This window comes from Arthrobacter sp. NPDC056691, assembly GCF_042791415.1.
Taxonomy (GTDB): Bacteria; Actinomycetota; Actinomycetes; order Actinomycetales; family Micrococcaceae; genus Arthrobacter.
Genome location: NZ_JBHTXX010000027.1, coordinates 1 through 86,525, shown reverse-complemented (window position 1 = coordinate 86,525; position 86,525 = coordinate 1). Strand labels below are relative to the sequence as shown.

The 86,525-nt window shown below is 67.3% G+C and carries 73 protein-coding genes, 1 tRNA gene and 2 pseudogenes; 40 read left to right on the top strand and 36 right to left on the bottom strand.

The window, feature by feature from the left end; all coding sequences use genetic code 11:
• Positions 1-506, bottom strand: a pseudogene (locus ACFRAU_RS19145) (pyruvate dehydrogenase (acetyl-transferring), homodimeric type); the annotation flags it as partial.
• Positions 507-834: 328 nt separating this feature from the next.
• On the opposite strand from ACFRAU_RS19145, the gene ACFRAU_RS19140 reads away from it, so the two are divergent.
• From ACFRAU_RS19140 to ACFRAU_RS19120, 5 genes are all read left to right on the top strand, one after another.
• The gene (locus ACFRAU_RS19140; RefSeq protein ID WP_378001084.1) at positions 835-2,400 is read left to right on the top strand and encodes an NCS1 family nucleobase:cation symporter-1; all 1,566 of its coding nucleotides are present in this window, start codon (positions 835-837) and stop codon (positions 2,398-2,400) included.
• A gap of 99 nt (positions 2,401-2,499) precedes the next feature.
• Entirely contained in the window at positions 2,500-3,243 is a 744-nt protein-coding gene (locus tag ACFRAU_RS19135) for an aspartate/glutamate racemase family protein (RefSeq protein WP_378001083.1), read from the top strand.
• A gap of 24 nt (positions 3,244-3,267) precedes the next feature.
• Positions 3,268-4,029, top strand: a complete 762-nt coding sequence (locus ACFRAU_RS19130; RefSeq protein WP_378001082.1) for an SDR family oxidoreductase — start codon at positions 3,268-3,270, stop codon at positions 4,027-4,029.
• A 192-nt stretch (positions 4,030-4,221) separates the two neighbouring features.
• Positions 4,222-5,235 carry an endonuclease domain-containing protein gene (locus tag ACFRAU_RS19125; RefSeq protein ID WP_378001081.1) on the top strand — a complete coding sequence of 338 codons (1,014 nt, stop codon included), beginning with the start codon at positions 4,222-4,224 and terminating at the stop codon, positions 5,233-5,235.
• A 191-nt stretch (positions 5,236-5,426) separates the two neighbouring features.
• Positions 5,427-6,905, top strand: coding sequence for a cation:dicarboxylate symporter family transporter (locus tag ACFRAU_RS19120; RefSeq protein WP_377995059.1), 1,479 nt, complete (start codon positions 5,427-5,429; stop codon positions 6,903-6,905).
• 174 nt (positions 6,906-7,079) lie between these two features.
• Here the strand turns inward: ACFRAU_RS19120 and ACFRAU_RS19115 are convergent, their stop codons facing one another.
• From ACFRAU_RS19115 to ACFRAU_RS19105, 3 genes are all read right to left on the bottom strand, one after another.
• Positions 7,080-7,472 carry a sterol carrier family protein gene (locus ACFRAU_RS19115; protein WP_378001080.1) on the bottom strand — a complete coding sequence of 131 codons (393 nt, stop codon included), beginning with the start codon at positions 7,470-7,472 and terminating at the stop codon, positions 7,080-7,082.
• Positions 7,473-7,500: 28 nt separating this feature from the next.
• Positions 7,501-8,517, bottom strand: a complete 1,017-nt coding sequence (locus ACFRAU_RS19110; protein ID WP_378001079.1) for an asparaginase — start codon at positions 8,515-8,517, stop codon at positions 7,501-7,503.
• 93 nt (positions 8,518-8,610) lie between these two features.
• The gene (locus ACFRAU_RS19105; RefSeq protein WP_378001078.1) at positions 8,611-10,188 is read right to left on the bottom strand and encodes a molybdopterin-dependent oxidoreductase; all 1,578 of its coding nucleotides are present in this window, start codon (positions 10,186-10,188) and stop codon (positions 8,611-8,613) included.
• A 103-nt stretch (positions 10,189-10,291) separates the two neighbouring features.
• On the opposite strand from ACFRAU_RS19105, the gene purD reads away from it, so the two are divergent.
• Together purD and ACFRAU_RS19095 are read left to right on the top strand one after the other, a co-directional pair.
• Positions 10,292-11,623, top strand: coding sequence for a phosphoribosylamine--glycine ligase (gene purD / locus ACFRAU_RS19100; protein WP_378001090.1), 1,332 nt, complete (start codon positions 10,292-10,294; stop codon positions 11,621-11,623).
• 2 nt (positions 11,624-11,625) lie between these two features.
• The gene (locus ACFRAU_RS19095) at positions 11,626-12,564 is read left to right on the top strand and encodes a phosphoribosylaminoimidazolesuccinocarboxamide synthase (protein WP_378001077.1); all 939 of its coding nucleotides are present in this window, start codon (positions 11,626-11,628) and stop codon (positions 12,562-12,564) included.
• 73 nt (positions 12,565-12,637) lie between these two features.
• Here the strand turns inward: ACFRAU_RS19095 and ACFRAU_RS19090 are convergent, their stop codons facing one another.
• Positions 12,638-13,900, bottom strand: a complete 1,263-nt coding sequence (locus ACFRAU_RS19090; RefSeq protein ID WP_377995064.1) for a helix-turn-helix domain-containing protein — start codon at positions 13,898-13,900, stop codon at positions 12,638-12,640.
• A 133-nt stretch (positions 13,901-14,033) separates the two neighbouring features.
• On the opposite strand from ACFRAU_RS19090, the gene ACFRAU_RS19085 reads away from it, so the two are divergent.
• Both ACFRAU_RS19085 and ACFRAU_RS19080 read left to right on the top strand, forming a co-directional pair.
• Entirely contained in the window at positions 14,034-14,267 is a 234-nt protein-coding gene (locus ACFRAU_RS19085; RefSeq protein WP_331572037.1) for a hypothetical protein, read from the top strand.
• A gap of 90 nt (positions 14,268-14,357) precedes the next feature.
• Positions 14,358-14,720, top strand: a complete 363-nt coding sequence (locus tag ACFRAU_RS19080) for a hypothetical protein (RefSeq protein WP_378001076.1) — start codon at positions 14,358-14,360, stop codon at positions 14,718-14,720.
• Positions 14,721-14,874: 154 nt separating this feature from the next.
• Here the strand turns inward: ACFRAU_RS19080 and ACFRAU_RS19075 are convergent.
• The 5 genes from ACFRAU_RS19075 to ACFRAU_RS19055 all read right to left on the bottom strand — a co-directional run bounded on the left by ACFRAU_RS19075 (position 14,875) and on the right by ACFRAU_RS19055 (position 22,157).
• Positions 14,875-14,951, bottom strand: a tRNA-Pro gene (locus tag ACFRAU_RS19075).
• An 84-nt stretch (positions 14,952-15,035) separates the two neighbouring features.
• A complete protein-coding gene (locus tag ACFRAU_RS19070; protein WP_378001075.1) occupies positions 15,036-16,910 on the bottom strand; it encodes an ABC transporter ATP-binding protein in 1,875 nt (624 codons plus the stop codon).
• Positions 16,907-18,724, bottom strand: a complete 1,818-nt coding sequence (locus ACFRAU_RS19065) for an ABC transporter ATP-binding protein (RefSeq protein ID WP_378001074.1) — start codon at positions 18,722-18,724, stop codon at positions 16,907-16,909. Before ACFRAU_RS19065 ends, ACFRAU_RS19070 begins: the two co-directional genes overlap by 4 nt.
• Before the next feature lie 137 nt (positions 18,725-18,861).
• Entirely contained in the window at positions 18,862-19,809 is a 948-nt protein-coding gene (locus ACFRAU_RS19060) for a metallophosphoesterase (RefSeq protein ID WP_378001073.1), read from the bottom strand.
• A gap of 2 nt (positions 19,810-19,811) precedes the next feature.
• A complete protein-coding gene (locus ACFRAU_RS19055; RefSeq protein ID WP_378001072.1) occupies positions 19,812-22,157 on the bottom strand; it encodes a transglycosylase domain-containing protein in 2,346 nt (781 codons plus the stop codon).
• A gap of 37 nt (positions 22,158-22,194) precedes the next feature.
• Between ACFRAU_RS19055 and ACFRAU_RS19050 the strand changes: the two genes are divergently transcribed.
• The 3 genes from ACFRAU_RS19050 to ACFRAU_RS19040 are packed head-to-tail and all read left to right on the top strand — an operon-like array spanning position 22,195 to position 23,813.
• Positions 22,195-22,350, top strand: a complete 156-nt coding sequence (locus ACFRAU_RS19050; RefSeq protein WP_003797879.1) for a DUF4177 domain-containing protein — start codon at positions 22,195-22,197, stop codon at positions 22,348-22,350.
• A 1-nt stretch (position 22,351) separates the two neighbouring features.
• Positions 22,352-22,885, top strand: coding sequence for a RidA family protein (locus ACFRAU_RS19045; protein WP_378001071.1), 534 nt, complete (start codon positions 22,352-22,354; stop codon positions 22,883-22,885).
• A 16-nt stretch (positions 22,886-22,901) separates the two neighbouring features.
• Complete coding sequence (locus ACFRAU_RS19040) at positions 22,902-23,813, top strand: NUDIX hydrolase (RefSeq protein WP_377995072.1); 912 nt, start codon at positions 22,902-22,904, stop codon at positions 23,811-23,813.
• A gap of 363 nt (positions 23,814-24,176) precedes the next feature.
• Here the strand turns inward: ACFRAU_RS19040 and ACFRAU_RS19035 are convergent, their stop codons facing one another.
• On the bottom strand, positions 24,177-24,854 hold the full coding sequence (locus ACFRAU_RS19035; RefSeq protein WP_003797871.1) for a Crp/Fnr family transcriptional regulator: 678 nt from the start codon (positions 24,852-24,854) through the stop codon (positions 24,177-24,179).
• Positions 24,855-25,046: 192 nt separating this feature from the next.
• Between ACFRAU_RS19035 and ACFRAU_RS19030 the strand changes: the two genes are divergently transcribed.
• Complete coding sequence (locus ACFRAU_RS19030) at positions 25,047-26,231, top strand: MarP family serine protease (RefSeq protein ID WP_378001070.1); 1,185 nt, start codon at positions 25,047-25,049, stop codon at positions 26,229-26,231.
• Positions 26,232-26,303: 72 nt separating this feature from the next.
• Here the strand turns inward: ACFRAU_RS19030 and ACFRAU_RS19025 are convergent, their stop codons facing one another.
• The 6 genes from ACFRAU_RS19025 to ACFRAU_RS19000 all read right to left on the bottom strand — a co-directional run bounded on the left by ACFRAU_RS19025 (position 26,304) and on the right by ACFRAU_RS19000 (position 33,703).
• Positions 26,304-27,353 carry a DUF2332 domain-containing protein gene (locus tag ACFRAU_RS19025; protein ID WP_378001069.1) on the bottom strand — a complete coding sequence of 350 codons (1,050 nt, stop codon included), beginning with the start codon at positions 27,351-27,353 and terminating at the stop codon, positions 26,304-26,306.
• A gap of 2 nt (positions 27,354-27,355) precedes the next feature.
• Positions 27,356-27,832, bottom strand: a complete 477-nt coding sequence (gene aroQ, locus ACFRAU_RS19020) for a type II 3-dehydroquinate dehydratase (protein WP_377995075.1) — start codon at positions 27,830-27,832, stop codon at positions 27,356-27,358.
• 252 nt (positions 27,833-28,084) lie between these two features.
• Positions 28,085-30,289, bottom strand: a complete 2,205-nt coding sequence (locus ACFRAU_RS19015) for an alpha-galactosidase (protein ID WP_378001068.1) — start codon at positions 30,287-30,289, stop codon at positions 28,085-28,087.
• 133 nt (positions 30,290-30,422) lie between these two features.
• On the bottom strand, positions 30,423-31,763 hold the full coding sequence (locus ACFRAU_RS19010) for an ABC transporter substrate-binding protein (protein ID WP_378001067.1): 1,341 nt from the start codon (positions 31,761-31,763) through the stop codon (positions 30,423-30,425).
• 38 nt (positions 31,764-31,801) lie between these two features.
• Positions 31,802-32,734: a carbohydrate ABC transporter permease gene (locus ACFRAU_RS19005; RefSeq protein ID WP_377995078.1), complete on the bottom strand. Its 933-nt coding sequence runs from the start codon at positions 32,732-32,734 to the stop codon at positions 31,802-31,804.
• 12 nt (positions 32,735-32,746) lie between these two features.
• Positions 32,747-33,703, bottom strand: coding sequence for a carbohydrate ABC transporter permease (locus tag ACFRAU_RS19000; protein WP_378001089.1), 957 nt, complete (start codon positions 33,701-33,703; stop codon positions 32,747-32,749).
• 214 nt (positions 33,704-33,917) lie between these two features.
• On the opposite strand from ACFRAU_RS19000, the gene ACFRAU_RS18995 reads away from it, so the two are divergent.
• Positions 33,918-35,120: a Gfo/Idh/MocA family protein gene (locus ACFRAU_RS18995; RefSeq protein WP_378001066.1), complete on the top strand. Its 1,203-nt coding sequence runs from the start codon at positions 33,918-33,920 to the stop codon at positions 35,118-35,120.
• A gap of 26 nt (positions 35,121-35,146) precedes the next feature.
• Entirely contained in the window at positions 35,147-36,166 is a 1,020-nt protein-coding gene (locus ACFRAU_RS18990) for a LacI family DNA-binding transcriptional regulator (protein WP_378001065.1), read from the top strand.
• A 15-nt stretch (positions 36,167-36,181) separates the two neighbouring features.
• On the opposite strand, the gene ACFRAU_RS18985 is transcribed toward ACFRAU_RS18990, so the two are convergent.
• From ACFRAU_RS18985 to acs, 5 genes are all read right to left on the bottom strand, one after another.
• Positions 36,182-36,964 carry a DeoR/GlpR family DNA-binding transcription regulator gene (locus tag ACFRAU_RS18985; protein ID WP_377995081.1) on the bottom strand — a complete coding sequence of 261 codons (783 nt, stop codon included), beginning with the start codon at positions 36,962-36,964 and terminating at the stop codon, positions 36,182-36,184.
• Between the two features lie 44 nt (positions 36,965-37,008).
• On the bottom strand, positions 37,009-37,920 hold the full coding sequence (locus tag ACFRAU_RS18980; RefSeq protein WP_378001064.1) for a carbohydrate ABC transporter permease: 912 nt from the start codon (positions 37,918-37,920) through the stop codon (positions 37,009-37,011).
• Positions 37,917-38,888 (bottom strand): carbohydrate ABC transporter permease, encoded by a 972-nt coding sequence (locus ACFRAU_RS18975; RefSeq protein WP_377995083.1) that lies wholly within the window; start codon positions 38,886-38,888, stop codon positions 37,917-37,919. Before ACFRAU_RS18975 ends, ACFRAU_RS18980 begins: the two co-directional genes overlap by 4 nt.
• Before the next feature lie 16 nt (positions 38,889-38,904).
• Positions 38,905-40,215 (bottom strand): ABC transporter substrate-binding protein, encoded by a 1,311-nt coding sequence (locus ACFRAU_RS18970; RefSeq protein WP_378001063.1) that lies wholly within the window; start codon positions 40,213-40,215, stop codon positions 38,905-38,907.
• A gap of 184 nt (positions 40,216-40,399) precedes the next feature.
• A complete protein-coding gene (acs, locus tag ACFRAU_RS18965; RefSeq protein ID WP_378001088.1) occupies positions 40,400-42,397 on the bottom strand; it encodes an acetate--CoA ligase in 1,998 nt (665 codons plus the stop codon).
• Between the two features lie 402 nt (positions 42,398-42,799).
• Here acs and ACFRAU_RS18960 point away from each other — a divergent pair, with 402 nt between their 5' ends.
• The 3 genes from ACFRAU_RS18960 (at position 42,800) to ACFRAU_RS18950 (ending at position 46,071) form a co-directional block, all read left to right on the top strand.
• Positions 42,800-44,428, top strand: a complete 1,629-nt coding sequence (locus tag ACFRAU_RS18960; RefSeq protein WP_378001062.1) for a hypothetical protein — start codon at positions 42,800-42,802, stop codon at positions 44,426-44,428.
• 144 nt (positions 44,429-44,572) lie between these two features.
• Complete coding sequence (gene nth / locus ACFRAU_RS18955) at positions 44,573-45,397, top strand: endonuclease III (protein ID WP_378001087.1); 825 nt, start codon at positions 44,573-44,575, stop codon at positions 45,395-45,397.
• Complete coding sequence (locus ACFRAU_RS18950) at positions 45,394-46,071, top strand: NUDIX hydrolase (RefSeq protein ID WP_378001061.1); 678 nt, start codon at positions 45,394-45,396, stop codon at positions 46,069-46,071. Before nth ends, ACFRAU_RS18950 begins: the two co-directional genes overlap by 4 nt.
• A gap of 27 nt (positions 46,072-46,098) precedes the next feature.
• Here ACFRAU_RS18950 and ACFRAU_RS18945 read toward each other — a convergent pair whose 3' ends face one another.
• Both ACFRAU_RS18945 and ACFRAU_RS18940 read right to left on the bottom strand, forming a co-directional pair.
• Complete coding sequence (locus tag ACFRAU_RS18945) at positions 46,099-46,290, bottom strand: YegP family protein (protein WP_377995087.1); 192 nt, start codon at positions 46,288-46,290, stop codon at positions 46,099-46,101.
• Between the two features lie 257 nt (positions 46,291-46,547).
• Positions 46,548-48,332 carry a bifunctional 3'-5' exonuclease/DNA polymerase gene (locus tag ACFRAU_RS18940; protein ID WP_378001060.1) on the bottom strand — a complete coding sequence of 595 codons (1,785 nt, stop codon included), beginning with the start codon at positions 48,330-48,332 and terminating at the stop codon, positions 46,548-46,550.
• A 357-nt stretch (positions 48,333-48,689) separates the two neighbouring features.
• On the opposite strand from ACFRAU_RS18940, the gene ssd reads away from it, so the two are divergent.
• The 7 genes and pseudogenes from ssd to ACFRAU_RS18905 all read left to right on the top strand — a co-directional run bounded on the left by ssd (position 48,690) and on the right by ACFRAU_RS18905 (position 54,409).
• Positions 48,690-49,730: a septum site-determining protein Ssd gene (gene ssd / locus ACFRAU_RS18935; protein ID WP_378001086.1), complete on the top strand. Its 1,041-nt coding sequence runs from the start codon at positions 48,690-48,692 to the stop codon at positions 49,728-49,730.
• A pseudogene (locus ACFRAU_RS18930) lies at positions 49,727-51,004 on the top strand (TadA family conjugal transfer-associated ATPase); the annotation flags it as partial. The gene ssd and the pseudogene ACFRAU_RS18930, both read left to right, overlap by 4 nt.
• 329 nt (positions 51,005-51,333) lie before the next feature.
• Positions 51,334-52,140, top strand: a complete 807-nt coding sequence (locus ACFRAU_RS18925; protein ID WP_378001059.1) for a hypothetical protein — start codon at positions 51,334-51,336, stop codon at positions 52,138-52,140.
• A gap of 70 nt (positions 52,141-52,210) precedes the next feature.
• On the top strand, positions 52,211-52,825 hold the full coding sequence (locus ACFRAU_RS18920; protein ID WP_378001058.1) for a type II secretion system F family protein: 615 nt from the start codon (positions 52,211-52,213) through the stop codon (positions 52,823-52,825).
• 344 nt (positions 52,826-53,169) lie between these two features.
• Complete coding sequence (locus ACFRAU_RS18915; protein WP_377995092.1) at positions 53,170-53,457, top strand: DUF4244 domain-containing protein; 288 nt, start codon at positions 53,170-53,172, stop codon at positions 53,455-53,457.
• Positions 53,458-53,591: 134 nt separating this feature from the next.
• Positions 53,592-54,017 (top strand): TadE family type IV pilus minor pilin, encoded by a 426-nt coding sequence (locus ACFRAU_RS18910; RefSeq protein WP_378001057.1) that lies wholly within the window; start codon positions 53,592-53,594, stop codon positions 54,015-54,017.
• Positions 54,014-54,409, top strand: a complete 396-nt coding sequence (locus ACFRAU_RS18905) for an Rv3654c family TadE-like protein (protein WP_378001056.1) — start codon at positions 54,014-54,016, stop codon at positions 54,407-54,409. The genes ACFRAU_RS18910 and ACFRAU_RS18905 overlap by 4 nt, the downstream gene beginning before the upstream one ends.
• Positions 54,410-54,548: 139 nt before the next feature.
• On the opposite strand, the gene ACFRAU_RS18900 is transcribed toward ACFRAU_RS18905, so the two are convergent.
• Positions 54,549-56,945, bottom strand: coding sequence for a DEAD/DEAH box helicase (locus ACFRAU_RS18900; RefSeq protein WP_378001055.1), 2,397 nt, complete (start codon positions 56,943-56,945; stop codon positions 54,549-54,551).
• A gap of 141 nt (positions 56,946-57,086) precedes the next feature.
• Positions 57,087-57,779, bottom strand: coding sequence for a GNAT family N-acetyltransferase (locus tag ACFRAU_RS18895; RefSeq protein WP_378001054.1), 693 nt, complete (start codon positions 57,777-57,779; stop codon positions 57,087-57,089).
• Positions 57,780-57,903: 124 nt separating this feature from the next.
• Between ACFRAU_RS18895 and ACFRAU_RS18890 the strand changes: the two genes are divergently transcribed.
• Positions 57,904-58,797, top strand: coding sequence for a rhodanese-related sulfurtransferase (locus tag ACFRAU_RS18890; RefSeq protein ID WP_378001053.1), 894 nt, complete (start codon positions 57,904-57,906; stop codon positions 58,795-58,797).
• Positions 58,798-58,855: 58 nt separating this feature from the next.
• Here the strand turns inward: ACFRAU_RS18890 and ACFRAU_RS18885 are convergent, their stop codons facing one another.
• The 3 genes from ACFRAU_RS18885 to ACFRAU_RS18875 all read right to left on the bottom strand — a co-directional run bounded on the left by ACFRAU_RS18885 (position 58,856) and on the right by ACFRAU_RS18875 (position 60,573).
• Positions 58,856-59,419, bottom strand: coding sequence for a hypothetical protein (locus ACFRAU_RS18885; RefSeq protein ID WP_378001052.1), 564 nt, complete (start codon positions 59,417-59,419; stop codon positions 58,856-58,858).
• Positions 59,420-59,540: 121 nt separating this feature from the next.
• Complete coding sequence (locus ACFRAU_RS18880) at positions 59,541-59,984, bottom strand: hypothetical protein (protein ID WP_378001051.1); 444 nt, start codon at positions 59,982-59,984, stop codon at positions 59,541-59,543.
• Between the two features lie 10 nt (positions 59,985-59,994).
• Entirely contained in the window at positions 59,995-60,573 is a 579-nt protein-coding gene (locus ACFRAU_RS18875) for a hypothetical protein (RefSeq protein WP_378001050.1), read from the bottom strand.
• Positions 60,574-60,735: 162 nt separating this feature from the next.
• Between ACFRAU_RS18875 and ACFRAU_RS18870 the strand changes: the two genes are divergently transcribed.
• Positions 60,736-62,340, top strand: a complete 1,605-nt coding sequence (locus tag ACFRAU_RS18870; RefSeq protein ID WP_378001085.1) for a methyltransferase — start codon at positions 60,736-60,738, stop codon at positions 62,338-62,340.
• 92 nt (positions 62,341-62,432) lie between these two features.
• On the opposite strand, the gene ACFRAU_RS18865 is transcribed toward ACFRAU_RS18870, so the two are convergent.
• Entirely contained in the window at positions 62,433-62,747 is a 315-nt protein-coding gene (locus ACFRAU_RS18865; protein ID WP_378001049.1) for a hypothetical protein, read from the bottom strand.
• A 185-nt stretch (positions 62,748-62,932) separates the two neighbouring features.
• On the opposite strand from ACFRAU_RS18865, the gene ACFRAU_RS18860 reads away from it, so the two are divergent.
• From ACFRAU_RS18860 to proC, 5 genes are all read left to right on the top strand, one after another.
• Positions 62,933-63,613 (top strand): ArsR/SmtB family transcription factor, encoded by a 681-nt coding sequence (locus ACFRAU_RS18860; RefSeq protein ID WP_378001048.1) that lies wholly within the window; start codon positions 62,933-62,935, stop codon positions 63,611-63,613.
• Between the two features lie 184 nt (positions 63,614-63,797).
• Positions 63,798-66,521, top strand: a complete 2,724-nt coding sequence (gene topA / locus ACFRAU_RS18855) for a type I DNA topoisomerase (RefSeq protein ID WP_378001047.1) — start codon at positions 63,798-63,800, stop codon at positions 66,519-66,521.
• Between the two features lie 66 nt (positions 66,522-66,587).
• Positions 66,588-67,037: an SseB family protein gene (locus tag ACFRAU_RS18850; RefSeq protein WP_378001046.1), complete on the top strand. Its 450-nt coding sequence runs from the start codon at positions 66,588-66,590 to the stop codon at positions 67,035-67,037.
• Positions 67,038-67,121: 84 nt separating this feature from the next.
• A complete protein-coding gene (locus ACFRAU_RS18845; protein ID WP_377995105.1) occupies positions 67,122-68,114 on the top strand; it encodes a Ppx/GppA phosphatase family protein in 993 nt (330 codons plus the stop codon).
• Positions 68,115-68,589: 475 nt separating this feature from the next.
• Positions 68,590-69,423: a pyrroline-5-carboxylate reductase gene (gene proC, locus ACFRAU_RS18840; protein ID WP_378001045.1), complete on the top strand. Its 834-nt coding sequence runs from the start codon at positions 68,590-68,592 to the stop codon at positions 69,421-69,423.
• A 278-nt stretch (positions 69,424-69,701) separates the two neighbouring features.
• Here proC and ACFRAU_RS18835 read toward each other — a convergent pair whose 3' ends face one another.
• Complete coding sequence (locus ACFRAU_RS18835) at positions 69,702-70,388, bottom strand: TrkA family potassium uptake protein (RefSeq protein WP_003797805.1); 687 nt, start codon at positions 70,386-70,388, stop codon at positions 69,702-69,704.
• Positions 70,381-71,814 (bottom strand): TrkH family potassium uptake protein, encoded by a 1,434-nt coding sequence (locus tag ACFRAU_RS18830; protein ID WP_377995107.1) that lies wholly within the window; start codon positions 71,812-71,814, stop codon positions 70,381-70,383. The genes ACFRAU_RS18835 and ACFRAU_RS18830 overlap by 8 nt, the downstream gene beginning before the upstream one ends.
• Positions 71,815-71,919: 105 nt before the next feature.
• Here ACFRAU_RS18830 and ACFRAU_RS18825 point away from each other — a divergent pair, with 105 nt between their 5' ends.
• Together ACFRAU_RS18825 and ACFRAU_RS18820 are read left to right on the top strand one after the other, a co-directional pair.
• Positions 71,920-73,131: an acetoin utilization protein AcuC gene (locus ACFRAU_RS18825; RefSeq protein WP_378001044.1), complete on the top strand. Its 1,212-nt coding sequence runs from the start codon at positions 71,920-71,922 to the stop codon at positions 73,129-73,131.
• Between the two features lie 78 nt (positions 73,132-73,209).
• Positions 73,210-73,869 (top strand): ArsR/SmtB family transcription factor, encoded by a 660-nt coding sequence (locus tag ACFRAU_RS18820; RefSeq protein WP_378001043.1) that lies wholly within the window; start codon positions 73,210-73,212, stop codon positions 73,867-73,869.
• 82 nt (positions 73,870-73,951) lie between these two features.
• On the opposite strand, the gene ACFRAU_RS18815 is transcribed toward ACFRAU_RS18820, so the two are convergent.
• Positions 73,952-75,319, bottom strand: a complete 1,368-nt coding sequence (locus ACFRAU_RS18815) for an alpha-hydroxy-acid oxidizing protein (RefSeq protein ID WP_378001042.1) — start codon at positions 75,317-75,319, stop codon at positions 73,952-73,954.
• 107 nt (positions 75,320-75,426) lie between these two features.
• Here ACFRAU_RS18815 and ACFRAU_RS18810 point away from each other — a divergent pair, with 107 nt between their 5' ends.
• Positions 75,427-76,134, top strand: coding sequence for a FadR/GntR family transcriptional regulator (locus ACFRAU_RS18810; protein WP_378001041.1), 708 nt, complete (start codon positions 75,427-75,429; stop codon positions 76,132-76,134).
• 82 nt (positions 76,135-76,216) lie between these two features.
• Here ACFRAU_RS18810 and ACFRAU_RS18805 read toward each other — a convergent pair whose 3' ends face one another.
• Together ACFRAU_RS18805 and ACFRAU_RS18800 are read right to left on the bottom strand one after the other, a co-directional pair.
• The gene (locus ACFRAU_RS18805; protein ID WP_378001040.1) at positions 76,217-78,718 is read right to left on the bottom strand and encodes a beta-glucosidase; all 2,502 of its coding nucleotides are present in this window, start codon (positions 78,716-78,718) and stop codon (positions 76,217-76,219) included.
• Entirely contained in the window at positions 78,719-79,996 is a 1,278-nt protein-coding gene (locus ACFRAU_RS18800; RefSeq protein WP_378001039.1) for an MFS transporter, read from the bottom strand.
• Positions 79,997-80,130: 134 nt separating this feature from the next.
• Here ACFRAU_RS18800 and ACFRAU_RS18795 point away from each other — a divergent pair, with 134 nt between their 5' ends.
• Entirely contained in the window at positions 80,131-80,721 is a 591-nt protein-coding gene (locus tag ACFRAU_RS18795) for a TetR/AcrR family transcriptional regulator (protein WP_377995114.1), read from the top strand.
• Here ACFRAU_RS18795 and ACFRAU_RS18790 read toward each other — a convergent pair.
• The gene (locus ACFRAU_RS18790; protein ID WP_378001038.1) at positions 80,718-81,740 is read right to left on the bottom strand and encodes a LacI family DNA-binding transcriptional regulator; all 1,023 of its coding nucleotides are present in this window, start codon (positions 81,738-81,740) and stop codon (positions 80,718-80,720) included. The two genes, ACFRAU_RS18795 and ACFRAU_RS18790, sit on opposite strands and share 4 nt — an antisense overlap.
• A gap of 193 nt (positions 81,741-81,933) precedes the next feature.
• Here ACFRAU_RS18790 and ACFRAU_RS18785 point away from each other — a divergent pair, with 193 nt between their 5' ends.
• From ACFRAU_RS18785 to ACFRAU_RS18770, 4 genes are read left to right on the top strand one after another with little or no spacing between them, the layout of a single operon-like run.
• Positions 81,934-83,367 (top strand): Gfo/Idh/MocA family protein, encoded by a 1,434-nt coding sequence (locus ACFRAU_RS18785; RefSeq protein WP_378001037.1) that lies wholly within the window; start codon positions 81,934-81,936, stop codon positions 83,365-83,367.
• A 24-nt stretch (positions 83,368-83,391) separates the two neighbouring features.
• On the top strand, positions 83,392-84,429 hold the full coding sequence (locus tag ACFRAU_RS18780; protein WP_378001036.1) for an NAD-dependent epimerase/dehydratase family protein: 1,038 nt from the start codon (positions 83,392-83,394) through the stop codon (positions 84,427-84,429).
• Entirely contained in the window at positions 84,426-85,331 is a 906-nt protein-coding gene (locus tag ACFRAU_RS18775; protein WP_378001035.1) for a 5-dehydro-4-deoxyglucarate dehydratase, read from the top strand. The genes ACFRAU_RS18780 and ACFRAU_RS18775 overlap by 4 nt, the downstream gene beginning before the upstream one ends.
• Positions 85,331-86,464: a mandelate racemase/muconate lactonizing enzyme family protein gene (locus ACFRAU_RS18770; protein WP_377995119.1), complete on the top strand. Its 1,134-nt coding sequence runs from the start codon at positions 85,331-85,333 to the stop codon at positions 86,462-86,464. Before ACFRAU_RS18775 ends, ACFRAU_RS18770 begins: the two co-directional genes overlap by 1 nt.
• Positions 86,465-86,525 lie beyond the last annotated feature (61 nt).

Sequence of the window (86,525 nt, the reverse complement as noted above, 5' to 3'; positions counted from 1 at the left end):
AGGCGGCCTTCCATGAACGCGCGGGCGTACATGCCCGGGGACGCGTGGCCCTGGAAGAACACCTGGTCCCCGCCGCCCGGGTGGTCCTTGCCGCGGAAGAAGTGGTTGAACCCGACCTCGTACAGCGTCGCGGCCCCGGCGTAGGTCGAGATGTGCCCGCCCACCCCGATCTCGGGCCGCTGCGCCCGGTGCACCATCACCGCGGCGTTCCAGCGCATGTACGCCCGGTACCGGCGCTCGAACTCCTCGTTGCCCGGGAACTGCGCTTCCTGGTCCACCGGGATCGTGTTCACATAATCCGTGGTGGTCACCATCGGAACCCCGACGCTCTGCGCGCCGGCACGCTGCAGGAGACTGCGCATGATGTATTGGGCACGCTCCGTGCCCTGTTCCCTGATCAGCGCATCCAGGGACTCAACCCACTCGGCGGTCTCTTCCGGATCACGATCAGGCAGCTGGTTAGTCAACCCGCTGAGGATATGGGAGGTATCTTCTCCTGCAGCCACGGCAGCCTCGTTTCATCTTTGAATGTTGGGCTCATGTTTTCGTATTGTGAGAAAACATTCTTGCTATTCGAGATTATCCGGCGCACCGGATCCGGGTCAAACGCTGGCGCGGCTCCTGGCGGCGCCGACCGGGTCCCCGGCCGAATGGCCCGATTGTGACCGGTGAAGACTTGGCCATATCTTGACCCGAAGGTGATCCAGGTCATACGATGATTTCACCATTCAACAAGTTTATTTCGCGATGTGGAATAACAGCAATAATCCGATGATCCAGGATCGTCCGATCGAGGGCTCACCACCGCGAAAATCCCAGAAACTGGAGAACCAGATGCAGACGACCCCCTCTGTCGGCGTCGAAACGGACGGGCCGACGCCGCTGTCGGCCCAGCCGGTCAATCCCGCCGCCGGTGCCGACGCCCTGTTCGAAGCGGCCAGCGCCGCAGCCGGCCGCGACATCAGCCCCAGCCTCTACAACACCGACCTCGCACCCACCAAGCGGCAAGGGCGCCGCTGGACGGCCTACAGCATCTTCACCCTCTGGGCGAACGATGTGCACAGCCTCGGGAACTATGCGTTCGCCGTCGGACTCTTTTCCCTTGGCCTCGGGGGCTGGCAGATTCTGACGGCCCTGGCCATCGGCGCCGCTCTGCTCTTCGTGCTCCTCAGCTTCTCAGGCTTCATGGGGCAGAAAACAGGCGTTCCGTTTCCTGTGATGAGCCGCATCAGCTTTGGCATCCGCGGCGCCCAGCTCGCCAGCCTGATCCGCGGCGCGGTAGCTGTGGCGTGGTTCGGAATCCAGACGTTCCTGGCCTCGGTGGTGCTCCGGGTCATGCTGGTGGCCATGGTTCCGTCACTCCACGAACTCGACACGAACTCCATTCTCGGCCTGTCCACGCTGGGATGGATCTCCTTTGTGGGGCTGTGGATTGTGCAGCTCGTGATCGTCAGCTTCGGCATGGAGATGATCCGCAAATACGAGGCCTTCGCCGGTCCCATCATCCTGCTGACAATGGTCTTGCTGGCCATTTGGGTGTTCACCGAGGCGCAGGGCTCTGTCCAGTGGACCGGAATCCGGGGCCTCGAAGGCGGCGAGATGTGGCGGACCATCTTCGCCGGAGGTGCCCTCTGGGTGTCCATTTACGGAACGTTCGTCCTGAATTTCTGCGACTTCACCCGCTCCGCCGTGTCCAAGAAATCGATCGTTCGCGGCAACTTCTGGGGCATCCCGATCAACATGCTCCTCTTCGGCGCTATCGTGGTGGTCCTGGCTGGCGGGCAGTACAAGATCAACGGCACCATCATCGAAACGCCGTCGGATATCGTCCAGAGCATCCCCAACACGCTGTTCCTGGTCCTGGCCTGCCTCGCGATCCTCATCCTGACCGTCGCGGTCAACCTCATGGCCAACTTCGTCGCCCCTGTGTATGCCCTCACCAACCTCTTCCCCAAGCGGCTCAACTTCCGCCGGGCAGCCTGGGTGAGCGGCACCATTGGCCTGGTCATCCTGCCGTGGAACCTGTACAACAACCCGCTCGTCATCGTGTACTTCCTGGGCGGACTGGGTGCGCTGCTCGGACCCCTGTTCGGCGTGGTCATGGCCGACTACTGGCTGCTCCGCCGCGGAAAGGTCAACGTCCCCGAGCTCTACACCGAGAACCCGTCCGGAGCCTACTTCTACAAGCGGGGCGTCAACCCGCGGGCCATCATCGCGCTGGTACCGGCGGCCGTCCTGGCCATCATGGTCGCTTTCCTCCCCGTCTTCGAGGCGGCCGCACCGTTTGCCTGGTTCTTCGGTGCCGGCGTCGGTGCGCTGAGCTACTACGTGATCGCCGACCGCAGGCAGCGCTTTGAGGACGTCGACGGCGAAACGATCGCCGTCGCCAGCACCCACTAACGGCTAACCCAACTGACTCGCAATAGATGTCGTTCTGGGCCTCCAAAACGACATCTACTGCGAGTCAGTTGGGCCAACCAACCCTCCAGAAGGACACCCATGCGCATACTCGTCGCGAACGTCAACACCACCCAGTCCATGACCGACTCCATCGCCGCCCAGGCCCGCAGCATCGCGGCGCCCGGCACCGAGATCACAGGGATCACGCCGCGCTTCGGCGCCGACTCCTGCGAAGGCAACTTCGAGAGCTACCTGGCCGCGATCGCCGTGATGGACCGCGTGGTCAACTACCCCGAACCGTTCGACGCCGTCGTCCAGGCCGGCTACGGCGAGCACGGCCGGGAGGGCCTCCAGGAGCTGCTGGACGTGCCCGTCGTCGACATCACCGAGGCGGCGGCCAGCACGGCCATGTTCCTGGGCCACAAGTATTCCGTGGTCACCACCCTGGACCGTGCGGTGCCGCTCATCGAGGACCGGCTGAAGCTGGCCGGCCTCGACGCGCGCTGCGCTTCCGTCCGGGCCAGCGGGATGGCCGTGCTGGAACTGGAGGAGGAGCCGGAGCGGGCGGTCGAGGCCATCATCAGCCAGGCGCTGCTCGCCGTCCGGGAGGACAAGGCCGAGGTGATCGTCCTGGGCTGCGGGGGCATGGCCGGCCTGGACGAACAGATCCGGCAGCGCGCCGGAGTGCCCGTGGTCGACGGCGTTGCGGCCGCCGTGACCATCGCGGAGTCCCTGGTCCGGATGCAGCTTTCCACGTCCAAGGTGCGGACGTACGCCACGCCGCGGCCCAAGACCGTCATAGGCTGGCCGCTGGCGGCGTCGGATGTTCGCGTCGTCCATTAAGCCAGCAACAACAGGAGAAGCAGCATGACCGTTCCACCCACTCTTGGTCGGGTCGCCGTCGTCACCGGTGCCGGTTCCGGCATCGGGCGCGCGGTTGCCCGGCAGATGCTGGCGGACGGATACCGGGTGGCCCTGGCAGGCCGCCGTGAGCCGCAGCTCCTGGAAACAGCAGACGGCCATCCGGAGGCGCTGGCCGTGCCGTGCGATGTCACCGTGCCCGACGACGTCGAGCGCCTTTTCGCCGCTGTCCTCCGGCGCTGGGGCCGGGTGGACGTCCTGTTCAACAACGCCGGCGTCTTCGGCCCGGCGGCGTCGGTGGATGAGATCAGCCTTGCGGACTGGGAGGCCACCGTGGCCGTGAACCTGACCGGCTCGGTGCTGTGCGCCGGGGCGGCTGTCCGGGCCATGAAGGCGCAGTCGCCCCAGGGCGGCCGGATCATCAACAACGGCTCCATCTCGGCCCACTCGCCCCGGCCGCGCACCGTTGCCTACGCCGTCACCAAGCACGCCATGACGGGTCTGACCAAGAGCATCGAGCTGGACGGCCGGGAGTTCGGCATCACCTGCGGGCAGATCGATATCGGCAACACGGCTACGGAAATCATGGACACCATCGGGGTTGGCTCCGGGGCGCTCCAGGCCGACGGAAGCCGCAGGGTGGAACCGATGTTCCCGGTGGAGGACGCGGCCAGGGCGGTGCTGATGATGGCCGGGATGCCGCCGTCTGCGAGCGTGGGCTCGGTGGTCATCACGGCCGCCGGAATGCCCTTCATCGGCCGCGGCTAGTTCCGTCCGACCACCCTTCCGTCAGCCCCCTCCCTCCCTTCCTTCCGCCCGACCGCCCTTCTCTTCGAGATTTTGTCCACATATCGCGACTTTGCCGGCCCTGAGCGGCGAATATCTGGACAAAAACTCGCCACCCGAAGTCCCGCCTGTGGATAACGTCCCGCAGGCCTCCATATGGTGCCTCAATGGAGCATGACCAGATTGTTACCGCTGCCCGAGGAAATCCGTAGCCGGCCGTTCGCCGTTCCCGAGGCGGCCGTCGCAGGCGTCCCCGCGGGCAGGCTCTTTGCCCGCGACATGCACCGCCCAAGCAGGGGCATCCGCGTGCCCAGGTCCTGCGGTCCAGACCTTCCCGCGCTCGTCCGCTCGCACACCGCCCTTGGTGCAGACGTCTTCGCGAGCCTGGTCACCGCAGCGGAAATCCACGGCGTTCCGCTGCCGCCGTGGGCGGAGTTCAGGCCCGACGACGGCGGGCCGGTGACCGCCGTCGTCGAACCCGTGCCCTGGGGCAAGAAAAGCGGACCGCATTTCCGGGAGCCCGGACGGTTCCTTCACCTCGCCAGGGAGAACGGCGGCACGCTTCCGCGCCGCCGCGGCATCGCCGGGCACCGGCTCAAGGTCCGCGAGGGCGATCTCGTGGAGATCGACGGCCTGCGGCTGACTTCCGTGGCCCGGACGTGGGTGGACCTCGGCTCGGTCCTGCCCATCGATGACCTTGTGGTCGCCGGCGACGCCATCGTCAGTGAACACGCCCGCCATTTCGGGCCGCCCAAGATCGCCATGGTGCCGCTGGCCGAGCTGCGGGCGTTTGTGGACGGCGCCCGTGCTATCCATGGCGTGCGGAAGGCACGGCTTGCCCTCGACCTGCTCCGTGTAGGCGTCGACTCGCCGCCGGAAAGCAAGCTCCGTCTGCTGCTGGACGACGCCGGTCTTCCGGAGTTCACGCCGAACTGCCGCGTGGACGACGTGCTCAACAGGCCGGTCTGGACGGATCTGGGGTGCCCGAGGTTCCGGACGTGCATCGAGTATGAGGGGCGCCATCACCTGACCCCCGAGCAGCAGGCGCTGGACGCCTACCGGGACCAGCGCGTGACGGATGCGGGTTGGCGCCAGGTCAAAATCAACTGTGTCGACATGGGCCACGGGCGGGACTGGGTCGTCTCGCGCGTGCGGCAGGCGCTGGGCAAGCAGGGCTGGCAGCGGTGAGGAGTTTTTGTCCAGATATCCGCCGCCGGAGAGCCCCCAAGTCCCAACAAGTGGACAAAAACTCAATTGTGACCGGAAAATGCAGTTCCGCATCGTGAAAACTTAATTTCCTCTTGCGGAATCGTGTGACCGGGGTTACGTTGGAAACAGACCCCGATCCGGGGCTGTTCCCAATTGATAGGTACAGATCAATGAAGATCCCAGATTCCTCGGCGCTGAAGGCGAGTTCGGCGCCGTCGAAGAAGAAGCCCCTGTACAGGTCGCTCTTCTTCCAAATTCTGATCGCCGTCGTGGCAGGTGTCCTCATCGGGCATTTCTGGCCGGACCTAGGCGCTCAACTGAGGCCGCTCGGTGACGGCTTCATCCAGCTCATCAAGATGATCATCGCGCCGCTGATCTTCCTCGTGATCGTTACGGGAATCTCAGCCGTTGGCGACGTCAAGGCGGTCGGAAGGGTAGGAGTCAAGGCCCTTCTCTACTTCACAGCGGCCACACTTTTCGCCCTGGTCTTCGGCCTGATTGTCGGCAACCTGGTCCAGCCCGGAGCAGGTCTGAACATCGATCCGAGCACCCTGTCCCAGGAGGCTCTCGACGCCAAGACCGGCCACGCAGTGCCGAAGGACGCAGCGGCGTTCATCCTGGACGTCATCCCCACTAGCGTCATCGGCGCCTTCGCCAACAACAGCCTGCTACAGGTCCTCTTCTTCTCCGTGTTCTTCGGCGCCGCGATCGTGGTCATCGGCCGCGAGCGTTGCCTGCCGGTCGTCAGCCTCATGGAGACCGTCCTCGAGCTCGTTTTCAAGATCATGTCCTGGATCATGAAAGTCGCGCCGATCGGTGCCTTCGGCGCGATGGCCTTCATCATCGGCCAATACGGGCTGGACACCCTGGGCACCTACGCGATGCTGATTGCCGCCTGCTATGGAGCCGCGGTGGTGTTCATCGGGCTCCTGTTCCTCGTGGCCTGGAGCTTCGCCCGGGTTCCGCTGTGGCAGTTCCTCAAGTACACCCGAGAGGAATTCCTGCTGGCACTCGGCACCGCATCCACGGAAGCCGTGATGCCCCGCATCATGACCAAGCTGACGAATGCCGGCTGCTCCCGGGCCACCACCGGCCTGGTGGTTCCCACGGGCTACTCGTTCAACCTGGACGGTGCGGCAATCTACCTGTCCATCTCCCTGCTGTTCCTCGCCCAGGCCTTCGGCCACCATCTGGACCTCGGTCAGCAGTTGGCAGCCCTCGGTGTCCTGCTGCTGACCTCAAAGGGCATGGCCGGCGTTCCCGGCTCGTCCTTCCTGGCACTGTCGGCCACGGCAGCCGCGCTCGGAATCTTCCCGGTGGCCGGCGTGGCCCTGCTCCTCGGCGCCGACCGGCTCATGGACTCCATGCGCGTGGTGGTCAACCTGCTGGGCAACTGCGTGGCAACCTTCGTGGTCTCCAAGTGGGAGGGCCAGTTCGACCGCAGCGTCATGGTCAGGGCCTTCCGCGGCGAGATCACCAACCACGATTCCGCCGTCATGCTCGGTGTGGAGGAGGACTTCCAGGAGCAGGAACTGGAACGGATCAGCGGAGGCGGGCAGGCGTCGCCCAAGTTCCGCGGCGGCCCGAACCCCGGTGAGATGCCCGAGTTTCAGATGAGCAGGCCGTCGGCAGCCATCAACCACGAATAACGTACGGAGTTTTTGTCCAGATATTGGCCGCTAGAGGCCCTTCAAGTCGCGACAAATGGACAAAAACTCCAAAGATAGGCGGCGGGATCCCGTCCGGGCTGAGCAGTTCAGCCCGGGCGGGGTCCTTCCTCTTAAAGCTTCCCGGCGGCCCGCTGTTGACAAATAGGGCGGGGTTCAGAGGGGGAGCAGGGCGGACAGGTCTGCCCGCAGGCCGGACGCGGCCACGCGCCCGGCCTCGACGGCGTCCGCCCAGCTCAGCCGGCCGGTCACCATCGCCAGCCAGGTGGCTGCGTCGCACTCGATGACGTTCGGGGGCGTGCCGCGTGTGTGCCGCGGACCCTCCACGCACTGCGTGACGCCGAACGGCGGCACCCGCACCTCCACCGAATTCCCCGGCGCCCGGGCGGTGACCTCCTCCAGGGAGTAGCGGACCGCCGTCGCGATCACCGAACGGGGCACAGCCGGAACCGTCGGGGCAGCGTCCGACGGCGGGACGGCACCTGCCGCCCATTCGTTCAGGGCCGCTTGGCCGTCGGCCGGGTCAATTCTGCGGCGCGCAACAGCCACCGTAACCTCCTTGAAAGCTCAAAGTACGTTAGTCCAGCAATGCCGAGACGGCGTGGCCCAGGCGGATCTTGCCGACGGGGCGGCCGCCGCCAAGGACCGGCTCCACCACCTTTTCAAGCACGCTCGAGACTCCCGGGATGTCGACGGCCCCGCAGGCGGCCAGCAGGGTCAGTCCGACGAGCGACGTGGCCCGGAGGTTGCCGTCGAGCATCTTGAGGGCCACGGAGACCCCCTGGGCCGTGGCCATGACCAGGATGCCTTCCGCGCCGATCTTGGCGATGACGTCCAGCTCCTCCATGACGATGGTGTTGGCTTCACCCCTGCCCTGGACCGCCCATGGGTAGTCAAGCATGGATGTTGCGATGGTGGCGGCGCGGGCGTTGGCGGATTTGTCGGAGGGGGCCTTGGCGAGCAGGGAGTAGGCGCGGGCCAGGCCCGTCAGCGAAATGGCCGCAACCGGCGCACCGCAGCCGTCGATGCCCAGGTGCGCGATCTTCTCGCCGGAATACTCCTCGATCACTGTGCGGATGCGCTGCTGCAGCGGGTGGTTGGGTTCCAGGTAGCTGTGGGTGTCCCAGCCGTTTTCGGTGCACGCCCACAGGAACGCCGCGTGCTTGCCCGAGCAGTTGAAGGCCAGCCGGGACTTGCCCCGCTCGGACCGGGTCAGCCAGGTCCGTGCCGTCTCGTCCTGCGGCCATACGGCGGGGCACTGCAGCTGGTCCTCCTTGACGCCCGCGGCCTTGAGCATTCCTTCGACGACGTCCATGTGGTCGAGTGATCCGGTGTGGCTGGCGCAGGCGAGTGCCACCTGGGCGCCGCGGAGGGGAACGCCTGACTGCATCGCCGCCAGCGCCTGGAGCGGCTTGAGCGTGGACCGGGCCAGGATGGGGGTGGTGATGTCGCCAAGCTGGGTGACCACGTGGCCGTCCGCGGCGAGGACCACGGCCGACCCGATATGGCGGGACTCCACGAATCCGCTTCGTTCAACCACTGCGAGTTCGACGGCGGAATCCACAGTGAACGTGGCGTGCGAATTTAGGGCCATGGCCCCAGTCTATGGTGCGGTAGGGGCATTCCCGGGGAGCCCTCAGGTGCTTGTGGCGGGATAAAACGCGTGGCCAATGTTCCGCTGAACCGCCTACGCAACCGTCACCATGACCGACTGCCAGCCTGAGGCGCCGTCGGGCACGGGATCGGCGCGCTTCTCCGTCTGCACCTCGCCCGTCCCGTCGGTCGCGCGTACCTTGATGTAGTGCGGGCCGGGATTGGCGTCCCAGGCGAAGGACCACTGCCGCCACGTGTCCACGGAAGCCTCGGCCGAGAGCACCGCCTCGGCCCAATCCCCGCCGTCGATCTGCACCTCAACCTTGGTGATGCCCCGGGTCTGCGCCCACGCGGTGCCGCCGATGGCCACTTTCCCGGCAGGCACCGTGGCGAAGGATTTGGGCACCTCCACCCGGGCCATCGTTTTGATGGGGCCGCGCTCCGACCAGCCGCGCTGGGTCCAGTAGGCCTTGCTGTCGGCGAAGCGGGTCACCTCCAGATCCACCACCCACTTCGTGGCGGACACGAAGCCGTACAGTCCCGGGACCACCATGCGCACGGGGTAGCCGTGTTCCACGGGCAGCGGTTCGCCGTTCATGCCAATGGCGAGCATGGCGTCGCGGCCGTCCTGCAAGGCCTCCAGCGGTGTGGAGGCGCTGAAACCGTCGACGGAGGTGGAGAGCACCATGTCCGCGCCGGCGGTGGGCCTGGCCCGCTTGAGCACTTCGCGGATAGGAAGCCCCAGCCATTTGGCATTGCCGGCGAGGTTGCCGCCCACCGGATTGGAGACACAGGTGAGGGTCACATGGGACTCGATCAGCTCGGCGTCGAGCAGGTCCTGAAAGGTGAGCCGGACCTCCTGCTCCACGAGCCCGTGCACGCGCAGCTCCCACTCCTCGGCCTTGATCTCCGGGACGCTGAGGGCGGTGTCGATCCGGTAGAAGTCCCTGCCGGGCGTCAGCCACGGCGTCACGCCGGGTGTGGCCGACTGCACTCCGGCGGGCACGGCGGCTGCGGGCCGGGCCGGCGCCGGCAGCCGGAGGGACTCCCGTGCCTGGGCCACACCGCTGCGCGCGGCGCTGAGCAGCCGGCCTCCGGTGGCGGCGATGCCTGCGGCAGCCACGGTTAGGCCGGTGGCCGCGAAGAAGGCGCGGCGGGAGGTAGCCGGGCGCTCCGGGGGCTTGGCTGCGACGTCGGCAGGAGTATCAGGAAAGGCCCGCAGCCGCCACAGCCGCGACACCAGCAGGCGCAGCACCACCAGCCCGGTCACCGTTCCCGCCAGCGTGGGCACGGCATCCAGCGGCCTGACACCTGCGCGGGTCACCACGCTGGCCACGATCACCGCGCCCATGAACAGCACTCCGGCAACGCCCAGCGCCCACCTCCGGTACGCCACCACGCCGAGCACGCAGGCCAGCACCACAATCGTCAGGCCCATCCCTGCGAAGAGCGCAGCCTTGTCATTGGTGCCGAACGTCGCAATCGCGAAGTCCTTCAGCCACGGCGGCGTGAAGTCAATGAACGTCGAGCCCAGGGCAATCAGGGGAGTGGCGCGGGCGGTAAAAAACGCCCCCGCCAGTTCCGCAACGGAAAGAACGACGGCGGCGGCGGCCACCCCGGCCAGGGCCGCCAGTGCAGCCGGTCCGCTGAGCCACCTCATGAGCTTCTTCATGACCATGGTTCGTAGCGGGTGCGTACGCGGATGGCCGGGTCCCAACTGAGGGCCGGGCCTCAGCTTAGGAGCCAGCACGGTGCACAAAGTACCCTTGGAGACTGTGAAGGTACTCGTCATTGGCCCCGGTGGCCGCGAACACGCCATTGTCCGCTCCCTCCTTGCCGACCCCAACGTTTCGGAAGTCCACGCGGCTCCGGGCAACGCCGGCATCAGCAAGCTCGTCCCCACGCACGCGATCAACGGGAACGATCCGGACGCAGTGGCGGCGCTCGCCACCCGGCTCGAAGTCGACCTGGTGGTCGTTGGTCCCGAAGCCCCCCTCGCCGCCGGTGTTTCCGACGCCGTGCGCGACGCCGGCATCCCGGTGTTCGGCCCCAGCAAGGCAGCCGCCCAGCTCGAGGCCTCCAAGGCCTTCGCCAAGCAGGTCATGGCCGAAGCAGGCGTTCCCACCGCCATGGCGCTGGTGGCCGCCAACGCAGACGAGGCAGCCGCGGCGCTGGACACCTTCGGCGCCCCCTACGTCGTCAAGGACGACGGCCTGGCCGCCGGCAAGGGCGTGGTGGTCACCAACAACCGGAACGATGCCCTGGCCCACGCCCAGAGCTGCTTCGACGCCGGCGGAACCGTCGTCATCGAGGAGTTCCTGGACGGACCCGAGGTCTCCGTGTTCGTCCTGTGCGACGGCCGCAACACCGTGGCCCTGTCCCCGGCGCAGGACTTCAAGCGCATCTACGACAACGACGAAGGCCCCAACACCGGCGGCATGGGCGCCTACACCCCGCTCGACTGGGCCCCCGAAGGCCTCGTCCAGGAGGTCATCGACCGCATTGCCCAGCCCACCGTGGACGAGATGGCCCGCCGCGGCACCCCGTTCGTGGGCGTGCTGTTCGTCGGCCTGGCGCTGACCAGGCGCGGCACCCGCGTCATCGAATTCAACGTCCGCTTCGGCGACCCCGAAACCCAGGCCGTCCTCGCCCGGCTCAAGACGCCCCTCGGTGCCCTGCTCCTGTCCGCCGCCAAGGGCGAACTGGACCAGGCAGAAGAGCTGCGCTGGTCAAAGGACACGGCAGTCGCCGTCGTCGTTGCCTCCGAAAACTACCCTGACACCCCGCGCACGGGTGACCGCATCCGCGGGCTAAAGAAGGTGGACGAGCTGGACGGCGTCCACGTGATCCACGCCGGAACCAAGCTCGACGACGAGGGCAAGGTGGTCTCCGCCGGCGGCCGCGTGCTGGCCGTGGTTGCACTGGGATCTGACCTCGTGGAAGCAAGGGAAAGGGCGTACGACGGCGTGGAGCTGGTTCAGCTCGAAGGCGCCCAGTTCCGCACGGATATCGCAGGCAAGGCCGCACGCGGTGAAATAAAGGTATCGGCCGCCGCCGCGGCCCCGTCGGCTGCCAAGGCCGGCTCCGCTTCGGAAGAGAAGGCGTGACAGTGGCTGAACAGGAAGGCCCCCGCGGCCTGGATACCGCGCACACCGAGCTGCCCGGATGGAGGCACGTCTACTCGGGCAAGGTCCGTGACCTGTACGTCCCGGCCAGCGACTCCATCGACGAGCAGTTCGGTCAGGAATGCGTGCTGGTGGTGGCGAGCGACCGCATCAGCGCCTTCGACCACGTGCTCAGCAGCGAGATCCCGGACAAGGGACGGGTCCTGACCCAGCTGAGCCTCTGGTGGTTCGACCAGCTGGATGTTGAGCACCACGTCCTGGCGTCCACCGTGGAGGACGGTGTGCCGGCAGCAGTCGAGGGCCGGGCCATGATCTGCAAGAAGCTGGACATGTTCCCGGTGGAGTGCATCGCCCGCGGCTACCTCACGGGCTCGGGCCTCGTAGAGTACCGGCAGTCCGGCACCGTCTGCGAGATCCCGCTGCCGGAAGGCCTGGTGGACGGCTCCCGCCTGGAGCACGCCATCTTCACGCCGTCCGCCAAGGCCGAGGTGGGCGAGCACGACGAAAACATCACGTACGACGCCGTCGTGTCCATGGTGGGAGACGACATCGCCGCGCGCCTGAGCGAGCTGACCCTGGGCATCTACACCAAGGCGGAGGAGATCGCCCGCGGCCGCGGCATCATCCTGGCCGATACCAAGGTGGAGTTCGGCTACGACGTCGTGAACGGCGCCATCACGCTGGGCGACGAGGTCCTGACGCCGGACTCCTCCCGCTTCTGGGACGCCGCCACCTATGAGCCCGGCAAGGCGCAGCCCTCCTACGACAAGCAGTTTGTCCGGGACTGGCTGACGTCCGCCGAATCGGGCTGGGACAAGGCCTCCGACACTCCGCCGCCGGCCCTGCCGGCCGACATCGTGGAGCGCACCCGCGCCCGTTACGTCGAGGCGTATGAGAAGCTGACCGGCCGCACGTTTAGCTAGCAGACGCAAAAGGCGCCCCGGGACGGGAGTCCAGGGGCGCCTTTTTGTGCCTGCTGCCAGCTGGCTTCGGGCCCTAGCTGGCTTCGGCTGCCGCGGCGCGGCGCTGGGCGAGACGGATTTCCAGCACGGCGTCGAGGGCCTGCTGGACGCGGTCCGGCGCACCGGCCGCGCTGAATTCCTTCTGCGCCTCCTCCAGGTGCACCAGCGCCTCATCAGCTTCGCCCGCGGCCTTCAGGGACTTGCCGAGGAGCAGCGAGACCTCGCCTGCCGTGTGCCGGGCCAGGTCCGCGCGTTCGGCGTGGATGTCGCGGAGCTTCTGCACGGCTGCCACGATGTCACCGGTCAGATAGAGCCAGCGGGCGCGGATGAATGCCACCTCCAGCTGGTCGGTTTTGTTGCCGCCCACAATGGACAGCGCGAGCTCGGCCCGTTCAATGGCTGAAAGGGTCTCCGGCTCGACGATTCCGGAGGAGAGACGGACGGCGGCTGACGCCTTGTTGAAGCGGGCCCAGAGCTCGATGTCGTTGGCGGGGGAGAGCAGCTTGGCGGCCCGCTCGTGGTGCTTGATGCCCTCCGGGTAGTCGTGCCGCATGAACGCGACATTCCCGATCACCCAGGCCACCTCGCCGGCGAGCTGGGACATCGAGTGCTCATCCATCTGCTCGTTCATGTCCTGGCAGTACTTCCAGGCCTCGTCCAGCCTGCCGCTCTCGGCCAGGGCACCGATCAGCGCACGGAGCGCGCCGATGATCAGCGTTGAGCCCTTGGGCAGCTGCGCACACAGCTCCACCGCCTTTTCGGCATGTTCGACGGCGGTGCTCAGCTGCCCCTGTCCGTGGCACAGGGCGGCGAGCATCTGGCGCGCCCGGACACCGAGGCCGGCCGATTCGGTGGCCATGGGGTGCTCGGACAGGTGCTCCATGATCTTCTGGCATTCCTTGAGCTGGCCCTGCTTCATGAGGCATTCGGCCTGCATGTAGGTCATGTTCCACCAAGCGCTGGTGTTCTTGCCGTCGAGGGCGATCCGGGCCGCGTTGGCGGCGTGCTCGGCAGCGAGGGCGTAGTCCCGCAGGTCCCAGGCCTGCCTCGCGTACAGTCCGGCCAGCACGTATTCTGCGTCGCTGACCGAGATGGGCTGGCTCCACGCCTCGAGCGCCTTGGGCGCGAGCTCCAGCCTGCGGGCGAGCTCTTCGATGACGTCGGCTGTGGGTTCCCGCCGGCCGGTCTCCAGCAAGGAAATGTAGCTGGGGGAGTACAGGTCTTTGCCCAGCTCGGCCTGGGTCAGTCCGCGCTCCAGCCGCTCTGCGCGGAGCTTCTCCCCGAATCCGTTACCCACTGGGGTTCCTCCTATTCCGGACAGCCTTTGTACAGAATGCTTGACACCCTCTGTGGAAAACATTTTACAATGTATGTCAACAAGGACTGTGCTGACTTGGTAACGAATCCGACTCGTATTGAGGAACTCTCACATGTTGAAGAAGATAGCAGCCGCTGCCGTTCTGGCGGGGGCCCTCGCATTTTCTGCTGCGGCTCCCGCCGTTCTGTCTGCAGGCTCGATCGCGGATAACGCAGGCACCTCGGTTGCCATTGGCAACTGGCCGGATCCGATGCGCGTCAAGGACGTGAACAAGACCACTATCGGCAATTGGCCTGATCCCATGGTGTCGGAGACCACCATTGGCAATTGGCCCGATCCCATGTAAACAGCTTCCATGAGGAAAACGGCTCCGGAACATGCGCACATCATGTTCCGGGGCCGTTTTTCTACCTAAAACAGCAGCCGTAACTAAGGAGTGGGGACCACGACGCGGACAGCGACCGACGGCCAGCAGCGGGCCTTTTTTCTCTGGACCATCGCCGGCACGTCACTGATCGTGGCGGCCGCGGCCGGTGCCGCAATAGTTGAGGTGTTCACGGGAACGGCCGACGCCGGAACTTTCGTCTGGGGGATGATTGGCATGGCGGCGCTGCTGGAGTCAATGGTGCTTTTCGCCGTCGGCCTGCGTCTGCGCCACCGGTATCTGAACCAGGTCCAAAGCTACGACAGCCGCGGCGATTACCTGCCGGACGACGGATCCCGCCGGCCGAAGATACCCCTGCTCGGCGACGGGCAGGCGACGCCAAACATCACCAACCAGAGCCTGGGCGGAAACTGAGGCGATAAAGAAACCGGCCCGGCTGGCCCAACTGGGTAGCAGATCAGGGCGTTCCCAGCGCCGGGAACGCCCTCAACTGCTACCCAGTTGGGCGGGGCCGGAAAGCGGGGAAACAGAAAGAGGGCCTCCCCTGGGGGAGACCCTCTTTCTGTTTTGGTCGGGATGACAGGATTTGAACCTGCGACCTCTTCGTCCCGAACGAAGCGCGCTACCAAGCTGCGCTACATCCCGATCCGTTGCTGCGAAAGCAACTGAACAAGGATATCCGATACCTGGCCAACATGTGAAATCGAGTCCCGGAAGGCCCGCCCGGGCTCAGACCAGCGAGTCCTTCCAGGCGCTGTGCAGCCGGGCGAAGCGGCCGTTGCCGCCGATCAGTTCTTCGGGTGTTCCGTCCTCCACCACCTGTCCGTCGTGGACCACGAGCACCCTGTCCGCGGTTTCCACCGTGGACAGCCGGTGGGCGATGATCAGCGCCGTGCGGGCTGTTCCGCGGGGCACTCGGCCACCGGACGTTCCGGTGCCGGACGGGCCGTTGCCGTCTATGCCGCGCAGCAGCCCGGCGAGACCGCTCTGCACGAGCCGCTCAGAGGGGATGTCCAGCGAGGACGTTGCCTCATCCAGGATCAGGACCGCCGGCCGGGCGAGGAACGCGCGCGCAAAGCTGATCAGCTGGCGCTGGCCCGACGAAACGCGGCCGCCACGCTTGTTGACGTCGGTGTCGTACCCCTCGGGGAGCTCCATGATGAACTCGTGCGCACCCACGGCCTTCGCTGCCGCCTCGATCTCCTCCCGCGGGGCGTCCGGCCTGCCCAAGGCGATGTTGTCCGCCACGGAACCGCTGAACAGGAAGGCCTCCTGGGTGACCATCACGATGTTCCGCCGCAGGTCCGCGGTGGCCAGCTGCCGGATGTCCACGCCGTCGAGCATCACCGCGCCGGCGGACACGTCGTAGAAGCGGGCAATCAGCTTGGCCAGCGTGGACTTGCCGGCCCCCGTCTGGCCCACCAGCGCCACGGTCTGGCCCGCGGGGATGGTGAGGTTCAGTGCGGGGATGACGAGCGGGCCGCTGCCGTAGCGGAACTCGACGTCCCGGAATTCGAGGGCGCCGCGCGCGTCGACGAGTTCCACCGCGTTCCGCGGCGGGCGCACCGTGGGGACCTCCTCGAGCAGGCCGGAGACCTTCTCCAGCGCAGCCTGTGCGCTCTGGAAGGAGTTGTAGAACATGGCCATCTGGTCCACGGGCTGGAAGAAGCGCTTCGTGGAGAGCATCAGGGCCAGCAGCACACCCACGGCCAGGTCGCCGGTCAGCACCCGGAAGCCGCCGGACAGCAGCACGGCGGCGACACAGACGTTGCCGATCAGCACCAGGCCAGGCTGGAAGACGCCGTTCAGGTTGATGGAGCGGACGGTCGCCTGCCGGTAGTCCTCGGCCAGCTCGCCATAGCGGCCCGCGTTCTCGCGCTCCTTGCGGAAGGCCTTGACCGCCCGGATGCCGGTCATGGTTTCGATGAAGTGCACGATGAGCCGGGCTGACACCACCCGGGACTGGCGGAAGGCGATCTGCGAGTGCTTCTGGTACCAGCGGGCCAGGAGGAACATGGGCACAGCCGCGGCCAGGACCACCAGTCCGCTGCGCCAGTCGAGGGCGAAGACGGTGACGGCGGTGAACGCCATGAACAGGGCGCCCGAGGCGAGCGAGCTGACTCCTGAATCCAGAAGCTCCCGCAGCGCTTCGAGGTCCGAGGTCTGCCGGGCGATGATCCGGCCCGAGGTGTACTTTTCGTGGAATTCGAGGCTGAGCCGCTGGGTGTGGCGGAATACCCACAGCCGCAGGTCCAGCAGCATAGCCTGGCTGAGCCCCGCCGTCGAGGTCACGTAGAGCGCGGTCAGGCCGGCCGCCGCCACTGCTGTGACGAGGTAGCCGACGCCGGTCAGCACCAGAGGGAGGCTGTTGCCCGCGCGGAGGGCGGGCAGCGCGTGGTCGATGCCGAACGCGATCAGCGCCGGGCCGGCCACCCGGGCCGCCTGCGACAGGACCACCGTGGCGATGGTGAGCCAGAACCGCAGCCGCACCGGACGGATCAGCGAGCCCAGCAAGGCGAGTGACCGGCGTCGTACTGCTTTGCTGTCGCTCCTGCTCAGGTTGGCGTTGTCCTCGTTGGCAGTGCCGAATGCCGTGGTACTCACCGGCTGACCTCCTCTGCGTCGTCGAGGGCCGACAGCTCGGAGTCCAGGTCGCGCGGCTCCGTTTCCAGGCTTGCGATCACGTAACGGTAGTGGCTGTTCCCGGCCAGCAGTTCGGTATGGGTTCCGACGGCGGCGATGCGGCCGTCCTCCAGCAGCGCCACCCTGTCGGCCAGGGCAACGGTGGACGGCCGGTGGGCGACGATGAGCGTGGAGGTGCCGGCCAGCACCTCCCGCAGCCGGTTTTCCACGAGCTCCTCGGTGTTCACGTCCAGTGCGGACAGCGGATCGTCCAGGACCAGCACGGAGGGCCGCGCAGCGATGGCCCGCGCCAGGGCGAGGCGCTGGCGCTGCCCGCCGGACAGGCTGAGGCCCTCCTCGCCGATGAGGGTGTCCAGGCCCTCGGGCAGCGAATAGGCGAAGTGCGCCTGCGCCGTGTCCAGGGCCTCGGCCAGGATTTCCTCCCGGGTTTCGGTGCCAGCGTCCTGGACACCGAGCAGCACGTTGTCGCGCACCGAGCTGGAAAAGAGGGTGGTGTCTTCGAAGGCCACAGCCACGAGGGTACGGAGCTCCTCGACGCTGAACTCCCGCAGGTCCACGCCGTCGAGCTCGATGGAACCCGAAGTGACGTCGTAGAGCCGGGGCACCAGCTGCAGCAGTGCGCTCTTGCCGCTGCCGGTGATGCCCACCAGCGCCATGGTCTCGCCCGGACAGATGTCCAGCCGGACGTCCTTCAGGACGGGCTTGTCCGGGGCGTCGTCGAACGCGAACGTCACGTTGTTGAAGCTCAGCGCGCCTTTGACGTCGGCCGGGCGCCGGGGTTCCGGTGCGCTGGTGATGGTGTTTTGTGAGTCCATGACCTCGAAGTGCCGGTCCAGCGCCGTTTTCGCCGTCAGCGCCATGGCCAGCAGCATGCCGGAGAATTCCACGGGCGCGGCGATGACCGCGGCGGTGGCGAAGAAGGCCACGAGGGAGCCGATGCTGAGCTGGCCGCCGGCGGCCAGCAGAATGCCCGTGACCAGCCCCGCACCCAGCGCCAGCTCGGGCAGGAGCGTCACCACCATGCTGAAAACGGCCTGGTGCCTGGCCTTGGCAATCTCCGTCTGGCGCAGTTCCTCGGCCTGGCCGTTAAAGGTTTCCAGTGCTTCGCGGCTGCGGCCGAAGGCCTTCAGCACGCGGATGCCGTGGACGGATTCTTCAACGGTGGTGGCAAGGTCGCCGGCCTGGTCCTGGCTGCGCCGGGCAACCTTGCTGAATCGGGTCCGGAAACGGAAGCCGTAGACCATCACCGGCCCCGCGGCGGCCAGGAAGATCAGGGCCAGCTGCCAGCTCATGGTGAACATGACGACGACGCCGATCACCACCGTCAGTGTGGTCACCACCAGCATGATGGCCCCGAACGCCATCCAGCGCCGGATGAAGTTAAGGTCAGTCATGGCACGGGAGAGCAGTTGGCCCGAGCCCCAGCGGTCGTGGAAGGCGACGGGGAGGTCCTGGAGGTGGCCGTAGAGCGAGACCCGCATCCGGGTCTCTACGGTGGTGGCCGGGTTGATCACGAAGGTGCGGCGCAGCGCAACCAGCAGGGCTTCGGCGACGCCCAGGGCCAGGATCAGCGCCGCGGAGCTCCAGACGGCGTCCGAGGTTGCCCCGGGCCGGAGGGAATCGTTGATGAGCACGCGCAGGACCTGCGGGATGGCCAGGGCAACGACGCTGGCCAGGAGCGCGGACAGCAGGCCTGCCACCAGCCGCGGCAGAACCGGCTTCACATGCGGATAGAGACGGCTGACGGATCGAAAAAATGAACTCTGCTTGGCCATGCCCGCTTCTTGAACGTGATGTAGTTTCCCGTAGCAACTACCCTATGCCATGGCTGGCACCCTTCACAGGTGGGAGGTCACCGGAGGACCAACAGCCCCCGCCGGCGACAGCCGGCGGGATAGCGGCGGGCGGGACGTCAGGCGCGCGGGGTGAGCGTCAGCAGGACGGCCTCGGGCCTGCAGGCGATGCGGACCGGCGCAAAGCGCGAGGTGCCGATCCCGCCCGAGACGTTGACCGGCGTCGTGCTTCCGTTGCTGCTCCAGTCGTTGAGGCCCTTGGCCCGCCAGGTGGGGATGTCGCAGTTGGCGACGACGGCGCCGTACCCCGGGATGCACAGCTGGCCGCCGTGCGTGTGGCCGGCCAGAAGAAGGTCCGCGCCGTCCTCGGTGAAGTGGTCCAGGACCCGCTGGTAGGGGGCATGGATGACGGCGATGCGCAGGTGGTCCTTGGCGTTCTGGCCCCGGGTGCCGCGCGGCCAGCCGGCGTAGCGTTCGCGGTTGAGGTGCGGATCATCCACGCCCGAGAAATCGAACCGCATGCCGTTCAGGACCACGGACTGGTGCCGGTTGGTCAGGTCAATCCAGCCGGCCATGCCGAAGCCGGAACGCAGGCGGGGCCAGTCAAGCTCCTGGGTGTCGCGGCGTGCCTTGGAGGGCCCCATCAGATAGGCGGCCGGGTTCTTCAGCTTGGGGGCGTAGTAGTCGTTGGAGCCCGGAACAAACACGCCCGGGAATTCCAGGAGCGGCGCCAGCGCGTGGAGCAGCGGGTCCACGGCCTTGGGGTGGCTGAGGTTGTCACCCGTGTTCACCACCAGGTCCGGCCTGAGCGCCGCCAGCGACTGCAGCCACTCGGCCTTGGCCTTCTGACCCGGTACGAAGTGGATATCGCTCAGGTGCAGGATCCGGAACGGTGCCCTGCCTGCTGGGAGGACCGGGACGGTCTCCTCGCGGAGGACGAACTGGTTCTTCTCCCACAGCCCGTAGGCCGTGGCGGCGAGGGCGGCCGCCGTCCCCGCGGCTGCGGTGACGGCAAAGCCGCGCCCGATGCTACGGACGCGGCTTGCCACGCGTGAAAGGTCAGCCACGGTCAGCCGTTCCCCTTATTGCCGTTGCCGTTTCCGTTATTACCGCTGTTGTTATTGCTGTTGCCCCCGGTGCTTCCGCCGGTGTTGCCACCGGTGTTGGCGCCGTTGTTCCCGCCGGTGTCTCCTCCGGTCGAGGGATTGTTCGGGACCGTGGGCTCGAACTGGGGGGTGCCGTAAAGCAGGTTCGACGGCGGTTCCGGGAAGGGTTCCGTGCCGTAGCCCGGCGCAATCTGGGACATGAAGTTGGAGAACATCGGCCCGGCGATCATGTAGCCGTCGATGCCGGTGTAGAACTTCCCGTTGATGGTCACGTTCTGGCCGGCGCGCTGCTGGCTGCCGAGCGGGTCACCGAACCACGCCGCCGTCGCGAGGCCCGTGGTGTGTCCGACGACCCAGGTGGAGCCGTTGTTGTTGGAGGTACCGGTCTTGGCCGCGATGGGGAAGTTGGTCTGCGTGGAGATCCGCGGCTCGATCAGTGAGCCGGAGCCCTCGTTCAGGACCTTCTGCAGTGCGTAGTTCACGCCGCGCGCCACCTCGGGCTTAAGGGCGTCCCGGCAGGCCGGGGACTGCGCCGGCAGCTGTGCGCCGGTCTGGTCTGTCACCGAGGTGATGGCGATCGGGGCACAGTACTTGCCGTCGTTGGAGAACGTGGCAAAGGCGCTGGCCATGGTCAGAGGGGCTGTCTGCCGCGAACCCAGCAGGTTACCGATGGTGGTCATGGTGATCTTGGGGTTCGGATCCACCACCGCGTTGGTCTCCTTGTCGCGGATGGGCAGGCCTTCGTGCAGCCCGACGGCGTCCACGACCTTCTGGATACCGCACAGGTCAAGCTGCGCAGCCGAGGCGAACGTTGCGGTGTTGATGGAGTTCTTGAGGCCGTCCAGCACGGTCATGGGGCGGTAGTAATTCTCTTCGGCGTTCTGCAGGTCCTCGGTGCCGTTCGTGCTGTCATACCAGCCCACCGTTGGAGTGGAACAGGTGTTCTGCCACGGGAAGTCCTGCGGGTACCGGCGCTGGGCGGCATTGACGATGGTGTTCATCGACTTGCCTTCATTCAGCCACTCGGCAAAGGTGAACGGCTTCATGGTGGAGCCGGGCTGCGCGCCGCCGAGGCCGTTCAGGTCATTGCCCTGGTCGTCATACTGGTCCACGCTGAAGTTGATCTGGGAATCGAATTTGCCCTTGCCCGCAAACCATGAGGTGTTCTGGGCCATGTTGGTGATCTTGCCCGTACCCGGTTCAACGGACACCAGCGCAGCGCCCCACTTGTCCGGGTTCGAGCCGGCTGCAGAGTTCACCTGGTCCTGCGCCGCTTTCTGCGCCTTCGGGTCCAGGGTGGTCTTGATGGTCAGACCGCCGCGGAACACCTTCTTCTCGCGCTCGGTCGCATCTGCACCGTAGGCCGGGTTGTTCAGCAGGAGGTGCAGCACGTAGTCGCAGAAGTACGGGGCGGTGGGCGAGTAGGCGCAGCCCTGACGCGCCGGGGTCACCTTCGGTGTCACAGGGGCGGCAACTGCGGCGGTGTACTGGGCCTTGGTGATCTTGTTGTGGGTGAGCATGGCGCTCAGCACCAGGTCCCGGCGCTTCTTCGCGTTGTCCGGGTTGGTGATCGGGTCGAAGGCCGACGGGCTGTTCACGAGTCCGGCAAGCAGCGCGGCCTGGGGGAGCGTCAGGTTCTTCGCGGTGGTGCTGAAGAAGAACTTGGAGGCGGCCTCAATACCGTACGCGTCACGGTTGAAGAAGACGATGTTCAGGTAGCCCTCAAGGATCTGCTCCTTGGTGAATTTCTTCTCCAGTGCGATCGCGAGCTTCATTTCGCGGAGCTTGTCTCCGACGCCCTTGTTGACACCGTTGAGCTTGACCTCATCGGAGTTGCCCGATGCTTCAAGGTTGGCGTTGAGGACGTTGTTGACGTACTGCTGCGTGATGGTGGACGCACCCTGCTTGTTGCCGCGGGCCGTGGCCACCAGGGCGCGGAGGATGCCGGTGGTGTCCACGCCGCCGTGCTCGTAGAACCGGCTGTCCTCAATGGAGATCACCGCGTCCTTCATGAACGGGGAGATCTGGTCCAGCGGAACGCGGGTGCGGTTCTCCGCGTACAGGTTGGCGATCACGCTCCCGTCCGCGGCCAGGACCTTGGTGGACTGGCTGGGCGGGTCCACCTGGAGTTCAGCGGGCAGGGTGTCAAAGAATTCGATCGAGCCGCTGGCTGTGCTGCCCGAAACGGCGGCTGCAGGAACCAGCAGGCCGGCCACGAGGACACCACAAATAGCGCTCACGCCAAGGAAGCCAAGAATTTTTCCGAGGGTGGTGGCCGTGTCGAATATGGGGTTCTTACGAGTCGCCATGTTCTCCAGTTTACCGGCAACGATTAGGCTTTATTTCATGACCAAATGGGAGTACGCCACGATTCCGCTCATCATCCACGCCACGAAGCAGATTCTGGACCAGTGGGGAGACGACGGCTGGGAGCTTGTTCAGGTAGTCCCCGGACCCGACGGCAACGGCCTTGTCGCCTACCTTAAGAGGGAGAAGCAGTAGCATGACCACCCCCCAGGAAACCGCTTCCAGCGCTGATCTGGCGCCATCGTCCGCCGTCGAGCAGCGTCTCGCCGAGCTCGGACTGACCCTCCCGGAAGTTGCCGCGCCCGTCGCCGCCTACGTGCCGGCCGTAGTCTCCGGCAACCACGTTTACACGTCCGGACAGCTGCCGTTTATTAACGGCAAACTCGAAGCTACGGGCAAGGTGTCCGCCGGCACCGAGGGAACCTCGGACGAGCCGACTGTGTCCCCGGAAGACGCCAAGGCCTACGCCGCCGTCTGTGCCGTGAACGCCCTGGCCGCCGTGAAGAGCGTCATCGGTGACCTCGACCGCATCACGCGCATTGTGAAGGTTGTGGGCTTCGTCTCTTCCGATCCTTCCTTTACCGGCCAGCCCGGCGTCATCAACGGCGCGTCTGAGCTCCTGGGCCGGGTCTTCGGTGACGCGGGCCAGCACGCACGCTCCGCCGTCGGCGTTTCAGTCCTGCCCCTCGACTCTCCCGTGGAAGTCGAACTGATCGCCGAATTCAGCTAGGGAGCAGTCGGTTCCCTTGCCTCACCTAGCACGCCGGCTGTTTGTTCTTCCCCCCGATTTTGAAGGGGCTGCACGTAGCTGGCTCGAACACGGCGAACGGACTCCGCGCGCACCCCGTTTCGCCTCGTCAGTGGTGCTTCTCCGGGATTCACCCACCGGCCTGGAAACATGGCTCGGTTACCGTCCCGGGGAGTCACCGCTGGGCGTCGTTGCCTTTCCGGGCGGCTCCCTGGATGCGTCCGACGACGACGCCGTCGGCTGGCTGGGGCCTTCGCCCCAGCATTGGGCGGAACAGATGGGAACGGACGACGTCGGACTGGCGCGCCGCCACGTGGTGGGCGCCGTCCGCGAGCTGTTCGAGGAGACCGGCGTGCTGCTGGCCGGCCCGGATCTTTCCTCCACCGTGGAGGCAACATCCACCGCCGAGTGGATGAAGGCCCGGGAAGCGGTGGCGTCGCAGGAAAAGTCGTTCACGGCGGAGCTGGCCAAGCGCGGCCTGTCCCTTCGGACCGACCTGCTGAAGCCGCTCGTAAACTGGCTCAGCCCGGACTTCGCGCACCGGCGCTTCAACACCCGGTATTTCGCCGCCACCGTCCCCATGAACCAGCAGCCCTCCATCCTGGCGAGCAAGGGTGTCTGGGGACGGTGGGTGTGCGCCACCAAGGTTGTTGCCGAACGTGACACCACCGCCCTGGGTGACGAGTTGGGCCAGGAGAACACCGTTGGCCTCACCCTCGGGCAGCTCATGGTTCCCGGCTCCGAGATCATGCTGGAGAAGATGGCGAAAGCCAACGGCTGCATCGCCTACCTCAGCTACAAGCGCACCCCGCACGTCTACCAGCCTCGCCTCGTCGAGGAAGACGGCACGCTCATGCTTGAGGTCGAGGCAGCAAAGACGGTAGCCGGAGAGCCCCAGCGGGAACGCTGAACCTTCGCCGTCTCTTATGGTTCCGTCCGCTTGGGTTGCGTTCGCTTTGGTCACCTTCACCGGGCGGCGGCCCTTCGCCGTCGCTTAGACACGGGTCATAAGGGCCCTGCGGTCGCTGAGCGCCCTCCGGACCCCGATGCCCCGCGATGCGCTCCTACCCGAAGGCCCGCAGCACGGCTCGTGCGTATCTCCCCCAACGCTTCCTCAGATCCCGTCGCCTTTTCCCCGACGCTTCCTCAGGTCCCGTCGCCTTTTCCCCGACGCTTCCTCAGGTCCCGTCGGGTTTTGGCCGCCTTCCGCCGGGGGTGAGTTAAAAAACGAAAGGCCGCCCCGAGATGAACGAGGCGGCCCCTGCAGGGCGGATTAGCGCGAGCGCTGGCGGAGGCGCTGCATGTCCAAGATCACGACGGCGCGGGCCTCGAGGCGGAGCCAGCCGCGCTGGACGAACTCGGCGAGAGCCTTGTTGACGGTTTCACGGGAGGCGCCGACCAGTTGGGCCAGTTCCTCCTGGGTGAGCTCGTGTGCCACGAGAACGCCGTCCGTGGCGGGACGGCCGAAGCGGTCGGCGAGGTCCAGGAGGGCCTTGGCCACGCGGCCGGGCACGTCGGAGAAGACCAGGTCGGAGAGGGAGTCGTTGGTGCGGCGGAGGCGGCGGGCCAGTGCCTGCAGCAGTTGGGCAGAGACCTCGGGGCGGGTCCGCAGCAGGGAGTTCAGGCTTTCGTTCTTGAGGCCGGCCAGGCGGGTTTCCGACACGGCCGTGGCCGTGGCGGTGCGGGGGCTCGGGTCGAACAGGGCCATCTCGCCGAAGAGCTCACCCGGGCCAAGGATGGCCAGCAGGGATTCGCGGCCGTCGGGGGAGGTGCGGCCGAGCTTCACCTTGCCGGAGACAATGAAGTAAAGCTGGTCACCCTGGTCGCCTTCGCGGAAGACGGATGCGCCGCGGGACAGGTCGACCTCGGTCAGTTCGTCCGTGAGCAGGCGGAACGCGTCGTCGTCCAGCGTTGCGAAAAGGGGTGCGCGGCGCAATACCTCGATGTCCATGAATTCTCCTGAGTAAAAGTGTCGTCTGGGGCGCTTGTGCCATTGTTTCAGAATTTTCAACGTTCTGTGACGTACTTGGCAGCTGAAACGCCCTAAAAGACGCCGCGAGACCGGCGCAGGCTCCGCGCATCCACGGCAAATTGTCAGACTTGGCCAGTAGAATCGGGGCTCAGCTGCTTGTGAGGAGACCCGGTGTTTGGCCTGACCGTTCTGGACCTTGCGTTGATTCTCACGCTTTTGTCCTATCTGATCTACGGCCTGCGCAACGGCTTTCTGGTGACCGTGGGCGGCCTCGCCGGCTTCGCGGCTGGCGCAGTGGCCGCTTTCCTCTCCGTTCCGCTGGTCAGCGACTTCGTAAAGGACAGCGGGTGGCGCCTGACCGCCATCATCGGCACTGCCGTCCTGCTGGTGGTCCTGGGAAACGCCCTTGGCACCATGATCGGGCGCAGTATCCGCAGCGCCGTCCGCATGCAGCCGCTCCGGGCCATGGACAGAATCATCGGCGGGGCCGTGAACCTGATCGTGTCCGCGCTGGTTATGTCCATGCTGGCGTTCAGCATCAGCGCACTCGGCGTGCCCTTCGTGTCGCAGCAGCTGGCCGAGTCGAAAGTGATCCGTTTCATAGACGGACTGACGCCCAATCCCGTCAAAACCGCCATGGCGCAGCTGCGCTCGGCCGTCATCGGCGACGGCATCCCCACGCTCATCGAGGGTATCGGGCAGGACCAGCAGGTCCCGGTTCCGAACGCCAGCACGGATACCCCGGCGCTGAACAGGGCAGCCGGTTCGGTCCTGAAGATTGCCGGGACCGCCTTCCAGTGCGGGCAGAACCAGACCGGAACGGGCTTTGTGGTGTCGCCGGGACGCGTGGTGACCAACGCTCACGTGGTGGCAGGTGTGTCGCAGCCCGTGGTGGAAGTCCCCGGCGGAGGAGCCATGCCCGGCAGGGTGGTGTATTTCGACAGCAAGCGCGACCTTGCGGTCCTGGCGGTGGACGGGCTGTCCACCGCGGCATTGCCGCTGAGCTCCGATTTGCCCGCGGGAACCGCCGCCGCCTTTGCCGGCTACCCGCACGGCGGCCCGTACCAGTCCAAGCCAGCCACGGTGCAGGGCATTTCCACGGTGCTGGTACCGGACATCTATGGCAACAACCCCGTTCCGGACGAAGTGTACAAACTGGCAGGCGACGTCCAGCCCGGCAACTCGGGCGGGCCGCTGCTCACCACCAACGGAGAGGTGGCGGGCGTCATCTTCGCGAAGACCACGTCCAACGCCGCCCTGGGCTTCGCAATCCCGATGATCGACCTCCGGCCGGTGGCGGCAGAGGCGCCGGGCCTGTCCAGCCCGGTGTCGTCGGGGCAGTGCATTCAGCAGTAGGGGCATTCAGCAGTAGGGGCATCCAGCAATAAGTGCATCCGGCAACCGGCATCCAACAAAAGGATCAGCCGGTCAGAGCCAGTCCAGGCTCTGACCGTGCGGGCCGGTGATGGCCACCGGCTGGCCGTCGTGCAGCAGCAGGAAGTTACCGCCAAGGCGGCCGGGGTCCATCTCCGGGACAACCGCAGAGCCGTCCTCCTGGATGATCACCGTCTCGCCCTCGTTGGACAGCCAGTGGCAACCCCGATCAAGCGCCAGGTCCTGTACGGTGGCCCGAAACCTGGCACGCCCGTCAGCGCTGACGTAACCCATGACGGCGCTGTGGAACACCACCAGCGCGGCGTCGGCAGGTGCCCTGGCGGCCAGCGGCGGCAGCTGATCGTTCAGGTCGCCGGCCACGAGCAACGGCGGATCTTGGCGCGCAACGGCGATGGCCCGGCGCAGCCGCTCGCGGCGGAACTCCTGCTCCGGCCAGATCAGCGCCTCAAGCCAGGCGACGTCGTCGGGATTGCGTACATCCAGGGGGTTCAGATCAATTCCGGCCCGCCACACCACTTCGGGGAGGCTGCCGGGCAGGGGAACCGGACCGGCTGTCCGGCAGCGGAGGACCGGGGGCTCCCCGGGTCCGGCCGGCGGTTCGCCGGACGCGGCGGGAGCCAACCGCGTGACTGTTGCGCCGTCGTCGAACTCGTAGCTGTAGTGGTCCGGGAACAGGGCGAGCCCCGCGGAGGCGCCCACCTCGATCAGGGCGAGCGGCCTGCCCTCCGCGGCGGCGATGGCCGCGAGCGAGGGCAGCAAGGTGGCGCAGCGGCCCACCTCGTTGGTCTGGGTGGCGCGGGACAGAACGATGCGCGAGATCTCATCCCAGTGCCCGTCCAGGAACGTCCGGAACTCCGCGTACGGGGCCACCGCGGCGCCGAGGAAGCGGGCGGCAGCCAGCATCAGCAGCGGCTGGCGCTTGTTGTACGGCCACTCGTCGATCCGGGCAATCAGCCGGGGATCGTCGGCGATGTGCAGCGACCAGTCGGCGTAGCAGGGCGAGGAACCGGGGGCATCAACCGTGCCGAAGTGCCGGTACCACTCTGCGGTGCCGGAGCCAGAAGCGGACCCCGCCGCCGGCATGGTCAGGCCTTGCCGGCATTCAGGTCGGCGAGGAATTCCACGGCGAACCGGTACCCCAGAATCCCGGCACCGGCGATCACGGCCTTGCTGATGTCCGAGAGGTAGGAGTGGTGGCGGAATTCCTCGCGCGCGTGCACGTTGGTGATGTGGACCTCAACCGCGGGAATCTGCACCGCGGAGATGGCGTCCCGGATGGCCACCGAGGTGTGGGTGTAGGCCCCCGCGTTCAGTACGATGCCGATGGCCTTGCCCCGGGCCGCGTGGATGGCGTCCACCAGGGCGCCTTCATGGTTGGACTGGAAGCACTCGACGTCCAGCCCGTGCGCGGCGGCGGCGTCCTTGGCGAGCTGTTCGACGTCCGCAAGGGTGGCCGTGCCGTACTTCTCCGGCTCGCGGGTGCCGAGGAGGTTCAGGTTGGGGCCGTTGAGGACAAGGATGGTGCCGCGGCCGGCTTCGGTGGCGGAGGGGGCTTCAGTCATGACTGCAAATCTATCGCGTCGGGTTGCCGGTCTTCGATGGGACGGGTTTCGTTACGGCCTCCGCTTGTTCTGACACTGAATGTTCGACGGCGGGACGCCCGGTCGGGCGGCCGGCTCGGCTTTCGGCGGGGCTTAAGTGTTCGTTCGCGCTCACCGGCGGGGCTTAAGTGTTCGTTCGCGCTCAGTCTGCAACGCAAGGGGCACCGGCCCGGGCGGCGTATCGCCCCGGCCAGCGCCCCTTGGCTTTGCGTCCTAGAGCGCCGTGACCTTCAGCACCAAAGCGTGCTCCGGGTTGAGGCTGGGCATCGGCAGCCCGACCTCGGCCAGGAAACGGCCGCTGGCTTCCGCGCCGGAAGCCAGCCAGGCCGGCGGCTGGATCTGGGTGAACGTGTGGGCGTAGTCCGCGTCTCCCGGGGCCGGGAAGATGGCCTCCACCCGGTAGCGGCGCGACGCCTCCAGCCCGGGCAGGGCTACGCGTCCCAGCAGCTCGGCGAACGAGGTGCGCATGCTCACCACGGCGAACAGCGCCGCAGTCGTGCCGGAGGCAACGGAAGCAACGGAAGCACCGGAACCGGCAGCACCAGCCACCACGCCGTGCAGCATGAGCGAGTCGTCGGGCACATCGGCCCGGACCATCCGGCCGCTGTGGATCAGCCCGCGGTGCTCCTTGTACAGGGCGATGAACCGCTTCAACTCCTCGCGCTCGGCGCCCTGCACCTCCCGGACGTCCCATTCCATCCCGAAATGGCCGAACAGTGCCGTGATTGCGCGGAAGGACAGGTCGTGGGTGCGGGCGGTGGTGTGTGACGTCGTGGGGCCGATGTGGCCGCCCACGAGTTCGGGCGGAACCACGACGCCGGTCCAACGCTGGATGGTCTGCCGTTCCAGGGCGTCGTTGCAGTCTGAAGCCCAGATGCGGTCCGTGTGCTCCAGAATGCCCAGGTCCACGCGTGCCCCGCCGGAGGAGCAGCTCTCAATCTCGACGCCGGGATGCGCCTTCCGCAGCTCGCCGAACAGGCGGTACGCGGCGAGAGTCTGTCCGTGCACGGAAGGGCGCCCGGCGTGCCCGTGTTCGGTGAGGTCGCGGTTCTGGTCCCACTTCAGGTAGCTGATCCTGTTGTCGCGCAGGAGCGCGTCAATCCGGTCAAAGACGTACTGCCAAGCCTCCGGATTGACCAGGTCGATCACGTGCTGGTGGCGCCAGGTCAGGGGAAGCCGGCCGCCGTCCTTGTGGGAAACCGCCGCCGGGCCCACAATCCAGTCCGGGTGCGCCCGTGCCACGTCCGAATTGAGGTTGATCATCTCCGGTTCCACCCACAGGCCGAACTCCATGCCCCGGGAGGTGACGGCGTCGATGAGCGGCGTCAGCCCGTCCGGCCACATCGTCTCGTCCACGAACCAGTCACCCAGCCCGGCGGTGTCGTCGCGGCGGCCGCGGAACCAGCCGTCGTCCAGGACGAAGCGCTCCACGCCGAGGTCGGCGGCCGAGTCGGCGAGTTCGATCAGGGTGTCCAGGTTGTGGTCAAAGTAGACGGCCTCCCAGGTGTTGAGGACCACGGGCCGCGGCTTTCCGCCGCCCGCCGCGGGGAGCACGTGGTGCGGACGCGAACGGAACCAGCTGTAGAACGCCTCGCTGATGCCGTCCAGGCCGCGGTCCGAGTACGCGGCGAAGAGCTTGGGCGTGGTGTAGCTGGCGCCGGGCTCCAGGACCACCTCGGCCGGGCCCAGCAGTTCGGAGCCGCCGATCATGGTTCGCCCGTTTGCGAGGGCATCCGCAAACTGTTCGTGGTTGCCGCTCCATGCCAGGTGGGTGGCCCAGACCCGGCCGCGGCGGTTGCCGAAGCCGGCCGTCCCGGCCGCGAACAGCAGCGAGGAGTCGTGTCCGGTCCGGCCGTGCCGGCCGGTGCGCACCCAGGTGCCCTGCTGGATGGGGCGGCGCTGGGGGTGCCGTTCCCGGCACCAGCGCCCGGTCAGGTCGAGAAGTTCGACGGCGTCCGGAGCCACCGGGAGGACAGTGGCCAGTTCGTCGAGCTGGAACGGCGTGGTTCCGGTGTTCGTGACAGCGTGGTGCAGTTCCAGCAGGCCGCCTTCGTGGAGGGCAAGCGTGGATTCGACAGTGACGCCGGCGTCGGCATCGTGCTGAACGATGGCGGCGGCGTTGCCGTTGACTGTGGCGCGTACGGTGCGCAGGCGAACGGAGAAGTCGAGTCCGGAGACGCCGTCGGCAATCCGATGGCCGCGCAGGGCGGCCCGCCCGCGCCAGCCGGAGGACGCCTGGGGGAGCAGCCCGGTCGGGACGTTCACGTCGACGGCGGAGTTGGTGATGGTTTCCGTGAGTATGGACAGGTCAGGGAGTTCGCTGCCAAGGTCGGCACCCCAGTGGATGACCTCGGCCTCCCCGCTGTTGAAGCTGATCACCAGGCTGGTGCCGGCGGAACGGAGGTGCAGGGGATCCATAGGTGGGTCTCTTTCGTGATGAGCAGAATGGTATGGGAGGTGTTGCGGGGCCGGGCGCGGTGTGCGCTGTTCCGGCCCCGCAGGTGTGGTGCTGTGTGGATGCCTGGACTTTGATTTTCGCCCAGTTGGCCCGCTACTTGAAGAGGTCGTTCACCTGGTTGTTGGCGTCGGTCAGGGAGCTGGCCGGCTTCTTGCCGGAGAGCACCGCATCCATGGCCGGCTTCATGATGCCGTCCACCTTCGCGGCCTTGTCCGCGATGGGGAAGAGGAACGTGGTGCCGTCCTTGACGTGGGTGGTGAAGGCCGACACATCGATGCCCTTGGCCTTGAACGCCTGGGCCGCTTTTTCGGAGGAACTGGTGATGGCCGGGAACACCACGGCCTTGGATGCTACGACGTCCTGGCAGGCGGCGGAACCGAGGTATTCAACCCATTTGACGGACGCTGCAGGGTTCTTGGTGCCTGCCCAGACGGAGTCGGCCAGGCCGTTGAACATGCTGGCACGCTTGCCGTCGGGGCCTTTGGGGGTGGGGGCAAACGCAGTATCCACGCCCTTGTAGCTCTTGTACTGGCCGATCAGCCAGTCACCTGTGGTGTTGATCGCGGCCTTGCCGGCGCCGAAGTTGTCAGCGAGGCTGGCGCCCACCGTGGTTTCCAGCTTGGGCATGTAGCCCTTCGCGATCAGGCCGGCCCACCAGGCGATGGTCTCCTGGAACTTGGGGTCGTCGTAGTTGAACTTGGTGCCCCAGGGGTTCTTGTCCGTGTGGGTCCAGCCTGTGGTGGCGCTGAGGAAGCTCCATTCGGTCTGGCCCTGGCCGGAGCCGCTGCCTGCAAGGCCCAGCCCGTAGACGGCGACGTTGTTCTTGTCGAAGCCGGCTTCGTCGCCCCGCTTGCCGTTTTTGTCCACGGTCAGGTGGGCGATGGCCTTCTCGTAGCTGCCGCCGTCCTTCGGGTTCCAGTCAAGGTTGGCCATCTGTTCGGCGCTGATGCCGGCGGAGTCCGTCAGGGCCTTGTTGTAGAACAGGCCCACGGTGTCCCAGTCCTTGGGCAGGCCGTAACGCTTGCCGTCCTGGCCGACCCAGAGTTCGGGCAGGCCCTTGGTGTAGCTGTCCAGCTTGACGCCGTCCTTGGCCACGGCATCATCGAGGGAGAGCAGCTGCTTCTTGGCGGCGTACTCGGGGTACTTCGAAAGGTGGTTGGTGAAGACGTCAGGGGCCGTGCCGGCGACGAAGCCGTTGGTCAGCGTGGTCCAGTAGTCGTCCCAGCCGCGCTGGGTGATCTTGACCTTGATGTCCGGGTTGGCCTTGGTGAAGTCCGTGGCGCACTGCTGGTAGGCGGGGAGCTGGTTGGCGTCCCACAGCCAGTAGTTGATTTCGCCCTTGGCCTCGCTGGAGGCAGGGCTGCCTCCGCCACAGGCGGAGAGGGACAGTGCGATTGCCGCGGCGGCAGCTGCGACGCCGATGGTTTTCTTCATGATGGACCTTTCGAGGGTATTGCGGGGGAGGCAAGGGGTTACTTGATTCCGGAGAAGCCGATGGAGTTGACGACCTTCTTGCCGAAGGCGATGAACAGCAGGAGGACGGGGAGTGCGGCCACCAGGGTGGCGGCCATCAGCCCGGTCCAGTCCGGGGCGCCCTGCGGGGACTGGGACTTGAAGACGCCCAGGCCCACGGTGAGCACGCGGACGCTTTCGTCCTGGCCCACCAGGAGCGGCCAGAAGTATTCGTTCCACTGGCCGATGAAGGTCAGCAGGGCCAGGGTGGCCAGGGGTGCCGCGGCGTTCGGCAGGACGATCTGGAAGAAGATCCTCAGGTGCTTCGCGCCGTCGAGCATGGCGGCTTCCTCCACTTCCCTGGACATGCTGAGGAAGAACTGGCGCAGGAAGAAGATGGCGAACGGGGTCATGAACAGGAACGGCAGGGTCATGCCGGCGAACGTGTTGAGCAGACCCAGGTTCTTGATCATCAGGAAGTTGGGCAGCGCGGTGAAGATCGGCGGGACCATCATCGTGGCCAGGAACAGGCCGAACACAGCGTTCCGCCCGGGCCAGCGGAGCCGGGAGAAGGCGTAGGCTGCCATCGCGCTGAAGAAGACCTGCCCGGCAGTGGTGACACTGGCGAAGATGACCGAGTTCCGCAGGTACAGCCAGAAGTTGATGGCGGCTCCCGAGCCTCCTTCGGCGATGGCCTCTTCCGGGCTCTGCATGCCGAGGACCCGTTTGAAGGCGCCGAGGCTGAAGTCGGCGGGCAGCAGGTTGCCGGCGTTCGATGCCAGCGAGGCATTGCTGGACAGCGCGGTGCGCAGCATCCACAGGAACGGCGCCACGGTGACGGCGATGGCGACGGCCACCAGGGCCCAGGCTCCGATGCGCCGCCAGCTGACCGGCTTCTTCCGGATATGGATGGTGCTGACGGGCTTCTTACGGGAAAGTGTGGAGGTGCTCATGGCTGGGGTTCCTTAGTCCAGATCCGATTCGTTGCCTTTGAGGAACTTCATTTGCACGAAGGCCACCAGGGCAAGAATGAGGAAGAGAATGACGGACAGTGCCGATGCGTAGCCGAAGTCCGATTCGCCGAAGGCCTTTTCGTATATGTACATCTGGATGACGCGGGAGGCGTTGATGGGTCCGCCGGCCGTGGTCACGGCAACGGTGTCGAACACCTGGAAGGACCCGATCACGGTGACCACCAGCACCAGCACCAGCACGGGGCGCAGGAGCGGCATGGTGATGCTCCAGAAGGTCCGGGTGGGGGAGGCGCCGTCGAGGGAGGCAACCTCGTACACGTGGTTGGGGATGGACTGCAGACCGGCGAAGAGCAGGAGGGCGGTGTAGCCCATGTGGCGCCAGACGTTGACGGCCGCAACGGTGGGAATGGCCCATTGCTCGCTGCCGAAGAAGGCGATGCGTGGCAGGCCCATCCAGCTGATGATTTCGTTGACGATGCCGATCTGGTAGTCGAGCATCCAGAACCACAGCAGCGCCACGATGACGTTGGCCACCAGGAAGGGCAGGAGCAGCGCGCCGCGGATGAACGTGGACTTTGCGACGCGGTGCATCAGGAGTGCCAGCCCGAGGGCGATCACCGTCTGGAATCCGATGTTCAGCCCGACATACTGGACGGTGACCCACATCGCGTTCCAGAACAGTTCGTCGCCCAGCATGGCGGTGTAGTTCTTGATGCCGATCCAGGTGGGGTCGCCCAGGATGCTGTACTCGGTGAAGCTCAGGTAGACGCCCCGGATGGTGGGGACCAGATAGAAGAGAACAAAGCCGATCATTGCCGGGAAGACAAAGAACAGTGCCACCTTCAAGTCACCGAGGCGGTGGATGAAGCTCTTCCGGGCGGGTTTCGCTGACCCGGGCCGGCCGGCCCGCGCTGCCGTGCCCTGTTGCTGCTTGGTAAGGGTGGTCATCATCGACCCTTCCTGGGTGTGTGATGGAACTAACAATCGCCAATGAATCTACACGAGTAGATCTGGGAGTGCAAGGAATATTTCCGTGGAATTACAGGGCAAATTTTCTCCAACGTTGCAGGCGTTGACTCGAGTAGATTCAGGTGCAAGACTGTGGCGCAAACATGTGTGCGCGCCGAAAAGCGGTGCCGCCGGATCCTGAAAGGCAGGAACAATGGCGTTTTCAATCGGAGTAGTAGGCGTGGGGCAATTCGGTGGCCAGTTCGCCCATCTCTTCAACCTGCACCCCGGGGTCAGCGAGGTCTTCGTGGTGGACGAGCGGGCGGACCGTGCGGCCGAGGCAGTTGCGCTGTACGACCTGGCCGGCAGCATCGGCAGCTTCGATGAGCTGCTGGCGTCCGAAGTCGATGCCGTTGCCATCTTCACGCAGCGGTGGACCCACGGGCCGCTCGTGGAGCGGGCCCTCCGCGCCGGAAAGCATGTCTACTCGGCCGTACCCATGGCCGTCACCGAGGAAGAGATCGCGAGGATCATCGACGCCGTCCGGGAAACCCGCAACGTCTACATGATGGGTGAAACCAGCTACTACAACCCGGCCACGGTCTACGCGCGGGAGCAGCACGCGGCAGGCCGGTTCGGCAGGGTGTTCTACTCCGAGGGCGACTACGTCCACGACATGGACCTGGGTTTCTACGACGCCTACCAGTACAGCGGCGGCGAGCGCTGGAAGGAAACCGCCAGCTACCCGCCCATGCTGTACCCGACCCACGCGATCGGCGGGGTCCTTGGTGCCCTGCCGGCGCACGCCGTCAGCGTCAGCTGCGTCGGTGTGAAGGACGACCGCCAGGACGGGGTGTTCGACAAGGACATCAGCATGTTCGGGAACGACTTCTCCAACGCCACGGCCCTCTTTGAACTGAACGACGGCGGTGCCATGCGGACCAACGAAATGCGCCGGGTGGGCTACCCCTCGCATATTCGTGAATCCCGCTTCCGTTTCTTCGGCACCGAGGCCAGCTTCGAGCAGCTGGCCAAGGTGACGGTGTGGCAGGACAAGGCCGACGTGCACGACATCTCCGAGCAGGTGGAGTCCCGGCCCAGCATGGCCCTGGACGATCCCTCGCTCGCCAACGTGGCGCCTGAACTCCGGGACGCCTTCGTGTCCGGCCTGGCTCCCGTGCATGACAGCGACAGGCTGCCGGAGGAGTTCCGCGGCGCCCCCAACGGACACGAGGGCAGCCACCACTTCCTCGTGGACGACTTTGTCACGGCGGTGAACACGGGGTCGCTGCCGCCCGTCAACGCCTGGACGGCCGCGCGCTTCACCCTGCCCGGCATCGTGGCCCACGAATCGGCCCGGCGGAACGGCGAACGCCTCCCCATCCGCGACTTTGGGGATGCTCCGTCCGCGCTCTAGCCCGGGCTGTGGCTAGCATGGACACTATGACCATTCCGGCAGTGCCCACCCCGCGGACGCAGGTGACCCGCAAGGATGTTGCCCGTTACGCCGGGGTGAGCACCGCCGTCGTCAGCTACGTGGTGAACGGCGGGCCGAAGAAGGTGGCGCCCGCCACCGAGGCGAAAGTCCAGGAGGCCATCCGGCAGCTGGGCTACCGCCCCAACGCGGCTGCGCGGGCCCTGAAACTGGGGTCCAGCGAAACGATCGGTTTGGTCATTCCGGACAACAGCAACCCGTTCTTCTCCATGCTCGCCCACGCAGTGGAGGACGCTGCGGGGGCCCTTGGGTACGCCCTGGTGCTGACGAACTCGGACGGCAACCTGGCCAAGGAGCGCCGGAACATCCGGAACCTGGCCGCCCGGCAGGTGGACGGCGTGGTACTGGCCAGCGTCCTGTTCGAGCCTGACCTGGCTGACCTGGAGACCGCGGAGATCCCGTCCGTGCTCCTGAGCCACAGCGGCAGTTCGGCCGGGGTCACCACGGTGGGCGTGGACCTGGCCAAAGGTGCCCGCACCGCCGTCGAGCATCTGATCGGGCATGGCCACACCAACATTGGACTGGCCATGGGCACCACCACCGGCAACGAAGCGGACGCCCGCGAAGAGGGCTGGCTGCAGGCGCTCAAGGGTGCCGGGCTGCCGGAAGGCCCCATTGCACGCAGCGCCTTCACCCGGGTTGGCGGCTACGCCGCCGGGCAGCGGTTCCTGGCGTCGGGCCACCGGCCCACCGCCATCTTCGCCAGCTCGGACATGCAGGCCATCGGCATCCTCCGCGCGTTCCACGAGGCCGGCCTGTCCGTCCCGGGGGACATCGCACTGGTTTCCTTCGACGGGTCAGAGGACGCCGAATACTCCTGGCCCACGCTGACCACAGTCGAGCAGCCCGTGCGGGACATGGCGGAGGCCGCCGTCCGGGCGCTGGTCGGAGCGGACCGTGGCGAGCCTGCGCAGCACCGCGTCTTTCCGACGAAACTCCTGGTCAGGCAGTCCTGCGGCTGCCCGTAGCGGGGCTGATGGGGACTACACGAGCCTGAGCCGGCCCACCCGGTCCCGGAGGATCCGCTGGGCGTCGGGGGACAGCCCGGAATCGCAGATCACCTCGTCGGCTTCCTCGAGTTTGGCGATGGTGCTGATTCCCTGGGTGCCCCACTTGGTGTGGTCCGCCAGGACCACCACCTTCCGGGAGGCTGCGATAAAGGCGCGGTTGGTTTCGGCCTCCAGGAGGTTCGGCGTGGTGTAGCCGGCGTCCGCGTCCATGCCGTGCACACCGAGGAACAGCAGGTCCAGGTGCAGCTGGCTTAGCGCCGCCGTCGCGATGGGACCCACCAGGGCGTCCGACGGAGTGCGCTCGCCGCCGATGAGGATCACTGTTGAGGCGTGGCGACCGGAGCCCGTCGCGGAGGCGTGGTGGAAGAGGTCGGCGATCTTTACCGAGTTGGTCACCGCGGTGATCCGGGGGCCGTTGGCGAGTTCCTTGGCCAGCGCCCAGGTGGTGGTGCCCGCGCTCAGGGCCACCGCCATGCCCTCGTGAACCAGGGCGGCGGCCTCCAGGGCGATGGCGCGTTTCTGCGCGGTCAGCTGGGTGGACTTCAGCTCGAATCCGGGCTCGTGCGTGCTGGCATCCCCGGGCAGCTTGGCGCCGCCGTGGATCCGCTCCACCTGGCCGCTCTCCTCCAGCATCTCGATGTCGCGGCGGACCGTCATCAGGGACACGCCCAGCTGCTGGGCCAGGTCCGACACGCGGACCACCCGCTCGCGCCGGACGGCGTCCACTATGGACTGGTGGCGGGCCGCGGGAAGCATCGGGGTCCTTTCGCTGGATGAAACCTCGTACTGCCCATCATCGCCTAGCCCTTGCTGGAACCAAGAGTCAGACCCGCAACAAACTGCCGCTGCAGGAGCAGATAGACCACCAGGGTGGGGATGACGGTGATGACCGCGCCGGCCGCCAGCAGGTTGTAGTTGTTCAGGAACTCGCCCTGGAGGTTGTTGATGGCCGTGGTGACGGGCAGCCGGTCGCCGCTCTGGATGAACAGCAGGGGCCAGAAGAAGTCGTTGTAGATGAAGATGACTTCCAGGGTGGCCAGGGCCGCGAAGGCCGGACGGCACAGCGGCATGATGATTTCCCGGTACTGGCGCCAGATGCCGGCGCCGTCCACGAGTGCGGCCTCGGTCAGGTCCGCGGAGAGCGCCTTCATGTAGTTGGACAGCACGAAGGTGCAGAACCCCATCTGGAACGCCATGTTCACGGCAATGACGATGATGTAGGTGTTAAGCATGTTGCCCGAATCGCTGAAGGAGTAGGGCACCTGGAAGTGCTTGGCCATCTCAAACAGCGGCGCCGCCAGCACCTGGGGCGGCAGCAGGTTCCCCGCGGTGAACATGATGAGCAGCGTGATATTGAACTTCCAGTTCACCCGGCTGACGGCGAACGCCATCATGGACGCGAGAAAGAGCACCAGCAGCACGGCCGGAACGCAGATGATCACCGAATTCCACAGGTATTTGGCGAAGCCGCCCTGGGACCAGGCCTGGATGAAGTTGTCGAAGTTGAAGTCGCCGGCCACGCTGAAGTAGCCGTGCTCGTTGGTCGAGGCGATCGGCCGCAGCGCGGTGAAGACGGCCCAGAGCAGGGGGATCAGCCACATGACCGCCATGGCCGTGAGGAAGATGTGCGTCCCGTAATGCCGCTTCGGTTTGCTGCCGGAGCGTCCGGTTTTTCCGGTGGCGGCCGTACCGGGGGAGACGGCGGCGCTCATGCCCTCTTCTCCTTGCCGAAGGTGCGGCTGAGATAGAACACGATGGGCACGAGGGAGATGACCAGCAGGACCACCGCAAGGGCGGAGCCGACGCCGATCACCTGTCCTTCGCCCACGAGGTTCTGGATCACCAGGGCGCTGAGGAGTTCCAGGCCGTTGGTGCCGCGGTTGATGACGTAGACGACGTCGAACGCCCGCAGGGACTCGATGATCGTAATGACGACGATGACGATGTTGATGGGCCGCATGGCCGGGAACACCACGCGGAAGAAGGTCTGCGCCGCGTTGGCCCCGTCGATCGCGGCGGCTTCCTTCAGGCTGGGATCCACGCCTTTGAGGCCCGCCAGGTACAGCAGCATGACGTAGCCGGAGTGCCGCCACGTGGCGGCGATCATGGCCGCCCAGATGTTCACCGAGGAATCCCCGAACCAGTCAACGGCCTGCGGCGTTCCCGAGGTTCCGAGCAGGAAGTTCAGCAGGCCGTTGTCACGCTGGTAGAACAGCTGCCAGATGATGCCGATCAGTGCCAACGACAGCATTACGGGTGTGAAGAAGATGCTTTGGTAGATCCTGCTGCCGCGGATCTGCTGGTCCAGAAGCACCGCCAGGAGCAAGCCCAGCGGGGTGGCCACCAGGGCCAGGAAGGCCAGCCACAGCAGGTTGTGCTGGATGGCTGGCCAGAACGGCGGGTAATCCTGGGAGATGTACTGGTAGTTGTCCGCGCCTGCCGGCCGGATGTCGGTCAGGGCGAGGCCGTTCCAGCGGGTGAAGCTCAGCCCCACGGACATGAATGTCGGCAGCCACACAAACACCAGTTGGATGAGGGTGGGAATGCCCACCATGAGGGACAGGGCGGCCTTGTCCCGTTTGGAGAGCCGGCGGACCTTTCCGCCGCGGGCCCGCTTCGGCGGCGCCCCGGATGGTGCCCTGGACTCCGGCGGGACCAGGTCTCGTGCTGTTGCGCTCATGGGAGGCTCCCGGCCGCTATTGGGCCGCGTACAGTGACTTGGCCTGCGCCTCAAGATTCTTGACGTCCATCTTGCCGTTCTTGAGGAAGGTCTGCAGGGCCGGGATCATGACGTTGTTGGCCATGGCGGGCAGGGCGTCGCGGTCAAAGAACTGGCTGATGGACTTCGCCTGGGCGATGGTGTCAGCGCATTTCTTGTTCAGCGGCGTGAACTTGGAGGTGTCCGCGCCTTTGGCCGTGGCGATGTTGGAGGCGTCCACCGAGGCGTAGATGTCCTGGCCCTCGGGGGTGCCGATGAATTCCATGAACTGGTGCGCGGCCGCGTTCCCGCCGCCCTTGGTGGACAGCAGCAGCCCGTCGATGGGTGCCTCCACCGACTCGCGCCCCTCGGTGGCGATCTCCGGGAATGCGAAGAAATCGATGTCCTTCAGCACTGCGGGGTCGGTGAACTGCTGTGTGACGAACGAGCCGAGCAGGTACATGCCTGTCTTCTTGGCGGCCAGCGCCCGCGCCGCGTCCTGCCAGGTCTGGCCGAGCGCCGCAGGATCCTGGAAGGGGAGCAGCGCGGACCAGGTGTCGAAGACGTCTGTCACCTTCTTCTGGTCCCAGGTCTCCTTGTGGGCGCACAGGTCCACGTGGAACTGGTACCCGTTGAGGCGCATGTTGATGTAGTCGAACGTGCCCATGGCGGGCCAGCCGTCCTTGTCCGCGAAACCGATCGGGATGATGCCGTCTGCCTTCATCTTGGCCGCCAGGGCCTTGAGGGCATCGAAGGTTTCCGGCACCTCGTAACCCTTGTCGGCCCACACGCTCTTCCGGTAGAAGAAGCCCCACGGATAGTTGTAGTTGGGGACGAAGTACATCTTCCCGTCCGGCCCGGTGGAGGCCTTCTTCAGGGCGTCGGAGAAATTGCCGCCGATCTTGGCCCAGACGTCATCGACCGGTGCCAGGAGGCCCTTGCCCGCGTAGAACTGCATCCTGTAGCCGGCGAACCAGGTGAAGGCGTCGTCCGGCGAGCCCTGCAGGTAGGAATTGATCTTGTTCTGGAAGTCGTTGTGCGGCACCACGTTGGTGCTGACTGTTTTGCCTGTCTTCTTCGTGAAAGCGTCGGTGACCGCCTGGTACGCCTTCTTGGGAACTTCGTCGGAGGAGCCGGAGCCGAAGGTCAGGCCGGAGGATTCCGAGCCGCCGGCGGACGGTCCGCTGCCTCCGGTGCACGCCGCCAACAGTGGCACGCCGGCCATGCCGGCGGCACTGACGCCCATTGTTTTAAGGAATGTCCGCCGGGCTGGCCCGGCGCTTGTGGACGCTTCCGGATGTGGTGCCATGATCTCTCCCGGGGAAATGGAAGTGTGTGACATGTGTCACATATCACTGACTATAACCTCGCAAAAGGGAACAGGAAAGATCGCAAAATAACACGCGGGATTCCGACGGCGGGGCCCGGGGCAGCGCCGCACAAGGCAGGGCCCGCCCGGTGTTCCGGACGGGCCCTGCCTGGCTGTGATGCGTCTACTTCTTGAGCGATGCCGCGATCTGCTGCATGACCGTGTTGTCGGCGAGGGTGGTGGCGTCTCCGACGTCGCGTCCTTCGGCAACGTCCTTGAGGAGTCGGCGCATGATCTTGCCCGAGCGGGTCTTGGGCAGTTCGGGGACCACGAGGATGGTCTTGGGTTTGGCGATCGGTCCGATTTCCTTACCGACGTGGTTGCGCAGGTCCTGGACAATTTCGTCGCCGGAGTCCACGGCATCGCCGCGGAGGATGACGAACGCGACGACGGCCTGGCCGGTCGTTTCATCTGCGGCGCCTACGACGGCGGCCTCCGCCACAGCGGGGTGGCTGACCAGGGCGGACTCGATTTCCGTGGTGGAGAGCCTGTGCCCGGAGACATTCATGACGTCGTCCACCCGGCCCAGGAGCCAGATGTCACCGTCCTCATCCTTCTTGGCGCCGTCCCCGGCGAAGTACATGGTTTCGAAGCGGGACCAGTAGGTGTCCTTGAACCGTTCGGGGTCGCCCCAGATGCCGCGGAGCATGGCCGGCCAGGGTTCGCGGATCACCAGGAAGCCGCCGTGCCCGTCGGGGACGGAGGCTCCGTTCTCGTCCACGACGTCCACGGCGATGCCGGGCAGGGGAACCTGCGCGGAGCCGGGCTTGGTCTCCGTGACGCCGGGCAGCGGGGCGATCATCTGGGCCCCGGTTTCGGTCTGCCACCAGGTGTCCACAATGGGTGCTTTGTTGCCGCCGATGACGTCGCGGTACCACATCCACGCCTCGGGGTTGATGGGTTCGCCCACGGAACCCAGGACCCGGATGGAGGACAGATCGTACTTGTCCGGGATGTCCCGTCCCCACTTCATGAACGTGCGGATCGCGGTGGGGGCGGTGTAAAGGATGGAGACCTTGTACTTCTCCACGATCTCCCACCAGCGGCCCTGGTGCGGGGAGTCCGGGGTGCCCTCGTACATGACCTGGGTGGCGCCGTTGATGAGCGGCGCGTAGGCGACGTACGAGTGTCCGGTGACCCATCCGACGTCGGCCGTGCACCAGTACACGTCCGTCTCGGGGTGCAGGTCAAAGACCGCCTTGTGGGTGTAGGCGGTCTGGGTGAGGTAGCCGCCGGTGGTGTGCAGGATGCCCTTGGGCTTGCCGGTGGTCCCGGAGGTGTAGAGGATGAACAGCGGGTGTTCGGAGTCGTGCCCGACGGCGGTGTGCTCGGCTGACGCTTCCCCTACGGTGTCCTCCCACCAGTGGTCCCGGCCCTCGTGCCAGTCCACGTCCTGGCCGTTGCGCTTGACCACCACGACGTTCTGCACGGTGTGCCCGTCCTGTTCGAGGGCGGCGTCGACCGCTGTTTTCAGGGCGCTGGGCTTGCCGCGCCGGTACGTGCCGTCCGCGGTGACCACGAGCTTGGCTTCGGCGTCCTCGATCCGGGACCGGAGCGCGTCGGCGGAGAAGCCGCCGAACACCACCGAATGCACGGCACCGATCCGGGCGCAGGCCAGCAGGGTGATGACGGCCTCGGGGATCATCGGAAGGTAGACGGCCACACGGTCGCCCCTGGCCACACCGAGGGATTCAAACGCGTTCGCTGCCTTCTTCACTTCCTCGGTCAGTTCCGCGTAGGTGTACGAGCGGGAATCGCCCGGCTCGCCCTCGAAGTAAATGGCCACCCGGTCGCCGAGGCCGTTCTCCACGTGCCGGTCCAGGGCGTTGTACGCGGCGTTGACCTCGCCGCCGACAAACCACTTCGCGAACGGCGGGTTGGACCAGTCCAGCGCCTCGGTGAAGTCCTTGCTCCAGGTCAGCAACTCGCGGGCCTGGCTGGCCCAGAAAGCAGGCCGGTCGGCTGCCGCCTCGGCATAGACCTCGGCGCCCACCACGGCGTTGGCGGCAAAGTCCTCGGAAGGGGCAAACTTGCGGTTCTCATGCAGCAGGTTTTCAAGAGCATCGCCCTGCTGGCTGGGGGTGGCAGCGGTGGCCGTCGAGCCGGGGGTGTCCTGGGACATGGTGAACCTCATCATTCATCGATCTTTGCTGCGCGGTGCGCCGGTCCCGGCCTTGCCCGGCCGTGGCACGGCGGCGGGCAACGGCCCGTCGCGGACAAACCGCAAAGAGCTGTTCCGAAACCAGACTAGCGCCTCCGGCATGGGCGCGTGGGCCGCGTCACACGACGAGCCGTGAACGGTGCCCTTTTAGCGGTGAATGGTTCTTTGGGAGAGCTGTGTTGCTTCTGTGAGCGCGCGGCACTGCGGCCAGTCAGCTAGTGAAGCACCCTCCACTTGGCTAGGCTGAGATGGACTCGTGACAGTGGCCGGAGGCAGCCAGACCGCTTGTGGTCAGGCTCCGGCCGTAGGGCGGAATCACGCAGGGACGCCAGTCCGGGCGCCGCCACGCTAAGGAGAACAGAAATGAATCAGCAAAGCCAGGGCCAGCCGGGCCAGCAGGGCACGGCCCAGCAGGGCGCCGGCCGGGCACCGCACGGGGCGGAACCGTCCGGGCGGCCGGAAGCGCACAGTGCTGCGCCGACCTTCATGAAGCAGCAGGGCGTGCGGAATGAGGCCGTTGCTGGACCCTTCACCGTCCGTGACCTGACCGTCTTCGCGGCCACCCTGGTTCTCTTCATTGCGTCATTGATCCCGATGTTCGCCGTGCGCTACAACCTGTGGAACCTCGGAAGCCTCTTCTTCCTGGGACTGGGCGTGGTGCTGCCGCTCATCGTTGCCGCGCTGTTCGCCGCCCGCCGGCTTGCCCCCGACACGCGGGTCCGCATCGGATCCCTCTCCGTGGACCAGTTCGGTTCGGTGGTTGCCTCGTTTGCTGTCGGCTTCTTCTTCCTGTCCGTCGCCGGCGCCTACACGCCCAGCCTGCTCGTGGCGCTGATCGGTTCCCTCGTGCTGCTGGCTGCCACGGTGCTGGCCCGTTACATCCCGTTCTTCGCCGGCGACTTCCTGGACCGCACCGAGGTGCCGGCCCACATCATGGCGCGTGACTCGGCCGTTCCGGTGCGCAAACCCAAAGCACCCAAGGAGCCCAAGCCTGCCGCCGCCGCGCCCGGTGCTGCTTCCACCGGTTCCACCGGTGCTTCGGTCGGCGCAACCTCGGCGGGTGCCGCTGCGCCTGCGGGCACTGATTCCCGCCGTCCAGTTTCCGCTGGTGCCAGTTCCCATGGTGCGACGGCGGTCGGCCAGCCGGGCCACGGTGCAGCCCAAACCGGGGTCTCCGGCGCCGGAACATCTAGCGCTGCAGCTGCCGGTTCCGGAATCGCCGCAGCACCGGCGACTGGTATTTGGCCCGCCGCCAACGCGGCCAGCAGCGCCGCTGCCTCGCCGGAAACGGGACCTGCCGCCGTCGTGCCTTCTCCGCCGACTGGCGGCGCCGCCGCCGCCGCACAGACGGGCACACTGCCGTCCGCCAATGCCACTGATGCCGGCGCGCAGCCGGCAACGGCGGAGGCCGAGCGGACCCAGGTGAACGCAGCCACGGCCGCCCCGGCGGCCAGCGCAGCGCCAGCCGGCTCAGGAGCGGCGGGCGCCAAAGCCCCGGCAGCTGAAGCCCCGGCTGCTGCGGCAGGCGCGGAGGAGCCCGCAGCGGAAGCCCCGGACGCCAAAGCCCCGGCAGGGGCGGCAGGCGCGGAGGAGCCGGCAGCGGAAGCCCCCGTCGCGCAGGGCAAGTCGGACGTAACTGCACATGACGCCGCGGAGGAGACGGCCCGGGCGGCCTCTGCCACGCCTGCCACCGCCGTTCACCCAAGGGTGGAACTGCCGGAGCAGGCGAGGTCGCAGGAACCGATCGGTGCCACCGTCGACCCCGCAAGCCGGCCGGAGGAGTCTGAGCAGGAGCAGGTCCACGAAGCCTTCTGGTTCGCCGTGGCACAGCACCGCACCGCCGTTGACGAGCGCACGGGCGCACCGCTGTTCGGGATCGAGCCCGGTGGCTGGGTACTGGCCCTCGAGGACCGCGGCGACGAGTTCCTGGTCCAGCACACGGACGGCCGGGTGGGCGTCCTGCGCGACCTCAGCAACATCGAGCGCGGCTAGCCGGCCGCCGTGGCCGATTCAGCTTCGCGCCGGCGCGGCACGCCGGGCATCCCTGTGGCCGCTGCTCCGGCGGAGGTTTCCGCGGAGATTCCAGGGGGCGCCATCCCCACCGGGTCTCCCGCAGAGACCCTCCCTGGCGATGCCATCCCCGCCGAAAGCGGGCCGGCGGCCACCCCGCCAGCCCGTTCCGGCGAGTCGCCCCTGGCCCTGAAGCGCCGCGCCCGGAGGATTAATCGGGCCCTCGCCGAGCAGTACCCGTACGCCCACGCCGAGCTCGACTTCCGGAACCCCTTCGAGCTCCTCGTGGCCACCGTGCTCTCCGCGCAGACCACGGACGTGACGGTCAACCTGATCACGCCGCTGCTCTTCACCCGCTACCCGGACGCCCGCGCCATGGCGGAAGCCGACACCGAGGAGCTCGAAGCCATCATCAAGCCGACCGGGTTTTTCCGCGCCAAGACGAGGAACCTCCTCGCGCTGGCGAACCGGGTGGTGGATGAGTACGACGGCGTGGTACCAGGGCGGCTGGAGGATCTGGTGACACTTCCCGGCGTCGGACGGAAAACCGCGAACGTGGTGTTGGGCAATGCATTCGGGATTCCCGGCATCACGGTGGACACCCACTTCGGCCGCCTGGCGCGGCGCTTCGGCTGGTCGGAATCGGACGACCCCGTCCGGATCGAGTCCGACGTCGCGGAGCTGTTTGAGCCCCGGGACTGGACCATGCTCTCCCACCGGGTGGTGTTCCACGGCCGGCGCGTGTGCCATTCCCGCAAGCCAGCCTGCGGTGCCTGCGCCGTCGCCAACTGGTGCCCCAGCTTCGGCTCGGGCGAGACGAACCCGGCCAAGGCCGCGAAGCTGCTGAAGTACGAACTGGCGCCCGGAAACGAGGAGCTCCTGGCGAAGCTGCTGGCAGAGACGCACCGCGCCGCCGAGATCCGGATGGAATCGCAGCGGAGGACGCAATGACAGCACGCCAGGATCTGGTGGACCTCGTCGATTCTATCCGGGCGGGTACAGGCCCGGGTAGAAATCCATACTGGCGCAAGCTCACCGTCGACGAGTCCGTCGCTCGCAAAGCGGCCGTCCTGATCCTCTTCGGAGCCCTGGACGATGTGCCCGCAGTCTCCGGCAAGCCGCTCGTGGCCGCCGACCTGGACGTTCTGCTCCTGGAACGCGCCCACACCCTGGATGACCATCCCGGACAGGTGGCCTTTCCCGGCGGCGGCATCCACGTGGGTGAGACTCCGGTGGAGGCAGCGCTTCGGGAAGCGGAAGAGGAGACCGGCCTGGACCCTTCCGGCGTCGAAGTGCTGGGTGCCCTGCCGGAACTGGCCCTGCCGCGCGGAAACTTTCTGGTGACCCCTGTGCTGGCCTGGTGGGCCGCGCCGTCGCCCGTCCGGGTGGTGGACTACGGCGAGTCCGCCCAGGTCTTCCGGGTGCCGGTCCGCGATCTGCTGGACCCCGAAAACCGCACGATGGCCGCCGTGACCCGCATGAACCAGACGTTCCAGAGCCCGGCGTTCACCGTGAACAGCCTGGTGGTCTGGGGCTTTACGGGCATGATCCTGAACGAGCTGTTCGACCAGCTGGCCTGGGCCGTTCCCTGGGACCGGACCAGGCTTCACCCGCTGGACCTCTAGGCGGCGCTGCTGGCTATTCCGCCAGCGTCAGTGCTGCGATTTCCGCAGATCCACCACCAGGCCGGTGGCGGCGTTTTCGCGCAGTGCGTTGATGCCCGCCACTACTCCCGAAACGCTCTTGAACCGCGGCGACTCTGCCACGATGTTTCCGTCCCCATCCATGAGACGGAATTTGTAAGTCTGATCGCTATCCTGGTGAACTTCGAACTTGCCCGCCATTGGCGTGGAAACCCCCTGCTGATGCTTCGTCGCACGTGCCGGGCCAACTTATTGCCACTGCCCGGCCACCAATGACTTTAGTGGCCCACGCCACACGAAGCCAACTACTGACCGGTACATTACTCAGTACAACCCGGTATTCCGTCTGGGGCGCATGTGACTTTTGTTTACCGTCAGCAGAGGCTATTGTCCTGGCCCCAGCCCCGGCCCCACGTGTCAAGGTGCCCCTTTTCAGTTCGGCCGGCTCTGCGGCGGGGCTACTTTGCGTTGTCGTAGGAATCGACGACGGCGATGCTCACCGGAAACTCGACCGGAATTGGCCCGAAGAGCAGCTCCTTGGCGGCGGTGGCGGCTTCCTCGATGGCGCGGATGCAGGCGTCCACGGCGGAATCAGGGGCATGGACCATCACCTCGTCATGCAGGAAAAATACGAGTTCCCCGGTTGCAGAACCGTCGGCACGCATGGTGCGTAGCCGCCGTCGTAATTCCGCCAGCCAGCAGGCAGCCCAGTCCGCAGCTGAACCCTGGACGACGAAGTTCCGGGTGAAACGACCGCGGGAACGGGCGATGGCGTCCGCCCGGCGTTGCTCCTCCGCCGAAGTGGAACGCTGGCTGCGGAACCACATTTCCGACGGCGGCGGGCTGCTGCGTCCCAGACGCGAGGTGACGGTCCTGCCGGCTTCGCCGTCGCGGGCGGCGCGTTCGACGAAGCCCACAGCGCGCGGGTAGGTCCTTGCCAGCTGCGGCATCAGGCGGCCCGCTTCGCCGGACGTGGCACCGTACATTGCGCCGAGCAGGGCCATTTTTGCCTTGCTACGGTCGCCGCCGAATCCCTTGGCGGCGATCCCCGCGTAGAGATCCTGGTCCCGGGCGGCCTCGGCCATGACCGAATCCTGCGCGAGAGCGGCCAGGACACGCGGTTCCAGCTGGGACGCGTCGGCCACGATGAGCTTGTGCCCGGGGTCGGCGTGAACGGCGCCGCGGACCTGGCGGGGAATCTGCAGTGCTCCGCCGCCGCGCGACGCCCAGCGGCCCGACACGACCCCGCCCACCACGTACTCGGGCCGGAACCTCCCGTTCCGTACCCAGGCGTCAAGCCACGCCCAGCCGTTGGCTGTGTGGAGTCGCGACAATTTCTTGTACTCCAGCAGGGGTTCGATGGCCGGGTGGCTGGACTCCTTCAGCTCCCATTTCCGCGTGGACTTCACCTCGATGCCGTTGCGGTGCAGGGCGCGCATGAGCTCCTGCGGTGAGTCCGGATTCAGTGCCGGCGCATTCAGCAGGCCCCGGAGCTCAGTGTTCAGGGCCTCAAGTTTGGCGGGACGGTGCCCCAGCGGCGGCCGCGTGCCCAGATGATCGGCCAGGATCCGCTCGTGCAGTTCTTCGCGCCAGGGCACGCCGGCATGCTGCATCTCGGCCGCCACGAGGGCGCTGGCCGACTCTGCGGCGAGGAGGAGCTGGAGCCGCTGCCGCCGGTTGTTGTCGCCCGTGGCGGTTGCTCCTGTGGCGGCTGCTCCTGCGGCGGCTGCCAGGGCGCCCTGCTGGGCCGCGTATTCGGCGCGCAGCTCGGCAAGGGTCTGGCGCGGTTGGCGTGCCGCGGCCGGATCGTCGAAGAGTGCGCCCTGGTCGGCGGGCGGAGGGGGCGGCTGGAGCAGCCGCGGCGGCTGCAGATCGTCGTCCTGCGTCAGCTTCTCGGCATTCCGGGCGTACGGGGTGTGGGCTGTGAACTCGGAATGGGCCAAGATGGCGCCACACAAGGAGAGGTCATAGCAGCGTTCCACGTCGACGCCCGCCGCCAGCAGGGGCAGGTACCAGTCCTGGGTGCGGTGCCAGATCCAGCGCGGGCGCCGCTTCTCGAGTTCGCCGACGACGGCGGCCAGCCCGGGTCCGTCGCTGGGTGCTCCGGGCTGGCTGCCGGGTTGGGTGGCTGGCGGAGCCGCGCTGACGATCCTTGGTTCGGGATTGTCGGGGTGGGGGAGGCCTGCCGCCGTGAGCTCCTGTATGGCTGCGCCGTTGGGGTGGGCGGCGAGCAACAGATACATATGTCCAATTCTGCCCTGCCGCCGAGGTGTTCGGCGTCGCCACCAGCGCCCTGTGGCCCACTGGTTCGTCCGGGTGGAGGTGCCGCTCCTGTCCTCCACAGCGGGCAGGGCTTGCTTTTCCGGGAGCCGGGCGGCCGGTTTTCCACATAGGCCCATTAGTCTCTGACGGGCGGCCGGACCTTCGGGCACAGTTGCTGCATGAGCAGGCACCACGCCCGGAACCGGCGACTCCCACCAGACCCGGATGGCGCGCTGCCGGATGCTGCCGTGCCTGAAGTCCAGCGCGGGCCAGCTCCGGCGAGGCCTCCGACCTCTTCTGAAGCCGGAACCTGGGTCCCCGACGGCGGCGGCGACGTTCTGCTCGTCACGGGCTTCGAATATCTGCGGGGCGAGGTCGAACGGATTGTCGCGGCGGCCGGCGGACAGCTCCGGGTGGTGGACGATGTGGCGGAGGCCGCACCATTCTGGGATTCCGCAGCCGACGTGCTGGTCGGCAGCGATGTCCGTGAACTGCCGCCCCGGCGCCGCGCGCCAGCCGTTCTCGTGGGCCTGAGCGGGGAAGGGGATACGCTCTGGCACCTGGGCGCTGCCTTGGGTGCACAACGCGTCGCCGTTCTTCCCGACGCCGCCGCCTGGTTGGCGGAGTATCTCAGCCGGTCACGTTCACCGGAGGCCGGAGGCCTGGTGCTCGGTGTTACCGGCGGCTGCGGAGGGGCAGGTGCCACCACCGCGGCGGCGTGGCTCGCGCAGGCAGCCGCTGAACTCGGTGCACGGGTCCTGCTCGTGGACGCCGATCCCTGGGGCGGCGGCCTGGAACTGGCCCTCGCTGCGGAGGAATCCCCGGGGCTCCGCTGGCCGGACCTCGCCGATGCCAGTGGCAGCATTGACCCGCAGCAGCTCGCGGACGCCTTGCCCGTCGCCGGCGGGTTCTCGTTTCTGTCCTGGCCTGGAAGCAGGGAACGGCCACCCCTCGTGGACCCGGTCACCGTGGGAGGCGTCCTCGACGCCGCCAGACGGGGATACGAAGTGGTGATCGTCGATATCGGCCGCAGCGCCGAGCCGCTGCGGACGTTCGCATGGGACTGCGACCGCCTCCTGGTTGTCGTCCCCGCCCAACTGAAGGCTGCAGTTGCCGCCGCCCGGCTGCTGCAGGAGCTTCCGCCCGTCGAATCCGCCCTGGTTATCAGGGGAAAGGCCGGCGTGGCGCTGGACGCTGCGCTCGTCGCCGAATCCGTGGGACTCCCTCTGCACGGCATGATGCCCGAGGTGCGGGGCACAGCCTCGGCCACCGAACTGGGCCGCCTGCTCGACCATGGCCGGCGGAAGTCTGTCCGGCGCTTCGCTTCCTCAGTGCTTGGCTTCCTGGCCAGCGATCTGCAGGCCGGGGACCTCCGGTGAGCGATCATCTGGTGGGTCCCGGGGCCGATACCGGCGGCCGCGCCGCAGCAGGGACTCCTGGTGCACCCGCTTCCCGTGCCGCGCTCGCGGAGACTGCCGGCAGGCGGCGAGCGGCCCGCGTCCTGGACGCTGGGCTTCTTGAGACGGTCCGTGAGTCGGTCATGGCGGAAGCCGGGCCGGTTACCCCGTCGCGGGTGGCAGCCGCAGTCCAGGCCACCGGGAAGCTGTTGGGCACGGCCGGTTCCCTCGCCGCCGCTGAGCGCATCAGTGCCGAACTCAACGGGCTCGGGCCGTTGCAGCACCTGGTCCGGGACCCGTCGGTCACGGACATCTTCGTGAACGCCCCGGACTCCGTTTGGCTGGACAGGGGACGCGGCATCGAACGGACATCCGTGACCTTCTCGGGGGAGACCCAGCTCAGGGCCCTTGCCGCCAGGCTGGTGGCATCGGGCGGCAGGCGGCTGGACGACGGATCGCCGTGCGTGGATGTGCGGCTCGAGGGTGGTTACCGGGTCCATGCCGTCCTGCCGCCTATCTCAGCCTCCGGCACGCTGCTTAGTATCAGGATCCGGCGCGAACAGGTCTTCACCATGGATGAGCTCCGGGACGGGGGCATGTTCGGGCCACTGGTTCAGGGTGTTCTGGAGCGCATGGTGGAGCGGAGGCTGAGTTTCCTGGTCAGCGGAGCCACCGGTTCCGGGAAGACCACGCTTCTTTCTACACTGCTGGGGCTCTGTCATCCGGGGGAGCGGCTGGTTCTGATCGAGGACGCCTCGGAGCTGAACCCGGTACACCCGCACGTGGTTTCGCTGGAATCGCGGCACGGGAACCTCGAGGGAGGCGGGGCCGTAGACCTTGGAGAACTCGTCCGCCAGGCCCTCCGGATGCGGCCGGACCGGCTGATCGTGGGGGAGTGCCGCGGTTCCGAAGTGCGCGAACTCCTGACGGCCATGAACACCGGGCACACCGGAGGCGGGGGCACCATCCACGCCAATGCCGCAGGCGCGGTTCCGGCCAGGCTCACCGCACTCGGGGCCTTGGCCGGACTTGGACAGGATGCGGTCCGCCTGCAGGTGGCAAGCGCCCTTGATGTGGTGGTGCACGTTGCCCGGTCGAGGCACGGACGCTATGTCGCCTGCATCGGCATCCTGACGGAGCGGCACGGTGGCCTAGACGTCGCCGTGGCGTTGGACGTCTCAGGCGGCAGGCCGGTCCCCGGGCCGGCGTGGGAGGTGCTTGCCCGGCGACTGGCCCTCGATCCGGGCCTGGCCCTGGACACAGGCTCTCTCCCCGATGCCGGCCACGCAGGCGACCCCATCCCTGTCCGCGACTCCGTCCGCGACTCGGCCATGCCCGGGTCAGGCCGCGATTACGGCCCCGTCCGCAACTCGGGCCTGCCCGGGCCAGCCCGCGACCTCATGTCCGTCCGCGACTCCGGCTTGGCCGGATCAGCCGGCCATTCCGACCCCGTCCGCGACTCCGGCCTGCCCGGGCCAGCGGCTGGAAGGCCAGAGCCGTTGCCCCCGGACGCGGCCGCAGGGCCAACGGGACAGGACGGTCCGGAGATCATGGGTGAAAAACGCGGAGCCCGCAGGGCGGCAGCATGACCGCCGTCTTTGTCGGTGCACTGGCGCTAGCCGCGTGGCTGATCCTGAGCCCTGCGCGCGGGCCACTCCGGCGAGCACGCAGTGCCCTCGGCCCGAGCGGTTTAGCGGCTGGCGGCCGTGTTGCCCGGAACGGCCTGCCTGCCGTTCCGGGCGGAGGCAGGTTTGTCCTCGCCCGGGGTCGCCGCAAGGCAGCCTTCGTGTCCCTGACGGTTGTGGTTCAGCAACTGGCCGCCCTGTTGAAGGGCGGCCGTTCACCTTCACGGCTGTGGGACGAACTGTGGCAGCTCTACGTGGAGCGGGGCTCCGCAGATGACGACCCCCGCCGGCCGCGGCTCAGCCCCGGATCAGCGGCTGTCCTGTCAGCCGCCCGTGGAGCCGCCCTGCGGGGAGGCCCGGTAGCCGAGGCAATACGGTCGGCGTGTTCGTCTTCGCGACATGGCGACGGCGGCCGTGAGCTGCGGATCTGGGCTGAGCTGGCCGCCTGCTTCGAGATAGCGGCCGCCAGCGGCTGTCCGCTGGCTGATGTCCTGACTCGCTTTGCGGCCCAGTTGGAGGTTGAAGATGATGCTGAAGCGGCCCGGCAGACTGCGCTCGCCGGACCGAAGGCAACGGTCGCACTGCTGACCTGGCTCCCGTTGCTGGGACTGGGTCTGGGTGTCTGCCTCGGCGTGGACCCGCTGGCGATGTTGCTGGGCACACCGTTCGGCGTGGCTGCCCTGGTCGCGGGCATCGGACTGACCGTCGCCGGCCGCATCTGGTCCGCAAGGCTCGTGCAGGCAGCGGCTGGCGCGGCTGTGCCATGAACTCGCGCCAACGGAGCCCCGCCATGAAGACCCGACCGCCGGGTTCCCTCCGCGTGAACAGACCAGGCCAATGAGTGGATCGGTCTTGGCTGCTGCCCTCATCTCCCTGGCGCTGGCGGCCGCCGCAGGCCTCGCCTTTAGTGGAACCGCTCACGCCAGATCAGGGCTCCTCCGCCGGAGCGGCTTGGCGGCGGGCAGCGGCAATGCGAATGGGTACGATCGCTCCCTGAGCGGCGCGGAGCAGTCACCGGGGTTGCGGGATACCGCCATGATGCTTGAGCTGATTGCCGCCATGCTCCACGCAGGTGCGGGTATCGGACGAGCCTTGGAACTGGTGGCTAATGCGGCCTCACCCGAGTACGGTCGCGCCCTCCGGCCAGTCGTAGGAGCCATGGCCATCGGTGCCGACTGGGAGACGGCCTGGCGCAGTTCGGACGTTCGGTCGCCGGAAATACTTGCCCTCCGGGACGCGTTGGGCTTCGCCGCGCTGACCGGTGCGCCGTCGTCATCCATCCTTTATGCCCAGGCCGCCAGAATGAGGCGCGAACGCTTCCGGGCCGCGGAGAAGCGCGCGGCCTCCCTCGGAGTAAAGCTGGTGGTTCCGCTGGGGCTTTGTTCGCTGCCCGCCTTCATCTGTCTGGGAGTCGTTCCTGTACTGCTTGCCCTGATTCCTTCAGGCAGCTGAGATCCTTCGGCACGTGAGATCCTTTCGGCAGCTGACATCCCTCAAGCAGCCGCACTCTCTCGGCCCCACAAGCCCGGTCGGCGTGCATGGCTGTCCCGCAGGCTTTCTCGGACTGCCTGCATTTCCCCTGCCATGAATTTCCACCTTCCGTACGGCTGCACATTCTGCTTTGGCGTAGGGCCCACTTTCCGCGCGGCCGCCGCGGATACACCGGCACTTCCCCTCCACATACGGCCGGTCTGGCTGCTTTTCCACTTAGCGAAGTTCAGGCCTTACCGGTCCCGGTGGCGGACGGGAGAGTCGACTACACCGGCAATCCGCCGGAACTCAAGAAAGGAAAATTCATGTCCCTCAACTACCAAACTCCGGGTGAAGCCGCCCGGCCCTTGCGCCGGGACTCCGACGAAGCCGACGTGCTGGAGATCTACCCTGGCGCCAGCACCGCGCCGCGGGTGAAGCCACGGCCACGCAGGCGTCTCATGGCTTCGGAAGCGGGTATGGCCACCGCCGAATACGCCATCGCCACGCTGGCGGCGGTGGGCTTCGCCGGGCTCCTGGTGTTCATCCTGCGCAGCGACGAAGTCCGTGGCTTCCTCCTCAACCTGATCCGTACGGCGCTGGCCCTGCCGTGAAACCCGCTCCGCAGACCCTTGCGGCCGGACTTGAGTCCTGCCGGCAGCAGAGGCACCCATCCGGAGAAGAGGCCGGCCGCGGTCAGGGGAAGGTCCGCGGCGCCGAGTGCGGGCACGGGACGAGCCGTGGCGCTGTGACCGCTGAATTTGCGGTCGCTCTTCCGGCGGTCCTGCTGCTTCTGGCGATGCTGCTGGCGGGGTCTGCGGCGGGAATCACCCAACTGCGGCTGGAGGACGCGGCGCGGGCGGGTGCCAGGGCACTCGCCAGGGGTGAGGACCCAGCCGTCGTCGACGGTATTGTCCGGAAGCTGGCTGGCCCGTCGGCCTCATCGGCCGTGGTGCCGGCTGGTGAATGGATGAGCGTCACCGTGTCGGACCGGGCGGCTGGGCCTCTGGGACGCATGATGCCCTGGACGCTGACCGCCAGGGCGGAGGCACGCAGCGAAACGGCATCATCTGCGCCGGCTCCGGGAACGGAGCACCCGGAGCACCCGGCGCGACCGACGCGGCCGGCACTGGTGGGGCACGCATACGGCATTACTGCCGGGTGGCCTCTGTGAGCCGGCGGTGCAGACAGCCCTTCGGCCAGCGCAGAAATCCGGTATCCGGTGTCGAGTCCGAACGCGGATCGGGCACTGTGCTGGCCGCGGGGCTCGGCATGGTGGTTGTGATGGTCATGGCCCTGCTCCTCCTGCTGGCGCAGGCGTCCGCGGCGGCGTCCAGGGCCGCCGCCGCGGCCGACCTCGCAGCGTTGGCCGCGGCTGACGCGCTCCGTGGCGTTTCAGCGGGGGAGCCCTGCGTCGTGGCCGCCGCGGTGGCTGCCCGCCATAAAGCAACGCTCGTCACCTGCACCGCAGGAGGCGGCCAGTCCGTCGAAGTCAGCACGGAGCTGCCTGCGGGGCCGCTCCTGGGTGTCGCCACCGGCCGTGCCAGGGCGGGGCCGCCGCCCTAACCTTCGCGAAGCTCCCAGAGTGCACGGGGCTCCAAAATTGCGCGGGCTCAAGGAGCACCGGGCGTGGGCGGCATCACAGCTTCTCAGCGTGGGGACCCGTCCCAGACTGGCCCCAGCGTCAATGGGACGGCGCTGGTTTCTAGACCGCGTTCGACGCCGGTGCTCCCGCCTTGGAATCCTCCGGGGCTGCCGCGTCCCGCGCGTCCTTCAGCAGGACATCGATCAGGGTGACTGCTGCGTCCTTGTCCAACGGGTTGTTCTTGTTGCCGCATTTCGGCGACTGGACACAGGAGGGGCAACCGGATTCACACTCGCAGGCCTCAATCGCGTCTCTCGTGGCCTTCAGCCACACCTTGGCTTTCTCGAAGCCTCGCTCGGCAAAACCGGCGCCGCCAGGGTGCCCGTCGTACACGAAAATCGTCGGCACGCCGGTGTCGGCATGGATGGCGGTTGAAACCCCGCCGATGTCCCACCGGTCGCTCGAGGCAACCAGCGGCAGCAGGCCGATGGCGGCGTGCTCGGCCGCGTGGAGGGCTCCGGGGAACTGGGCTTCGATGAGTCCGGCGCCTGTGAGTGACCGGTTCTCCACCACAAACCATACGGCTTTCGTAAAAAGGTCCCGGGCTCCCAGATCGAGGGGCTCCTCGCCCAGGACTTCATTGGAAATCAGGGCTTTCCGCTGGAAGGAGATCACTTGCGTTGTGACCTTGACGTCGCCGAAGTGCACGGCAACATCGCCCCACTGCGCCGTCCGCTGGGTCTCGAGGACCTCGATCTGGGTGACGTCCCGGGCTGTCGTGTAGTAATCGGGGTTGGCCCGGCGTACCACCACGCAGTGATCGTCCTCGTTCAGGTCCTCCACCACGTAGCTATCACCCTGATGGACGTACACGGCCCCGGTATGGGCTTGGTAGTGCGTTTGCGGCGAGTCCATGGTTCCCAGCAGCGAACCGGTGTCGGCATCCACAATGCTCACGGGCCCGCCGCCGTCGGCCCGCAGGTTCACCATGGCGGCCGCGCTCTGCGGGTGGGTCCAGAACCAGCCCGCCGGGCGCCGCCGCAGGTAGCCCTGTGCCACCAGCTGCCCGAGGAGCTTCTCCGCAGTGGCTCCGAACAGCGGCAACTCGGCAACGCCGAGCGGGAGCTCAGCGGCCGCGGCACAGAGGTGCGGGCCCAGGACGTAGGGATTGGATGGATCAAACACCGTCGCCTCGACGGACACGTCGAAGATAGCTTCCGGATGGTTGACCAGATAGGTGTCCAGGGGATCGTCGCTGGCCACGAAGGCCGCGATGGCGTCCTGCCCGGCGCGGCCCGCCCGGCCGATCTGCTGGAAGAGGGACGCCCTGGTGCCGGGCCAGCCAGCCACCAGCACCGCGTCGAGTCCGGAGATGTCGATGCCCAGTTCCAAGGCCGAAGTGCTGGAGATGCCCAGCAGCTGGCCGGTCCGCAGCGCCCTTTCCAAGGCACGGCGTTCCTCCGGGAGATACCCGGAGCGGTAGGCTGCCACCCGTTGCGGCAGGCTGGGGTCGACCTCATCCAGCAGCCGTTTGGTGATGGAGGAGATGGTTTCGGCGCCGCGCCTGGATTTGATGAACGCGATGGTCCGGACCCGCGACGACACAAGGTTCGCGAGGAGGTCGGCGGTTTCGGCCACGGCCGTCCTCCGCTCCTTGGCCCCGTTCTCGCCGCGGACCTCGGTGAGCGCCGGTTCCCAGAACGCCACTGTCGTGGACCCATGCGGGGAGGAGTCTTCGGAGACTCCGCGGACCGCGGCGCCAATAAGCCGGCCGAAGGACGTCTCCGGCTCGGAAGCGGTGGCGGACGCCGCAATGAACACCGGTCCGGCGGAGCTGCCATTGGGCGCGTAGTAGGCACAGATGCGCCGCAGCCGGCGCATCAGGTTGGCCACATGGGAGCCGAAAACGCCGCGGTAGCTGTGCGCCTCGTCCACGATCACGTAGCGCAGGCGCCGGAAGAACCCTGCCCACCAGGCATGGTTCGGCAGGATGCCGAAGTGCAGCATGTCCGGGTTGGCCAGAATGAAGTTCGCGTGGTCGCGGATCCAGCGGCGGGAGGCCTGGTCGGTGTCGCCGTCGTAGGTTTCAGCCCGGACGGTAGGGAGGTTCAGGGACCGGATCGCTGCGAGCTGGTCTGCCGCCAGCGCCTTGGTGGGGGAGAGATAGAGCGTCACGGCGCCGTCGTCGTGGATCTTTCCGGGCTCCGACAGGACGCGGAGTTCGGACCGGTGAATCGCGTCCAGCGCCGGCAGCTGGTAGGCGAGGGACTTCCCGGACGCCGTCCCGGTGGCGATCACCACGTGATCGCCACCATGGGCAATGTCTGCTGCCCGGATCTGGTGCCGATAGGGCTGGTGAACGCCGAGCTTGCCGTAGGCCGCGACCAGGTCCGGGTGCGCCCAGTCCGGCCACGGTTCGTGCACGGCGGCGCGCGCCGGAATGGTCCGCACATGCCGGAGCTGCTCCGGGTCCGGGCCACGGCCCAGCAAAGGAATCAGCGAGTCATGGGGGTTCACCCCAACATTCTTTCATTCGTGCAAAAATCGCCCGCACGGAACAACGCAGGGAGGAGGGAACAGCGGACACGACAGACCAGCGAACCGGCGCGGAGCAGCTGACCCGGGACACAGCCCGGAGGGAGGGAAATGCCGGGAGGGTCAGACCACGGAGAGGTCGGATCCTTCGTCGGAGGCGGAGAGCATCAGCACGTGGCACACCGAGGACCAGCCCAGATGCGAATACAGCTTCTGCCCGTCAAGGGACGCCAGCAGGAGTCCGTCCTCCACGTCGTGGGAGAACGCCTGCGCCGCCAGTGCCTTCATGATGAAGCTGCCCAGGCCCCGGCGCTGGAAGGAGGGCTCGGTGACGATTTTGTCGAAGACCGCGGTGCCGTTGATGACCACCACGCGGCCGCTCACCGCCAGAGTGTCGCCCGAGCGGACTTCGGCAAAGTGGACCCCGTCGGACTCCCACGTTTTCAGGGACAGGTCGTCGTCCGAGAGCCACGGGTCCTCGGAGTCCTGCGTTTCCATGTCCACGACCATCATGGCTTGGGACGCTGACGTGGCGTTGAGGTTGTGCTGTTCAGCCAGGAGCTTGTAGCGTCCCACATCATTGGTCAGGATGGTCAGAACCCGCTTGGGGGCCTCGGCAGTCTTTGCAGCAAGGTCCGCGAACTCGGCGTCCGTGGGGTCGGAGGCGAAGTATTCCCAGTCCCCGGTCGTGTCCGCACGCAGGGCAGCGGGGAACCGTCCCTCGGTGCGCGTTTCATAGCCCCGGCAACCAGCCCAACCGGCTACCCAGACTTCAAGCAAATGAGTGATGTCTCCAACCATGGCTTCTGGCGTCATGTGATGAGAGTATTCCAGCGCTGTCACAAGTAACAGAGCTTTGGCGCTTGCTTATGCAATTGTGATAGGAGGCTCTTCCCCGGTCCGAATCCGTCCCCGACGCCTACCAAGTACCCTTAAATACGTGGCTTTGAACCGAATCGTACTCTTTTACGGCTTTACTCCCATCGCAGACCCGGACGCTGTTCGGCTCTGGCAGCGTGCCCTGTGCGAGAAGCTCGGCCTGACCGGACGGATCCTCATCTCCAAGGACGGCATCAACGCCACCGTCGGCGGGGAGATCGGGGCCGTCAAGCAATACGTGAAAACCACGCGTGAATACAAGGGCTTCCACGGCATCGACGTCAAGTGGTCCGATGGCGGGGCGGAGGACTTTCCCCGCCTAAGCGTCAAGGTCCGCGATGAGATTGTTTCGTTCGGCGCTCCCGGCGAGCTGAAGGTGGACCAGAACGGCGTCGTGGGGGGCGGAACGCACCTGCTGCCCGAGGAACTGCACGAACTCGTCGACGCCAGGAAGGCCAGCGGCCAGGACGTCGTGTTCTTCGACGGCCGCAACGCGTTCGAGGCACAGATCGGCAAGTTCAAGGACGCCGTCGTCCCCGACGTCGCCACCACCCATGACTTCATCACCGAACTCGACTCCGGCAAGTACGACCACCTCAAGGACCAGCCGGTCGTCACCTATTGCACCGGGGGCATCCGCTGCGAGGTGCTGTCCAGCCTCATGGTGAACCGCGGCTTCAAGGAGGTGTACCAGCTGGACGGCGGGATCGTGCGCTACGGCGAAAAGTTCAAGGACCAGGGCCTCTGGGAAGGCTCCCTGTATGTCTTCGACAAACGCATGCACCTCGAATTCAGCGAGGACGCCCGGACCATAGGCGAGTGCGTCCGGTGCCAGGCGCCCACCAGCAAGTTCGAGAACTGCTCGAACCCCAGCTGCCGCACCCTCACCCTGTACTGCGCCGAGTGCGCTGCCACCCCCGAGACCCTGCGCTGCCCGGACGGCTGCGCCGCCTGAGCTGGCGCGCCTGCGCCCCTGAGCGGTCCGGGCCAGCGAGCGACTGGCAGCCGTTGCGTCAGATCCGGCTGATCCGGTAGGCGAAATTGGCGTCCGAGCGCGCCTCCACCGTCACCCGAAGCACGGAGTCCTCGGACAGGTGCACCACATTGACGCGCGACGTGCCGCACCGGAGGCTCAGGTCCACCAGGGCGAACTCTGCGTCGCGGACGGTGAATGAGACCCGCCGCTCGCTGCGGCATGCGAGGGTGAGGGAGTACGTGCCGCCCGGCAGTTGCTTGGTGGATTCGGTCTTGCTGCCGCCCTTGGCAACGCTGCCGTAGCTGGTGTGGAAGACCTGTCCCTCGGCGTCGGGCAGGACTTCCTTCGCCCATTCCGTGAGTTCCTGACCGGACACCGGCTCGTTCTCCAGCGGATCACGCGGCAGCACGGGATCCGTCACCACCGGGGCGGTGTCCGGTAGTTCGCCCCGGCCGTCGTCGTAGCTGTATTCACAGCCGCCCAGAACGGCTGCCACCAGCACAAACAAAAGCACGACGGCGGCTGCCGGCGCCCGCAGCCACAGCATGCGGTGCGCCCGCCCCAGGAAACGATGCGCGGAGGCCATCCGCACCGCGGGCATACCCCGACTTTAAGCCTGCCGGAGGCGCCGGTACAGATGGCAATCCGCCGGAAGAAAAAATTCGCCCGGGCCGTCCCCGATCTGCGGGATCCGTAGGGCGCCGCCGCTGACCGGCCCCGGGTTACGGCGCAGGAACGAGGTGGTAGGCGTACAGGAGCGGCGCGTCCACGCTGGAGGCGCTGATCTCCATCCGCCCGGTCTTCGGCACGGAGATCCTCGCGGTTTCGCGGCTGCCGTTGCAGGCCGCCCCGGCTTCCGTCAGTTCCTTGCCGGCGAGCGTCACAGCGAAGAACGCCTTGCCGCCGCCGTCGCACGTGATGGTCAGTGTGTAGTCACCCGCCGGTACGCTGGCTGCCGCCTGGATAATCCTGTCCCGGTTGAGGATCTTGCCGGAGTCCTCCAGCAATGCCTGGCCGTCGGACGGCAGCGCGGTGGCCCGCCACTGCGGAACATCGGCATTTTCGACGGACACCACGGGGGAGCAGGCAGTAGCTGCCAGCAGGATGAGGGCGGACGCAGCCGTCCCGCCCAAGGCACGGGTAATCAGAGGACAACGTTCAGGCATGGCTTAAAACTTACCCGTTTGAGGTGCCGCCGGTTGCCGTCCCCCTCCTCCCGCTCCGCCGTGACGCCACAAAAGAGACAAGTCTGTCTGCCTCGGTCAGGGCTTTGGCCATGCCTGCGGAGGTCGCCAGTATCCGCTCGCCCCGGGACTCCAGGGTCACGGGAATGACCGTTGCCCGCGCCGCAGCGTCCGGTGGCACGGCGGCTTCACGATGCGGGGGCCGAGACTCCGGGGCCTGCGGTTCCCCGGCCTGGCGCCGGGCGCTTTCCTCGGACAGGGTCAGGGCATCGATCTTGGCGCCGCCGATCTTGTCCAGCATCTCGTAGTCCTCGTCGGTGCACAGATCGCTGGCCCCAAGGTGTTTCAATGCCACCAGGCCAACGACGGCCCTGCTGAAGTCGCGGTCCATGGCAAGGTCGATGGCCCACTGCGTCCGCTTCCACCACTGGTCCCGCCGGTCCGCCTCGCGCCGCTGGGCGAGCGCGCGCCACGCGATCCAGCCAGCAATGACTGCGGCCAGCAGCGGTGCGAATGCCGCCGCGTACCGCAGCCAATCGGGATCGGCCGCCACTGCCTGGGTTCCGAGCATGGCCCCACTGTAGCTTTCGCCGCCCACAACCATCAGGCACCACAGCCGCGCCAGGGCCTGAAACGTGGCGGCGCCGCGGCCGAAAGGGCCGAAAGGTCCCAAAAGGATGGGGACCGGCATGCAGGCGCGGGCGGGAAATAGACTTGCCCGGTGACCGAACCAATGCACTTCACCGCCGGCAACACTCCCGACGCACCGCGCAGCGACCGGACCGAGCTCCTGCAGGCGCTGGCCGCAGACCTCCGGGAGGTGGGCTACACCCTGGAGGGCGTGGCGGACCTGCTGGGGGAATCGGCCTACGAGGCCCTCAACCGGGACCAGCTCATCCCGGCACTGATCGTGACGGAAGCAGCAGCCGCCGGCGGGCCGCGCACCGCGGCGCTGGCCGCCGTCGTGCGTTTCTGGCTTTTGGCCGTTCCGCAGGAAGGGGCGGTGCTCGACGGCGCGCTGCCGCGGACCCGCGCCGAAGGACTCGTGGCGCTGGGGCTGGCCAAAGTCGCTGGGACCGAGGTTGCTGCCGAAGCGGACCTGCGCCCCTACGGCTGGGACTCGGGCGACGGCGGTGTCGAAATCTGGGTGGCCAGCGACCTTGCCGCCCACCAGCGGCCCGGCGTCCTCAGGCACGACCACGTCCTGGGGATCGGGCAGGCGTCCACCACCCTTGTCCAGTCCACCATCCGCCGGCCGGCCGGCAGAGCGCTGGACCTGGGCACCGGCTGCGGCATCCAGACCTTCCATCTCCTGCAGCACAGCGGCCACGTCACCGCCACGGACATCTCGGCCCGGGCCCTCGCATTCACGCGCTTCAACCTCCTGCTCAATGCGGCAGCCCTCGACATTGATCCGAAGCAGCCGGAAGAACGGGTGAACCTGCGGCTCGGGTCGCTCCTCGAGCCCGTTGCCGGCGAGACATTCGACCTCGTCGTGTCCAATCCGCCCTTCGTCATCACACCGCGCACTGCGGGCGAGGCCGCGGCCGACCAGTTCACCTACCGCGACGGCGGCCTGCCGGGGGACGATATCGTCGCGTCGCTGATCCGTTCCCTGCCCGATGTGCTCGCACCGGGCGGAACAGCCCAGCTTTTGGGCAACTGGGAAATCCCGGAAGGCTCGGACTGGGATGAGCGGCCGCAAAGCTGGGCCGGTCCGGACACGGACGCATGGTTCATCCAGCGCGAACAGGTGGGGCCCGAACAGTACGCCGAGACCTGGCTGCAGGATGCCTCCGAAGCCCGGGACCGCCGGCACTACCAGGAGGCCTACGCCGCCTACCTGGCCGACTTCGCGTCCCGGAATGTCGGCGGGATCGGCTTCGGCATGATCTTCCTGCGCCGGCCGGCCGGTGAGCGGCGGATCCACCGGTTCGAGGAGATCACCTACCCGATCGAACAGCCGGTCGGGCCGCATCTGGGGGCAGCGGTCGAAAGGGCCGACTGGCTGGCGGACCACGACGTTTCCGCAGCTCACCTGCTCGTGGCCGAGGACGTCACCGAGGAACGCCACCAGCGCCCCGGCGCCGAACACCCCGGCGTTATCCTCCTGCGCCAAGGAGCAGGCCTCCGCCGCACCAACCTGCTGAGCACCGAACTGGCGGGCTTTGTCTCCGCGTGCGACGGCGACCTGACCGCCAGCCAGATTATCGGCGCCCTTGAGGCGCTGCTGGGCGGGACGGAGGAGTTCGACGGCGACGCTTTCCGGGCAGGTCTGCTCACCGAAGTGGCCAATCTGGTCCGGGACGGATTCCTGCTGCCCGTTGACCCGGACTGATAGCGATCCGATAGCGCGAACGGACACTTGAGGCCCACGAAGGTGCTCAACTGTCCGTTCGCGCTGAGTTTGTCAGTTAATGCTGGGGCTTGTCAGTTAATCAGGGCGCGGCCCATCCCGGGGGCAGGGACGTCGATGGTGAAGCCGCACATGCAGCGGTAGGTCACGGCGTCGGCTGCGCCCACGGCCTTCACCGAACGGATCAGCCGCTGGCCTTCCACCCTGATGGCCATCTCCAGCGAAAACTCCTGATCGAGGCGCTTCATGGGCCGCCTGCAGTGCCGGGGCGTGCCCGTTGGCGCCAGCAGGACGCCGTCCGTGGCTGCGCCGGCGTCCTGGCCTGCGCCCGTGAGTTCAGGGGCGGACCGGGTTGTGGGTACCAAAGCGTCGTCGTCGAGGGTAATCATGGTCATCCTTTGGGCTTCTCACGGGGCCGCCAACGCCGGCGGCCCCGCCGCGAACTGCTTGCGGGAGGTCTGTTTACGCCTGTAAGCAAAGCATGCTTAGTATTCCCGGAGCAAGCCGGCCGGCCCCTGAATGCGAATGTCAAGCATTTCTTTCAGAACCTCATCGTGCTGCGTAGACTGAAGGAGTGAGTACAGATACGCCGTCTTCGGGACCGGCGGAAACCCCGCAGCCGGACGCCGCGCCGCGCCGCAGGACCCGGCCGGAAAAGAAGGTGGAGATCACCGACCCCAAAGCGATCCGGGCCCTGGCCCACGCCGCCCGCCTGGAGGTCATTTCCGAGCTGTACTCCACGCAGTCCAGCCGGACGGCCACGGAACTGGCCCAGCAGACCGGGCTCACTCCCAGCGCGATGAGTTACCACCTGCGGGCGCTGCAGAAATGGGGCATAGTGGTCCCCGCCGAGCCGTCGGCCGACGCCCGCGAACGCCGGTGGAAGGCTGCCGGTACCGATTTTGCGATCAATTCCGGCGGGGCCGTGGCCGGTCCGGACTTTGCGGTAATCGACCTCGAACTGGACGCGTTCCGCCGCCGAGCCAGCGCCTACGCCCGTGCCCGGGACGAACACCGCCAGCGCGGTGACTCCTCCGAGCCGGCCCCGGCGGTTCTGCTCGCCAGCAACCTCCTCTACCTGACGGCCGAGCAGCGCAACGAACTGACGGAAAGGGTTTTTGACCTCCTTCGCGACTACGAACTGGATGATCCCAGCCGCATTCCACCCGGTGCCGAGCGGACCGCCACCATGTGGTCCATGATTCCCGACGACCGCACCCTGCCGGGGGCATCGGGCGGCCACGAAGGCACCTGACGGGCGCGGCCGAATGCCCTCTGCCAGGCTCCGGGGACACGCCCGGGCCGCCGGCAGTCCGGCCAGGACAACAGCCGTGACGGGGGCCACCGTTTTCCACATGACAGCGCAGAATTCTGCAAAATATGGTGAACTAGGCCAATATGGGCTGATCTGCCCGAGCAACCTTTTTTGTAGGAGCACTGTGCCAAGCAAGGCCAAAACCGGCAAGAAACTCGTGATTGTGGAGTCTCCGGCCAAGAGCAAGACCATCGCCAAGTACCTGGGCGAGGGCTTCATTGTTGAGGCCTCCATCGGTCACATCCGCGACCTGCCGCAGCCGTCCGAGCTTCCCGCGGAACTGAAGAAAACCTCGCTGGGCAAGTTCGCCGTCGACGTCGAAAACGACTTCAAGCCCTACTACGTGGTCTCTCCGGACAAGAAGAAAAAGGTGGCCGAGCTCAAGGCCCAGCTGAAAGACGCCGACGCGCTCTATCTCGCAACCGATGGGGACCGCGAGGGCGAAGCCATCGCGTGGCACCTTCTGGAGGTCCTGAAGCCCAAGGTCCCCGTCTACCGGATGACCTTCGGTGAGATCACCAAGGAAGCCATCCACCGCGCCATGGACAACCTGCGCGACGTCGATGCCGCCCTGGTGGATGCCCAGGAAACCCGGCGCATCCTGGACCGCCTCTACGGTTACGAGATCTCCCCGGTGCTGTGGCGCAAGGTGGCGCGCGGCCTGTCCGCCGGTCGCGTGCAGTCCGTGGTCACGCGCATGGTGGTGGACCGCGAACGGGAGCGCATGGCGTTCAAGGCCGCGTCCTACTGGGACCTGACCGGCCAGTTCGGTGCCGACGCCGGCTCCTTCAAAGCGAAGCTCGCCGCTGTTGACGGCGCCAAGGTCGCCACCGGCCGGGACTTTAACGACGACGGCGAACTCACCTCGCGCAACGTGGCCCACCTTAACGAGGAACTCGCCACCTCCCTGGCCGACGCCCTGCAGGACGCCGATTTCCGTGTCCGCTCCGTGGACACCAAGCCGTACACCCGCCGCCCCGCCGCGCCGTTCACCACCTCCACGCTGCAGCAGGAGGCCGGCCGCAAGCTGCGGTTCTCATCCAAGAGCACCATGCAGGTGGCCCAGCGGCTGTACGAAAACGGCTACATCACCTATATGCGTACCGACTCGTCGGCGCTGAGCGACGAGGCCGTCACGGCTGCGCGCCGCCAGGCCGCCGAGCTGTACGGCCCCGAGTACGTTCCGCAGTCGCCGCGCGTCTACACCAGCAAGGCCGCCAACGCGCAGGAGGCCCACGAGGCCATCCGCCCCGCCGGTGACTCCTTCCGCACCCCGGCGCAGGTTGCCAAGCAGCTCAGCGGCGACGAATTCCGCCTGTATGAGCTGATCTGGAAGCGCACCGTCGCCTCCCAGATGGGCGACGCCAAGGGCTCCACCGCCACCATCCGCCTGGGCGCGGTTGCCTCCGACGGCCGCGACGCCGAATTCTCGGCCTCCGGCACGGTCATCACCTTCCCCGGCTTCCTGGCCGCCTATGAGGAAGGCAAGGACGAAAGCCGCGGCGACGACGAATCCGACGATGCCCGCCGCCTGCCGAACGTCGCGAAGGGTGACGCGCTGGCAGCCTCGGACATTCTCGCCGTCGGCCACGAGACCTCGCCGCCGCCGCGCTACACCGAAGCGTCGCTGACGGCCGAGCTGGAAAAGAAGGGCATCGGACGCCCCTCCACCTACGCCTCCACGATCTCCACCATCCAGGACCGCGGCTACGTGCGGAAGCAGGGCTCTGCCCTGGTGCCGAGCTGGATCGCCTTCTCCGTGGTTCGGCTCCTCGAACAGCACTTCACGGACTACGTGGACTATGAGTTCACGGCCGACATGGAAGGCGACCTGGACAAGATCGCCAACGGCCAGGCTGCGGGCACCGCCTGGCTCAAGCACTTCTACTACGGCGAAGATACCGACCCCGGCCTGCTGAGCATCGTGAACAACCTGGGCGAGATCGACGCCCGCGAGATCAACTCCGTGCCCATCGCGGACGGCATCACGCTGCGCGTCGGCAAGTTCGGCCCCTACCTGGAGAGCTCCCTGCCCACGGTGGACCCCAAGACCGGCGAAGTGATGGAGTCCGCCCGCGCCAACGTCCCGGAGGACCTCGCCCCGGACGAACTCACCGCCGCCAAGGCAGTGGAGCTCATGGAAACCGCGGCGCCCGAGGAACGGGTCCTGGGTGCCGATCCGCACACCGGACACACGGTTGTTGCCAAGAACGGCCGCTACGGCGCCTACGTCACCGAGATCATCCCGGAGATGACCGAGGAGCAGCTGGCCAACCTCCCCGTGGAGTACTACAAGAACGGCAAGCCCAAGCCGCCGAAGAAGCCTGTCAAGGCCAAGCCGCGCACCGGTTCGCTGTTCAAGTCCATGACCGTGGAATCCGTCACCCTGGACGAGGCGCTGCAGCTCATGAGCCTTCCCCGGGTCCTCGGTCAGGACGCCGAGGGCAACCCGATCACGGTGCAGAACGGCCGCTTCGGCCCGTACCTGAAGAAGGGCACGGACTCGCGGTCCATCGGCTCGGAAGAGGAAATCTTCACCATCACCCTGGAGCAGGCGCTGGAGATCTACTCCGAGCCCAAGCAGCGCGGCGCCCGCGCAGCCGTGCCGCCCCTGGCCGAGTTCGGACCGGACCCGGTGTCGGAGAAGAACATCGTGGTGAAGGAGGGCCGCTTCGGTCCGTACATCACCGACGGCATCACCAACATCACCGTGCCCCGCAGCACCTCGCTGGAGGAACTGACCCGGGAACGCGCCGTCGAACTTCTCGCCGAAAAGCGGGCCAAGGGCCCGGTTAAGCGCACCACCACGCGCAAGGCCCCGGCGAAGAAGGCTGCAGCCAAGAAGTAGGGCCGGTCCGGCCCGGGTCACCGGGCCGGAATTGCTTCGCGCCACGCAACGTGGTCGAGTAGATGCATGACTGAACAGCCGGAACCCGCAGACATCACGCCGCTGAACGATCTTGAGGAGAAGCTCGCCCGGGGCGGCCAGCCGGACGCCGATCCGGTGGACGTCATCCTGTCGTTCCTCAACAACGAGGTCTACATCATCAGTTCCGACGCGCTCGAGGGCCAGGACTCGCAGGTCGAGCCGCTGGTGCTGGGCAACGCGGACGGCCAGCCGGTCCTTGCCGTTTTCTCGCACCCCACCCGGGTGGACGCGCAGTACCTGGAAGCAGCCCCGAACGTCCTGGGCACCCAGGGTGCGGCGATCATCGCCAACATCGGCGATGAACTGGGCATGGTCATCAACCCGGGCGCGGCCTACGGCTTCGAGATCAACCCCGAGGGCATCGCCAACATCAAGCGCGACTTCAAGCGCGCCGACGAAGTGGACCCCAACCCCGCCGGCCTCGAAGGCGAGTAACCCCGCGCGGCTGTCCGCAGGCCAAAGCACGCAATGTAGGTGACGGGTTGCGTCCGCTGCGCCGGCGGGGGGAATAATGGCAGGATGCGGCTAGGCGTCCTCGACATCGGTTCAAACACTGTCCACCTCCTGCTGGTGGATGCCCACCCCGGCGCACGGCCTGTGCCTTTCGCCTCACACAAGCGCCCCCTCTCGCTGGTGCAGTACCTCGATGAGGACGGCAACATCACCGACGCCGGCCAGCATGAGCTCACGGAGTTCGTGCTCGAGGCCTGGGAGTTTGCAGCGCGGCACAAGGCTGACGACCTGCTGGCCTTCTGTACCTCGGCCATCCGCGAGGCCACCAACGGCCCTGCGGTGCTCGCCCGCGTGAAGCACGAAACCACCGTGACTCTGCAGGAACTCACGGGCAGCGAGGAAGCGTCCATGACGTTCTTCGCCGTCCGACGCTGGTACGGCTGGGGCGCCGGCACCGTCCTGAACTTCGACATCGGCGGCGGTTCCTTCGAAATGGCGCTGGGGCAGGACGAACTGCCGGAACTTGCAACCTCCGTGCCCCTGGGCGCGAGCCGGCTGACCCGGGACTGGCTGCACGAGGATCCGCCGTCCGCAAAGAGCGTCAAGGAACTGCGCCGCTACATCCGGACCACCCTCAAACCGGTGGTCCGCAGCTTCAATGAGGTGGGCAAGGCAAATGTCGTGGCCGGTACCTCGAAGACCTTCCGCTCCCTGGCCCGGATCGCCGGTGCAGCCCCCAGCGCCGCCGGCCCGTACGTGAAGCGCGACCTCAACCGCACGGACCTTGGCCTCTGGGCCCAGCGAATTTCCGCCATGAAGTCCGAAGACCGGCTGCACCTGCCGGGCGTCTCCGAGGCACGGGCCAACCAGCTCCTCGCCGGTGCCCTGGTGGCTGAAGCGGCGCTGGAGCTCTTTGAGTACAAGAAGATCAAGATCTGCCCGTGGGCGCTGCGCGAGGGCCTCATCCTCCGGCGGCTCGATCAGCTGGTCTTTGACGGTCCGCTTGAGCCGGCTCCGCACGTGGGTGTCCCGCAGGTCTCTGCGCTGCCGGCCGTCTAGGGTTTCCTGCCGCCCGGGGCGGCACAAGCCTGCTGCTCTCCGGGGCTGCCTTAAACGAGTAAACGCCGGCCGGTTACGCAGAAGAAGCTGGGGGGAACACTTCTGCAACCGGCCGGCGCAACGCCGGTCCCGAAGGACCGGCTCCATCACTCGCACCTGTGAGGCGTTTACGACTCTAGCGAGGGAGTTTGGGTGTTCTGCGGGATTTACCTGACAACACGCTGGGAATCCGTCGGCCGCCGGGCTGGAGCTTAAAAAGCAAAGACACCGACGGCCCGCTGCAGAAAAATGGGCAAAACCACTGCAGACCGTCGGTGCCTGACAAGCATCCCCATGCTTGCTTCATCACTCGCACCCTCAATGAGGTAATACCTACGTTAGGGGCCGAATGTGTGTGAATGCTTCGGCCAACATGTGAGCTTCCTGTGAATGGCCACGGTCTGCATCCGGAGCGATGAACTGCAATGATGGAGCAATGAGCAACCGAATCGCATTCCTTGGCTGTGGATCAATGAACGAGGCCATCCTGGGCGGCCTGCTGGAGAGCGGCACGGATCCCATGGAGATCGTGGCCACCGTCCGCCGTGCGGAGCGGGCAGCGGAGCTGGCCGAACGGCATACCGGCATCACCGCCATTGCCGGCAGCGAAGAACCCGACAACAACAAGCAGGCGGCTAAGGGGGCCGGCGTCGTGATTCTCGGCGTGAAGCCCGTGGGCATCGCCGAGCTGGCCCGGGAAGTCAGTGGCTCCCTGTCCCCGGATGCGATTGTCATCAGCGTTGCGGCCGCCGTCTCCATCGCCCAGCTCGAAGCCGCCCTGCCCGCGGGCCAGGCGGTCATCAGGACGATGCCGAACACCCCGGCGAAGCTGGGCCGCGGCGTGGTCTCGGTGTCTGCCGGCACCAACTGCTCGCCGGAGCAGCTCCAGCGGGCGAAGGACATCCTTGGCGCGGTGGGGACCGTCGTCGAAATTCCCGAGGAGCAGGTGGACGCGTTGAGCGCCATCAGCGGTTCGGGCCCGGCTTACGCGTTCTACCTGGCTGAGGCCATGGCCGCGGCCGGCGTCGAACTCGGCCTGGATGAGGAGCTGGCGCTCCTGCTGGCACGCGAAACCGTGGCCGGGGCCGGCCTCATGCTCGCTGAACCCGGCGCCGAACCGGCCGCCCTGCGCAAAGCCGTGACCAGCCCCAACGGGACCACCGAACGCGCCATCGCCACGTTCGATGACCGCGGCATGCCGGCCATCATCGCCGCGGGCGCACGCGCCGCCGCCGACCGTGCCGCAGAGATCACCAAACAGCTCGGCTAATCCCCACCCGCACCCTAACCTCGCAAGCTCGGCCAGGGAACCCTGCGGGCGTGGGCCCACCACCCGCACCCTAACCTCGCAAGCTCGGCCAGGGAACCCTGCGGGCGTGGGCCCACCACCCGCACCGGAGTTTTTGTCCAGATACCGCGGGTTAAGGCCCCTTTTGGGCCCGATATCTGGACAAAAACTCTCCCCACGGCGTTAGGGAACGACGGCGGCTGGTGCGTTGCGGACGACGGCGGGCGGCGCCGTCGTCGGGCGCCTTACCAACCTCGCCGCTACGGCCGGGCCGCGAACCGCTCCAGCAGGTCCACGTGGCCGGAGACGATCAGCATGTCGCGGGCGGACACCTTGGTCTCGGGCCGGGCATAGGTGAAGTCCTCGCCCGGGGATTTCACGCCCACGATGGTCACGCCGTATTTGGACCGCACCTTGGACTCGTCCAGCGTGAAACCGACCGTTTCACGCGGCGGATACATCTTGACGATCGCGAAGTCGTCGTCGAATTCGATGAAGTCCAGCATGCGCCCGGAGACCAGGTGCGCAGCGCGGACGCCGGCGTCGGCCTCGGGGTAGATGACGTGGTTGGCGCCGATGCGGGTGAGGATCTTGCCGTGGGACGGTGTGATGGCCTTGACCCACAGGTGCTCGATGCCGAGGTCCACCAGGTTCACGGTGATGAGCACCGAGGACTCAATGGACGTGCCTACGCCCACCACTGCTGAGCTGAACTCCTGCGCGCCCAGCTGCCGCAGCGCGTCGATGTTGGTGGCATCGGCCTCCACCACGTGGGTCAGAACGGGCGACCACTTCTGCACCAGGGACCTGTCGCGCTCAATGGCCAGCACCTCGCGGCCCTGCTTTACCAGCTGCTCAGCGGTGGAGGAGCCGAAGCGGCCCAGCCCGATCACCAGGACCGGTGCGTTGTGGGCGGGGCGGTTGGGGGCGCCTGACGAATTAGCCAATGATGGGCCTCTCTTCCGGGTAGTGGTACAGCTGGCTGCGCTGGCGCAGGGCCAGGGCGGCGGCAAGCGTGACGGTGCCGACGCGGCCGGCGAACATCAGGATGGACAGCACATACACGCCTTCCGGCGGCAGCTCGGCGCTGAGGTTTGTGCTCAGGCCGACGGTGGCGAAGGCTGAAATGGTTTCGAAGAGCACCCGGTCCAGGGAGGCGCCGCTGATGTGCAGGAGCAGGAAGGCGGACGCGGACACCAGCGTGGCTCCGGCGACGATTACCGAGATGGCCACGCGCATGGTGCCTTCCGGGATAGTGCGGCCGTAAACCTTGACGTCGGCGTCGCCGCGGGCCTCGGCGATGATGGCCAGGAACATGACGGCGATGGTGGTGACCTTGATGCCGCCTGCCGTTGAGGCGGAGCCGCCGCCGGCGAACATGAGGGCGTCAGTGAGCAGCTTGGTGGTGGATTCCATCTGGTTCTGGTCCACGAGGTTGAAGCCGCCGGAGCGCGTCATGACGGAGGCGAAGAGCGAGTGCGTGATCTTGTCGCCGAGGTCCATGCCGCCGATGGTCCGGGTGTTGTCCCACTCCATGAGCGCCCACAGAACGGTGCCGGCCGCGAGCAGGATGAACGAGACCTGGATGGTGAGCTTCGTGTGCAGGTTCCACTTTTTCCAGTTCAGCCCGTTTTGCTGCAGCACCATGACCACGGGGAAGCCCAGGCTGCCTAGGAACACGCCCAGCATGAGCGGAATGAGGATCCAGAGGTCCGTTTCGTAGGGGACGATGCCGTCCGAGTGCGGGGTGAATCCGGCGTTGTTGAAGGACGAGATCGCGTAAAAGACGCCGTGCCAGACAGACTGCCAAAAAGGCTCACCGAGGACCATGAAGCGCGGGATCAGGGCGACCGCGAGGGTGGCCTCGATGACCACGGAGGTGGTGATGACGATCCGCAGCAGCGTACCCACCTCACCAAGCCGGCCGGCGTTGTTCATGGCTTCCTGGGCGATGAGCTTGCCCCTGACCCCCAGCTTCTTGCTCACCATGAGGGCCAGCAGCGAGGCCAGCGTCAGCGTGCCGAGGCCGCCGACGAAAATGCCGACCAGGATGATCAGCTGCCCGAAGAATGACCAGTGCACGGCGGTGGAGACCACGGTCAGGCCCGTAACGCAGACGGCAGAGACCGCCGTGAAGAGCGCCTGGTGGAGCGGGGTAAAGTCGCCCGTTGCCGAGGACGCCGGCAGCGACAGCAGGGCGGTGAAGAGGACGATGACCACCACGAAGGCGCTCAGGGCAAGGCGGGCCGGCGACGTGTTGGCAATGTCATCGATGAAGTCACGGATGCCCGTGAATATCCACAGGCCCTCACGCTCCGGCGTTGCGGGTTGCCAGCTGGCCGGGCTCTTGGACCTCGACTGGCTTTGGGTCATGTGCGGCTGTTCCTCGATTGACTCTGCTTCCTCCAGTAGTAAACCACTAATCCCCGCGCCGTGGCCGGGCCCGGGAGCAGACCGCGCTCCGGTAGCCTGTCAGTAATGACATTCCAGCCCGGACTCAGCCTCCCCGCATTGCCAACGACGGTGGTGTGGGACGCCGCCATGACGGCGTATAACTTCGGCCCGGGCCACCCCATGGCACCCGAGCGCATGGACCTGACAGCCCGGCTGGCCGGGAGCCTGGGCCTGCTGGACCTCGCCCACGTCACATTGGCTGCCCCGGACGTGGCCGACGACGGCGAACTCACCACCGTCCACAGCCCCGACTTTGTGGCCGCGGTGCGCCGGGCCAGCGACAATCCGGCCGCCGCGGACGAGTCCTACGGGCTGGGCACCGAGGATGATCCCGCCTTTGCCGGAATGCACGAGGCCGCGGCCCGCCTGGCCGGCGGTTCCCTGCTCGCGGCGGGCTCGATCCTGGACGGCTCAGCAGTGCGGGCCGTGAACTTCGGCGGCGGACTGCACCATGCGTCGCGGGACCGCGCCAGCGGCTTTTGCGTCTACAACGATGCCGCCTTGGCGGTCCGGAAACTGCTCGACGGCGGCGTGCAGCGCGTGGCATACATCGACGTCGATGCCCACCACGGCGACGGGACGCAGAGCATCTTCTGGGACGACCCCCGCGTCCTCACCATCTCCCTGCATGAGACCGGAATGTCCCTGTTCCCCGGCACCGGCTTCGCCAACGAGATCGGCGGCCCCGGGGCCTTGGGCAGCGCGGTGAATGTGGCACTGCCCGCCGGGACGGGGGACGCCGGCTGGCTGCGGGCATTCCATGCCGTGGTCCCGCAGCTCGTTGGCGCGTTCGCACCTGAGGTCATCGTCAGCCAGCACGGCTGCGACTCGCACCGGCTCGATCCGCTCACCCATCTCAACGTCAGCGTCGACGGACAGCGCGAGGCCGCATCCGCCGTCGCGGGCCTCGCCGCGAGGTACTGCGGTGACCGCTGGATCGCCACCGGCGGCGGCGGGTACCACATCACGGGCGTGGTGCCGCGGACGTGGAGCCACCTGATCGGCATAGCTGCAAACCGTCCGGTGCCGCTGCGGACGCCCGTGCCGGAGCCGTGGCGGTCGTATGTGCAGGAGCGCTACGGCGTTGACACGCCCGAGACCATGGGCGACGACGCCGACGTCTGGTGGCGCTCCTGGGAGGTGGGCTTCGATCCCAACGACGACATCGACCGCACCGTGATGGCCACGCGCAAGGAAGTCTTCCCCCTGTACGGCCTGGATCCCTGGTTCGACTAGGTCCGAGTCCCTTCACGGGGCAACCCGCCCGCGAAATAGTAGATGCCATTCGGCGTATATGTCGCTAGGGTGGGTCTCATGGTGACAGACGACGTATTTGCCGTCATTGCTGAGGCAACGCGGCGCGACATTCTCGTGTCCCTCCAGGCGGGGGACAAAGCTGTGGGGGAGCTGGTCGAGGAGCTCGCCGCCAGCCAGCCCACCATCTCCAAACACCTGAAGGTGCTCCGCGAAGCCGACCTGGTCAGCATGCGCGCGCAGGGCCAGAAGCGGTACTACGCGCTCAATCCCAAGCCGCTGGCCGGCGTCGCAAGCTGGCTGGAGACGTTCGACGTCGGACGCCCGGCGTCCGCCGCAGCGTCACCGCACGCCGCAAGCCAGCAGGCGGAGGAAGTCCAGGCCGGTACTGGCCGGGCCGCCGTGTCCGCCGGAACTCCCGCCCCGGCCGCGTCCGGCCCGTCGGCCGACCAGGCCTCAGAGATCCCGGACGCCTTCGCGGCGGCCGGGGCCGACGCAGTGGCACATGCCGGCAGCGCGGCGGATGACGCCACCCACGCACCCGGGCGACCGGCGAGCGGCCAGCTGAGTCCCGCCGTCGTGGTTGCCGGCGGACAGGTACCCGGACCCGCCGGCCAGGACGACACCGTCCCGCAGCAGATCGGCCGCACCGTGGGCCGCGCCGCGACGAAGGCCGCCGACCTGCTGGCGAACCTCCCCAAGTTCGGCCGCAAAAAGTAACCCCACCCAACTGACTCGCAGTTGTTGTCGTTTTGGAGCCTCAAAACGACAACTAATGCGAGTCAGTTGGGCGGAGGGGCCGTTACTTGCCGAGGATCCGCACGTGGTCCGGGGTCAGCTCGGAGATGCTGCTGACGCCCAGCAGCGCCATGGTGCGGGCCATGTCCTTTTCCAGGATCTGCAGGACGCGGTCGACACCTGCCCTGCCGCCGGCCATGAGCCCGTACAGGTAGGCGCGGCCGATGAGCGTGAAGTCGGCACCGAGGGCCAGGGCGGCGATGATGTCGGCGCCGCTCATGATGCCGGTGTCCAGCATGATCGCGGCGTCGGAGTTGTCCTTCTTGAGGGCCTTCGAAACCTCGGGCAGCAGGTGGAACGGGATGGGGGCGCGGTCCAGCTGGCGGCCGCCGTGGTTGGAGAGCACGATGCCGTCGGCGCCGTGGTCCACCACCTTGCGGGCGTCGTCCACGGTCTGGATTCCCTTGACCACGAGCTTGCCCTTCCAGGTTTCGCGCAGCCAGTCCAGGTCCTCGAACGTGAGGGTGGGGTCGAACATCGAGTTGATGAGGTCGGCCACCGTGCCCGTGTACCGCGAGAGCGAGGCGAAGGTGAGCGGCTCGTGGGTGAGGAAGTTGAACCACCAGGCCGGGCGGTAGGACGCGTCCAGGACGGTCTTCAGGGTCAGTGCCGGCGGGATGGTCATGCCGTTGCGGACATCGCGGAGCCGAGCCCCGGCCACGGCGGTGTCCACCGTGACCATCAGGGTGTCGTTCCCGGCCTTCGCTGCGCGCTCGATCAGCTCGAGGGAGCGGTCCCGGTCCGTCCAGAGATACAGCTGGAACCAGTTCCGGCCGTTGGGCGCCGCCGCGGCCACGTCCTCGATGGAGGCGGTGCCCATGGTGGAGAGCGTGTAGGGGATGCCTGCGGCTTCGGCGGCCCGCGAACCGGCGTACTCGCCTTCGGACTGCATCATCCGGGTGAAACCGGTGGGGGCGATGCCCACGGGGAGCCGGGAGGGCTTGCCCAGAATGTCGGTGCTCAGGTCGATACTGGAGACGTTCCGCAGGATGCCGGGGCGGAACTCGATGTCCAGGAACGCCTCGCGGGCACGCCGCAGGGTGATCTCGGACTCTGCCGCGCCGTCGGTGTAGTCAAAGGGGGCCTGCGGGGTGCGGCGCTTGGCGATGTCGCGCAGCTCCCAGACGGTGCTGGCGCGCTTGAGCCGCGCTTCCTTGCTGAACTCGGGCTTCTTGAACTGCATGAGCGGGGCGAGGTCCGAGTACTTCGGGATGCGTCGCTTCAGCGCGGCCGGGACGGCGGCGGCTGCCGCGGCAGCAGCGGCTGCGGCGGCTGCCGCAGCGACGCCGGTGCCGGGGCGCGTGGCCGCGATGTCCGTAGCGTCCGGGGCCGGGGTGGTCTCGGGGTTGCTCGGCTGTATGGTGTGGGTCATGGCGTTCCTCCGTGGGCGTGCCGGGAGATGCTGAACAGGAGCCTCCCCGCTGTGGTCTAACCACACTCTAAAGCATGTGGTCCGACCACATCAAGTACGATGGGCTCATGCGCACGCACCAACTTGTCCTGCGGTGGATCGAGGACCAGCTCTCCGGAGGCCAGCTCGCCGTCGGAGGCCGCCTTCCGGCCGAGCGGACCCTGGCCGAGAAGCTCGGCGTCTCCCGCACCTCTGTCCGCGAGGCCATCCGGGTGCTCGAAGCCATGGGCGTGGTCCGGGCAGGCGTAGGGTCCGGCCCCGAGGCAGGGACGGTGGTGATCTCGGATCCGACGGCGGCGCTCGGCTCAGCGCTGCGGCTGCACGTGGCCACGCAGCACCTGCCGGTGGAGGACGTGGTGGAAACGCGCGTGCTGCTCGAGTCCTGGGCCGCGGCCCGGGCCAGACCGGATGCCCCCGCACTTAACCTGGCCGGGGCCCTGCTCGACGACATGGACGAGGGCCACGCCGTCGATGACTTCCTGGCTCTGGACGTCCGCTTCCATCTGGCCCTGGCGGACGCTGCCGGCAACGCCGTGGTCAGCGCCATGATGGGGTCCCTGCGCGAGGCCATCCAGGGCTACGCGGGGCAGCTGACCGCGAACCTGCCGGACTGGGGCGCCACCGCGTCCCGGCTCCGGGCCGAGCACCGGGAGATCCTGGCAGCCATCAGGAAGGACGACGGCGGCCGGGCAGCCGAGCTGGTTGCCGCCCACATCCGGGGGTACTACAGCGAAGCCGGGCTGGGCCCGAAGGGTTCGGACCCGGCCCGGCCGTAGCTGACTTTCCCAACTGGCTCGCAATTGATGTCGTTATGGGCGGTCAAAACGACATTAACTGCGAGTCAGTTGGGTTGACGGGTTAGCGGACCTCGACCTCCAGCGCCTGGAAGTCGTCCGCCGCGTGCCGGCCCACCAGCACGCGGAACGGGCCGCGCTCAACCTGCCAGCCGCCGTCGTAATGGCCAAAGGCGCGGGCCGGGATCCGCACCTCAACGGTGTCCGTGCCGCCCGCGGCCAGATGCGTACCGGCGTATCCGGCCAGCCAGCGGACGGGCCGCTCCACCGCCGAATCCTCGCGGGACAGGTAGACCTGGACCACTTCGCGGCCGGTGCGCGTGCCGGTGTTCCGGACGGGGACGTGCACCAAGATGTCCTGGCCGGCCGGAACGGACTGCGGCGCGGAGGCGGTGCCGAGTTCGAACGTCGTGTAGCCGAGGCCGTACCCAAATGGCAGGAGCGGGGCGGCGCCGCCCCCAGCCTGCTGCCTGAGCCAGGCGCGGTAGCCCACGTGGATGCCCTCGCTGTAGACCACCTTGCCGTCAACCGGCGTCGTGTTCAGCACGGGTACGTCCCCGAGTGCGGCCGGCCAGGTGGTGGGAAGCCGGCCGCCGGGCTCTTCCCTGCCGAGCAGGATGTCCGCCACCGCAGAGCCGAACTCTTGCCCGCCGAACCAGCCCAGCAGCACCGAGCTGACCCTGTCCAGCCACGGCATCAGCACGGGCGAGCCGGCGTTGACCACCACGACCGTGCGCGGATTGACCGCGGCCACGGCCTCAACAAGTTCGTTCTGGAGGCCCGGCAGGTCCAGGTCCTTGCGGTCGAAGCCCTCGGATTCGATCGCGGCATTGGTGCCCACCACGACGACGGCGACGTCGGCCGTCCGTGCCGCCTCGACGGCCGCCCGGATCTCGGCCTGGGGGTCGGCGACGATGGCCTCCTCGCCGAGCAGGATGGCCGTCAGCGGAATCTCCTGCTGCTGCGGCATCTGGTACAGGGCGTCGATGGCGAACCTCTGGCCGGCGGTGGCCTCGAAGGCGTGGATGGTCTGCGGCGGGTCGAACAGGGCCGCGCCCAGGACGTCGGTGCTGTCCTCAAGTTCGCCGTTGAAGACCTCGGTCCCGTCGACGGAGACGGCGATGTGGCCCACCGTGCCCACGCCGAGGTGGCGCACGCCGGCGGTTTCCGCTCTCCAATCGGTCTGCATGCGGATGGCCGCCGTGCCCTCCGGAATGCCGACGCCGAACCAGATCAAGTGCGAAGCCAGCCGGTCCTCACCCGAGATCTCCGTTCCGTCGGCCGCCAGGAAGGTTACGCGCATGCCGGGCACACCGCTGACCGGATTGTGCAGGGCCCTGCGGGCGAACGGCTGCAGCCCCTCGGCCACCTTGGCGCCGCGGGCGTATGTCACGGTGACGTCGTCGGGCAGTGCCTTGCGCAGCCCCTCCAGCGGCGAGACGGTGTACTTGGGCATGACGGTGGCGCTGCCCCCGCCCTGCGTGCGGGCCTCTTCGGCGTTGTGGCCGATGACGGCGACGCTGCCGAGTGCCTTGGCGTCGAGGGGGAGCAGGCCGCCCGCGTTGCGGACCAGCACGGCGCCGCGGACGGCCACCTCGCGGGCCACCTGTGCGCCGTCGAGTTCCGCGGGGAATGCGGTGACCGCCTCGAAGCCGTCGAGTGAACCGACCCTGGCGGCGAGGCGCAGGATGCGGGTGACCTTTTCCAGGATCGCTTCCCGGCTGACGCGGCCGTCCTCGACGGCGGCGAGCAGCTTGGCGCCCCAGTGGCCTACCGGTCCCGGCATCTCCAGGTCCTGGTGGGCGTTGGCGGCATCCACCGAGCGGACGCCGGTCCAGTCCGAAACCACGACGCCGTCGAAGCCCCACTCGGTGGACAGCGGGGTTTCGAGGAGCGTGTTCTCGCTGGCCGTGGTGCCGTTGACCGAGTTGTAGGAACTCATGACCAGCCAGGCGCGGGCTTCGGTGATGGCGTCCTCGAACGCAGCCAGGTAGAGCTCGCGAAGGGGCCGTTCGTCGACGACGGAATCGGAGGTAAAGCGGTCGGTCTCGGCCTCGTTGGCGAGGTAGTGCTTGGGGGTGGCGCCCACCCCCATGGACTGCACGCCGGAAACGTAGCCGGCGGCCAGGGTGGCGGTGAGGCGCGGATCCTCGCTCATGCATTCAAAGTGGCGGCCGCCCAGCGGGGAACGGTGCAGGTTGATGGTGGGGCCGAGGACGGCGTGGACGCCCTTGCGGCGCGCCTCCTGGCCGAGCACCTGGCCGTAGCGGCGGGCGATGTCCACGCTCCAAGTGGCGGACAGGGCGGACGACGACGGCAGGGAGACGGAGTCGTGGCGCTCGTCAAAGTCTTCGCCTCGGACGCCGGCAGGGCCGTCGGACAGCACAATCCGGCTGAGGCCGATTTCCGGCAGGGCATGGGTGGACCAGACATCGGCGCCGGTCAGCAGCCTCACCTGCTGTTCCAGGCTCAGGCTTCCGGCCAGTTCGCGCAGGCGCGCCTCGGCGTCCTCCGGCAGCTGGGTGTCCACCTGGGCGGTCTTCTGCGCGGACAGGATGGGGTTCATTTACTTGACTCCTTTGATGCGGGTGACGAGGACGGCGCCGATGATGCCGACGACGGCCCCGCCGAGGAAGAGGGCGGGGTAGCCACCCAGGGCAATGACAGGGAAGGCGACGGCGGGCACGATTGACTGGGGGAGGGCCTGGGCAATGTTGAAGACCCCGAAGGTCTTGGCGTTCTCGGCCTGGTCCCTGGGCAGCAGGTCGGCGATGAGGGCCACGTCAACGGCGCCGAAGCAGCCAAGGCCCAGGCCCACGATCGCCTGGCCCACCAGGACCTGGTCTGTGCCGGTGCTCATGGCGATGACGATGAGGCCGGCCATGATGATGAGGCTGGAGGCGATGACCAGGGTCTTGCGCTTGCCGATCCGGTCGCTGATCCAGCCGCCCGCGATGCTGGTGACCACGGTTCCGGCGGAGCTGACCAGGGTTGCCTGGAAGACCAGGGAGGGAATGCTCTCCTCTGCCACATGGAGCTGGTCCGCGAAGAAGTACGGCAGGTAGAGCAGGCCCGCGCAGTAGCCAACATAGACCATGAACTTGGTCAGCCAGGCCCAGCCGAGGCCGGGTTGGAGGCGCGGATCGAAGTAGAAGGACCCCAGGATTTCCTTGAGGTTCAGGGGTGCCGGCCGTTCAGTCAGCACCCGGTCCTTGAACGTAAAGGCGAATCCGATGGCCAGGGCGGTGCCCACGATGCCGGGAACCACCGCCATCTGGAAGGCATTGTCGAAGAGCTGCGCGAAGTAGGCGGCAGCCACCAGGCCGACCGGCAAGGTCATGCCGATGAGACCCGAGAGGCGGCCGCGCTCGGCGGGGGCCGCCTGGTCCGGGAGCGTCGCCACGAGGGCCGCCAGTGCGGCGTTGAACCCCAGCTGCGCCACAACCCATGAGCCCAGGACGCCGGGCACATCGCCGGCGAGACCCAGGAAGAAGAGCGCGCCGAGCCCGATCAGGGATCCGCCAACGATCCACGGCTTGCGCATTCCGAACCGGGACGTGGTGCGGTCACTCAGGCGTCCGAAGAACGGGTTGGCCAGCAGGGCGATGATGGCCCCGACGCCGGCCACGAGGCTCAGCGCTCCGGCCCTGGTTTCCGGGGTGGTGATCTCGGAGACTTTGATGGCGAGGACGACGAGGGCCGGTGCGAGCAGGGCCATCCAGAGGCCGGCGCTGGCGATGGGCATGCCGATGACATAGGCCCGCGGCGCCGTGACGGACAGTCCTGCGGTTGGGGAGAGTGCGGGCGGAGCCGCGGTCTCCTCGGATAGGGATTCGATGGCCACATTGCCTCCTGACGAAAAGTGACCCACCGTTGGGCCTCGGAGAAAAGCGTAGCGCCAAAAACCTAGTGTGACTAGGTTTTGCTCGATATTGGCTTGTCTCCCGGTGGATCAACGCCGTGAAATAAACTGGCCCAATGTCCCCATCCAAGCCCCGCGGGCAGTACGCCAAAGGCGCCGAACGCCGCGAGCAGATCATCCAAACCGCTACAGATGTCTTCGCCACCGAAGGTTTTGAGGGCACCGCCCTCAAGCGTGTGGCCGAACTCGTGGGGGTCAAGGAAGCCACCCTCTTCCACTACTTCAGTGGCAAGCAGGAGCTGCTGACGGCGGTGCTTGCCGAACGGGACCGCCGCAGCAGGGACATTGGGGGGCTCGCCGAGTTTGGCCTGCCCATCCTGGCGTCCGTGGCGGAGCGGAACGGGAAGGAGCCCGGGCTGACCACGCTGTATGCCGTGGCGTCGGCAACGGCCAACGACCCCGGGCATGCCTCGCACGGCTACTTCCAGGACAGGTACTCCCAGCTGGTGGAGGAGCTGGCGCTGGATATCGGCCGGCGCCAGGACGCTGGGGAGGTCCGGTCTGACGTCGGGGCGGAGTCACTCGCGCGGCTGGTCATCGCCGCGTTCGACGGCCTTCAGCTGCAGTGGCTGTACGACAAGAACGTGGACATGGCCGGCGGCCTGAAGGAGCTCGTCGACGTGCTCCTGGCCCCGGCAAAGCCCTAGCTCCGCGGGTTTGCCGCGGGACCCGTGCTTCCCCGGATCTCCAGGCGCGGCTGGAAGGTGGATTCCTCGTCGGGTGCCTCGGTGCTGCGGATGAGGGCCCGCAGGCTGTGCCATGCCCGTTCGCCGAGTTCCGTGATCGGCACCGCGGCGGTGGTCAGCGGCGGGGTGGTGTACCGGGCGAAGGGGATGTCGTCGAAGCCGGTGATGGAGATGTCCTCGGGAACGCGGACGCCGCGTTCGTGCAGTCCGCTGAGCAGTCCCATGGCCACGAGGTCGTTGAATGCCAGGACGCCGGTGGCCCCGCTGGCCAGCACCTCGTCCACCGCTTCATGGCCGGTCTCGAAGCTGGACCCGCCCTCGAGCATCCGGAGTTCGACGTCGGGATGGGCGGCCCGGAACTTGTCGAGTCCCTCCATGCGGGCCCGGTTGGAGGCGCTTCGGGCCGGGCCGGCGAGGAAGGCGATTCGGGTGTGACCCAAAAGGACCAGGTGTTCCGCGAGCTCCTGCACGCCCTGGCCGTAGTCCACCTCGAGGCTGGGCACTCGGGTTTCCGTGGTGCTGCGGTTGATCAGGACCATGGGGTGCAGTGAGGGGGCCAGCTCCTCAAGTTCGGCGTCGGCCATGCGGGGCGCACACAGCACCAGCCCGTCGCAGCGCCGCCGTGCTTCCCCGGCCAGGATCGCCTCCTCACTGGAGACTTCCGACGAATCCGCAATAAGCACCCGGTAGCCGTCCTGGGCTGCGGCCATGCTCAATCCCCGCAAAATGGCCTGGAATGTGGGGTTGGCGAGGTCCGGCACCACGATGCCGATGGTGTCGGTCTTGCCCAGGGCCAGGCTGCGGCCCACGGGATTTGGCTGGTAGTTCAGTTCCGCCGCGGCATCCCGCACTCGCTCGGCGATGGCCGGGTCCACAGTGAAGTTGCCGTTCATCACGCGGGAAACGGTGGCGTGCGAGACGCCGGCCTTGAGGGCGACGTCCGCAATGCCGATGCGCCGGGTGCCCGTTCTCCTGCCCATGTGCTTCCTTCCCTGTCCGTGGCCGCGTGCCGCTGCTGCGGCCCTCCGGCTTTTGCGAACGATGGTTGACGCGCTCGCCGGTGTCTTGATACAAAGCTTATAACGTTTCGAGAAAACGCTTTCTCAGGATTCTTCCTTCATGTGGGCAGGGCGTCAAGCGGCCCGCCTACCGCCTTTGGAAAGGGGCCCACCCATGGTCAACGTCGACACCGCCCGGCAGCCACAGCCTGATACGAAAACACCGGTCACGCGGTCCCGCATCGCCCTGATCGGCACCGGCGGCCGCTCGGAAATGTACATCCGCGCCATCCTCGGCCAGCACGCGGACGTGGCCGAGCTGGTGGCCCTCTCGGACGCCAATCCCGGCCGCGTGGAGTACTACCAGCGGCTCATCCTGGAACTCGGCGCGGACGGCCCGGCCGACTCGTTCGAGCCCGGCAGTCTGACCGAATACATCAGGACCAACGCGATCGACCGCGTCATCGTCACCACCCCGGACTACACCCACGCCGACTACATCGTCGAGGCGCTGGAGGCGGGGGCCGACGTCGTGGTTGAAAAGCCGCTGACCATCGACGCCGAGGGCTGCCGCCGCATCACCTCAGCCGTGGCGGCCACCGGCCGCAACGTGGTGGTCACCTTCAACTACCGCTACTCGCCGCGAAACAGCGCGCTCAAGCAGGTCATCCAGGACGGCGTGATCGGCAAGGTCACGTCGATCGACTTCAGCTGGGTCCTGGACACCGTTCACGGCGCCGATTACTTCCGCCGCTGGCACCGCGACAAGCAGAACTCCGGCGGGCTGCTCATCCACAAGGCCTCCCACCACTTCGACCTGGTGAACTGGTGGATCGACGACGTTCCCGAGCGGGTCTACGCCTCCGGCGGGCTGCGGTTCTACGGCGCCAAAAATGCCGCGGAGCGCGGCCTCGGCGCCCGGCCGGAGCGCGGCACCACAGAGCGCGCCGCCACGGAGCGCGGCACGGTCCAGGAAGCGGAAGGGACCCGGGACCCCTTCGCCCTGGACCTCCGCGAAGACGAGCGGCTGCGCGAGCTGTACTACGACAACGAGAAGTTCGACGGTTACCGCCGGGACCAGGACGTCTTCACGGCGGGCATCACCATCGAGGACAACCTGGCGCTCACGGTGGACTACGACGGCGGGCCCACACTCAGCTACTCCCTGAACGCCCACAGCCCGTGGGAGGGCTACCGGGTTGCCGTCAACGGCACCGAAGGCCGGGCCGAGCTGGAGGTGGTGGAGCGTGCCGCCGTCGTCCACAGCACCGACAAGAAAACCGTGGTGGACCCGTCCGCGACGCCCGTGGAGGAGGACGACGCCGTGCGCCGCAACGGTGAACGCCTTGTGGTCCAGCGTCACTGGGAGCCCGCCTATGAGGTGCCCATCGTCAACGGCGAGGGCGGTCACGGCGGCGGCGACAACCTCCTGCTGTCCGACCTCTTCAACGGCCCGGGCGAGGATCCGCTGGGCAGGCCCTCCGGCTACCTCGACGGGCTGCGCTCCGTGTCCGTTGGCATCGCGGGCAATGCATCGCTCGAGACCGAACTCCCCGTCCGCATCAGCGAGCTCGGCCTGGGCGTCGAACTGCGCCGCGGCCGCGCCTGACCCAGCAGAACAGGAATCAACACCATGAGCAGAATTCTTGTCACCGGCGGCGCCGGGCGGCTGGGACGCAGCGTGGTCGCCGGCCTTGCCGGGGCGGGCCACGAGGTAGTCTCGGCGGACCGGGACGCCGTCCCGGACGGCACGTTCCCCGCCGGCGTCGAACAGGAAACGGCGGACCTGCTGGTTCCCGGCGAGGCGTTCCGCCTCTTGGAACGCACAGCGCCCGACGCCGTCATCCACCTCGCTGCTATTGCCGTGCCTTTCAGTGCGCCCGAGGATGTCATCTTCAGCACCAACACACGGCTCGCCTTCGCGGTGGTCAGTGCGGCCACCGACCTGGGGATCGGGAAGGTCATCACGGCCAGCAGCCCCACCGTCCTGGGCTACGGTTCGCCGGCCGGCTGGCTGCCGGAGTCCTTCCCGGTGGACGAGGCCACGACGCCCCGCCCCTGGAACGCCTACGCGCTGTCCAAGCAGATTGCGGAACAGACGGTGCAGATGTTCGCCGCCGCGCAGGGGGACCGCATCCGCTATGCGGCCTTCCGGCCCTGTTACGTCATCTCGCCGGAGGAATGGGACGGCGCCCCGACTCAGCAGGGGCACACCGTCCGCGAAAGACTCGCCGACCCGGCCCTGTCCGCGCCCGCCCTCTTCAACTACGTGGATGCCCGGGACGTGGCTGACTTCCTGGACGTTCTCCTGCGGAACATGGACTCCATCCCCAACGGCGAGACCTTCTTCGTGGGCGCCGCCGATGCACTGGCCACCGAACCGCTGGCCACGCTTCTGCCCCAATTCGTGGACGGCAGCGCCGGGCATGCCGCCGGACTCACCGGCACCAGCCCAGCCTTTTCCATCGCCAAAGCCAAGCGGCTGCTCGGCTGGGAGCCCAAACGCACGTGGCGCACGGAACTCGCCCCAGCCGACGAAGCCAGTGCCGGCGAGTTCCGGGCCGGCGAATCCCTCGTCGGCGCCACCACAGGACCGGCCCACACAGGAACAGCCCCCGCAGGACCAGCCCCCGCAGGACCAGCCACATCCGGATCACAGGAGACCAAATGAAACTCGACGGCGTGCTCTTCTTTCCCGTCACCCCCTTCGGCGCCGACGGCGCAGTGGACGTTGAGGTCCTGAAGGAACACATCGCCTCGCGCCTGGCGCACCGCCCCGGCGGGGTGTTTCCGGCGTGTGGAACCGGCGAATTCCATGCCCTGAGCATCGACGAGGTGCGCACAGTGGTGGCGGCCGCCGTCGAAACCGTCAACGGCCAGGTGCCGGTCATAGCAGGCGCCGGCGGACCCCTGGGGCACGCGCTAGCCGCGGCCCGCGCCGCCGAGGAGGCGGGCGCCGACGCCCTGCTGGTCCTGCCTCCGTACCTGGTTACCGGGCCCACCGACGGCGTGGTGGCCTACATCGAGGCGGTGGCCGGCGCGAGCAGCCTCCCGGTGATCGTGTACCATCGCGGCACGGCCAAGTTCACGGCCAAGGCCATTGCGCAGCTGACCGGCAACCCCAAGGTGATCGGCTTCAAGGACGGCATCGGCGACGTCGGCCTGGCCCAGGAGATCGTCTCCGCCGTCAGGGCCAGCGGCCGGGACGACTTCCTGCTCTTCAACGGCCTGCTGACCGCCGAACTGACGCAGGGCGCCTACCGCGGGTTGGGCATCCCGCTGTACTCCTCGGCGGCCTTCGCCATGGCCCCGGAAATCGCCACCGCCTACTACGACGCCTACGCCGGCGGCGATGAGGACCGCCGGGAAGCCCTGCTCGAGGGCTTCTACGCACCCCTGGTGCGCCTGCGCGACCAGACACCCGGATTCGGCGTCTCCCTGATCAAGGCCGGGCTGCGCCTCAACGGCCTGGCCGTCGGCCCGGTCCGGCCCCCGCTGGTTGATCCCACCGAGGACCAGCTCCTGGAGCTCAAGGCAATCCTGGCCAAAGGCCACGAGCTGGCCGGCCGCTGATGGCAGCCAAGATCACCGGGCTCCACACGCGCCTCATCACGGTGCCGCTGCGGCGCAGCTGGGGTGCCGACGCGCCGGAGAACCACATCATCGCCACCAGTCTTTTTACGGACGACGGCGGTGCGGGGCACGGTTTTTCCTGGACGCCCACCATCGGGCCGCAGGCGGTCAAGGCACTCCTTGACCACGACATCGGCCCGTTCATCACCGGGCTGGACGCGAACCCGGAGGTGGTCTGGGACCAGCTCTGGAAACGGCTGCACGAGGCCGGCGGCGGCGGGCTCACCACCATCGCGATGGCCGGCGTCGACCTGGCCCTCTGGGACCTGGCGGCCCGCACCGCCGGCGTGTCCGTGGCCGGGCTGCTGGGCCAGCGGCGGGAATCCGTGGAGGTCTACGGGTCGGGCGTGAACCTGCACTACTCCCTCGAGGAACTCGTGGCGCAGACCGAACGGTGGGTGGCCGCGGGCCACCAAGCCGTGAAGATCAAGGTGGGCAAGCCTGACCTGGCGGAGGACGCCGAACGCGTGGCCGCGGTCCGATCGGTGCTCGGCCCGGACCGCAGGCTCATGATCGACGCGAACCAGCGCTGGGACCTGCCCGCGGCCCTCCGTGCACTGGATGTGCTGGGCCAGTTCGGCCTGGAATGGCTGGAGGAACCGCTCCGCGCCGACGACCTCTCGGCCTACCGGCGCCTGCGGGAGCAGTCGCGGGTACCCATCGCCCTGGGCGAGAACGTCCACACCATTTACCGTTTCCGGGACTTCATCGAGGCCGGGGCCGTGGACATCATCCAGCCCAACATCATCCGCGTGGGCGGCATAACGCCCTTCCGCCGGATCGTTGAGCTGGCCCGGGCCAACAGCGTGCGGGTGGCACCGCACCTGCTGCCCGAGCTGTCCGGCCAGCTGGCCCTGACCCTCGCCGAGGCCGTCAGCGTGGAGGATGTGGAGGACGCCTCCTTCGAACAGCTGGGCATCCTCGCCGGGCCGTCACCTGTCCAGATCCGTGACAGCCGCCTGTACGGGACAGGCCTGCCCGGCTTGGGGTTCAGCTTCACCGCCGCACTCCTGCCCGAGCCGAGGGACCACAGCTTCGACCTGCCGGCAGACCCGGCGTTCCGGCTCTCGTAGGTTCCTCGCTCCCAACTAGGTAGCAGCACAGGGCGTTCCCAGGTCTGGGAACGCCCTGTGC

What these genes read in the sequence shown, in the direction of transcription:
- ACFRAU_RS18885 (WP_378001052.1), bottom strand. Translation starts at nt 59,419, where the DNA reads ATGCCCGCGGTGCGGATGGCCTCCGCGCATCGTTTCCTGGGGCGGGCG.
- ACFRAU_RS18815 (WP_378001042.1), bottom strand. Translation starts at nt 75,319, where the DNA reads ATGACCCACACCATACAGCCGAGCAACCCCGAGACCACCCCGGCCCCG.
- ACFRAU_RS19110 (WP_378001079.1), bottom strand. Translation starts at nt 8,517, where the DNA reads ATGGCCCTAAATTCGCACGCCACGTTCACTGTGGATTCCGCCGTCGAA.
- acs (WP_378001088.1), bottom strand. Translation starts at nt 42,397, where the DNA reads ATGTCCCAGGACACCCCCGGCTCGACGGCCACCGCTGCCACCCCCAGC.
- ACFRAU_RS18770 (WP_377995119.1), top strand. Translation starts at nt 85,331, where the DNA reads ATGGCAGCCAAGATCACCGGGCTCCACACGCGCCTCATCACGGTGCCG.
- ACFRAU_RS18975 (WP_377995083.1), bottom strand. Translation starts at nt 38,888, where the DNA reads ATGAGCGCAACAGCACGAGACCTGGTCCCGCCGGAGTCCAGGGCACCA.
- ACFRAU_RS18805 (WP_378001040.1), bottom strand. Translation starts at nt 78,718, where the DNA reads ATGAACCCCATCCTGTCCGCGCAGAAGACCGCCCAGGTGGACACCCAG.
- ACFRAU_RS18920 (WP_378001058.1), top strand. Translation starts at nt 52,211, where the DNA reads ATGAGTGGATCGGTCTTGGCTGCTGCCCTCATCTCCCTGGCGCTGGCG.
- ACFRAU_RS18915 (WP_377995092.1), top strand. Translation starts at nt 53,170, where the DNA reads ATGTCCCTCAACTACCAAACTCCGGGTGAAGCCGCCCGGCCCTTGCGC.
- ACFRAU_RS18825 (WP_378001044.1), top strand. Translation starts at nt 71,920, where the DNA reads ATGACATTCCAGCCCGGACTCAGCCTCCCCGCATTGCCAACGACGGTG.
- ACFRAU_RS18845 (WP_377995105.1), top strand. Translation starts at nt 67,122, where the DNA reads ATGCGGCTAGGCGTCCTCGACATCGGTTCAAACACTGTCCACCTCCTG.
- ACFRAU_RS19065 (WP_378001074.1), bottom strand. Translation starts at nt 18,724, where the DNA reads ATGGCCAAGCAGAGTTCATTTTTTCGATCCGTCAGCCGTCTCTATCCG.
- proC (WP_378001045.1), top strand. Translation starts at nt 68,590, where the DNA reads ATGAGCAACCGAATCGCATTCCTTGGCTGTGGATCAATGAACGAGGCC.
- ACFRAU_RS19120 (WP_377995059.1), top strand. Translation starts at nt 5,427, where the DNA reads ATGAAGATCCCAGATTCCTCGGCGCTGAAGGCGAGTTCGGCGCCGTCG.
- ACFRAU_RS19045 (WP_378001071.1), top strand. Translation starts at nt 22,352, where the DNA reads ATGACCACCCCCCAGGAAACCGCTTCCAGCGCTGATCTGGCGCCATCG.
- ACFRAU_RS18990 (WP_378001065.1), top strand. Translation starts at nt 35,147, where the DNA reads ATGACCATTCCGGCAGTGCCCACCCCGCGGACGCAGGTGACCCGCAAG.
- ACFRAU_RS18790 (WP_378001038.1), bottom strand. Translation starts at nt 81,740, where the DNA reads ATGGGCAGGAGAACGGGCACCCGGCGCATCGGCATTGCGGACGTCGCC.
- ACFRAU_RS18780 (WP_378001036.1), top strand. Translation starts at nt 83,392, where the DNA reads ATGAGCAGAATTCTTGTCACCGGCGGCGCCGGGCGGCTGGGACGCAGC.
- ACFRAU_RS18865 (WP_378001049.1), bottom strand. Translation starts at nt 62,747, where the DNA reads ATGATTACCCTCGACGACGACGCTTTGGTACCCACAACCCGGTCCGCC.
- ACFRAU_RS19125 (WP_378001081.1), top strand. Translation starts at nt 4,222, where the DNA reads ATGACCAGATTGTTACCGCTGCCCGAGGAAATCCGTAGCCGGCCGTTC.
- ACFRAU_RS19140 (WP_378001084.1), top strand. Translation starts at nt 835, where the DNA reads ATGCAGACGACCCCCTCTGTCGGCGTCGAAACGGACGGGCCGACGCCG.
- ACFRAU_RS19085 (WP_331572037.1), top strand. Translation starts at nt 14,034, where the DNA reads ATGTTGAAGAAGATAGCAGCCGCTGCCGTTCTGGCGGGGGCCCTCGCA.
- aroQ (WP_377995075.1), bottom strand. Translation starts at nt 27,832, where the DNA reads ATGACTGAAGCCCCCTCCGCCACCGAAGCCGGCCGCGGCACCATCCTT.
- ACFRAU_RS19010 (WP_378001067.1), bottom strand. Translation starts at nt 31,763, where the DNA reads ATGAAGAAAACCATCGGCGTCGCAGCTGCCGCCGCGGCAATCGCACTG.
- ACFRAU_RS18925 (WP_378001059.1), top strand. Translation starts at nt 51,334, where the DNA reads ATGACCGCCGTCTTTGTCGGTGCACTGGCGCTAGCCGCGTGGCTGATC.
- ACFRAU_RS18850 (WP_378001046.1), top strand. Translation starts at nt 66,588, where the DNA reads ATGACTGAACAGCCGGAACCCGCAGACATCACGCCGCTGAACGATCTT.
- ACFRAU_RS18950 (WP_378001061.1), top strand. Translation starts at nt 45,394, where the DNA reads ATGACAGCACGCCAGGATCTGGTGGACCTCGTCGATTCTATCCGGGCG.
- ACFRAU_RS19130 (WP_378001082.1), top strand. Translation starts at nt 3,268, where the DNA reads ATGACCGTTCCACCCACTCTTGGTCGGGTCGCCGTCGTCACCGGTGCC.
- ACFRAU_RS18870 (WP_378001085.1), top strand. Translation starts at nt 60,736, where the DNA reads ATGCACTTCACCGCCGGCAACACTCCCGACGCACCGCGCAGCGACCGG.
- ACFRAU_RS18820 (WP_378001043.1), top strand. Translation starts at nt 73,210, where the DNA reads ATGGTGACAGACGACGTATTTGCCGTCATTGCTGAGGCAACGCGGCGC.
- ACFRAU_RS18875 (WP_378001050.1), bottom strand. Translation starts at nt 60,573, where the DNA reads ATGCTCGGAACCCAGGCAGTGGCGGCCGATCCCGATTGGCTGCGGTAC.
- ACFRAU_RS18795 (WP_377995114.1), top strand. Translation starts at nt 80,131, where the DNA reads ATGTCCCCATCCAAGCCCCGCGGGCAGTACGCCAAAGGCGCCGAACGC.
- ACFRAU_RS18775 (WP_378001035.1), top strand. Translation starts at nt 84,426, where the DNA reads ATGAAACTCGACGGCGTGCTCTTCTTTCCCGTCACCCCCTTCGGCGCC.
- ACFRAU_RS18810 (WP_378001041.1), top strand. Translation starts at nt 75,427, where the DNA reads ATGCGCACGCACCAACTTGTCCTGCGGTGGATCGAGGACCAGCTCTCC.
- ACFRAU_RS19135 (WP_378001083.1), top strand. Translation starts at nt 2,500, where the DNA reads ATGCGCATACTCGTCGCGAACGTCAACACCACCCAGTCCATGACCGAC.
- ACFRAU_RS18895 (WP_378001054.1), bottom strand. Translation starts at nt 57,779, where the DNA reads ATGACGCCAGAAGCCATGGTTGGAGACATCACTCATTTGCTTGAAGTC.
- ACFRAU_RS19050 (WP_003797879.1), top strand. Translation starts at nt 22,195, where the DNA reads ATGACCAAATGGGAGTACGCCACGATTCCGCTCATCATCCACGCCACG.
- ACFRAU_RS18960 (WP_378001062.1), top strand. Translation starts at nt 42,800, where the DNA reads ATGAATCAGCAAAGCCAGGGCCAGCCGGGCCAGCAGGGCACGGCCCAG.
- ACFRAU_RS18985 (WP_377995081.1), bottom strand. Translation starts at nt 36,964, where the DNA reads ATGCTTCCCGCGGCCCGCCACCAGTCCATAGTGGACGCCGTCCGGCGC.
- ACFRAU_RS18785 (WP_378001037.1), top strand. Translation starts at nt 81,934, where the DNA reads ATGGTCAACGTCGACACCGCCCGGCAGCCACAGCCTGATACGAAAACA.
- ACFRAU_RS19025 (WP_378001069.1), bottom strand. Translation starts at nt 27,353, where the DNA reads ATGCCGGCGGCGGGGTCCGCTTCTGGCTCCGGCACCGCAGAGTGGTAC.
- ACFRAU_RS19015 (WP_378001068.1), bottom strand. Translation starts at nt 30,289, where the DNA reads ATGGATCCCCTGCACCTCCGTTCCGCCGGCACCAGCCTGGTGATCAGC.
- ACFRAU_RS19105 (WP_378001078.1), bottom strand. Translation starts at nt 10,188, where the DNA reads ATGAAGAAGCTCATGAGGTGGCTCAGCGGACCGGCTGCACTGGCGGCC.
- ACFRAU_RS18980 (WP_378001064.1), bottom strand. Translation starts at nt 37,920, where the DNA reads ATGAGCGCCGCCGTCTCCCCCGGTACGGCCGCCACCGGAAAAACCGGA.
- ACFRAU_RS19035 (WP_003797871.1), bottom strand. Translation starts at nt 24,854, where the DNA reads ATGGACATCGAGGTATTGCGCCGCGCACCCCTTTTCGCAACGCTGGAC.
- ACFRAU_RS19000 (WP_378001089.1), bottom strand. Translation starts at nt 33,703, where the DNA reads ATGACCACCCTTACCAAGCAGCAACAGGGCACGGCAGCGCGGGCCGGC.
- ACFRAU_RS18970 (WP_378001063.1), bottom strand. Translation starts at nt 40,215, where the DNA reads ATGGCACCACATCCGGAAGCGTCCACAAGCGCCGGGCCAGCCCGGCGG.
- ACFRAU_RS18995 (WP_378001066.1), top strand. Translation starts at nt 33,918, where the DNA reads ATGGCGTTTTCAATCGGAGTAGTAGGCGTGGGGCAATTCGGTGGCCAG.
- ACFRAU_RS18830 (WP_377995107.1), bottom strand. Translation starts at nt 71,814, where the DNA reads ATGACCCAAAGCCAGTCGAGGTCCAAGAGCCCGGCCAGCTGGCAACCC.
- ACFRAU_RS19005 (WP_377995078.1), bottom strand. Translation starts at nt 32,734, where the DNA reads ATGAGCACCTCCACACTTTCCCGTAAGAAGCCCGTCAGCACCATCCAT.
- ACFRAU_RS18945 (WP_377995087.1), bottom strand. Translation starts at nt 46,290, where the DNA reads ATGGCGGGCAAGTTCGAAGTTCACCAGGATAGCGATCAGACTTACAAA.
- ACFRAU_RS18940 (WP_378001060.1), bottom strand. Translation starts at nt 48,332, where the DNA reads ATGTATCTGTTGCTCGCCGCCCACCCCAACGGCGCAGCCATACAGGAG.
- ACFRAU_RS19055 (WP_378001072.1), bottom strand. Translation starts at nt 22,157, where the DNA reads ATGGCGACTCGTAAGAACCCCATATTCGACACGGCCACCACCCTCGGA.
- ACFRAU_RS18880 (WP_378001051.1), bottom strand. Translation starts at nt 59,984, where the DNA reads ATGCCTGAACGTTGTCCTCTGATTACCCGTGCCTTGGGCGGGACGGCT.